The 113,432-nt window shown below is 71.1% G+C and carries 94 protein-coding genes and 1 tRNA gene (2 of these 95 running past the window's edge); 53 read left to right on the top strand and 42 right to left on the bottom strand.

The window, feature by feature from the left end:
* Both hmgA and fahA read left to right on the top strand, forming a co-directional pair.
* Window positions 1-855 carry the 3' portion of a homogentisate 1,2-dioxygenase gene (hmgA, locus tag AC2D9U_RS13045; RefSeq protein ID WP_484749600.1) on the top strand. It extends 477 nt beyond the left edge of the window, so only the last 855 of its 1,332 coding nucleotides appear in the window; the start codon falls outside the window, past its left edge; it ends in the stop codon at window positions 853-855.
* A complete protein-coding gene (gene fahA / locus AC2D9U_RS13040; protein ID WP_484749597.1) occupies window positions 852-2,168 on the top strand; it encodes a fumarylacetoacetase in 1,317 nt (438 codons plus the stop codon). The genes hmgA and fahA overlap by 4 nt, the downstream gene beginning before the upstream one ends.
* On the opposite strand, the gene AC2D9U_RS13035 is transcribed toward fahA, so the two are convergent.
* From AC2D9U_RS13035 to AC2D9U_RS13005, 7 genes are all read right to left on the bottom strand, one after another.
* Window positions 2,143-2,448: a hypothetical protein gene (locus AC2D9U_RS13035; protein ID WP_484749594.1), complete on the bottom strand. Its 306-nt coding sequence runs from the start codon at window positions 2,446-2,448 to the stop codon at window positions 2,143-2,145. The two genes, fahA and AC2D9U_RS13035, sit on opposite strands and share 26 nt — an antisense overlap.
* Window positions 2,448-3,428, bottom strand: a complete 981-nt coding sequence (locus AC2D9U_RS13030) for a phosphotransferase family protein (RefSeq protein WP_484749591.1) — start codon at window positions 3,426-3,428, stop codon at window positions 2,448-2,450. The genes AC2D9U_RS13035 and AC2D9U_RS13030 overlap by 1 nt, the downstream gene beginning before the upstream one ends.
* Window positions 3,421-4,626 carry an acyl-CoA dehydrogenase family protein gene (locus tag AC2D9U_RS13025; RefSeq protein ID WP_484749588.1) on the bottom strand — a complete coding sequence of 402 codons (1,206 nt, stop codon included), beginning with the start codon at window positions 4,624-4,626 and terminating at the stop codon, window positions 3,421-3,423. The genes AC2D9U_RS13030 and AC2D9U_RS13025 overlap by 8 nt, the downstream gene beginning before the upstream one ends.
* Window positions 4,627-4,636: 10 nt before the next feature.
* Complete coding sequence (locus AC2D9U_RS13020) at window positions 4,637-5,392, bottom strand: SDR family NAD(P)-dependent oxidoreductase (protein WP_484749584.1); 756 nt, start codon at window positions 5,390-5,392, stop codon at window positions 4,637-4,639.
* Between the two features lie 61 nt (window positions 5,393-5,453).
* Complete coding sequence (gene hpxZ / locus AC2D9U_RS13015; RefSeq protein WP_484749581.1) at window positions 5,454-5,825, bottom strand: oxalurate catabolism protein HpxZ; 372 nt, start codon at window positions 5,823-5,825, stop codon at window positions 5,454-5,456.
* Window positions 5,825-7,219, bottom strand: coding sequence for an AtzE family amidohydrolase (locus AC2D9U_RS13010; protein WP_484749577.1), 1,395 nt, complete (start codon window positions 7,217-7,219; stop codon window positions 5,825-5,827). Before AC2D9U_RS13010 ends, hpxZ begins: the two co-directional genes overlap by 1 nt.
* A complete protein-coding gene (locus AC2D9U_RS13005; protein ID WP_484749575.1) occupies window positions 7,216-7,392 on the bottom strand; it encodes an AtzG-like protein in 177 nt (58 codons plus the stop codon). Before AC2D9U_RS13005 ends, AC2D9U_RS13010 begins: the two co-directional genes overlap by 4 nt.
* 113 nt (window positions 7,393-7,505) lie before the next feature.
* Here AC2D9U_RS13005 and AC2D9U_RS13000 point away from each other — a divergent pair, with 113 nt between their 5' ends.
* Window positions 7,506-8,351: a universal stress protein gene (locus tag AC2D9U_RS13000; protein WP_484749574.1), complete on the top strand. Its 846-nt coding sequence runs from the start codon at window positions 7,506-7,508 to the stop codon at window positions 8,349-8,351.
* On the opposite strand, the gene AC2D9U_RS12995 is transcribed toward AC2D9U_RS13000, so the two are convergent.
* Together AC2D9U_RS12995 and AC2D9U_RS12990 are read right to left on the bottom strand one after the other, a co-directional pair.
* A complete protein-coding gene (locus AC2D9U_RS12995) occupies window positions 8,348-9,256 on the bottom strand; it encodes a DUF6282 family protein (RefSeq protein WP_484749572.1) in 909 nt (302 codons plus the stop codon). The genes AC2D9U_RS13000 and AC2D9U_RS12995 overlap by 4 nt on opposite strands.
* A 24-nt stretch (window positions 9,257-9,280) precedes the next feature.
* Window positions 9,281-10,027 carry an amino acid ABC transporter ATP-binding protein gene (locus AC2D9U_RS12990; RefSeq protein WP_484749570.1) on the bottom strand — a complete coding sequence of 249 codons (747 nt, stop codon included), beginning with the start codon at window positions 10,025-10,027 and terminating at the stop codon, window positions 9,281-9,283.
* 102 nt (window positions 10,028-10,129) lie between these two features.
* Between AC2D9U_RS12990 and AC2D9U_RS12985 the strand changes: the two genes are divergently transcribed.
* The 4 genes from AC2D9U_RS12985 to AC2D9U_RS12970 are packed head-to-tail and all read left to right on the top strand — an operon-like array spanning window position 10,130 to window position 13,870.
* Window positions 10,130-10,408, top strand: a complete 279-nt coding sequence (locus AC2D9U_RS12985) for a (2Fe-2S)-binding protein (protein WP_484749568.1) — start codon at window positions 10,130-10,132, stop codon at window positions 10,406-10,408.
* A complete protein-coding gene (locus AC2D9U_RS12980; RefSeq protein ID WP_484749566.1) occupies window positions 10,405-11,838 on the top strand; it encodes an FAD/NAD(P)-dependent oxidoreductase in 1,434 nt (477 codons plus the stop codon). Before AC2D9U_RS12985 ends, AC2D9U_RS12980 begins: the two co-directional genes overlap by 4 nt.
* Entirely contained in the window at window positions 11,838-12,938 is a 1,101-nt protein-coding gene (locus AC2D9U_RS12975; RefSeq protein ID WP_484749564.1) for an NAD(P)/FAD-dependent oxidoreductase, read from the top strand. Before AC2D9U_RS12980 ends, AC2D9U_RS12975 begins: the two co-directional genes overlap by 1 nt.
* Window positions 12,935-13,870, top strand: a complete 936-nt coding sequence (locus AC2D9U_RS12970) for a dihydrodipicolinate synthase family protein (RefSeq protein WP_484749561.1) — start codon at window positions 12,935-12,937, stop codon at window positions 13,868-13,870. The genes AC2D9U_RS12975 and AC2D9U_RS12970 overlap by 4 nt, the downstream gene beginning before the upstream one ends.
* Here the strand turns inward: AC2D9U_RS12970 and AC2D9U_RS12965 are convergent.
* The 5 genes from AC2D9U_RS12965 to AC2D9U_RS12945 form a co-directional block, all read right to left on the bottom strand.
* The gene (locus AC2D9U_RS12965; RefSeq protein WP_484749558.1) at window positions 13,815-14,543 is read right to left on the bottom strand and encodes an amino acid ABC transporter permease; all 729 of its coding nucleotides are present in this window, start codon (window positions 14,541-14,543) and stop codon (window positions 13,815-13,817) included. The genes AC2D9U_RS12970 and AC2D9U_RS12965 overlap by 56 nt on opposite strands.
* Window position 14,544: 1 nt before the next feature.
* A complete protein-coding gene (locus AC2D9U_RS12960; RefSeq protein ID WP_484749555.1) occupies window positions 14,545-15,213 on the bottom strand; it encodes an amino acid ABC transporter permease in 669 nt (222 codons plus the stop codon).
* Window positions 15,214-15,222: 9 nt separating this feature from the next.
* Complete coding sequence (locus tag AC2D9U_RS12955) at window positions 15,223-16,050, bottom strand: transporter substrate-binding domain-containing protein (protein WP_484749551.1); 828 nt, start codon at window positions 16,048-16,050, stop codon at window positions 15,223-15,225.
* A 111-nt stretch (window positions 16,051-16,161) separates the two neighbouring features.
* The gene (locus AC2D9U_RS12950) at window positions 16,162-17,328 is read right to left on the bottom strand and encodes an MFS transporter (RefSeq protein WP_484749549.1); all 1,167 of its coding nucleotides are present in this window, start codon (window positions 17,326-17,328) and stop codon (window positions 16,162-16,164) included.
* 1 nt (window position 17,329) lies between these two features.
* The gene (locus tag AC2D9U_RS12945) at window positions 17,330-17,713 is read right to left on the bottom strand and encodes a VOC family protein (RefSeq protein ID WP_484749545.1); all 384 of its coding nucleotides are present in this window, start codon (window positions 17,711-17,713) and stop codon (window positions 17,330-17,332) included.
* A 77-nt stretch (window positions 17,714-17,790) separates the two neighbouring features.
* Between AC2D9U_RS12945 and AC2D9U_RS12940 the strand changes: the two genes are divergently transcribed.
* The 4 genes from AC2D9U_RS12940 to AC2D9U_RS12925 are packed head-to-tail and all read left to right on the top strand — an operon-like array spanning window position 17,791 to window position 23,852.
* Window positions 17,791-18,423: a TetR/AcrR family transcriptional regulator gene (locus AC2D9U_RS12940; protein ID WP_484749541.1), complete on the top strand. Its 633-nt coding sequence runs from the start codon at window positions 17,791-17,793 to the stop codon at window positions 18,421-18,423.
* Window positions 18,424-18,460: 37 nt separating this feature from the next.
* A complete protein-coding gene (locus tag AC2D9U_RS12935; RefSeq protein WP_484749539.1) occupies window positions 18,461-19,582 on the top strand; it encodes an efflux RND transporter periplasmic adaptor subunit in 1,122 nt (373 codons plus the stop codon).
* Window positions 19,583-19,594: 12 nt separating this feature from the next.
* Window positions 19,595-22,693, top strand: a complete 3,099-nt coding sequence (locus AC2D9U_RS12930; protein ID WP_484749537.1) for an efflux RND transporter permease subunit — start codon at window positions 19,595-19,597, stop codon at window positions 22,691-22,693.
* Window positions 22,694-22,745: 52 nt separating this feature from the next.
* On the top strand, window positions 22,746-23,852 hold the full coding sequence (locus tag AC2D9U_RS12925; RefSeq protein ID WP_484749535.1) for an FAD-dependent oxidoreductase: 1,107 nt from the start codon (window positions 22,746-22,748) through the stop codon (window positions 23,850-23,852).
* Here AC2D9U_RS12925 and AC2D9U_RS12920 read toward each other — a convergent pair whose 3' ends face one another.
* The 4 genes from AC2D9U_RS12920 to AC2D9U_RS12905 all read right to left on the bottom strand — a co-directional run bounded on the left by AC2D9U_RS12920 (window position 23,853) and on the right by AC2D9U_RS12905 (window position 27,751).
* Window positions 23,853-24,836 (bottom strand): ABC transporter ATP-binding protein, encoded by a 984-nt coding sequence (locus AC2D9U_RS12920; RefSeq protein ID WP_484749532.1) that lies wholly within the window; start codon window positions 24,834-24,836, stop codon window positions 23,853-23,855.
* Window positions 24,833-25,804: an ABC transporter ATP-binding protein gene (locus AC2D9U_RS12915; protein WP_484749530.1), complete on the bottom strand. Its 972-nt coding sequence runs from the start codon at window positions 25,802-25,804 to the stop codon at window positions 24,833-24,835. The genes AC2D9U_RS12920 and AC2D9U_RS12915 overlap by 4 nt, the downstream gene beginning before the upstream one ends.
* Window positions 25,805-25,919: 115 nt before the next feature.
* The gene (locus tag AC2D9U_RS12910; RefSeq protein ID WP_484749527.1) at window positions 25,920-26,780 is read right to left on the bottom strand and encodes an ABC transporter permease; all 861 of its coding nucleotides are present in this window, start codon (window positions 26,778-26,780) and stop codon (window positions 25,920-25,922) included.
* Window positions 26,777-27,751: an ABC transporter permease gene (locus tag AC2D9U_RS12905; RefSeq protein ID WP_484749524.1), complete on the bottom strand. Its 975-nt coding sequence runs from the start codon at window positions 27,749-27,751 to the stop codon at window positions 26,777-26,779. Before AC2D9U_RS12905 ends, AC2D9U_RS12910 begins: the two co-directional genes overlap by 4 nt.
* 87 nt (window positions 27,752-27,838) lie before the next feature.
* On the opposite strand from AC2D9U_RS12905, the gene AC2D9U_RS12900 reads away from it, so the two are divergent.
* The 4 genes from AC2D9U_RS12900 to AC2D9U_RS12885 are packed head-to-tail and all read left to right on the top strand — an operon-like array spanning window position 27,839 to window position 32,595.
* A complete protein-coding gene (locus AC2D9U_RS12900) occupies window positions 27,839-29,431 on the top strand; it encodes an ABC transporter substrate-binding protein (RefSeq protein ID WP_484749522.1) in 1,593 nt (530 codons plus the stop codon).
* 52 nt (window positions 29,432-29,483) lie between these two features.
* The gene (locus AC2D9U_RS12895; RefSeq protein ID WP_484749520.1) at window positions 29,484-30,194 is read left to right on the top strand and encodes a creatininase family protein; all 711 of its coding nucleotides are present in this window, start codon (window positions 29,484-29,486) and stop codon (window positions 30,192-30,194) included.
* Window positions 30,176-31,195 (top strand): ketopantoate reductase family protein, encoded by a 1,020-nt coding sequence (locus tag AC2D9U_RS12890; RefSeq protein ID WP_484749518.1) that lies wholly within the window; start codon window positions 30,176-30,178, stop codon window positions 31,193-31,195. Before AC2D9U_RS12895 ends, AC2D9U_RS12890 begins: the two co-directional genes overlap by 19 nt.
* Window positions 31,192-32,595: a M20/M25/M40 family metallo-hydrolase gene (locus tag AC2D9U_RS12885; protein WP_484749517.1), complete on the top strand. Its 1,404-nt coding sequence runs from the start codon at window positions 31,192-31,194 to the stop codon at window positions 32,593-32,595. The genes AC2D9U_RS12890 and AC2D9U_RS12885 overlap by 4 nt, the downstream gene beginning before the upstream one ends.
* Here AC2D9U_RS12885 and AC2D9U_RS12880 read toward each other — a convergent pair.
* From AC2D9U_RS12880 to AC2D9U_RS12845, 8 genes are all read right to left on the bottom strand, one after another.
* The gene (locus AC2D9U_RS12880) at window positions 32,552-33,964 is read right to left on the bottom strand and encodes a protein kinase domain-containing protein (RefSeq protein WP_484749515.1); all 1,413 of its coding nucleotides are present in this window, start codon (window positions 33,962-33,964) and stop codon (window positions 32,552-32,554) included. The genes AC2D9U_RS12885 and AC2D9U_RS12880 overlap by 44 nt on opposite strands.
* Before the next feature lie 3 nt (window positions 33,965-33,967).
* Window positions 33,968-34,708 (bottom strand): metallophosphoesterase family protein, encoded by a 741-nt coding sequence (locus AC2D9U_RS12875; protein ID WP_484749513.1) that lies wholly within the window; start codon window positions 34,706-34,708, stop codon window positions 33,968-33,970.
* A gap of 39 nt (window positions 34,709-34,747) precedes the next feature.
* Window positions 34,748-35,653, bottom strand: a complete 906-nt coding sequence (locus tag AC2D9U_RS12870; RefSeq protein ID WP_484749511.1) for a dihydrodipicolinate synthase family protein — start codon at window positions 35,651-35,653, stop codon at window positions 34,748-34,750.
* A complete protein-coding gene (locus AC2D9U_RS12865) occupies window positions 35,650-36,150 on the bottom strand; it encodes a gluconokinase (protein WP_484749509.1) in 501 nt (166 codons plus the stop codon). The genes AC2D9U_RS12870 and AC2D9U_RS12865 overlap by 4 nt, the downstream gene beginning before the upstream one ends.
* On the bottom strand, window positions 36,147-37,112 hold the full coding sequence (gene gnd / locus AC2D9U_RS12860) for a phosphogluconate dehydrogenase (NAD(+)-dependent, decarboxylating) (RefSeq protein ID WP_484749508.1): 966 nt from the start codon (window positions 37,110-37,112) through the stop codon (window positions 36,147-36,149). The genes AC2D9U_RS12865 and gnd overlap by 4 nt, the downstream gene beginning before the upstream one ends.
* Window positions 37,113-37,159: 47 nt before the next feature.
* Entirely contained in the window at window positions 37,160-39,463 is a 2,304-nt protein-coding gene (xdhB, locus tag AC2D9U_RS12855) for a xanthine dehydrogenase molybdopterin binding subunit (protein ID WP_484749506.1), read from the bottom strand.
* Window positions 39,463-40,791 carry an FAD binding domain-containing protein gene (locus AC2D9U_RS12850; RefSeq protein ID WP_484749504.1) on the bottom strand — a complete coding sequence of 443 codons (1,329 nt, stop codon included), beginning with the start codon at window positions 40,789-40,791 and terminating at the stop codon, window positions 39,463-39,465. The genes xdhB and AC2D9U_RS12850 overlap by 1 nt, the downstream gene beginning before the upstream one ends.
* 330 nt (window positions 40,792-41,121) lie before the next feature.
* Complete coding sequence (locus AC2D9U_RS12845) at window positions 41,122-41,904, bottom strand: response regulator transcription factor (protein WP_484749502.1); 783 nt, start codon at window positions 41,902-41,904, stop codon at window positions 41,122-41,124.
* Between the two features lie 244 nt (window positions 41,905-42,148).
* Here AC2D9U_RS12845 and AC2D9U_RS12840 point away from each other — a divergent pair, with 244 nt between their 5' ends.
* Both AC2D9U_RS12840 and AC2D9U_RS12835 read left to right on the top strand, forming a co-directional pair.
* Window positions 42,149-43,300, top strand: a complete 1,152-nt coding sequence (locus AC2D9U_RS12840) for a response regulator (protein WP_484749500.1) — start codon at window positions 42,149-42,151, stop codon at window positions 43,298-43,300.
* 88 nt (window positions 43,301-43,388) lie between these two features.
* Window positions 43,389-44,567, top strand: a complete 1,179-nt coding sequence (locus AC2D9U_RS12835; RefSeq protein WP_484749498.1) for a family 8 glycosyl hydrolase — start codon at window positions 43,389-43,391, stop codon at window positions 44,565-44,567.
* Between the two features lie 49 nt (window positions 44,568-44,616).
* Here AC2D9U_RS12835 and araD read toward each other — a convergent pair whose 3' ends face one another.
* Entirely contained in the window at window positions 44,617-46,347 is a 1,731-nt protein-coding gene (araD, locus tag AC2D9U_RS12830) for an L-arabinonate dehydratase (RefSeq protein ID WP_484749496.1), read from the bottom strand.
* A 124-nt stretch (window positions 46,348-46,471) separates the two neighbouring features.
* On the opposite strand from araD, the gene AC2D9U_RS12825 reads away from it, so the two are divergent.
* The 15 genes from AC2D9U_RS12825 (at window position 46,472) to ugpA (ending at window position 67,621) form a co-directional block, all read left to right on the top strand.
* Entirely contained in the window at window positions 46,472-47,752 is a 1,281-nt protein-coding gene (locus tag AC2D9U_RS12825; RefSeq protein ID WP_484749494.1) for a glycosyltransferase family 4 protein, read from the top strand.
* A 103-nt stretch (window positions 47,753-47,855) separates the two neighbouring features.
* Window positions 47,856-48,443, top strand: coding sequence for a dTDP-4-dehydrorhamnose 3,5-epimerase (gene rfbC / locus AC2D9U_RS12820; RefSeq protein ID WP_484749493.1), 588 nt, complete (start codon window positions 47,856-47,858; stop codon window positions 48,441-48,443).
* On the top strand, window positions 48,443-49,345 hold the full coding sequence (gene rfbD / locus AC2D9U_RS12815) for a dTDP-4-dehydrorhamnose reductase (protein ID WP_484749491.1): 903 nt from the start codon (window positions 48,443-48,445) through the stop codon (window positions 49,343-49,345). The genes rfbC and rfbD overlap by 1 nt, the downstream gene beginning before the upstream one ends.
* Window positions 49,342-50,223 (top strand): glucose-1-phosphate thymidylyltransferase RfbA, encoded by an 882-nt coding sequence (gene rfbA, locus AC2D9U_RS12810; protein ID WP_484749489.1) that lies wholly within the window; start codon window positions 49,342-49,344, stop codon window positions 50,221-50,223. The genes rfbD and rfbA overlap by 4 nt, the downstream gene beginning before the upstream one ends.
* A gap of 145 nt (window positions 50,224-50,368) precedes the next feature.
* Complete coding sequence (locus tag AC2D9U_RS12805) at window positions 50,369-53,875, top strand: glycoside hydrolase family 99-like domain-containing protein (RefSeq protein ID WP_484749487.1); 3,507 nt, start codon at window positions 50,369-50,371, stop codon at window positions 53,873-53,875.
* A gap of 401 nt (window positions 53,876-54,276) precedes the next feature.
* The gene (locus AC2D9U_RS12800) at window positions 54,277-54,897 is read left to right on the top strand and encodes a calcium-binding protein (protein WP_484749485.1); all 621 of its coding nucleotides are present in this window, start codon (window positions 54,277-54,279) and stop codon (window positions 54,895-54,897) included.
* Window positions 54,898-55,021: 124 nt separating this feature from the next.
* On the top strand, window positions 55,022-57,040 hold the full coding sequence (locus AC2D9U_RS12795) for a glycosyltransferase (RefSeq protein ID WP_484749483.1): 2,019 nt from the start codon (window positions 55,022-55,024) through the stop codon (window positions 57,038-57,040).
* Between the two features lie 104 nt (window positions 57,041-57,144).
* The gene (locus AC2D9U_RS12790) at window positions 57,145-58,524 is read left to right on the top strand and encodes a glycosyltransferase family 4 protein (RefSeq protein ID WP_484749481.1); all 1,380 of its coding nucleotides are present in this window, start codon (window positions 57,145-57,147) and stop codon (window positions 58,522-58,524) included.
* A complete protein-coding gene (locus AC2D9U_RS12785) occupies window positions 58,508-59,215 on the top strand; it encodes a hypothetical protein (RefSeq protein WP_484749479.1) in 708 nt (235 codons plus the stop codon). Before AC2D9U_RS12790 ends, AC2D9U_RS12785 begins: the two co-directional genes overlap by 17 nt.
* A 41-nt stretch (window positions 59,216-59,256) precedes the next feature.
* Entirely contained in the window at window positions 59,257-60,987 is a 1,731-nt protein-coding gene (locus tag AC2D9U_RS12780; RefSeq protein ID WP_484749477.1) for an ATP-binding cassette domain-containing protein, read from the top strand.
* Window positions 60,984-62,645 carry an ATP-binding cassette domain-containing protein gene (locus AC2D9U_RS12775; RefSeq protein WP_484749475.1) on the top strand — a complete coding sequence of 554 codons (1,662 nt, stop codon included), beginning with the start codon at window positions 60,984-60,986 and terminating at the stop codon, window positions 62,643-62,645. Before AC2D9U_RS12780 ends, AC2D9U_RS12775 begins: the two co-directional genes overlap by 4 nt.
* The gene (locus AC2D9U_RS12770) at window positions 62,642-63,994 is read left to right on the top strand and encodes an HlyD family type I secretion periplasmic adaptor subunit (RefSeq protein WP_484749473.1); all 1,353 of its coding nucleotides are present in this window, start codon (window positions 62,642-62,644) and stop codon (window positions 63,992-63,994) included. The genes AC2D9U_RS12775 and AC2D9U_RS12770 overlap by 4 nt, the downstream gene beginning before the upstream one ends.
* 14 nt (window positions 63,995-64,008) lie before the next feature.
* Window positions 64,009-65,214 carry an FAD-dependent oxidoreductase gene (locus AC2D9U_RS12765; RefSeq protein ID WP_484749472.1) on the top strand — a complete coding sequence of 402 codons (1,206 nt, stop codon included), beginning with the start codon at window positions 64,009-64,011 and terminating at the stop codon, window positions 65,212-65,214.
* Window positions 65,215-65,316: 102 nt separating this feature from the next.
* A complete protein-coding gene (gene ugpB / locus AC2D9U_RS12760) occupies window positions 65,317-66,666 on the top strand; it encodes a sn-glycerol-3-phosphate ABC transporter substrate-binding protein UgpB (protein WP_484749470.1) in 1,350 nt (449 codons plus the stop codon).
* A 73-nt stretch (window positions 66,667-66,739) separates the two neighbouring features.
* On the top strand, window positions 66,740-67,621 hold the full coding sequence (gene ugpA, locus AC2D9U_RS12755) for a sn-glycerol-3-phosphate ABC transporter permease UgpA (RefSeq protein ID WP_484749468.1): 882 nt from the start codon (window positions 66,740-66,742) through the stop codon (window positions 67,619-67,621).
* 59 nt (window positions 67,622-67,680) lie between these two features.
* Here ugpA and AC2D9U_RS12750 read toward each other — a convergent pair whose 3' ends face one another.
* Window positions 67,681-68,025 (bottom strand): endonuclease domain-containing protein, encoded by a 345-nt coding sequence (locus tag AC2D9U_RS12750; RefSeq protein ID WP_484749466.1) that lies wholly within the window; start codon window positions 68,023-68,025, stop codon window positions 67,681-67,683.
* Window positions 68,026-68,132: 107 nt separating this feature from the next.
* On the opposite strand from AC2D9U_RS12750, the gene ugpE reads away from it, so the two are divergent.
* The 6 genes from ugpE to hemN all read left to right on the top strand — a co-directional run bounded on the left by ugpE (window position 68,133) and on the right by hemN (window position 77,401).
* Window positions 68,133-69,032, top strand: coding sequence for a sn-glycerol-3-phosphate ABC transporter permease UgpE (ugpE, locus tag AC2D9U_RS12745; protein WP_484749465.1), 900 nt, complete (start codon window positions 68,133-68,135; stop codon window positions 69,030-69,032).
* Window positions 69,032-70,093 (top strand): sn-glycerol-3-phosphate ABC transporter ATP-binding protein UgpC, encoded by a 1,062-nt coding sequence (gene ugpC / locus AC2D9U_RS12740; protein WP_484749463.1) that lies wholly within the window; start codon window positions 69,032-69,034, stop codon window positions 70,091-70,093. Before ugpE ends, ugpC begins: the two co-directional genes overlap by 1 nt.
* Window positions 70,094-70,131: 38 nt before the next feature.
* Window positions 70,132-72,276, top strand: a complete 2,145-nt coding sequence (locus AC2D9U_RS12735; protein WP_484749462.1) for a glycosyltransferase — start codon at window positions 70,132-70,134, stop codon at window positions 72,274-72,276.
* A gap of 234 nt (window positions 72,277-72,510) precedes the next feature.
* Window positions 72,511-74,625, top strand: coding sequence for an ATP-binding protein (locus AC2D9U_RS12730; protein WP_484749461.1), 2,115 nt, complete (start codon window positions 72,511-72,513; stop codon window positions 74,623-74,625).
* Between the two features lie 108 nt (window positions 74,626-74,733).
* Window positions 74,734-76,008 carry a PAS domain-containing sensor histidine kinase gene (locus AC2D9U_RS12725; protein ID WP_484749458.1) on the top strand — a complete coding sequence of 425 codons (1,275 nt, stop codon included), beginning with the start codon at window positions 74,734-74,736 and terminating at the stop codon, window positions 76,006-76,008.
* A 46-nt stretch (window positions 76,009-76,054) separates the two neighbouring features.
* Entirely contained in the window at window positions 76,055-77,401 is a 1,347-nt protein-coding gene (hemN, locus tag AC2D9U_RS12720; RefSeq protein WP_484749457.1) for an oxygen-independent coproporphyrinogen III oxidase, read from the top strand.
* A gap of 27 nt (window positions 77,402-77,428) precedes the next feature.
* Here the strand turns inward: hemN and epmA are convergent, their stop codons facing one another.
* Window positions 77,429-78,559: an EF-P lysine aminoacylase EpmA gene (gene epmA, locus AC2D9U_RS12715; RefSeq protein ID WP_484749456.1), complete on the bottom strand. Its 1,131-nt coding sequence runs from the start codon at window positions 78,557-78,559 to the stop codon at window positions 77,429-77,431.
* A 138-nt stretch (window positions 78,560-78,697) separates the two neighbouring features.
* On the opposite strand from epmA, the gene AC2D9U_RS12710 reads away from it, so the two are divergent.
* Window positions 78,698-79,705: a lysine-2,3-aminomutase-like protein gene (locus AC2D9U_RS12710; RefSeq protein ID WP_484749454.1), complete on the top strand. Its 1,008-nt coding sequence runs from the start codon at window positions 78,698-78,700 to the stop codon at window positions 79,703-79,705.
* Between the two features lie 101 nt (window positions 79,706-79,806).
* Complete coding sequence (locus AC2D9U_RS12705; RefSeq protein ID WP_484749452.1) at window positions 79,807-80,784, top strand: tripartite tricarboxylate transporter substrate-binding protein; 978 nt, start codon at window positions 79,807-79,809, stop codon at window positions 80,782-80,784.
* Window positions 80,785-81,560: 776 nt separating this feature from the next.
* Here the strand turns inward: AC2D9U_RS12705 and AC2D9U_RS12700 are convergent.
* On the bottom strand, window positions 81,561-82,610 hold the full coding sequence (locus tag AC2D9U_RS12700; RefSeq protein ID WP_484749450.1) for a DUF262 domain-containing protein: 1,050 nt from the start codon (window positions 82,608-82,610) through the stop codon (window positions 81,561-81,563).
* Window positions 82,611-82,785: 175 nt separating this feature from the next.
* Between AC2D9U_RS12700 and efp the strand changes: the two genes are divergently transcribed.
* The 7 genes from efp to AC2D9U_RS12665 all read left to right on the top strand — a co-directional run bounded on the left by efp (window position 82,786) and on the right by AC2D9U_RS12665 (window position 89,806).
* Window positions 82,786-83,355, top strand: a complete 570-nt coding sequence (gene efp, locus AC2D9U_RS12695) for an elongation factor P (RefSeq protein WP_484749448.1) — start codon at window positions 82,786-82,788, stop codon at window positions 83,353-83,355.
* A 208-nt stretch (window positions 83,356-83,563) separates the two neighbouring features.
* Complete coding sequence (locus AC2D9U_RS12690; protein ID WP_484749446.1) at window positions 83,564-84,427, top strand: inositol monophosphatase family protein; 864 nt, start codon at window positions 83,564-83,566, stop codon at window positions 84,425-84,427.
* A 34-nt stretch (window positions 84,428-84,461) separates the two neighbouring features.
* Window positions 84,462-84,935: an OmpA family protein gene (locus AC2D9U_RS12685; protein ID WP_484749444.1), complete on the top strand. Its 474-nt coding sequence runs from the start codon at window positions 84,462-84,464 to the stop codon at window positions 84,933-84,935.
* Between the two features lie 153 nt (window positions 84,936-85,088).
* Window positions 85,089-86,228, top strand: a complete 1,140-nt coding sequence (locus tag AC2D9U_RS12680) for a flagellar motor protein MotA (protein WP_484749442.1) — start codon at window positions 85,089-85,091, stop codon at window positions 86,226-86,228.
* An 80-nt stretch (window positions 86,229-86,308) separates the two neighbouring features.
* On the top strand, window positions 86,309-88,366 hold the full coding sequence (locus AC2D9U_RS12675) for a peptidoglycan -binding protein (RefSeq protein WP_484749440.1): 2,058 nt from the start codon (window positions 86,309-86,311) through the stop codon (window positions 88,364-88,366).
* A 10-nt stretch (window positions 88,367-88,376) separates the two neighbouring features.
* Complete coding sequence (gene upp, locus AC2D9U_RS12670; protein ID WP_484749438.1) at window positions 88,377-89,009, top strand: uracil phosphoribosyltransferase; 633 nt, start codon at window positions 88,377-88,379, stop codon at window positions 89,007-89,009.
* The gene (locus tag AC2D9U_RS12665) at window positions 89,006-89,806 is read left to right on the top strand and encodes an isocitrate lyase/PEP mutase family protein (protein WP_484749436.1); all 801 of its coding nucleotides are present in this window, start codon (window positions 89,006-89,008) and stop codon (window positions 89,804-89,806) included. The genes upp and AC2D9U_RS12665 overlap by 4 nt, the downstream gene beginning before the upstream one ends.
* A gap of 12 nt (window positions 89,807-89,818) precedes the next feature.
* Here the strand turns inward: AC2D9U_RS12665 and hpf are convergent, their stop codons facing one another.
* The 7 genes from hpf to AC2D9U_RS12630 all read right to left on the bottom strand — a co-directional run bounded on the left by hpf (window position 89,819) and on the right by AC2D9U_RS12630 (window position 95,325).
* The gene (hpf, locus tag AC2D9U_RS12660) at window positions 89,819-90,415 is read right to left on the bottom strand and encodes a ribosome hibernation-promoting factor, HPF/YfiA family (RefSeq protein WP_484749434.1); all 597 of its coding nucleotides are present in this window, start codon (window positions 90,413-90,415) and stop codon (window positions 89,819-89,821) included.
* A gap of 71 nt (window positions 90,416-90,486) precedes the next feature.
* Complete coding sequence (gene rpoN, locus AC2D9U_RS12655; RefSeq protein WP_484749432.1) at window positions 90,487-91,980, bottom strand: RNA polymerase factor sigma-54; 1,494 nt, start codon at window positions 91,978-91,980, stop codon at window positions 90,487-90,489.
* 19 nt (window positions 91,981-91,999) lie between these two features.
* The gene (gene lptB / locus AC2D9U_RS12650; RefSeq protein ID WP_484749431.1) at window positions 92,000-92,755 is read right to left on the bottom strand and encodes an LPS export ABC transporter ATP-binding protein; all 756 of its coding nucleotides are present in this window, start codon (window positions 92,753-92,755) and stop codon (window positions 92,000-92,002) included.
* On the bottom strand, window positions 92,755-93,768 hold the full coding sequence (locus AC2D9U_RS12645) for an LptA/OstA family protein (protein WP_484749430.1): 1,014 nt from the start codon (window positions 93,766-93,768) through the stop codon (window positions 92,755-92,757). The genes lptB and AC2D9U_RS12645 overlap by 1 nt, the downstream gene beginning before the upstream one ends.
* Window positions 93,765-94,457 carry an LPS export ABC transporter periplasmic protein LptC gene (gene lptC, locus AC2D9U_RS12640; protein WP_484749428.1) on the bottom strand — a complete coding sequence of 231 codons (693 nt, stop codon included), beginning with the start codon at window positions 94,455-94,457 and terminating at the stop codon, window positions 93,765-93,767. The genes AC2D9U_RS12645 and lptC overlap by 4 nt, the downstream gene beginning before the upstream one ends.
* A 93-nt stretch (window positions 94,458-94,550) precedes the next feature.
* Window positions 94,551-95,174 (bottom strand): ribonuclease D, encoded by a 624-nt coding sequence (locus tag AC2D9U_RS12635; protein WP_484749427.1) that lies wholly within the window; start codon window positions 95,172-95,174, stop codon window positions 94,551-94,553.
* Between the two features lie 64 nt (window positions 95,175-95,238).
* Window positions 95,239-95,325 (bottom strand) — tRNA-Leu (locus AC2D9U_RS12630).
* Between the two features lie 154 nt (window positions 95,326-95,479).
* Between AC2D9U_RS12630 and AC2D9U_RS12625 the strand changes: the two genes are divergently transcribed.
* The 6 genes from AC2D9U_RS12625 (at window position 95,480) to AC2D9U_RS12600 (ending at window position 105,732) form a co-directional block, all read left to right on the top strand.
* Window positions 95,480-96,436 (top strand): complex I NDUFA9 subunit family protein, encoded by a 957-nt coding sequence (locus AC2D9U_RS12625; RefSeq protein ID WP_484749426.1) that lies wholly within the window; start codon window positions 95,480-95,482, stop codon window positions 96,434-96,436.
* 205 nt (window positions 96,437-96,641) lie between these two features.
* Entirely contained in the window at window positions 96,642-98,081 is a 1,440-nt protein-coding gene (locus AC2D9U_RS12620; protein WP_484749424.1) for an NAD(P)-dependent oxidoreductase, read from the top strand.
* A gap of 5 nt (window positions 98,082-98,086) precedes the next feature.
* The gene (gene gltB, locus AC2D9U_RS12615) at window positions 98,087-102,628 is read left to right on the top strand and encodes a glutamate synthase large subunit (RefSeq protein WP_484749423.1); all 4,542 of its coding nucleotides are present in this window, start codon (window positions 98,087-98,089) and stop codon (window positions 102,626-102,628) included.
* Window positions 102,628-103,731, top strand: coding sequence for an endo-1,4-beta-xylanase (locus AC2D9U_RS12610; RefSeq protein WP_484749421.1), 1,104 nt, complete (start codon window positions 102,628-102,630; stop codon window positions 103,729-103,731). The genes gltB and AC2D9U_RS12610 overlap by 1 nt, the downstream gene beginning before the upstream one ends.
* A gap of 127 nt (window positions 103,732-103,858) precedes the next feature.
* Window positions 103,859-104,398, top strand: coding sequence for a TRAP transporter small permease (locus tag AC2D9U_RS12605; RefSeq protein ID WP_484749420.1), 540 nt, complete (start codon window positions 103,859-103,861; stop codon window positions 104,396-104,398).
* Between the two features lie 2 nt (window positions 104,399-104,400).
* The gene (locus AC2D9U_RS12600; protein ID WP_484749418.1) at window positions 104,401-105,732 is read left to right on the top strand and encodes a TRAP transporter large permease; all 1,332 of its coding nucleotides are present in this window, start codon (window positions 104,401-104,403) and stop codon (window positions 105,730-105,732) included.
* 60 nt (window positions 105,733-105,792) lie between these two features.
* Here AC2D9U_RS12600 and AC2D9U_RS12595 read toward each other — a convergent pair whose 3' ends face one another.
* From AC2D9U_RS12595 to AC2D9U_RS12575, 5 genes are all read right to left on the bottom strand, one after another.
* Entirely contained in the window at window positions 105,793-110,310 is a 4,518-nt protein-coding gene (locus AC2D9U_RS12595; protein WP_484749417.1) for a DUF4011 domain-containing protein, read from the bottom strand.
* A gap of 6 nt (window positions 110,311-110,316) precedes the next feature.
* Window positions 110,317-111,891, bottom strand: a complete 1,575-nt coding sequence (locus AC2D9U_RS12590; RefSeq protein WP_484749416.1) for a Na+/H+ antiporter — start codon at window positions 111,889-111,891, stop codon at window positions 110,317-110,319.
* 70 nt (window positions 111,892-111,961) lie between these two features.
* Window positions 111,962-112,120: a hypothetical protein gene (locus tag AC2D9U_RS12585; RefSeq protein WP_484749414.1), complete on the bottom strand. Its 159-nt coding sequence runs from the start codon at window positions 112,118-112,120 to the stop codon at window positions 111,962-111,964.
* Window positions 112,121-112,168: 48 nt separating this feature from the next.
* Window positions 112,169-112,921: an SDR family NAD(P)-dependent oxidoreductase gene (locus tag AC2D9U_RS12580; RefSeq protein ID WP_484749413.1), complete on the bottom strand. Its 753-nt coding sequence runs from the start codon at window positions 112,919-112,921 to the stop codon at window positions 112,169-112,171.
* Between the two features lie 75 nt (window positions 112,922-112,996).
* Window positions 112,997-113,432, bottom strand: partial view of a tripartite tricarboxylate transporter permease gene (locus tag AC2D9U_RS12575; RefSeq protein ID WP_484749411.1) — the end only. The gene runs 1,073 nt beyond the window's last position; 436 of the gene's 1,509 nt are visible here — the last part of the coding sequence; its start codon lies beyond the right edge, outside the window; it ends in the stop codon at window positions 112,997-112,999.

Raw genomic sequence — 113,432 nt, 5'->3', positions numbered from 1 at the left:
ATGATGGTGATCGCCCAGCAGGGCCGCCTGCGCTTCCGCACGGAATTCGGCGTGATCGACATCGCGCCCGGCGAGATCGCGGTGCTGCCGCGCGGCGTGAAGTTCCGCGTCGAGCTCTTCAACGAGGAGCCCGCCCGCGCCTATGTCTGCGAGAATTACGGCGGCGCCTTCACGCTGCCCGAGCGCGGGCCGATCGGCGCCAATTGCCTCGCCAATCAGCGCGACTTCCTCTCCCCCGTCGCGAGCTATGAGGACAGCGACGCACCGCATCGCATCGTCGTGAAATGGGGTGGGCATCTCTATGAGAGCGAGATCGGCCACAGCCCGCTCGACGTCGTCGCCTGGCATGGCAATTACGCGCCCTACAAATACGATCTCAGACGCTTCTCGCCGGTCGGGCCGCTGCTCTTCGACCATGCGGACCCGTCGATCTTCACGGCGCTGACCGCGCCCTCCGAAACACCGGGCACGGCGAACATCGATTTCGTGCTGTTCCCGGAACGCTGGATGGTGGCGGAGAACACCTTCCGCCCGCCCTGGTACCACATGAACATCATGAGCGAGTTCATGGGCCTGATCTACGGCCAGTACGACGCGAAGCCGCAGGGCTTCGTCCCCGGCGGCTTCTCGCTGCACAATTGCATGTTGCCGCATGGCCCCGACGCCGACGCCTTCGCCAAGGCGAGCATGGCCGAGCTCGCGCCGCACAAGCTTGCCAACACCATGGCCTTCATGTGGGAGACGCGGCTGCCGCAGCGTGTCTCGCCCTTCGCCGCCAGCGCGGCACAACGCCAGGCCGACTATGTCGATTGCTGGGCGGGGCTGAAGAAGAATTTCGATCCGACCCGGCGATGACCATGCTCGACGAGACCCATGATGCGGCGCGGCGCTCCTTCGTCGCCAGCGCCAACGGCCATCCTGACTTCCCCTTGCAGAACCTGCCCCTCGGCGTCTTCTCGCCGCCAGGTGGCGCGCCGCGTGCCGGGGTGGCGATCGGGGAGAGCATCCTCGATCTCGAGGCCGCGCAGGTAGCCGGGCTTTTCTGTTCCGAAGCCGACACGGCCGCGCGCGCTGCCGCGGGCGGGGCGCTGAACGGTCTGCTCGCCCTCGGCGCGGGGCCGCGGCGCTCGCTGCGCGCGCAGCTCTTCGCCCTGCTCGAAGAAGGTTCGCGTGACGAAGCACGCGTGCGCCCGCTGCTGCATGACGCCGCCGCCTGCACGCTGCATTTGCCCGCGCGCATCGGCGACTACACGGATTTCTACGCCGGCATCCAGCATGCGACGAATGTCGGGCGGCTGTTCCGCCCCGACGCGCCGCTGATGCCGAACTACAAATACGTGCCCATCGGCTACCACGGCCGTGCCTCTTCCATCGTGCCGAGCGGCGCCGCGCTGCATCGCCCCAACGGCCAGCGCAAACCCGCGACGGAAGAGACGCCGAGCTTCGGCCCCAGCCGCAACCTCGACTACGAGCTGGAACTCGGCATCTGGATCGGTCCGGGCAATGCGCTCGGCACGCCGATCCCGATCGGCGAGGCGGCGCAGCACATCGCAGGCTATGGGCTGCTGAACGACTGGTCGGCGCGCGACATCCAGGGCTGGGAGTACCAGCCGCTCGGCCCCTTCCTGGCCAAGAGCTTCGGCTCCACCATCAGCCCCTGGATCATCACGCCCGAAGCACTCGCGCCCTTCCGCGTCGCGCAGCCGCCGCGCCCGGCAGGCGATCCGCGCCCGATGGACTATCTGTGGGATGAGCAGGACCAGGCCCAGGGCGCCCTTGCCCTGACGCTGGAGGTGCATCTGATGACGCCGGGCCTGCGCGCGCAGGGCCTGCCCGCGCACCGGCTCGGCCTCAGCGATGCGCGCGCGATGTACTGGACCGCGGCGCAGCTGGTCGCGCATCACGCCTGCGCGGGGTGCAACCTCAATCCCGGCGACCTGCTCGGCACGGGCACGCTCTCGACGGCGGAGGAAAGCGGCTATGGCTCGCTGCTCGAGATCACGCGCGGCGGCAAGCAGCCGGTGGCGCTCGCCTCGGGCGAGACGCGGCGCTTCCTCGAGGATGGCGATACGGTGACGCTGAGCGCCTATGCGGTGCGCGAAGGCTATGCCCGCATCGGCTTCGGCGCGTGCAGCGGCACGATCATCCCAGCGCCTTCGGTGCGCTGACCGCGGCGCGCGCGCGGGCGTAGTCGCGCAGGAAGGCGGCGACCTCCGCATGCGTCGCCGTGCCGGGATCATGCCGCCCGGCGCGGATCTCGGCGGCCAAGGCGGCAAGGTCGCGCGCGGGAATTGGCACCGCAGTCTGCTCCCGCTGCGCGATCGCGATGGCGGCGGCGACCATGCGCGCGGCGATGGCCCTCTCGGGCGGTAGATGCGGCAGGATCTCGTTCAGCACGACCTCGCGCGCCGTGGCGAGGAGATCGGCGGCGTCGGGTTTCTCCCACATCAGAGCGCCTCGGCCATGGCGAGGATATCCCATTCCAGTTCCGGCACGATATGGCCGGTGAGCGCGAGTTCCAGGCTCCGTTCCTCGCCCGAGAGGTGACGCATCGCCTGGTCGGCGGCGATCACCGCCCAGCGGATCGTCGCGAAGAGTTCCCACCAGGGCAGGCGCGCGCGATCGATCGCGTGATGCGCCGCGTAGCCGGCCTCGAAGGCCGCACGGGCACCGATGCCGCCGGCCTCCTTCGCCACCTGGCCGAAGCGCCAGCACTTGGCGCAGAACCATCCGAGATCGGCATGCGGATCCCCCCAGCCGGCGAATTCCCAGTCCAGCACGGCGGAAACGCGATCCGGCGTGAGCATGATGTTGCCGGTGCGGAAATCATTGTGGCAGAGCACGGGCGGCAGGGGCGGCGGGGCAGCACGCTCCAGCGCGCGCAGCCCCCATTCCAGCACCGGCCGCGGCGTGCCCGCCGCATCAAGCCGCGCGCGCAGCGCGGCGATGCCCGCCAGCGCGGCATCGGCCGGCGGCGCGCCGAGAAAGGCGAGGTCCGCGCGCGGCGGGCGGATGCGGTGCAGCTTGGCAAGTTCCGCACCCAGCGCGCGCGCCATCGCATCGCCCGTCGCGGGGAACATCTTCACCACGCGATGCGCCGCGGCGATGCCCTCCACACGCTGCATGACGAAGAAGGGCCGGCCAATGACGCCCGCATCCTCGCACAGGAAAAGCGGCGCCGGCACGGTGACGCCGGCCGCGGCCGCCGCCTGCAGCAGGGCGAATTCCGCGGCGCGCGAATGGCTCACCGCCAGCGTCGCCGGCGCATCGCTGCGCAACACCCAGCGCTGCGGCGCGCCCTGCACCATCACATCGAGGGCGAAATTCTGCTGGATCGCGCCGCCGGAGAGCCGCGTCAGCGCGGTGATGATGAGCGCGGCATCCCCGGTGGCGCGTACCAGCCAGTCGCGCAGCGCGGACTCATTCATGCTTGCCCCAGGCGAAGAAATCGCGGCCCTCGCGGCGCAGGAAATTCGCCAGCACCATGCGGTGCACCTCGCTCGCGCCATCCACCAGCCGCGCCTGGCGCGCATAGCGATACATCCACTCGACCGGCGTGTCCTTCGAATAGCCGCGCGCGCCGAGCAGTTGCAGCGCCGTGTCCACCGCCTTGTGCAGCGCATCCGCGACGACGATCTTCGCCATCGAGACCTCCTTGCGCGCAAACCCGCCCTGGTCGAGCACCCAGGCGGCCTTCATGGTCAGCAGTCGGCCGATCTCGAGCTCCATCGCGGCCTGGCCGACCAGCCCCTGCACACTCTCTCGGTCGATCAGCTTCTGGCCGAAGCTCTGGCGCTCACCGATGCGCGCCATCGCGACTTCCAGCGCGCGCCGCCCCATGCCGAGCCAGCGCATGCAATGCGTGAGCCGCGCCGTGCCGAGGCGGATCTGCGTGAGCTTCAGCCCGTCGCCCACGCCCATCAGCACGTTCTCGTCGGGAATCTCCAGGCCATCAAAGGCGAGTTCGCAATGCCCGCCATGCTCCTCCGGCCCCATGATCGGGATGCGGCGCACGATGCTCCAGCCCGGCTGGTCGGCATGGAACAGGAAGCAGGTGAGGCCCCGCCGCTCATCATCCGAGGTCCGGGCGATCAGCAGGAAATGCTTCGCCTCGCCCGCGCCGGTGATGTAGTGCTTGCGGCCCGTGATGCGCCAACGATCGTTGCCGATGCGTTCAGCGCGCGTATAGGTCAGGCCCGGGTCGCTGCCGCAGCCATCGGGCTCGGTCATCGCGAAGCTGGATTGCACCGCGCCATCCACGATGGGCTGCAGCCAGCGCGCCTTCTGCGCCTCGGTCGCCACCTTCTCCAGCACGATCATGTTGCCGTCGTCGGGGGCGGCGGAATTGAACACGACAGGGCCGAAGATGGAGCGGTTCATCTCCTCATAGCAGGCCGCCATGCCGACCACGGGCAGGCCACCGCCACCGCGGCTTTTGGGCATCTGCAAGGCCCAGAGCCCCGCCGCCTTCGCCTCGGCGCGCAGCGTGCGCAGAAGCGCGGGCGTGATGTTCTCATGCGCGTCATAGCTCGCGCGATCGGCCTCGAGCGGGATCAGCCGCTGGTCCACGAAGTCGCGCACGCGCAGGCGCACCGCATCGATCTCGGGAGGCAGGGAAAAGTCCATCTTGTGCGTCCTAGAGGCTGTTCACCGAATGCCCGCCATCCACCGTCACCACGCTGCCGGTCATATGCGCCCCCGCTGGCGAGGCCAGCAGCAGCAAGGGCCCGGTCAGGTCGTCGAGCGTGCCGAGCCGGCGCTGCGGCACGCGCTTCACCAGCGCCTGCCCGGCCTCGCTCGCGAAGAAATCCGCGTTGATGTCGGTGGCGATGTAGCCAGGCGCGAGCGCGTTCACGCGGATGCGATGCCGCGCAAGCTCCACCGCCATCTGCCGCGTGAGATGCACGAGCCCCGCCTTCGCCGCCGAATAGCTCGCGACACCCGGGATCACCCGCGCACCGAGAATGGAGGCGATGTTGACGATCGCACCCCCCTGCCCAGCCGCCACCATGCCCCGCGCCGCCGCCTGCGCCATCAGGAAGGCGCCGCGCAGATCGACCTGCATCACCTGGTCCCAATCCGCCGCGCTGTGATCCAGGAAGGGCCGCGTCGCGGCGATGCCGGCATTGTTCACCAGCAGCGTCACCGGGCCGAAGCGCTGCTGCACCACGTCCAGGGCCGCGGCGATCGAGGCTTCCTCGGTCACGTCCAGCGCCACCGCCATGGCGCGCGGGCCGAGTTCCTCGGCCAGGGCCGCCACCGCCTCGGGCCGTCGCGCCGCCAGCGCGACCTGCGCGCCAGCGCCGTGCAGCACGCGGGCGAAATGCCCGCCGAGCGCGCCGGAGGCGCCCGTCACCAGCGCCACATTGCCGGTCAGGGAGAAGACATCCATCCGCCGAGTTAGGCGGCGGCGGCGCCCCCGGTCAACCGCCCAGGAGTCAGCCGCTCAGGACTCAACCGGCCAGGAAGGAGACATGCGCCGAGACCACGCGCCAGCCCTCCGGCATGCGCACCCAGGTCTGGCTCTGCCGCCCGGTCTTGCCGTTGCGGTCGAAGGTCGTGTTGGCGGTGGCGAAATCCCGGCCATAGGTGCTGATCACGGTGCGGATCAGCGTCCGTTCGAGCCCCACCGAGGGGCGGGATGCGCGAAACGCCATGATCTCGGCATAGCCGTGCAGGATCTCGGTGGCGCCATAGCGGATGGTGCGTTCGTTGTTCCAGAACAGCTCGTCCAGCACGGCCACGTCGTTGGTCACCAGCGCCTTCTCGTAGCGCTGGAAGGCAGCGGTGACCTCGGCGTGCACCTCGGGGATGTCGAGTTCCATCAGGCGGGATCCTTGGGTTTCGGCGATGCGGCAAAGCCGGCGCGCACCAGGGCGGCGGCAGCGCGGAAGAGGATATCCTCCCGCCAGGGGGGCGCGATCAACTGCACCGCCACGGGCAGGCCGCCAGGCTCGCCCGCGCTGGCGGGATCGGCGAGCGGCACGGCCATCGCGGGCAGGCCGATGGCCGAGATGGGCTGCGTGAACCAGCCGAGCTGCGGCCGCGCGGGCACGGCGCGCCCGGCCACCTCGATCATCGCCGTGCCGATGGGGGGCGCGACGAAGGGCACACAGGGCGCGATCAGCAGGTCGTGATCGGCGAAGACCCGCGCCATCGCCGCGCGCCACAGCCCGCGCACGCGCTGCGCCTGGATCACCCATTGCGCCGGCAGCAGCGCGCCGGAGAGGAATCGGTCGCGCGTCATCGGGTCGAAGGCCTCGGGGCGGGCCCGCAGATCCGCCAGGTGCACGCTCGCCCCTTCCGCGAGCGTGATGAGCAGCGCGGCGGCGCGGCCCTCGGCGGCGAGCGGCGGCGCGATGGTGGTGGTGGCGCCGAGGCAGCGCGCGGCGAGGTCGGCGGCGGCGAAAGCCTCCGCATGGCCGCCTTCCGCGAAATGCCCACCCAGGCGAGCGATGCGCAGCCCGGAAAGATCCGGGTCGAGCGTCACGGCCGTCGCGGGTGCTACGACCTGCGCGGGGTCGGCAGGATCCGCCCCCTGCATGGCGGCATAGGCCAAGGCGAGATCCGCGAGGTCGCGCGCGAAGGGCCCGACATGGTCGAAGGAAGCCACGAAGGGAAAGGCGCCGCGCCGCGACAGCCGCCCGAAGCTCGGCTTCAGGCCGAAGACGCCGCACAGCGCCGCCGGCACGCGGATGGAGCCGTTGGTATCCGTGCCGATGGCCAGCGGCACCAGCCCCGCCGCCACCGCGGCCGCCGACCCGCCCGAGGAACCGCCCGCGACGCGCGTCGGGTCATGCGGGTTGCGCGTCGGCCCGTCATGGCTGTTCTCGGTGGTGAATCCGAAGGCGAATTCATCCATGTTGGTGGCGCCGATGATGATGGCGCCCGCGGCGCGCAGCCGCGCCACCACGAAGGCGTCGTCCCGGGCCGGCGCGGCATCGGCGCGCAGCGCGGCACCAGCGCGGGTCGGCAGGCCCGCGAGATCGAACAGGTTCTTCACCGCCACCGGCACGCCCGCGAGCGGGCCGGGATCGTGCCCCGCCGCCACCGCCGCATCCACGGCCGCGGCCTCGGCCAAAGCGCGCGTGGCGGTGACCTCGGTGAAGGCGTTGAGCGCCGGGTTGCGCGCGGCGATATCCGCCAGCGCCGCTTCCGCAACCGCCACGGCACGCCGGCGCCCGGTGCGGATGGCGGCGGCGATCTCCGCGGCGCTCATCGGTCCGGCTCATCCGCCGGGGTGAGCGGCACGCGCGCGATCAGGGCCGCCGCCCCCGCCGCCACCTTCAGGCTGGCGAGCACGCCCGGCAGATGCGCGGGCGCGAGGGGCAGGTTCAGCACCGCGGCAGCGGCCTGGGCCTGGGCGGCAAGGGGGGCATCGTCCTGGGTCATGGGCGCAGGCCCAGGCAAGGCGCGTGCCGCACCCGCGGCTTGCGGCGGATCAAGGCCGGCGCGGCCGGGCGGCGGCACACTCGCCCCGACATGCCCGCGGAAGGAGCAGGATGATGGCGTTGAAGGATCTGCTGGTGCATCTCGATGCCTCGGCCCAGGGCACGGCGCGGCTCGACCTGGCGGCGGCGCTGGCGGCGCGGCATGGCGCGCATCTGGTCGGGCTGCATGCGAGCGAGGCGCAGATGCCCGCGGGCCTCACCGCCGATGCGGGCGGTGCCGCGCTCGGCCTGGTGATGGCGCGGCTGCGCGAGGAGGATGAGGCCGAGGCCGCCGCCGCCCAGGTGAGGTTCGAGGACCGCCTTCGGCGGGACGGCCTCAGCGGCGAGTGGCGCGCGGTGCGCGGCCGGGCGGTGGAGAACCTCGCCATGCAGGCGCGCCACGCCGACCTCACCATCCTCGGCCAGCCGCGCCCCGGCGGCGATACCGCCCGCTTCGCGGAGGATCTGCTGGAAGGCGCGCTCTTCGCCTCCGGCCGCCCGGTGCTGATGGTGCCCTATGCGGGCCATTTCGGCGCGGTGGGCGAGCGTGTGCTGATCGGCTGGAACGCGACGCGCGAGGCCGCGCGCGCCGTGGCGGATGCCCTGCCCTTCCTGACCGGCGCGGCCGAGGTGGTGGTGCTCGCCATCAACCCGAGCCAGGGGCTGGACGGCCACGGCGCGCTGCCCGCCGCCGACATGGCGCAGCACCTCGCCCGCCATGGCGTGAAGGCCGCCGCGCAGCAGGTGGTCTCGCGCGATGTGCCGGAGGCCGATGTGCTGCTGAACAGCGCCGCCGATCTCGGCGCCGATCTGATCGTGATGGGCGCCTATGGCCATTCGCGGCTGCGCCAGATGGTGTTCGGTGGCGTGACGCGCGGGATCCTCGCCCGGATGACGGTGCCGGTCCTGCTCTCGCACTAATCGAGATCGAAGAGCGCCGCCGGATTGGTCGAGGTCATCCGGCGGATCTCCGCTTCGGTGAAGCCCTCGCTCTGCACCAGCAGCAGGTATTCGCGGAAGGCCTCGACCGGCGGCGGCAGCAGGAAGACGCCGGCGTCGGAAGACAGGATCGCGCGGTCGCCAGCGGCGCGGATGCGCGGCGTGTAGTCCTGGATCGTCGCGCTGACCGTGGTCTTGTGCTTCTCCTCATCCACATGCGTCAGCCCGACCTGCGTCGCATGGGTGAGGATGAAGAAGGAGAACTCGACATAGCCGCCGGCCGCGGTGATGGCGCGGATCTCCTCCACCGTGAAACGGCTGCCATGGGTGCGCACGCGCGGCACGCCGCGGCGCTTGGCTTCCTCGGTCAGCAGCACGGCCTCGCGGCCCGAGACATGGCCGCAATCGAAGGTGACGTTGCGCTCGGCGCAGAGATCCATGATCGCCGGCACGGGGTCCGGGATCACGTCATTGTCGGGGATGAAGAAGGTGGTCTCGATGAAGGCGGGGCTGCGCCCTTCCTTGATCGCGACGGCGCGCGTGTGATGCGTGGGGAGCGAGACGAAGCGCGCGCCTGTGCCCGGGCCGTAGCCATAGCCGATCGCGGCCTTCGCGACCTCCAGCGTGATGCCCCCCGCCGTGGGCTGCATGATGACGCCGCCGAAGGCCTGGCAGCCGAGATGGCCGAGCTCGTCATTCGCCAGCGCGGCGAAGCCCGAGGTGTTCTGGAAGTTGCACATGATGCCGATGGCGCGCATGCCCGCCGCGGCGGCCTGGCGCACGGCCTCGAACACGTTCACCGAGCGGCCGTTGAGATGCGGCGCGCAATGGACGTGGCAGTCGATGGCCCCCTGCAGCAGATGCATCCCGGGCGCGACATAGGGCATGGTCCTGGTGTCCTTCGGTTCGGGTCAGTGGCGCAGGATCTTCGCGGTGAAGTCCTTCAGGCGCGGGCTTTGCGGGGCGTCGAAGATCTGCGCGGGCGGGCCGGACTCCACGACGCGGCCCTGGTCCATGAACACCACCGTGGAGGCGACCTCGCGGATGAAGGCCATCTCGTGGCTCACGATCAGCATGGTCATGCCCTCCCGCTGCAGGGTGCGGATGGTGTCGAGCACTTCGTTCACCAACTCGGGGTCGAGCGCGCTGGTGACCTCATCGAGCAGCAGGATGTCCGGGCGCAGCGCGAGCGCGCGCGCGATCGCCACGCGCTGCTGCTGCCCGCCGGAAAGCTCGTCCGGATAGGCGTCGAACTTCGCGCCGAGCCCGACCTTGGTGAGCAGCGCGCGGGCCTCGGCCTCCACTTCGGTGGGCTTTCGCTTCTTCACCAGCGTGGGCGCGATGGCGACGTTGCGCAGCGCGGTCATGTTCTGGAACAGGTTGTATTGCTGGAAGACGATGGCGAAGCGGTCCCGCGCCGCGCGCAGGCTGGCACGGCTGGCATAGTCCACCACCTCGCCGCCGATGGTGACACGCCCCGCGCGCGGCCGCAGCAGCCCCACCAGCGCGCGCAGCAGCGAGGATTTGCCGGATCCGGAGGGGCCGATCAGCCCCACCACCTCGCCCTGGCGGAAGCTCAGCGTCACGTCGCGCAACACATCCTGCGCGCCGCCATAGCTCGCCGACAGGTTCTCGAGCGCCAGGAACGCCAAATCCATGCTCCGCCATGCTGCGCGTGAAGTGTCCGTGCCGCGAACGGTGTTCGTCAAGCGGCCTGCGGGGGCATGGACGCGGCGGTGGAGCCGGATATGCTCGGGACCGTGGCAGAGACTCTTCGCATCGTAGGCATCGCGCGCCCCGCCGCCGTGGCCTTCACCTTCAACGGCACAACCGTGCACGCCCCGGCGGGCGAGAGCGTGGCGGCGGCGCTGCTCGCTGCCGGTATACGAAGGCTTGGCGAGGGGCTCGATCCGGCACGGCCGCGCGCGGCGCTGTGCATGATGGGCGTCTGCCAGCAATGTCTGGTGCGCGTGGAGGGACGGCTTGCGCAGGCCTGCCTCGTGCCGGTGCGCGCGGGGCTGGTGGTGACCAGCGCATGAGTCACGACATCGCCGTGCTCGGCGCCGGCCCCGCCGGCATGGCCGCCGCGACCGAGGTCGCGCGACGCGGCGCGCGCGTGGTGCTGCTGGAGGAAAGCCCCGCCCCCGGTGGGCAGGTCTATCGCGCGCCGCCGCCGGGCTTCGCGATTCCGCCCGATGCCGACCGCGAGGCCGGCGATGCGCTGCGCGCCGCGCTGGCGGCGAGCGGGGCGGAGATCCGCACCGGCTGTCGCGTCTGGGGCGTGGGCGGCGGGCCGCTGGTGCCGCAGGGCGAGGAGAGCGCGCCCTTCCGCCTCGATGCGCTGGACGCCGAGGGCACGCCCTTCGCGCTTTCGGCGCGCGCCCTGGTGCTGTGCACCGGCACGCATGAGCGCATCCTCGCCTTCCCCGGCTGGACGCTGCCCGGCGTGCTCGGTCTTGCCGCGGCGACCATCCTGCTGAAGGCGCAGGGCGTGCTGCCCGGGCGGCGGGTGGTGGTGGCGGGGGCGGGCCCGCTGCTCTTCGTCGTGGCCGCGAAGCTGCTGAAGGCGGGTGCGGAGGTGGCCGCCGTGGTCGATCTCGCGGCGCAGGGCGAGTGGCTGCGCGCGCTGCCCGGCCTCGCCGCGCGGCCGGACCTGCTGGCGCGGGGGATCGCCTGGCGCGCCTCCCTGCTGCGGGCCGGCGTGCCGGCGCTGCATGGCCATCGCGTGCTCGCCGCCGAAGGGGAGCAGGCGCTGCGGCGCGTGCGCATCGCCCGGCATGACGGCAGCGCCGCGCGGGTGATCGAGGCCGATGCGCTGTGCATCGGCCATGGGCTGGTGCCCGCCACCGAGGCCACGCGCGCCTTCCGCGCGGCGCATCGCTACGCGCCCGAGGATGGCGGTTGGGTGCCGGTGCTGGATGCGGATCGGCGAACCTCCATCCCGCTGCTCTACGCCGCCGGCGATGGATCGGGCGTGCGTGGCGCGGCGGCGGCGCCGGCTGCCGGGCGGCTCGCGGCGCTGGCCGCGCTCCATGATCTCGGGATGCTCGATGCGGCCGCCCATGCCGCCGCACGCGCCGCCCCGGCGCAGGATTTCGCCCGCGCCGCGCGCGCCGGCGGGGCCATGGCACGCATGATGGCGCTGCGCCCCGCCCTCGTCGCCGCCATCGCGCCCGAAACCATCATCTGCCGCTGCGAGGGCACGACCCGCGCCGAGATCGAGGCCGCGCTGACGGATGGTGCGACCGACATGAACCAGGTGAAGCAATATACGCGCTGCGGCATGGGCCCCTGCCAGGGGCGGATGTGCGGCGAGAGCGCGGCCGAGATCGTCGCCGCGCGCGTCGGCGGGCGGGAAAAGGCGGGCTTCGCCACCGGGCGCCTGCCGCTGCGGCCCGTGCCGATGGCGGCATTGCTGGGCGAATTCGACTATGCGGACATCCCCGTGCCCGCACCGGCGCCGATCTAGTGAGCTACGACGTCGCCATCGTCGGTGCGGGGGTGATGGGGTGCAGCACGGCGCTGTTCCTCGCCCGCGCCGGCATGAAGGTGGTGCTGCTCGACCGCGGCGCGATCTGCCGCGAGGCCTCGGGCGTGAATGCCGGCACGCTGACCATGCAGATGACCCGCGCCGCGCTGGTGCCCTATGCGCTGCGCGCGCATGAGATGTGGCTGCGCATGCCGGAATGGTGCGATGGCGGCGGCGTGCGCGCTGTCTCCTGCCCCGGCCTCTCGGTGGCCTTCACCGAGCGCGAGGCGGCGATGCTGGAGGAGCGCGCGCATTTCCGCCGCCAGGCCGGTGCGCCGATCGAGCTCGTCACGCCCGCGCGGGCGCGTGAGATCGAGCCGGGGCTCTCCGACAAGGCGCTCCTGGTCGGGCATTGCCCGATCGATGGATTCACGAGCGCCTATCTCACGGGCCGCGCCTTCGCGCCCGCGCTGCGCCATGCCGGCGTGACCCTGCTGGAGAATTGCGCGGTGCGCGGCATCGATCCCGGCTTCACGCTGGACACGGCGCAGGGAGCGATCGCGGCGAAGCGCGTGGTGCTGGCGGGCGGGGTGTGGCTGCAGGAGATGGCGGCCTGGCTTGGTGTGAGCCTGCCGATCAAGGTGCTGATCAACCAGCTGGTGGTGACGGAGCGCCTCGCACCTGTGATGCGCACGGTGCTCGGCGTCGCATCGGGCCTGCTCAGCCTGAAGCAGTATGAGAACGGCACGGTGCTGATCGGCGGCGGCTGGCAGGGCATTGGCGACCGCGCGCGCGGCGGCCTCGCGGTGAAGCCGGAGAGTTTCCTCGGCAATGTGCGCCTCGCCGCCTACACCATCCCCGCGCTGCGCGAGGCGCGCGTGGTGCGCGCCTGGCTGGGGCTGGAGGCCGAGACGGCGGATGCGCTGCCGGCCATCGGGCCGATCCCCGGCATTGCCGATGCCTGGATCATCGGCAGCGTGCATTCGGGCTACACCAGCGGCCCCTATATGGGGAAGCTGCTGGCGCAGGCGATCCTCGGCCAGGCGCCGGAGCTGCCGCTGTTTCCGATCGATCGTCTGCTGCAAAGGGACGCCGCATGATTCCCGAAGGCCCGAACCGCTTCCACGGCATCTATCCCTCGACGGTGCTGCCGATGCGCGGCAGCGATTTCGCGCCGGATTGGGAGAGCTATGCGCGCCACACCGCGCATTGCGTGCTGCGCGAGGGCATCGCCGGCGTGCTGATGAACGGCCATGCCGGCGAGAACTTTTGCCTGACTCGCGCGGAAAAGCAGCGGGCCGTCGAAGTCACCGTCGCCACGATCGGTGCCACGCGCATCGTCGTCGCGGGCGTGAATGCCGAAAGCAGCCTGGAAGCCGCCGCCGAGGCGCGTGACGCGCGCGAGGCCGGCGCGGATGCCATCATGGTCTTCCTGCCCAACAGCTTCGCGCTGGCGCACTCCACCGCGCAATCACTGCTGCACCATCACACGATCCGCGACGCCGTGCCGGGCATGCCGATCTGGCTGTTCCAGGCGCATCATGCCGCCGGCCGCATGGGTTTCACGCCGGAGACGCTCGACGCGCTGCTCGACATGCCCGAGGTGGTCGGAATCAAGGAAGGCGGGTGGGAGGTCGATTCCTACGACGCGCTGCGCCGCGCGGTGCGCGCGAAGCGGCCCGATGTCGCGGTGTGTGCCAGTGGCGATGAGCATCTGTTTGCCTGCTACGTGCATGGCTCGGATGGCAGCCTGGTGTCGCTCGCGGATCTGCTGCCGGATGAGATCGTCGCCCTCGACGCCGCGGTGCGCGCGAATGACCTGCCCGGCGCGCGGGCGCTGCATGAGAAGCTCGAACCCCTCGCCGAGGCGATCTATGGCGCGCCGCCGGGCGGGCGGGCGACGGCGCGGCTGAAATTCTGCCTGCGTGAGATGGGGATCATCGCCGATGCCGCGATCCGCCCGCCGCAGCCGCCCGTCACGGGGCCGGAAGCAGCGATGCTGATCGCCGCGATGCGGGCGAGCGGGTTGTAAGGCGGCGTTCCAGGTAGCGGCCGAGATTGGCCAGCGCCCAGCTCACGCAGAAATACAGCACCAGCGCCGTGCCGTAGGTGAGCAGCGCGGAGAAGCCGCGCTGGGTCAGCATCTTCGCCGCGAAGGTGATCTCGATGAAGCCGATCTGGCTGACCAGCGAGGTCTCCTTCACCATGCTCAGCACATGCACGATGGAGGGCGGCAGGATCACGCGCCAGCTCTGCGGCAGGATGACGCGGCGCAGCACCGTCCAGGGCGGCAGGTTCATGGTCAGCGCGGCTTCCCACTGCGTGGGGCGCACCGTCTCGAAGCCGCCGCGGATGTTCTCGGCGGCGAGCGCGCTCATGCGCAGCGCCACGGCGGTGACGGCGATGACCCAGAGCGGGGCCTCGATCTTCGCGAACTGGCTGAGGAAGAAGACCAGCAGCAGCAGCACCAGGAAGGGGATGCGCCGGAAGATCTCCACCCAGAGGATCGCCGCCGCACGCACCGCGCCCACGGGCATGAGCTGCGGCAGGCGCAGCGTGGCCATGAGGAAGCCGATCGCGTAGCCGATGGCGCAGCCCGCCACGCTGGCGATCAGCGTGTTGCCCAGCGCGATGAAGAGGAAGCGCAGGTTCCACCAGGTGAAGAAGCGCGGCGCCTCGGCGAGGACGATGTCCCAGGCGCTCATGTCAGAACACCTTCGCCTTCACGCGGAACAGCCAGCGCCCGAGCACCCACAGCGCGGTGGAGGCGATGATGGTGAGCGCCACATAGATGACCGCGACGACGGAGAAGATCTCGACCGAGCGGAAGGAGATGGCGTTGGCGTTGAGCGCGCGGCCGGTGAGTTCCTCCACCCCGAAGATCGCCGCCATGGAGGTGCCGAGCGTCATGATGATGTAGTGGTTGGACAGCGCCGGATAGAGCGCGCGCACCACATGCGGCGCGATCACGTACCAGACCGTCTGCGCGCGCGAGAAACCCAGCGTCTCCGCCGCATCCAGTTCGGCGCGCGGCACGCTCGCGAAGCCCGCGCGCTCGATCTCGGTGAGGTAGGCGCCGGCATTGAGCGTCATGCCGATCAGCACCGCGGCGACGGGCGAGAGGATGATCCCCATCTCCGGCAGCGCGAAGAACAGGAAGAAGATCTGCACGAGTTGCGGCGTGTAGGTGAAGAACCGCACATAGGCGGTCACCAGCGCACGCAGCGGCCAGGGGCCGAAGGTCAGCACCGCCGCCCCCACCAGCCCGATGCCAAGCCCGCCCGCGAAGGCAACGCCTGCGATCCACAGAGCCGTCAGGGCGCCGAGCAGGAAGTCGGGCAGGTATTGCCATACCTGCCCGTATTGCAGTGTCACGCGGACAAATCAGAACATGGGATTGAAGGGGATCGGCGTCGTCATCGGCACGCCGAAATACTTCTGCCAGGTCGTGTTCACGAAGCCCGAGCGATGCAGTTCGAACAGGATCACGTTCAGCACGTCCTTCAGCGCCGTGTTGCCCTTCTGCACGCCGATGCCGACCCAGAAGCTGGCCAGCACCTCGTCCAGGATCTTCCACTGGACGGGGAAGTTGCGCATCGGGATGACCACGCTCTCGGCCACGTCGACCATCGCGTCCGCGCGGCCCTGCGCCAGGGCGCGGAAGCAGTCGGGATAGTTGTCGAGCAGCGTCACCTGCGCCTGCGCCGCATTGGCCTGGATCCAGGGGATGCCCACCGTGCCGCGCACCTGCACCAGGCGCACCGCGCGGTTGTTGAGGTCGGCCGGCGTGTTGATCGGCACGGCCGTGCCGCTGGCCTTGGTCAGCACCACCATCGACTGCGTGTGCAGCGGCACGGTGTAGTCGATGACCAGCGCGCGCTCGACGGTGCGGGTGATGGAGCCCAACACGATGTCGATGCGGTCCGACTGCAGGAAGGGGATGCGGTCCGGCGAGCCGACCTGCACGATCTCGAGCTCGACATTCATGCGGCGCGCGATCTCACGCGCGATGTCGGCGTCGAAGCCGTCGATCTGGTTGCGCTCGTTGAACAGGCCCATCGGCGGCAGCGTCGGGTTGATGCCGGCGCGGATGCGCCGCGCGGACAGGATCTGCTCCAGCGAGCGCGCCTCGGCGGCGCGCGGCAGCAGCGGCAGGGTGGCGGCGCCGGCGGCAAGGCCGAGCAGGCGGCGGCGATCGAAGGCGGCGGTCATGCGGAATCCCCTCAATGATGGCGTGCTGGCGCCAAATCCCCTGAGCGCGATCTCATGCGCGGATCGCCTGGGCGTGAGGCTAGGACGCGCGCGCCAGCCCCGGCAAGCCACTCATCGCAGCGCGCGGCCGGCCAGCATCGCCAGGGCGCCCGCCAGCAGCAGCGGCAGCGCCGCGAAGCCCCAGCCGAGCCCCGCCAGCGCGCCGATCAAGGGCGGGGCGAGCAGTTGCGCGAGGTTGTTGCCCTGGATCACCAGCCCGACCGCTGGCGCCGCCAGCGCAGGTCGCGGCACGGCGCGCGGCAGCGCCGCGAAGCAGGCGGCGGGCAGCACGCCGCCGATGCCGCAGGCGAGCAGCGCCGCGCCGATCACGAGCCCGGGCATCGGCAGCAGGAAGACGCCCGCCCCCATCAGCGCCATCGCCAGCGCCCCGGCCTGGATCAGCGCCGCCGGCGACATGCCGCGCCGCATCAGCGCCCCGCCGGCGAGGTTGCCTCCGGCATTGCCGATGGCGGCGATGGCCGCCGCGATCCCGGCCTCGCCCGTGCCCGCGCCCAGCGCCTCGAGCCGCGCCGGCAGGAAGGCGGCGATGCCGACATAGATGACGTTGTAGGTGCCGAAGGCGAGGGCGAGCCGCAACGGCCGCCGCGCCGCCACCAGGGCGCGCAGCTGTGCGGCGATGGGCTCGCGCTGCACCATGCGCGGCGGATCGGCGGGCGCCAGGGCGCCGCAGAGCAAGCCCGCCGCGCCCAGCAGCGCCGCCAGGGCCAGCCAGGCGCTGCGCCAGCCCCAGGCCTCGACCAGCGGGGCCGAGAGCAGGCCGAGGGCCACGCCTGCCGGCATGTAGGTGCCCCAGAGAGCCATGGCGAAGGCACGGTCCCGCCCGCCGGCCGTGGCGGCGATGATGCCCGGCGCCGAGACGGTCAGCAGCAGGAAGCCCGCGCCCTCGACGATGCGCGCCGCCAGCAGCGGCAGGACGGAGGGTGCCAGCGCGGCCCCGAAGGCGGCCAGCGCCCCGATGGCGATGCCGAGCAGCAGCGCGCGCCGCGCCCCGATCCGCGCCGCGGCCAGGCCCAGCGCCAGCCCGCCCGCCGCCGCCATCAGCGCGAAGAGCCCCACCAGCCAGGACGCCCCCGCGAGGCCGAGGCCGAACTCGGCGCCAATCGTGGTCATCGCCGCCGGCACCTTGCCGATCTGCGCCGCCCCGGCGATGCCGGCCAGCACGACCGCCAGGATGGGCGCCCAGCGCGTCGGCGCCCGATCCGGGGGCGCCTCGCTCATCTCAGCCCTTGCGCTCGATCAGCTCCACGCGGACGGCGTCCGGCGCCTCGACGAAGGCGATGCGCACGCCCGGGCGCGCCTGGGTGGGGCCGGAGACCAGCCGCACGCCCTTGGCCGCGAGGTCCGCCAGCGCGGCATCCAGGTCATCGACGGCGAGGCCGATATGCTCGATGCCGAGGAAGGGCGGGGGCGGCGGCGCGGCGGTGGTCGCCGGCACCTCCTCGATGAAGAGGGCGACGCCTGCAAGCTCGGTGACGACGCGCAGCGCCGTCCCCGCCTGCACGCGGGCCTTGATCGTGGCGCCGAAACACCGGACGTAGAAGGCGGCGGTCGCCTCGGGGTCGGGGGTGCGGAGGTGGATATGGTCGAATCGATAAGGGCTCATGGCCCGAGTTTTGCCGATTGCGGCGCCGCGCGCCATGGCGCTGGCCATTTCATGCGTGATGATTTACTTTATTCATCATGAGTCACACTGAACTCGCCCCGCCCCGCCGCGGCAGCGCCACGCCCGAGGAAACCCGCCGCCGCATCGAGGATGTGGCCGAGGCCCTGTTCCGCCGCATCGGCTACCAGAAGACCGCAGTCGCGGACATCGCGCGCGAACTCGGCATGTCGCCGGCCAATGTCTACCGCTTCTACGCCTCCAAATCCGCGATCAATGAGGCCATCGCCACGCGCATGCTCTCCGGCGTGGCGGAGGAACTCTGGGGCATCGCGCGGCAGGAGGCCCCGGCCGAGGCGCGGCTCGCCCTGCTGCTGCGCACGCTGCACCAGCGCCATCTCGGGCTTTTCTTCACCGAGCGTCGCCTGCACGACATGGTGGGCGCGGCCATGGCCGAGCATTGGGCCTGCATCGAGCGCTTCATCACCGCGGTCCAGGGCGCGATCCGGCACGTCATCATGGATGGCATCGCCGCCGGCCATTTCCACCGCGGCGATCCCGAGGTGCTGGCCCGCAGCGTGAAGCAGGCCTGCCTGGCCTTCATGCATCCGGTGCTGATCGCCGAATGCATCGGCCGCAACACCACCGAGGCACAGCTGGCCGCCGAGCTGGAGGAGGTGATCGCGCTGATCCTCCGGGGGCTCCGGAACTGATAAATACGAACTGACGATTGTTGACTTTCGTCAGTTGATGGATTTAGCTGAGGACCTCGATCGCGAGGTCCCCATGCGCCCTGCCCTTCCCCTCCTGCTCCTCCTCCCCCTCGGCGCCTGCCTGCCCGAGCCGCCCGCGGCCGAGATCGCCCCCGCCCCGCCCCGCGCCGTCCAGGTGGCCGAGATCCAGCTCGCCACAGCCGATCGCCACAGCGCCCATACCGGCATCGTCCGCGCCCGGCGCGAGGTCGATGTCGGCTTCCGCACCGGCGGGCGAATCGCCACGCGCCTCGTCGAGATCGGCCAGAGCGTCGAGCCGGGCCAGCCCCTCGCCACGCTCGACCCCGCCGACCTTGCCCTGGCGCTGCGCGCCGCCGAGGCCGACCTCGCCGGCGCCGAGGCCACGGCCCGCCAGGCCGCGAACGACGCCGCGCGCTCGCGCGCCCTGCTTGCTGCCGGCCATGTCGCCGCCGCCTTCGACGACCAGCGCCAGGCCGCGGCGCGGGCGAGCGCGGAGCGTGTGGCGGCGGCCCAGGCGGCGCTGGAACTCGCCCGCAACCGCCTCTCCTACGCCACGCTGCGCGCCCCTTCCGCCGGCGTCGTCACTGCCCTGCTCGCCGAGGCCGGGCAGGTGGTGCCGGAGGGCCAGGCCGTACTGCGCCTGGCCGATCCGGCGGAGCGCGAATTGCTGGTCCGCGTGCCCGAATCCGCCCTGCCGGAGTTGCGCGACGCGCAGGCGGAGATCCGCTTCTGGGCGCGCCCGGAGGTCACGCTACGCGCGAGCCTGCGGGAGCTCGCCCCCCAGGCCGATGCGGCGCTGCGCACCTATGCCGCGCGCTTCACCATCGAGGACGCGCCCGACTGGGTCTCTCTCGGCATGACGGGCACGGTGCGCCTCGCCCGCCCGGCCGAACCCATGGCCACGCTGCCGCTGTCCGCCCTGCATGACCGCGGCCAGGGGCCGATGGTCTGGCGCGTGCTGCCGGAAGGCCGGATCGAAGCCGTGCCGGTGCGCGTGCACGCACTCGGCGAGACCCGCGTGCAGCTCAGCGGCGCGCTCGAACCCGGCCAGCGCGTGGTCGCGCTCGGCGCGCAGCTGCTCGATCCCGGCAGCCGCGTGCGCGTGGTGCAGGAACACCTCGCCGCGGCGCTGCGCTGAGGAGGCCCGGCGATGACCCGCTTCAACCTCTCCGCCTGGGGGGTGCGCAACGGCGCGCTGACGCTCTTCGCCATCCTGCTGCTCGGCCTGCTCGGCACCGGCGCCTATCTGCGGCTCGGGCGGGCGGAGGATCCTTCCTTCACGCTCAAGGTGATGGTCGTCACCACCGCCTGGCCGGGTGCGACGGCGGCCGAGATGCAGGCGCAGGTGGCGGATCGCATCGAGAGCCGGCTGCAGGACCTGCCCTATCTCGATCGCGTGGAGACCTTCACCCGGCCCGGCATCGCCACCACCACCATCCTGCTGCGCGACACCACGCCGCCGCGCGACGTGCAGACGCTCTGGTACCAGGTGCGCAAGAAGGTGGGCGACATCGCGCACACGCTGCCCGCCGGCGTGCGCGGTCCCTTCTTCAACGACGAATACTCGGATGTCTATTCCGCCGTGCTGGCGCTGACCGGCGCCGACAATGCGGAACTCGTCCGCCAGGCGGAGCAGCTGCGCCTGCGCCTGCTGCGCCTGCCCGGCGTGGAGAAGGTCTCGATCCAGGGCGAGATCGAGCAGCGGATCCATGTGGAAGTCAGCCATGCGCGCCTCGCCACGCTGGGTATCGGTGCGCCCGCGATCCTCGAGGCGCTGGCGCGGCACAATCCGGTGGCGCCGGCGGGCGTGGTGGAGACCGGCAGCACGCGCGTGCATCTGCGCCTCGGCGGCGGGCTCGACGGGCTGGCGAGCATCCGCGCCGTGCCGGTCAGCACCGCCGATGGCCGCACGCTGCGCCTCGGCGAGATCGCCACCGTCACGCGCGGCCTTGCGGACCCGCCGAGCGCGGCGGTGCTGCATGAAGGCGCGCCCGCCGTGCTGATCAGCGTGGCCAAGCAGCGCGGCTTCAACGTGCTGGCGCTGGGCGACAGCCTGCGCAGCGAACTCATCGCCATCCGCGCCGACCTGCCGGCGGGGCTGAACCTCGCGCCGATCTCCGACCAGCCCGCGATCGTGGCGGAGTCGGTCGGTGAGTTCCTGCAGAAATTCGCGGTGGCGCTCGGCGTGGTGCTGCTGGTCTCCTTCCTCTCGCTCGGGCTGCGCGCTGGCGTGATCGTGGCGCTCTCGGTGCCGCTGACGCTGGCCTGCGTCTTCCTCGCGATGCTCGCCTGGGGGATGGAGCTGGAGCGCATCAGCCTGGGCGCGCTGATCCTCGCCCTGGGCCTGCTGGTGGATGACGCCATCATCGCGATCGAGGCGATGGTGGTGAAGCTGGAGGAAGGCTGGGACCGGGCCCGCGCGGCGGCCTTCGCCTGGGGCAGCACGGCGGGGCCGATGCTCTCGGGCACGCTGGTGACGGTGGCGGGCTTCATCCCGGTGGGCTTCGCGGCCTCGACCTCGGGCGAATATGCGGGCGGGATCTTCTGGGTGGTCGGCGCGGCGCTGATCGTGAGCTGGTTCGTCGCCGTCTGGTTCACGCCCTGGCTTGGCGTGAAGCTGCTCGCCACACCCCGGCGCGTGGTGCATCACGACGCCGCCTATGCCACGCGCGGCTACCGGGTGCTGCGGCGCCTGGTCGCCTGGTGCGTGGACCGGCGCTGGATCGTGCTGGCGCTGACGCTGCTGGTGCTCGGCGCGGGCTTCGCGGGCATGGGGATGACGAAGAAGCAGTTCTTCCCCACCTCGTCGCGGCTCGAGCTGCTGGTGGATGTGAATCTCCGCCAGGGGGCGGGCTTCGCCGCCACCCAGGCGGCGGTGATGCGCATCGCTGACGCCATCAAGGCGGATGAGGATGCGGCGACCTACACCGCCTATGTCGGCGCCGGCGCGCCGCGCTTCTTCCTGGCGCTGAACCCCGACCTGCCCAATGAGAGCTTCGGCAAGCTGGTGGTGCAGGCGCGCGACGTGCCGGCGCGTGAGCGGCTGCGCGAGAAGCTGATGGACTTCGCCGCGAGCGGCGCGGTGCCCGAGGCGCGCATCCGCATCTCGCGCCTGGATTTCGGCCCGCCGGTCGGCTTCCCGGTGCAGTTCCGCCTCGTCGGCGGCACGCCCGAGCAGCTGCGCGCCCAGGCCGAGCGTGTGATGGCCGCGCTGCGCGAGACCCCCGGCACGCGCGACGTGCAGCTCGCCTGGGGTGAGCGCGCGCCCGGCCTGCGCCTGGCCCTGGATGAGGAGCGCATCGCCCAGCTCGGCCTTTCGCCCCAGGCGGTCGCGCAATCCGTGCAGGCGCTGCTCTCGGGTGTCAGCGCCACACAATTGCGTGAGGGCGAGCGCCTGGTCGATGTGGTGCTGCGCGCCCCGGCGGCGGAGCGCCTCGGCCTGACCAGCCTGCCGGACCTGACGCTGATCACCGCCGCCGGCCCCGTGCCGCTGGCCCAGCTCGCGCGGCTCGAGCCGGTGATGGAGGAGCCGATCCTGTGGCGGCGCAACCGCGAGGCCTTCCTGACCGTGCGCGCCGAGGTGCAGCCCGGCCTGCAGGCGCCCGACGTGACCGCCGCCGCACTGCCGCGCATCGCCGCACTCCGCGCCGATCTGCCCGTCGCCATGCGGATCGAGACCGGCGGGGCCACCGAGGAATCGGGCAAGGCCAATGCCAGCCTCTTCGCACTCTTCCCCGTGATGATCGCGGTGATGCTGCTGATCCTGATGGTGCAGCTGCGCCATTTCGGCCGCGTCGGGCTGGTGGTGGCGACCGCGCCGCTCGGCATCCCTGGCGCGGCCTTGGCGCTGCTCGTCATGGACCAGCCCTTCGGCTTCGTCGCCCTGCTCGGCGTCATCGCCCTGGCGGGGATGGTGATGCGCAACACGCTGATCCTGGTGGATCAGGTGCGCCAGGACACGGAGGCGGGCATGGAGCTGCGCGAGGCGATCATCGAGAGCAGCGTGCGCCGCGCGCGGCCCGTGCTGCTGACCGCGCTGGCCGCGGTGCTCGCCTTCGTGCCGCTGACGCTCTCGGTCTTCTGGGGGCCGATGGCGGTGGCGATGATCGGCGGGCTGACGCTTGGCACCGTCGCGACGCTGCTGGTCGTGCCGGCGCTGCATGGGCTGGCGCTGCGCCGCCGGAACGCCGCCGCCGCCGCCCTGCCGCTGCCCGCAAGCTTTGTCGCGACGCCCGTTGCGGCGAAGTAGAAGCGCCCGGAATTCCGCGCTATTCTCGGGCCTTCTCCATGGACGAGGCGCGATGGGCGACACGCGGCACTTGCTGCTTGTGGGCGGCGGGCATGCACAGGTCGAGGTGCTGCGCCAGCTTTCGCTGGAGCGCCTGCCAGGCTGGCATGTGACGCTGCTGACGCGCGAGGTGCTCTCGCCCTATTCGGGCATGTTGCCGGGCGTGATCGCCGGGACCTACCGCACCGAACAGGCGATGATCGACATGCGCGACCTGGCCGAGCGGGCCGGGGCGACGCTGCTGCTGGACGCCGCCACGGGGCTGGACCTGGCCGGGAAGCGCCTGCGCCGAGCCGGCGGGCCGCCGATCCCCTTCGACCTGCTCTCGATCGACACCGGCGCCCGCCCGGACACGGCGAGCGTGAAGGGCGCCGCGCGCCACGCCCTGCCGCTCAAGCCCATCGATGCGCTGCTGCCCCGGCTGGAGCGCCTGCTGCTTGACGCCCAGCAGAGGCAGGATCTGCGCATCGCCGTCGTCGGCGCCGGCGCAGCCGGGATGGAAGTGGCCTGCGCGCTGCGCCAGCGCCTGCCACAGGCGCAGGTCACGCTCGTCGCAGGGCATGCAGGCCTGCTGCCGGACCAGCCCGAGGCGCTTCGCATGCGCGCCACGCGGGCACTGACGGCGCGGCGCATCACGCTTGAACCCGGCGCCCCTGTGCAGGAGGTGACGGCCGAGGCGCTGCTCTTCGCGCATCGCGCGCCCCTGCCGGTGGATGCCGTGCTCTGGGCCACCGGTGCCGCCGCACCACCCTGGCTGGCCGAGACAGGGCTGGCGCGCGATCCCTGCGGCTTCCTGCGCATCGATGAGCAACTGCGCGCGCTCGGCCATGCCAACATCTTCGCCGCCGGCGATGTGGCGAGCCTCGCGGAGACCTCGCTGCCCAAGGCGGGCGTCTTCGCCGTGCGCCAGGGCCCCGTGCTGGCGGCCAATCTGCGCGCCACGGCGCTCGGCCGGCCACTCACGACCTATCGCGCGCAGCATCACTTCCTGGTTCTGATCGCGCTGGGCGACGGCAGCGCGCTGGGCACGCGCAACGGGATCGTGGCGGAGGGCCGCTGGGTCTGGCGGCTGAAGGACTTCATCGACCGGCGCTTCATGCGCCGCTACCAGCAGGCCTGATCAGGCGTGATGGCAGGCGACAAGGCCGCCATCCTCGCGCGGCGTCAGCTGCGGCCGCTCGGCGCGGCAGCGATCGCTCGCCAGGGGGCAGCGCGGATGGAAGGCACAGCCACTCGGCGGTGAAAGCGGCGAGGGCAATTCGCCGGCGATGGGGCGGAAATCCGCCTCGCCTTCCGCCTCCAGCCGCAGCTTGGGCACGCTCGCCAGCAGGCCCTGCGTATAGGGGTGGCGCGGCGCGGCATAGACCCGCGCGGCCGGGCCGGATTCGACGATGCGGCCCAGATACATGATGGCGACGCGATCCGAGACATGCCGCACCACCGAAAGATCGTGCGAGATGAACACGCAGGTCAGGCCCAGTTCACGCCGCAGGTCGAGGAACAGGTTGAGGATCTGCGCCTGGATCGAGACATCGAGCGAGGCCACGGGCTCATCGCAGACCAATACCTCGGGCTGCATGGCAAGCGCGCGCGCGATCGCCACGCGCTGGCGCTGGCCGCCCGAGAACTGGTGCGGGTAGCGGCTGGCGAAGGCCGGGTCGAGGCCCACACGCGCGAGCCAGCCGGCAACCATGGCAGGCAGTTCGGCCCGCGTCGTCAGCCCATGCGTCAGCGGGCCCTCGGCGATGGAATCGCCGATCCGCATGCGGGGGTTGAGCGAGGCGAAGGGGTCCTGGAACACGGTCTGGATGCGCGTGGTGACCTTGCGATGCCCGCGCATCGGCGCGGCGCCCGAGACCAGCACGCGCCCGGCGGTGGGTGGCAGGATGCCCGCCAGCATGCGCCCGAGCGTGGATTTGCCGCAGCCGCTCTCCCCCACCAGGCCCAGCGTCTCGCCCGGCATGACGCTGAGCGACACGTCGGAGACCGCCTGCACCGCACGCCGCTCCACCGCGGCGCCAAGCCCGGCGGCGATGCGATCGCCCAGCGACAGCGCCGGATCGAAGCGCTTGGTGACGCCCTCGGCGAGCAGGATCGGGCTCATGCGGCGCCATCCAGCGGGTGGTGGCAGCGCAGCACGCGGCCATGGCTCTCGATGGTCGGCGGATCGGTCGCGCAGCGCGCATCGGCATGGGCGCAGCGCGGCGCGAAGGGGCAGCCCGGCGGCAGCGCCAGCAGGCTCGGCGTGGTGCCGGGGATCTGGTTCAGCTTCTCGCCGGGCTTCGCCGTGGCCGGCAGGCTGTCGAGCAGCCCGCGCGTATAGGGGTGGCGCGGCGTGCGCAGCGTGGCGGCCACGGGGCCGCTTTCCACGATGCGCCCGGCATACATCACCATCACCCGATCCGCGAGCGAGGAGACGGTGGCAAGGTCATGGCTGATCCAGATCAGCGCCGTGCCCGTCTCCCGCGCCAGGGCGCGCATCTCGGCCAGGATCTGCGCCTGGATCGAGACATCGAGCGCGGTGGTGGGTTCATCCGCGATGATCAGCGCGGGGCTGTGCAGCAGCGCGGTGGCGATGGCGACGCGCTGGCGCATGCCGCCGGAGAATTCGTGCGGATAGGCGCCAAGCCGCGCCGCGGCCTCGGGGATGCCGACACGGGTGAGAAGTTCCACGGCCCGCGCGCGGGAGGCGGCCTCGCTGACCTTGTCATGGGCGCGCAGGGCGAGGCTCATCTGCGCGCCGATGGTCAGCACGGGGTTGAGCGTCGCCGCAGGGTCCTGGAACACCATGGCGATGCGCTTGCCGCGCAGCCGCCGCATCTCCTCCGCGGGCAGGCCGACCAACTCGCGCCCCTCGAAGCGCACCGAACCGCCAATGATGCGCCCGGGCGGATCCACGAGGCCGATCAGCGAGAAGCCGGTGACCGACTTGCCCGAGCCACTCTCCCCCACCAGGCCCAGGATCTCGCCCCGGTCGAGGGTGAAGGAGACGCCCTCCACCGCCTTCAGCACGCCGGCGCGGGTGAAGAAATGCGTTTGCAGGTCTCGGACTTCTAACAAACCTGGGCTCATCGGGGAGTCATCCGGCCGCAACGCGGACGGCGCGCGCAGCGGTCCCGCTTCGCCGGTGCGCCAGTGCGTCGGCGCGCAGCCAAGCGGCCGGAGGCCGCGCCCGGCGATTGAGGGCTCATTTTCTAAGCCTCGGGTTGAACTGGTCGCGCACCTGGTCGCCGACGATGTTGATGGCGACGATCAGCAGGATCAGCGCGATGCCGGGATAGACCGAGATCCAGGTGCGCCCGCTCATCATGTACTGGAAGCCATTGGCGATGAGCATGCCCAGCGAAGGCTCGGTCGGCGGCAGGCCGAGGCCGAGGAAGGAGAGCGTCGCCTCCAGCGAGATCGCGTTCGCCACCTGCACCGTGCCGACCACGATCAGCGGCGGCAGGCAATTGGGCAGGATGTGGCGCAGCACCACGCGCCAGCCGGGCAGCGGCGTGGCGGAGGCGGCCTCGACATAATCCTTCTGCCGCTCGGCCGTGGCGGCGCCATAGGCGGTGCGGGCGAAATAGGCGTATTGCGCGGCGACGAGGGCGATCACCAGCTGCGCCTTGCCCTGCCCCAGCACCGCCACCAGCACCAGCGCGAGCAGGATGGCGGGGAAGGAGAGCTGCAGGTCCACGATGCGCATGATCGTGTTCTCGACCCAGCCGCGCGCATAGGCGGCAAGGATGCCCAGCCCCGCGCCGATCGTCATCGCGACCGCACCGGCGGCAAGGCCCATCTGCAGGGAGATGCGCAGCCCGTAGAGGATGGCGGAGAACAGGTCCCGCCCCTGCGCATCCGTCCCGAGCCAATGCGTGTAGCCGCCCGTGCCGACGAAGCCCGGCGGGCGGCGCGCATCCATCAGGTCGAGCCCCGCGAGGTCATAGGGATCCTGCGGGGCGACCAGCGGCGCGAGGATCGCCGCCAGCACGGTCAGCACCACCACGCCCAGCGCCAGCACCGCGATGCGGTTCTCGCGAAAATCCCGCCAGAAGGCCGTCATGCCCGCGCCCCGCGCCGCAGACGCGGATCGAGCAGCGCGTAGGAGAGATCGACGACGAGGTTGATCGTGACGAAGAGGAAGGCGACCAGAACCAGATAGGCCACCATCACCGGGCGATCGAGCGCGGTGATGGAATCGATGATCAGCTTGCCCACGCCGGGCCAGGAGAAGATCGTCTCCGTCACCACGGCGAAGGCGAGCGTCGAGCCGAATTCGAGGCCGAAGACCGTCACCAGCGGAATCGCGATCAGGCGCAGCACGTGGCGGCGCAGGATGGTGATCTCGGAAAGCCCCGCCGCGCGCGCGAACTTCACCGTATCCGTCAGCATGATCTCACGCGTGCCCGCACGGGCGAGGCGGATCATCATGGCGAGCTTGAAGAGCGAGAGGTTCAAGGCGGGCAACAGCAGGAAGCTCAACCCCTCCAGCGTCAGGAAGGACCAGCCCACGCCGAGGACCTCCACCGTCGGCCCGCGCTGGCCGGCCGGCAGCCAGTCGAGATTCACCGCGAAGGTCAGGATCAGGATCAGCCCGACCCAGAAGGTGGGCACCGAGAAGCCCAGCACGGAGACCGCCATGATGGCGCGCGAGAGCCGCCCCTCCGGCCGATAGCCGGCATAGATGCCCAGCGGAATGCCGATGAGCGCGCCGACGAGAACCGAGACCAGGGCCAGTTCCAGCGTCGCCGGCAGGCGCGCCAGCACCAGGTCGATCACCGGGATGTTGAAGACGAAGGAACGCCCGAAATCGCCGCTCAGCAGCCGGCCGAGGAACGCCAGGTATTGCTGCCAGAGCGGCAGGTCGAGCCCGAGTGATCGGATGGCGGCGGCGCGGATGTCCTGTGTCGCATCGGGGGAGATCAGCACGTCGATCGGATTGCCGATGGCGTATACGCCCGCGAAGACCAGCGCCGACATCGCCAGCATCACGAGCACGGATTGCAGCAGGCGCTGGATGACGTAGCCGAGCATGCAATTGCTCTATCGGGTAGTGGACAGGCGGCGCAAGACCTTCCTAGCATGATCGCGACCGCAAGCCGCTTTGGGGAAGAAAAGATCATGCGCCGAGAGCTACGCCACCTTGCCCTGGCCACCGTCGCCGCCTCCGCGCTGCTCGCGGGCAACGCCCGCGCGCAGACGCTGACCATGGGGGTGATCGCGGGACCCGAGAGCATCGACCCGCACTTCACCGCCACCGGCACCCATTCCGAGGCGCTGAAGCACATCTTCGACACGCTGACCCATTCCGGCGACCAGCTGCAGATCCAGCCCGGGCTCGCGGAATCCTGGCGCGTGCTGAACCCCACCACCTGGGAGTTCAAGCTGCGCGCCGGCGTGAAGTTCCACGACGGCAGCGACATGACGGCCGAGGATGTCGCCGCCTCGATCCGACGGATGCAGACGCTCTCCGGCCCCAACCCCACGCGCATCTATGTCGCGCGCGTGCAGGAGGTGCGGATCGTCGATCCGCTGACGCTGCACATCATCACCAACGGCCCGGCGCCGACGCTGCCCAACGACTTCATCCGCCTCTTCGTCACCTCGGCGCGCGCCACCGCCGGGCTGACGCCGGAGAACAGCAACGAGGCCTTCAATTCCGGCCGCGCGGCCATCGGCACCGGCCCCTATCGGTTCAACAGCTGGACCCCGCGCGAGCAGCTGACGGTGGACCGCAACGACGCCTGGTGGGGCCCGCGCCAGCACTGGGCGCGGCATGTGCGGCGTGAGATCGCGAACCCCGCCTCGCGCGTCGCCCAGCTGCGCACCGGGCAGGTGGACATGATCGTGCGCGTGCCGGCCGCCGATGTCGCGACACTCGAGCGTGACCGCACGCTGAGCGTGCTGAAGGGCGAGACGGTCTATGTCTTCAACTTCGCCTTCGACCAGCGCGAGGTGACGCCTCAGGTGACGGCCAAGGATGGCTCGCGCCTTGCCGCCAACCCCTATCGCGACCCGCGGGTGCGCGAGGCCATCGACCTCGCCATCGATCGCCGCGCCTTGGCCGAGATCGCAATGGAAGGCCTCGGCACGCCCCAGAGCCAGATGGTGACGCCCGGCATCTTCGGCTACAACCCCGCGCTCACCATCCCGCGCGTAGACTTGGTGCGCGCGCGGGCATTGCTGACCGAGGCCGGCTATCCGAACGGCTTCCGCATGGTGCTGAACTTCACCAACAACCGCCTGCCCGGCGACAATGGCGTGGGCACCGCGATGGCGCAGATGCTCGCGCGTATCGGCATCGAGGTTCAGGCCGCGGGCCAGCCCGCCGCCGTGATCTTCCCCGCCCGCGCGCGCGGCGAATTGTCCAACATCATGGCCGGCTGGGGCACGCTGACGGGCGAGGCGAACTACTACTACGCGGCCAATGCGCACACGAACAACCCGGCGCTGCGCCTGGGCGCCTTCAACTGGACCGGCTACTCCAACCCCGAGATGGACCGCCTGATCCAGGCCGCGAATGTCGAGCTGGACGACAAGAAGCGCGAGGAGACGCTGCAGCAGATCGGCGCGCTGTTCAACCGCGACCGCGTGGCCCTGCCGCTGGCCGCCGTGGGCTCCGCCTGGGCCATGCGGCGCGACCGCGTGGTGCTGCGCGTCGGCCGCGCGGATGAGGAGACCTATGCGATGGATGTCTCGCCCGCGTCCCGGTGATCGGCGCATCGCAGATGCGGCGATCTGAATCGGGCCGCGCAGGAAGCATCCGATGAGGATCGCGGACAGCAGCTGGGCGGATATCGAGGCCTATCTCCGCCGCGATGACCGCTGCGTGCTGCCCTTCGGCAGCACGGAGCAGCATGCGCAGCTCTCGCTCTGCGTCGATGCGATCCTGGCCGAGCGCGTCGCGGTGGAAGCCGCCGCGCCGCTCGGCGTGCCGGTCTATCCGGCGATGCCCTTCGGCCTCGCGCCCTATTTCGCCGCCTATCCGGGCAGCGTGTCGCTGCGGGTGGAAACCCTGCTCGCCGTGGCGCGCGACCTGATCGAGAGCGTGGCGCGCGTGGGCTTCCGCCGCATCCTCCTGGTCAACGGGCATGGCGGCAATGCGCCGGTCGGCGCGCTGGCGCAGCAGATGATGACGGAGCGGCCCGAGCTCTCGATCAAGTTCCACAACTGGTACAACGCGCCCCGCACCTGGGCGGCGGCGCTGGCCGTCGATCCCTCGGCCAGCCACGGCAACTGGTTCGAGAATTTCCCCTGGACGCGCCTCACCCATGCCCCCGCGCCCGAGGGCCGCAAGCCAGGCGTGGACATGGCGCTGATGAAGGCGAGCCCGCCGGACAAGGTGCGGGCGATGCTGGGCGATGGTTCCTTCGGCGGCCCCTGGCAGATGCCCGATGACGTGATGCAGACGATCTGGAACAGCGGCGTCGCCGAGACGCGCGAAGCGCTTGAGGGACCATGGCCGACACCATCCTGATCTGGGGCGCGGGCGCCATCGGCGGCACGATGGGCGCGCATTGGGCGCGTGCGGGCCATGACGTGCTGCTGGTCGATACCGTCGCCGAGCATGTCGAGGCCTGCCGCACGCGCGGCCTGCACATCTTCGGCCCCGTCACCGAATTCACGCAGGTGATCCCCGCCGTCACCCCCGCCGAACTCACCGGCACCTATCGCCGCATCATCCTCGCGGTGAAGGCGCAGGCAACGGCGGAGGCGATGCGCGCGCTGGCGCCGCACCTCGCCGCGGATGGCTTCGTCTTCTCCGCGCAGAACGGGCTGAACGAACTCACCATCGCCGAGGCCGTGGGGCCCGAGCGCACCATGGGCTGCTTCGTGAATTTCGGCGCCGATTGGCACGGGCCGGGCGAGATCCTCTACGGCAATCGCGGCGCGCTGGTGGTCGGCGAGATCGATGGCAGCACCCGCGCGCGCACGCAGGAGATGCACGCGCTCGCACGGGAGTTCGAGCCTGACGCCATCCTCGTGCCCGACATCTGGGCCTATCTCTGGGGCAAGATGGCCTATGGCGCGATGCTGTTCGGCACGGCGCTGACGCATGACTCGATGACCGAGAATTTCGCCGATCCCGCGCGCATGCCCGCCTGGCTGGCGCTGGGGCGGGAGGTTGTGGCGACCGCGCTGGCCCGCGGCGTCACCCCGCGCGGCTTCGGCGAATTCCACCCCATGGCCTTCGCGCCCGGCCGGCCGGATTCCGAAGCCATCACCGTGGTGAACTGGCTGCGCGACTACACCGCCGTTGGCGCCAAGACCCATTCGGGCATCTGGCGCGACCTCGCCGTGCGCAAGCGCAAGACCGAGGCCGGCGCGCAGCTCAACATCGTCCCCCGGCTCGCCGCCGAGCACGGCATTCCCACGCCGGCGCTCAGCGCCGTGGGGCGGCTGATCGCGGATATCGAGGAAGGCCGCCGCGCCCAATCGCCCGAGACCTTCGCCGCGCTGCTGGCCGCGATCCGATGAACGACGCGGTCCTCGACCATCTGCTCGCCGGGCGCGAGGGGTTTGTCGCGCGCCTCGCTGAGCTTGTGGCCTGTCCTTCGGTTTCCACCGATCCCGCCTATGCCGAGGGCATGGCCGCCGCGCGGGGCTTGTGGCGCGCGCGCCTCGCCGCGCTGGGCTTCGAGGGCGTGGCCGAGATCGGCGCCGGCGGGCATGCGGCCGTCACCGCGCGCTGGCATGGCGCGGGCGCGGAGGCGCCGACGCTTCTCGTCTATGGCCATTACGACGTGCAGCCGCCCGACCCGCTCGGCCCCTGGCTCTCGCCCCCCTTCACGCTGACGGCGCGCCAAGGCCGGCTCTACGGGCGCGGCGTGTCGGACGACAAGGGGCCTTCGCTGCTCGCCATCGAGGCGCTCGGCGCCTTCCTCGCAGTTGAGGGAAGGCTTCCCGTCAACGTCACGATCCTGCTGGAAGGCGAGGAGGAGATCGGCTCCGCCACCCTCGCGAAGATCCTTGAGGCGCATCGCGATCTGCTGGCCGCCGATGCGGTGCTCTCCGCCGATGGGGCGCGCTGGCGCGCCGACATGCCGACCATGACCATCTCCACGCGCGGCCTTGCTGCGCTCGAGATCACGCTGCGCACGGCGGCGAAGGATCTGCATTCGGGGCGCTATGGCGGCGTCGCGCTGAACGCGGCGCAGGAGATGGCCCGCCTGCTCGCCACGCTGCGCGACGCGCAGGGCGAGATCGCCGTCCCCGGCTTCCATGACGGCATCCCGCCCGTCACCGAGGCCGAGCGCGCGGCGCTGGCGAGAATCCCCTATGACGTCGCCGCGCATGACGCCTCGATCGGGCGCATCCCGAGCGGCCACAGCAACGCCGAATTCCTCGAACGTCTCTGGCTGCGGCCCACCCTCGACATCAACGGGATGTGGTCCGGCTATACCGGCGCGGGCGGCAAGACCGTGATCCCGGACAGCGCGCATGCCAAGCTCTCCGCGCGGCTCGTGCCGGGGCAGGATCCGGCGCATGTCACCGCCGCGCTCGCCGCGCATCTCAAGGCGCAGGCTGGCCCGATGGTGACGCTGGATGTGCGCGCCGCGCGCGACGGCACCAAGGCAACCGAGGTCGCGCCCGACCATCCGCTGCTGCGGGCCGCCGAGGCTGCGCTGGCGCAGAGCACGGGTGTCGCGCCGATCCGCGTGCGCATGGGTGCGACGCTGCCGCTCACCGACATCTGCGCGCGGGTGCTCGGCCTCGATACCGTCATGTTCTCCTTCGCCACGGCAGATGAGGATTTCCACGCGCCCAACGAATGCTGGCGCGAGACCTCCATCGGCGAGGGCTTTCACGCCTGGGTCGCGCTGCTGCGCGCCCTCAGCCCTCTGACGAAGCGGGATTTCGCAGCCGCACGACGGTGACGTTGCACGGCGCCTCGGCCGCGACCTCGCCCGAGACGCTGCCCAGCACCTTGCGCTTGAAAGAGGCCGTGCGCGCGCCGAGCACGATGTGATCCACGCGATTGGCCCGCGCATACTCCAGGATCGCCGCGGCCGGGTTGCCAGCCTCCAGCACGTGGAAGGTGATGCGCCCCTCGGGCAGCTTCAGCGGCGCCGCCCAGTGCTGCAGCTCCACCAGCCGCTGCACATGCTTGTTGCGGCCCTGGTCGTCCAGCGTGGTGTCCAGCGAGATGATGTTGTGGCGCAGCACGTTGACGCAGGCGATGCGCGCCTTGGGCAGGGTGGCCAGGATGTTGCGCAGCGTGCTGCGGAGTGCGGCGCCCAGCGCGTTCTCCTGGTCCGTGACATCCACGGCGACGACGACGATGGGCGCGTTGTCGATGCCCGCGGCGGCGCCGGCGTTGCGCGTGAAGCGCGGCTTGTGGTCGGGGTGGAAGCGCCTGCGGATGCGCGCCGTCCAGGGATCGCGCCGCAGCTTCTTCGCCCGCGCCGTCAACGGCACCTGGTCGGGATGGCGCAGGTCGAAGGCGAGTTGCGCGGCGGTGGGGTAGCGCCGCTCGGGCTGCACTTCCAGGCAGCGCAGGATGATCTCCTGCAGCCATTCGGGGCATTCGGGGCGCAGTTCGCGCGGCGGATGCGGGTCCCACCACAGCCGCTTCTGCAAGGCGCCGATGCGCTGCGGATTGCCGAAGGGCGTGAGGCCGGTGACGAGCATGTAGAGCATGGCGCCGAGCGCGAAGAGATCGCTGCGCGCCTCGCTGCGCAGGCGCATGATCTGCTCGGGCGCCATGTAGGGCGCGGTGCCGTAGGGCAGGCGGAATTCCTCGCCCATCAGATCAGGCAGTTCGGTGTGGTGGGAGAGGCCGAAATCCACCAGCACCGCCATGCCGTCGCGCAGGAGGATGTTGGCCGGCTTCACGTCCAGATGCACCACATGCTGGCCGTGCAGGGAATCGAGCGCCTCGGCCACCATCGCGCCGATCTCGGCGACGCGCGCGGGCGCCAGCGGCGCGGTCTCGGCTTCCGCGAGCAGGCTCGGCCCCTCGACCAGTTCCATGATCAGGTAGGGCTGCGTCTCGAAGCCGCCATTGGCGATGAAGCGCGGCACATGCGGCCCCGTCAGGCGCGGCAGGATCATCTGCTCCATCTCGAAGGAGACGATGGCGGCCGGGTCCTCGCCCTCGGCGAGGCGGGGCACCTTCATCACCAGCGGGCGCGGATGGTCGGGATGCGTCACCTGCCAGAGCACCGCCATGCCGCCGACATGCAGCTTCCTCTCGACCGTGAAGCCCTCCACCACCCGGCCTTCGCTGAGGTTGCGCGCGGGCATGGTTCAGACCCCGTGCTGGAGGCGCGCGGCGAGCGCCTCAGGCAACCCTGCCGCGCGGATCTTCGCGGCCGCGGCCTCGATGTCGTAGGGCACGCGGTGCAGCGTGATCTGCTGCGTCGCGCTGTCGAGCAGGCTCCAGGCGGCGGCCGGATTGCCGTCGCGCGGCTGGCCGACCGCGCCCAGCACGGCGAGCCAGCGGCGCGGGCGCAGCAGCGGCACGGGGGCCTCGGCCACGGGGCGGAAGGGCACGAGCTTGGCGGTGGCGGTCAGCGCGAAGATTGCGGGCACATGGACATGCCCGCTGATCACCACGCGCGCCGTCGTGCCCGCAAGGCTGCGCCGCGCATCCTCGGCATCGCGCACATAGTGCCAGCGCGCGGGGGCGGAGGCGTCGGCATGGACGTAGAGGCGGTCCTCCTCCTCCACCTCCATCGGCAATTGGCGCAGGAAGGCGCGCTGCGCCTCATCGAGGGCGGCGCGCGTCCAGGCGATGGCGAGCGCGGCATTCGCGCTCATGCCCCCGCGGGGGTCGGCCGCGGCCTCATCATGGTTGCCGCGGATCAGCACCGCGCCCTGGCTGGCCAGTTCCTGCGCGCGGGCGATGGCCCAGCCGGGCTCGGCGCCATAGCCCACCAGGTCGCCGAGCAGCACGAAGCGTTGCGCGCCGCGCCGCATGGCGTCCGCAAGACAGGCCTCGAAGGCCTCGCGATTGGCATGGATGTCGGAAAGCAGGGCGATGCGCATGACGGGTCCGGTGGTCAGCCCGCCAAGTGAAGCACCCGCTCAGGCACCCGGATAGGGGCCGAGCGCATCCGCGAAGCGCCGCGCGCAGGCCAAGCCGAATTCGGTCGGGCGCAGGCTGGGCGCGCGCTCGGTGATCTCGGGCAGCCCCATGCGCCAGGCGGTCATGCGCTTGCCGTAGCAGAGGAACATGGCGACCCCCTGCATGGCGAAGGCGATCATCGGCAGGATGCGGCGATACTCGGCCTCGGCCGCGGCTTCATCGCCCGCCTGTATCAGCGTGTAGATGCGCGCCTGGATGTCGGCGCATTCAGGGGCGGGGATCATCCCCGCGCAGCCCGCGCGCAGGCAATCGGTGAGCTCGAGCCCGGCGCGGCCGTTGAACACCGTGAGCCCGCCCTTGGTGAGCTCCACCAGGCGCTGCACATCGACGGCGCTGTCCTCGGCCTTGATCAGCGTGATGTTGGCGTGGCGTTCGGCGAGGGCGGCGACGCCGCCGGCGGAGAGCCCGACGCCGATATAGGCGGCGGCGTTCTGGATGCCGAGCGGCATGGCGCTGCGGCGCGCGACCAGCGTGGCCACGCGGCCATACCAGTCGATGTACTCGGCCTCGGGCAGGCCGCGCACCGGGGGCGGCTGCAGGATGCACCAATTCGCACCCAGCTTCTCGGCATCGAGCACGAAGCGCGCGGCCTGTTCGGCGGTGGCCTCGGCGACGGTGACGGCGAGGGGTACGCGCCCGGCGATCTCCTCCGCCGCCCAGCGCACCACCTCGCGCTTCTCGGGCGGGCTGAGCTTGTTCACCTCGGTGGCGAGCCCCAGCACCGCGATGCCCTGCGCGCCGCCCGCGAGGCAGCAGCGCACCTGCTTGCGCATCGCCGCCTCGTCCAGCCGCCCGTCGCGGCCGAAATAGGCGTAGAGGATGGGGTAGATGCCGTGGAAGCTCATGGGCTGGTCCTCAGGGCGGCGATCGCCAGGGCGGCGAGGGTCTCGGGCGGGGCGGCGATGTCGAGTTCGATGGCGCCCTCCTCGGGCGCGGGGGGCTCGAGCGTGGCGAACTGGCTGGCGACGAGGCTGGCCGGCATGAAGTGGTTCTGCCGCGCTTCCTGCCGCGCGGCGATCAGCGCGGGGTCGCCGGTGAGGAACAGGAAGCGCGTGGCGGGGGCGGCGGCGCGCAGCCGGTCGCGATAGGCGCGCTTGAGCGCCGAGCAGGTGACGACGCAGCCCGTGCCGGCATGGGCCGCGAGATGCGCGCCGATGGCGTCCAGCCAGGGCGCGCGGTCGGCATCGTTCAGCGCCTCGCCGCGCGACATCTTCGCGATGTTGGATGGCGGGTGGAAGTCATCGGCGTCACGGAAGGTGAGGCCGAGCGTGGCGGCGATCCGCGCGCCCACGGTGCTCTTGCCCGCGCCGCTTACCCCCATGACCACAACAAGAAAGCTCATTTTGGTTCGAGGTGCCCACCAAAGGCATTCCGCATGGCCGAGAGGGAGCGATCCGCGAAGGGCCCCTCCTGCCGGCTGCGGAAGCGGGAGAACAGCGCGGCGGAGAGCACCGGCGCCGGCACCGCGCTCTCGATCGCCGCCTGCACCGCCCAGCGCCCCTCCCCGCTGTCGCCCACCCGGCCGGAATAGCCCGAGAGGTCGCCATCCGCCGCCAGCGCCTGCGCCGTCAGGTCCAGCAGCCAGGAGGCCACGACCGAACCGCGCCGCCAGGCCTCGGTGATGTCGGGCACGTCGAGCGCCAGCGGCGCGGGACCGCCACCGCCCTGTTTGAGCAGTTCCAGACCCTCGGCCATGGCCTGCATCATCCCGTATTCGATGGCGTTGTGGACCATCTTGGTGAAGTGCCCGGCGCCATTCACCCCGCAATGCACATAGCCCTGGGGCGGGCGCGGATCCGCCCCCTCCGCCCGGCCCGGCGTGGGCGGCGCGGCGGCCTCGCCCGGGGCAAGGGCCGCGAAGATCGGGTCGAGCCGCGCGACCGGGCCGGCCGGGCCGCCGATCATCAGGCAATAGCCGCGCGCCAGGCCCCAGACCCCGCCCGAGGTACCGATATCGAGGAAGTCGATCTCCTTGGCGCGCAGATGCTCGGCGCGGCGGATCGCGTCCTTCCACATGCCGTTGCCGCCATCGATGGCGACATCGCCGGCGGCGAGCAGCCCGCCCAATTGCTGGATCGCGGCCTCGGTCGCCTCGCCGGCCGGCAGCATCACCCAGACGGCGCGGGGGCTGGGCAGGCGGGCAACGAGGTCGGCGAGGTCGCGCGCCGGCTCCGCCCCCTCGGCGGCCAGGGCGGCGACGGCGGCCGGGTCGCGGTCCCAGACCACGCAGCCGATGCCCGCACGGGCGAGCCGCCGCACCAGATTGCCGCCCATCCGCCCCAGGCCGACCATTCCGAGCCGCATCACGCCCACTCCCCCCGCTTCGGGCGGAGCATGGGCGGGCGGGCGATTCAGGACAAGCCGGCGCGCCGGTTCCAGGCCATGAGCACGCGCTCGGGCGTGGCGGGCAGGTCCAGCGCCTCCACCCCGATGGCGTCCTTCAGCGCATTGGCGACGCTGATGGCGAGCAGCAGCGGCGGCTCGCCCACCGCCTTGGAGCGGAAGATGGTCTCGCTGCGCGCCGGGGCGCCTTCCAGCAGGCGGACGTTGAAGACCGGCGGCACGTCGCGCGAGCCGGGGATCTTGTAGGTGGAGGGCCCGACGGTGCGCAGCCTTCCCTGCGCGTCCCACCAAAGCTCCTCGCAGGTCAGCCAGCCCATGCCCTGGACGAAGGCGCCCTCGATCTGGCCGCGATCCACCGCCGGATTCAGGGAACGCCCGCAATCCTGCACGATGTCGGTGCGGAGACACCGGTGCTCGCCGGTGAGGGTATCGACGATCACCTCGCTCACCGCCGCGCCATAGGAGAAGTAGAAGAAGGGCGCGCCGCGCATCGCCGCGCGGTCCCAATGGATCTCGGGCGTCTTGTAGAAGCCGGTGGCGGAGAGGCTCACCCGCTCCAGGTAGCAGAGCTTCGCGAGCTCGCCGAAATCGAGGAAGAGGTTGGCCCCCACCCGCTCGGCCCAGGCGCGGTTCTCGGCGAAGACCACATCGCCGGGCGCGATGCCGAAGCGCTTGGCCGCCACCTCCGCCATCCGGTCGCGGATCGTCATGGCCGCGTTATGCGCCGCCCAGCCATTGAGGTCGCTGCCCGTGCTGGCGGCGGTGGCGGAGGTATTGGGCACCTCGGCCGTGCTCGTGGCGGTGATCGCGACATGCTCCAGATCGACGCCGAACACCGTCGAGACCACCTGCGCGACCTTGATGAACAGCCCCTGCCCCATCTCGGTCCCGCCATGGTTCAGCCGGATCGAGCCATCCGCATAGACATGCACCAGCGCGCCAGCCTGGTTCAGGTGCATGATGCCGAAGGAGATGCCGAAGGCGAGCACCATGGAACCCAGCCCCCGCCGCAGCGTCGGGTGGGTGGCGTTGAAGGCCGCGATCTCGGCCCGGCGGCGATCCCACTCGGAATCGCGCCGCGCCTCGGCCCAGACGCGGGCGATCAAATCGCCCTCGACCTTCTGCCCATAGGGGGTCTCGTCGCCATTGCCGCCCACGCCGCAGAAATTCCGCGCGCGGACTTCCTCGGGCGGCAGGCCGCAGGCGGCGGCGACGCGGTGCACCACGTCTTCCATCAGCATCGCCCCCTGCGGGCCGCCGAAGCCGCGGAAAGCGGTGTGGGACTGCATGTTGGTGCGCACGGCGCAGCCCGTGACCTCGACATCGGCCACATGGCAGCAATTCAGCGCATGGGTCACGGCGCGCCAGACCACGCCGCCCGACATGTCGGTGCTCCAGCCGCCATCGCCGGCGAGCAAGGCGCGTAGCGCGGTGATGCGCCCGGTCGCGTCGAAGCCGGCCGTCCATCTATAAAGGAAGGGGTGGCGCTTGCCGGTGGCGAGCATATCCGCGCGCCGCGCGAGCCGCAGCTTCACGGGCCTGCCGGTGACGCGCGCGCCGATGGCCGCCGCGGCGGCGACCCAGCTTGCATTGCTCTCCTTGCCGCCGAAGCCGCCGCCCATGCGCCGGCAGCCGACGGTGACGCGGTTGTAGTCGCAGCCCAGCACGCGGGCGACGATGTGCTGCGCCTCGCTCGGGTGCTGGGTGGAGGAGAGGACGTGCATCTCCCCATCCTCGCCCGGCGTGGCGATGGCGATGTGGCCTTCCAGATAGAAGTGTTCCTGCCCGCCCAGGGTGAACTCCGCCTCGATCCGGCGCGGCGCGGCGGCGAGGCCCGCGGCGGCGTCGCCCCGCTTCATCACCATCGGCTCGATCACGTATTGCGCGCGCTCGAGCCCCTCGCTGACCGACAGGACCGCGGGCAAGGCCTCGATCTGCGGCTTGATGGCGGCGGCGGCGAGAAGGGCGGCGTCGCGCGTGGTGGCGAGCACCATGGCGAGCGGCTGCCCGGCGAACTGCACGATGTCCTCGGCAAAAAGCGGCTCGCCGCGCCCGATCGGGGCGATGTCGTTCGCGCCGGGGATGTCGGACGGGCCGAGCACGGCGACCACGCCGGGGAAGGCGCGCGCGGCGTCAAGATCGAGGCCCAGCAGCCGCCCATGCGCGACAGGCGAGAGGGCGAGGGCCGCATGCAGCAGCCCGGCGGGCTCGGCCAGGTCGTCGGCGAAACGCGCCTCGCCGGTGGTGTGCTTCAGGGCGCTGTCATGCCGCAGCGCCGCGCCGGCGCCCTTGCGGGGAAGAGAGCCATCCATCACGCGATCTCCATCACATCGACCGGCAGGCCGGGGCGCGTGGCGCGCAGATGCAGCCGCCGCAGCAGCCCCGCCGCCACGGCGCTCCGGTATTCAGCGGTGCCGCGCCAGTCGGGAAGGGGGGCGATGTCGCGCTGCAGCGCGGCGCAGGCATCCTCGAGGCTCGGCGCGTCGAAGGGCCGGCCGAGCAGCGCGGCCTCGGCGGCGCGGGCGCGGACCACCGTGGCGCCGACCCCGCCGAAGACGAGCCGCGCCGTGGCGACGCGCCCCTCCGCCAGTTCCACCAGCAGGGCGGCGCCGACGGTCGAGATGTCCTGGTCGTGGCGCTTGCTGATCTTCTCGCAGGCGAAGAGCGCGCCGGGGGCGGGGCGCGGCAGGTGGATCTCCTGCACGATCTCATCTGCGGCCAGGGCGTTGCTGCGGTAGCCGGTGAGGAACTCGGCCACCGGCATGTCCCGCTGGCCGCGCGCCGAGGCGAGGATCACGCGCGCGCCGAGCGCCACCAGCGGCGGCAGCGCATCGCCGATCGGCGAGGCCGTGCCGAGATTGCCCCCCAGCGTGCCGAGGCCGCGGATCTGGCGCGAACCCAGCCGCGCCAGCAGCCCGGCCAGCGGCGCGAAGCCCGGCTCGGCCCGGCAGAGATCGAGCAGCCTTGCGTAGGAGACGGCGGCGCCGATGCGCAGGCCTTCGGGCCGCGCCTCCAGGACGTGCAATTCGGGCACGTTCAGCAGGCAGATGACCGCCCCGGGCTTCTCCCGATGGTCTGAGATCCGCAGGCCGAGATCGGTGCCGCCGGCCAGCAGCCAGGCCTGGGGCAGCAGGGCGCGCAGGCGCAGCAGCTCGGCCAGCGTGTCAGGCAGGTGGAAGGACTGGTCCGGCGCCTCGAAGGTCGCGGCCATTGGGGCGGGCAGCGCCGGGGGAATGGGGGTCTCGGGCGTCAGGCGCTCGAACACCTCCAGGATGGGGCGGTAGCCGGTGCAGCGGCACAGATTGCCGGCCAGCGCCTCATGCACCTCGCCGCCCTGCTGGGCATGCGCCCAGGCGGTCATGACGATGCCGGGGGTGCAGAAGCCGCACTGCGTGCCGTCGCTCTCGGCCATGGCGGTCTGGATCGGGTGGGGCGCACCACCCGCCTGGCGCAGCCCCTCGACGGTGCGGATGGCGCGGCCATGCACCTGGCCGAGCAGGGTGAGGCAGGCATTCACCGGAATCCGGGCGCCGTCGGGGGCTTCCAGCACCACGGTGCAGGCGCCGCAATCGCCCTCGGCGCAGCCCTCCTTCGTGCCGGTGCAGCCGCCCGGACCGCGCAACCAGTCGAGAAGCGACATTGTCGGCGATGTCCCGGACGGGAGCGCGCGGGCTTCGCCATTGAGAACAAAGGAGATTGGGGTCGTGCTCATGACAAGCAGTTAAGCAAACCCCGCGCCGCGGTCCAGCGTCGCCGACATGTCGGCGACAGAAACCCGGCCCGGGCCGATCTGCCGCAAAATGTCGCCACGAAAGCGTGAGGCTGGGTGTTTGTCGCCGTAAGTCACGGCGGCGTGATCGAGCCGATCACACGCGCGTGAGTTGTATCTGGAGGCATAAAAAAGCCCCGTGTCGTGAGACATGGGGCGTATTGCGATACATCTCACAGATCCGTGAGGGTTGGTCTCATTTCATGAGTTCGGGAAACCAATAAAGACGTAGCCGACCTGGCGGATCGTCACGATGCAGCGCTCGCCCAACTCGGGGGCGAGCTTCTGGCGCAGATGCAGCACCGCATTGTCGACCGCCCTGTCGCCGACACGCCAGGGACGGCGGAAGACGGTCTGGGTCAGCGCCTCGCGCGTCTGCACCTCGCCCGGCATGGCGGCGAGCGCCGAGAGCAGGTCGAATTCCGCCGTCGTCAGTTCCAACGCCGTGCCGTCCGGGCGCATCAGCCGGCGCTCCACCGGCTGCAGGCGCCAGCGCTCGCGGCGCGGGGCGGCCTGGGGCACGGCGGCATGGTTGGGGCGGCGGATGCGCGCGCGCAGACGCGCCACCAACTCACGACCCGAGACAGGCTTTACAAGAAAGTCATCGGCGCCGAGTTCGAGGCCCAGCACGCGGTCCGTTTCCTCGCGATTGCCGGTGACGATCAGGATCGGCGCATCGGTGCGCGCGCGCAGTTCAGGCAGATGCGGCAGCGTGTCCACCGGGCCCAGGCGCTGGTCGAGGATGATGGCGTCCGGCCGGTGCGTGTCCAGGATCGCCAGCGCGGCCTGGAAGGTATTGGCAACCAGGGTGCGCAGGCCGTAGCGGGCCAGATAGGCCGCCATCTCGTCGGTCAACTCGCGCTCGTCATCGGCCAGCAGCACAAGCGGCGTCAGCGCCGCGGCATTGCCGGGGGCGTAGACATCGTCCAGGCGCGAGGCCTGCACAGGCGCTGCGGGCGCGGCCGCCACTGTCCTTGCCGTCATCCATCGTCTCCCCGGACGGAAGTCGTCTCAGATCGCAGAGACCTTGCTCGACAGAAGCATCTACCGCGGGACCTGCGTCTACGTCGAGTCGCATGAGACGAAGGTTGACGATCCATTAACACCACACACGACAACACGGCGACGCGTTAACCGCCCATTCATCGATGCACAGTCACGGGGCAGCCGCCTCACCGGCCTCGGCCCCGTGACCCCCCTCTCGGACCCTCCCGACGGAGATGCCTCGATGAACGTCACGATCGGCTTCGGCGGCCCCCATCGCCTCACCCTCTCGCCCGAGGCGCTGACCCGCGCCCAACTGCCCAGCCTCGCGGTGCTTGTCGTGGATGACGAGGCCGAGGTGCGCGAGGAACTGTGCTCCAGCCTCACCCATCATGGCATGGCCGTGCTGGCGGCCGGCGATGGCGCCACGGCGCTGCGCATCCTGGCCGGTCGGCCCGATGTCGGCGCCCTGCTCACGGACCTGCGGATGCCCGGCATGGACGGGCTGGAACTTGCCCAGGCCGCCCTTTCCGGCCGCGACAACGCCGATGCGCTCGAGGTCATGCTCATCAGCGGCTACGTCACCCCCGCCCATGGTCTGGCAGCCGAGCGGATCGGCGCCTTCGGGATGCTGGCCAAGCCGATGCGTGGCGCGCGCCTGGCCAGCATGGTGCAGGAGGCCCTGGAAAGTGCCGCCCAGCGCCGCCGCGCCGCCCTCGGCCTGGCACCGCCGCTCGACCACCCGCCGGCCCCGCCCCCCGGCCCCGCCGCCGCGGCGGAGGCGCTGCTGCACACCCTCACCCAACGGGCAATCGACGGCGAGAGCCTCGCCACCCTGGCCCGGCAGATCCGCCAGCCGCTGCACGCCCTGCTCGGCCGCGCCCCCGCCGAACGAACCGAGGAACGGGAGATCCGCCGGATCATCGCGCTGGTGGACGAGGTCATCGAGCTTGCCACGCTCGAACGCGGCCACAAGGGGCGCGACCTGCTGCCGGTCTCGGCGCAGGCGCTGGCGGCCGCCATCGCGGCGAAGCTGCAGGACCAGGGGATCCGTTGTGGCCGCCGGATCATCCTCCAGCCCGATGCCACGCCGGCCTATCAGCTGCACCTGGCGCGCCTGACCCGGGCCTTCGGCCTGCTGGCCGCCCGCGCCCAGCGGGACGAGGTCTCCGCCCTGCGCGCCGAACTCGCCATCGATGCCGGCGCGGGCACGGCCCGGCTGGAGATGACCCTGCATCCGGAAGGGGTCTCGGCCCGCCCGGCCGAACCGGCGGTGGACAGCCTGCTGACCTGCACCATCGCCCGGCGCCTGGCCGCGATCAGCGGCGGGCGGCTCGATGCCTGGCTGCTGCCCGATGGCGGGCTGCGCGCCCGCCTGGTGCTGGGCGCCGCCTGACATGCCGAACACCGCCCCAACCCCACGCCCCCGCCGCGGCGAGACCGCCGCCGTCCCGACCTTCGCCCGCAGCACAGGAGCCCCGACCATGCTCGCCGTCTCTGCCGCCCCGCCCGAGGACACCACCACCGACACCCCGCTGCTGCCGCGCCTGACGCTCGGCCGGCGCTCGATGCTCGCCATCTCCACCGCCGCGCTGGTCTCCCTGCCCGCCTGCGGCTGGGACACCCCGCGCCAGGCGGCGGTCACCGCGCCCGACGATCCGCTCGGCCAGTGGCGCGACTTCCGCGACCGCTTCATCACCGCCGAGGGCCGGGTCGTGGACACCGGCAACCAGGGCATCTCGCACAGCGAGGGCCAGGGCTATGGCATGCTCTTCGCCGAGGCGCATGACGACCGTGCGACCTTCGAGCGGCTCTACAACTGGGCCCGACGCAACCTGCGCCGCCCCGATGGCCTCTATGCCTGGCGCTTCCGGCCGAACGCCCGCAACCCGGTGGAGGACCCCAACAACGCCACCGACGGCGACCTCTATTTGGCCTGGGCGCTGCTGCGCGGCGCCGATCGCTGGAACGAGCCGGAATGGCGGCGCGAGGGCCAGTCCATCGGCCAGGCCATCCTGCGCCGGCTGGTGGTCGAGGTCGGCGGGCGCACGGTGCTGCTGCCCGGGGCGGATGGCTTCGCCCATCCCGACCGGGTGGTGGTCAACCCCTCCTACTACGCCTTCCCGGCCCTGTTCGCCCTGGCGCGCGCCGTGCCCGACCGGGCCTGGCAGCGGGTGATGGGCGATGGCGTGGCGATGATGCGCGGCATGCGCTACGGCCGCTGGGGCCTGCCCGCCGACTGGGTGGAGCTGACGCGCGGCCAGGGCAGCGTGATGCGCCCCGCGGCCGGCTGGCCGGCGCGCTTCTCCTTCGATGCGGTGCGCGTGCCGCTGCACCTGGCCTGGGCCGGGATGCAGGAGGAATCGGCGCTGCGCGCAGCGGTGAATTTCTGGAACGACCCGGGCCTCGCCGTGCGCCCGGCCTGGACGGACCTGCGCAGCGGCCAGATCTCGCCCTACACGGCCTCGCCGGGGATGGTGGCGGTGGCGGATGTCTCCACCGCGGTGGGCTGGCAGCGCATCATCGCCAACCCGCTGCCGGGCGTGGCGGCGAGCGGCGACTACTATTCGGCCGCGCTGGCCATGCTCGCCCGGCTCGCGCTGCGCGAGAACCCGCGCAACCTGATGGCGGATGCCGCCGCCACCCCCGTGCGCCGGGGGTGAAGGCGCGCAGCGCCGGGCACCGGAGGGCTGAATCCGGCCACGCCCCTCCTCAATAGATGTCGGGCTCGGGCGTCGCCGCGCCCGCCTCGAGAAAGCGCAAATCGCAGCCCTCATCGGCCTGGGTGACGTGGTCGAGATAGAGCGAGGTCCAGCCGCGGCTGTAGCGGCGGGCGGGCGGCACCCAGGCGGCGCGCCGGCGCGCCATCTCGGCCTCCTCCACCAGCAGGTCGAGCCGGCGGTTCGGCACGTCGAGGCGGATGAGGTCGCCGTCCCGCACGAAGGCGAGCGGCCCGCCGACATGGCTCTCGGGCGCCACATGCAGCACGCAGGTGCCGTAGCTGGTGCCCGACATGCGCGCATCGGAGAGCCGCACCATGTCCCGCACGCCCGCCTTCAGCAGCTTCTGTGGGATCGGCATCATGCCCCATTCCGGCATGCCCGGCCCGCCCTGCGGCCCGGCGCTGCGCAGCACGAGGATGCTGTCGGCCGTGACGTCGAGCGCCGGATCATCGAGCCGCTTCTTGAGGTCCGCGTAATTGTCGAAGACCACCGCCGGGCCGGTATGGTCGAGCAGGCGCGGGTCCGCCGCACTCGTCTTGATCACCGCCCCGTTCGGCGCCAGCGAGCCCTTCAGCACCGCGAGCCCGCCCTCGGCCTGCAACGGGTTGTCCAGCGGGCGGATGATCTCGGCGTTGAACACATCCGCCCCCGCGATGTCCTCGCCCAGCGTCGCACCCGAGACGGTGCGCGCGGAGAGGTCCAGATAGGGGGCGAGCCGGTTGAGGAAGGCGCGCGAGCCGCCGGCGAGGAAGAAATCCGCCATCAGGTACTTGTCGCCATTGGGGCGGAGATTGGCGATCAGCGGCACCCGGCGGCTGATCGCATCGAACCGTTCGAGGTCCAGCTCCAGCCCGGCGCGCCGCGCCATGGCGATGATGTGGACGATGGCGTTGGTGGACCCGCCGAAGGCCATGGTCGCGGCCACGGCATTGTCGATGCTGCCCTGGGTCAGCAGGCTGGCCGGCGTCTCATCCGCCCAGACCATCTCGACGATGCGCCGGCCGGAATCGGTCGCCATGCGCGGATGCGCGGCATCGGCGGCCGGGATGGAGGAAGCCCCCGGCAGGGTCAGGCCCATCGCCTCCACCGCCAGCATCATGGTGGCCGCCGTGCCCGCGGTCATGCAGGTGCCGAAGGAGCGCGCCATGCCGCCCTCCATGTCCTTCCACTGCTCTTGCGTGATCGTGCCGGCGCGCAGCTCGGCATGGTATTTCCAGGCATCCGAGCCCGAGCCGAGCGTCTTGCCGCGCCAGGCGCCGTTGTTCATCGGCCCGGCCGGGACGAAGATGAAGGGCAGCCCGGCGGAGAGCGCGCCCATGACCAGCCCGGGCGGGGTCTTGTCACAGCCGCCCAGCAGAATGAGCCCGTCGCAGGGCTGGCTGCGGGCCAGTTCCTCGGTCTCCATTGCCAGCATGTTGCGATAGAGCATGGAGGTCGGCTTCATGTATTGCTCGGTCACCGGGTGGGCCGGCAACTCCACCGGGAAGCCGCCCGCCTGCCAGACGCCGCGCTTCACCTCCTCCGCCCGGGTGCGGAAATGGAAGTGGCAGGGCGAGAGTTCCGACCAGGTGTTGATGATGCCGATCACGGGCTTGCCGCGGAAATCGGCCTCAGAGAAGCCCATCTGCAACATGCGGGAGCGGTGGCCGAAGGCGCGCAGGTCATCCACGCCATACCAGCGATGGCTGCGCAGTTCTTCCGGCTTCTTGCGGGCACCCATGGCCTTGTCTCCCTCAACCCGGCCGGAGCCTGCCACCGGGCGCGCCGCTTCGCCAGACCGGGCGCTTGACCCGGAGCAGCGGCGCCGCCACCGTCACTCCAACGCATCGATATCCGGAACGCCCATGGCCCTGCTTCTGCCGAAACGCCCGCTGACGGCCATGTTCATCCACCAGAACTTCCCCGGCCAATACGCCCATGTCGCCCCCGCCATGGCGACCCGCCAGGGCGTGAAGGTCTATGGCGTGGGGGAGAAGCCCGGCTACAGCGCGCCCGGGGTGAACTACATCGCCTATGGCGCGCCGAAGGGCGCGGGGGAGGCCACGCATCGCTACCTCCGCCCCTTCGAGGCCGCGACGCGGCGCGGCCAGCACATCGCCAACAAGCTGGTGCAGCTGCGCGACAAGGGGCTGAAGCCCGACATCATCGTCTGCCACCCCGGCTGGGGCGACGGGCTGTTCCTGAAGGATGTCTTCCCGCAGGCGCGCACGCTTTTCTACTGGGAGTTCTTCTACGCCTCGACCGGCCAGGACCTGGGCTTCGACCCGGCGCAGCAGGTGACACTCGACGATGCGGCGCGGGTGCGCACGCTCAACGCCACGCAGCTCGTCTCCCTGCAATCGGCCGATTGGGGCGTGAGCCCGACGCGCTGGCAATGGAGCCGCTATCCCGCCTGGGCGCGCGCGCGCATGTCCTGCCTGCATGAGGGCGTGGACACCACCCGCTGCGCGCCCCGCGCCGAGGCCGTGTTCCGCACGCCCGAGGGGCGAGAATTCCGCCGCGGCGACCCGGTGATCTCCTATGTCGCGCGCAACCTCGAACCCTATCGCGGCTTCCCGAGCTTCATGCGCGCGATGGTGCGCATCCAGCGCGAGCGGCCCGACCTGCACGCCGTGGTGGTCGGCGGCAATGAGGTCTCCTACGGCAAGAAGCCCGAGGGGGCGGAAAGCTGGAAGGCCAAGATGCTGGAGGAGGTGGGCAAGGAGCTCGACCTCAGCCGCATCCACTTCACCGGCCGCGTGCCGCATGATTCGCTGCACGACCTGTTCCGCGTGACCCAGGCCCACATCTACCTGACCTACCCCTTCGTCCTGTCCTGGTCGATGCTGGAGGCCATGGCCTGCGGCGCGCTGATCATCGGCTCCGACACCCAGCCGGTGGCGGAGGCCGTGACGCATGGCAAGAACGGGCTGCTGGTGCCCTTCTTCGAGCCCGAGACCCTGGCGCGCACCGTGGTCTCGGTGCTGTCGGACCGCGACCGCTACGAACATCTGGCCGTCGCCGGCCGGGCCAGTGTGATCGAGCGCTATGACCTGCGCACCGTCTGCCTGCCCCGGCAGCTCGACATGATCGAGAAGCTGGCCGCCGGCGGGGAACCCGCGCCGGAGCCCGAAGCAGCGCGCTGAGCGTCGGAAAGCGGAACGGTTTCAGCGCGCTTCCCGCCTGCCGGGCTTTGCATTATGGGAGTGCGGGTTTTTCCGGAGGTCCACACGGATGCAGGGTGACGCCATGGCCACGATCGGGGAGCCGCGCCGCGCCGGGAATGTCGAGGCGCGCGGCTTCGCCATCGAAGGGCCGCTGCTGATCTCCGTTCGCCGCTTCGCCGACGCCCGTGGCGCCTTCACCGAGACCTACAATGCGCGCGACTTCGCCGCCGTGGGCATCGCCGACACCTTCGTGCAGGACAACCAGTCCATCTCCACCCAGGTCGGCACGGTGCGCGGCCTGCATTTCCAGACGCCCCCCCACCCCCAGGGCAAGCTGGTGCGCGTGCTGCGCGGGCGCATCCTTGATGTCGCGGTCGATCTGCGCCGGGCCTCGCCCACCTATGGACAGCATGTCGCGGCCGAGTTGTCGGGCGAGAACGGGCTGATGCTCTGGGTGCCGGTCGGCTTCGCGCATGGCTTCGTGACGCGCGAACCCGATACCGAGGTCGCCTACAAGGTGACGGGGCTGTATTCGCAGCCCTGCGATTCCGGCCTCGCCTGGGATGACCCGGCGCTGGGGATCGATTGGGGGGTGGACCCGGCCGCCGCCGTGCTCTCCGACAAGGACCGCCGCTGGGGCGGGATCGCCGATCTCGGGGCGGTGTTCTGATGCGCGTCCTCGTCGCGGGCCGCGAGGGCCAGGTCGCGCGCGCGCTGATGGCGCGCCTCGGCGCCGATGGGCATCAGGTGACCGCGCTGGAGCCGCCGAAACTCGACATCACCTCGGCCGCCTCGATCGCCGCCGCCATGCAGGCCGCGCGGCCCGATCTGGTGGTGAACGCCGCCGCCTATACGGCCGTGGACAAGGCCGAGGACCAGGTCGAGATCGCCCATGCCGTGAACCGCGACGGTGCGGGGCTGCTGGCCGCCGCCGCCGCCGCCGCCGGCGCGCCCTTCGTGCATTTCTCCACCGACTATGTCTTCGACGGCGCCAAGGGCGCCCCCTATGTCGAGACCGACCCAGTGAACCCCTTGGGCGTCTATGGCCGCTCCAAGGCCGAGGGCGAGCAGGCGGCGCTGGCCGCCAATCCGCGCAGCGTCGTGCTGCGCACCGCCTGGGTGTGCAGCGCGGATGGCGCCAATTTCGTCAAGACCATGCTGCGCCTCGCCAATGAGCGGGACGAGCTGCGCATCGTCGCCGACCAGCATGGCGCGCCGACCTTCGCCGCCGACCTCGCCGAGGCCGTGGCCGTGATGGCGCCGCGCCTGCTGGCCGCGCCGGCCGGCGATGCGGCCTTCGGCCTGTTCCACCTCTCCGGCCAGCCGCACACCACCTGGCATGGCTTCACGGCGGAGATCCTGGCCCAGGCGGGCGCGCGCGGGCACAAGGTGCCGCGGCTGACTGCCATCGCCACCGCCGACTACCCGACCCGCGCCGTGCGCCCGCCCGATGGGCGCATGGATTGCGGCAAGATCGCGCGCATCCATGGCATCCACGCCGCCGATTGGCGCCTCTCGCTCGGGCGCTGCCTCGACATCCTGGTCGGGCCCATCAAGGAGAAGCAGGCATGAAGGGCATCGTCCTCGCGGGCGGCTCCGGCACCAGGCTGCACCCGGCCACGCTGGCCGTCTCGAAGCAGCTGCTGCCGGTCTTCGACAAGCCGATGGTCTACTACCCGCTCTCGGTGCTGATGCTGGCCGGCATCCAGGAGATCATGGTGATCTCCACGCCGCACGACATGCCGCTCTTCCAGCGCCTGCTCGGCGATGGCTCGGCCTGGGGCATCAAGCTGGCCTATACGGTGCAGGAGAAGCCCGACGGCATCGCCCGGGCGCTGACGCTGTCGGAGGAATTCCTCGCCGGCCAGCCCTCCGCCCTGGTGCTGGGGGACAACCTCTTCCACGGCCATGACCTGGAACAGCGGCTGCGCGAGGCGCGGCTGGCCACGGCGGGCGTCGGGGCCACCGTCTTCGCCTATCGCGTCGCCGACCCCGAGCGCTACGGCGTGGTCGAGTTCGACGCCACCAACAAGGCGCTGACGATCGAGGAGAAGCCGCTGAAGCCGCGTTCCGACTGGGCGGTGACGGGGCTCTATTTCTACGACGGCCGCGCACCGGCCATCGCGCGGGGGCTCACCCCCTCGCCGCGCGGGGAGCTTGAGATCACGGACCTCAACCGCGTCTATCTCGAGGAAGGCACGCTGCGCGTGACGCAGCTCGGCCGCGGCTATGCCTGGCTCGACACCGGCACGCATGACAGCCTGCTCGAGGCCGGCGAATTCGTCCGCGCCATCGAGAAGCGCACCGGCCAGAAGATCGCCTCGCCCGAGGAGGTCGCCTGGCGGATGGGCTTCATCGATGCCGCGCAGCTGCGCGCCCTGGCCGCGCCGCTGCGCAAGAGCGGCTACGGCACCTATCTCGAGGCGCTGCTGACGCGCGAGCATCCGTGATGACAGAATGCGCCAAACATGGCTTGCGGCCCGAAGGGCCGAGCGCCCGGACGGGCGCCGCCGCTTATGCGGCGAAGCCAAGCCGCGCGGATGCGCGGCGCCCGGCGCTTGAGGGGCACGAAGGCAACGCCTTCGTGCAACACAAGTGAGCCAGGCGGAAGACCCCGCCGCGCGCCGCGCGCGCGACCTGCGCGCGCTGGAAGACAGCGGCATCTTTGACGCCACCTGGTACGCCGCGACCCATGTCGATGTCGGCCATGCCGGGATCGACCCGGCGGAGCACTTCATCGACCGCGGCTGGAAGGAAGGCCGCGCGCCGAATTTCTACCTCGACCCGGCCTGGTACGTCGCGCACAACGCCGATGTGCGCGAGGCCGGCGTGGATCCGGTGCTGCACTACATCCTGCATGGCGATGCCGAAGGCCGCGCCGCCGGCCCCTATTTCGACGCCGGCTGGTATCGCGCCGCGCAGGGGCTGAGCGGGCAGGACCGCGCCCTGCCCCACTACCTGCGCGAACGCCACCACGGCGCCTCGCCCCTGCCGGAATTCGACGCCGCCTTCTACCTCTCCACCTATCGCGACGTGGCCCGCGCGGGCGCCGACGCCTTCGAGCACTACGTCACCATCGGCTGGCAGGAAGGGCGCGAGCCGCACCCGGATTTCGACAGCCGCTACTACGTGAAGGCGCATATGCGCGGCGAGGCGCAGGAAGCGCCCCTACTGCACTGGATGCGCCACCGCCACGAGCCCGGCGTGCATCCGCGCATGCCGCAGGAAACGCCGACCATCCCGCGCGAATTCCGCCGCAACACCCGCCCGGCCGAGGAATTCGAACTGCCCCAGCCGCTCCCGGAGGGCGCGGTGCCGCGCGCGAAGGTGCTGGCCTATTACCTGCCGCAATTCCACCCGATCGCCGAGAACGACGCCTGGTGGGGCACCGGCTTCACCGAATGGACTAATCTCGCCCGCGCCCTGCCGCGCTTCGCCGGGCATTACCAGCCGCGCATCCCGCGCGACCTCGGGCATTACTCGCTGGCCGGGCCGGATGCCGGGGCCTCGGTGATGCGCCGGCAGATCGCCATGGCGAAGTCCGGCGGCGTGCACGGCTTCATCTTCTATTGGTACTGGTTCAACGGCCACCGGCTGCTCGAGAAGCCCGTGGACGCCTTCCTGACGGACCAGACGCTCGATATGCCCTTCGCCCTGATGTGGGCGAATGAGAACTGGACGCGGCGCTGGGATGGCGCCGAATCCGACGTGCTGATGAGCCAGGACTACCGGCCCGAGGAAGAGGCCGCGCTGATGGAAAGCCTTGCGCGGCACTTCAAGGATCCGCGCTACATCCGCGTGCAGGGCCGCCCGGTGCTGATGATGTACCGCGCCGGGCTGATGCCCGAGCCGAAGAAGACCGTGGAGGGCTGGCGCAAGCGCTTCCGCGAGACGCACAACGAGGACCCGGTCTTCGTCATGGCGCAGAGCTTCGACGACATCGACCCGCGCGAGGTCGGCTTCGACGGCGCCATCGAATTCCCGCCGCACAAGCTGGCCAAGCGCACCACGCCGATCAGCGCGCATCTCGACTACCTCGACCCCGACTTCACCGGCACCGTCTTCTCCTTCGATGAGGTCGTGCGCGCCTCGCTCGAGGAGCCCGAGCCCGACTTCCCGCTGATCAAATGCGCGGTCCCGGGCTGGGACAACGACCCGCGCAAGCAGGGCAACGGCACGGTGGTGATCCATGGCGCGAAGCCCGCCAGCTACCAGGCCTGGATGGCCGAGCTGGTGGACCGCGCCGAGCGCAACCCCTTCTTCGGCGAACCGCTGGTCTGCGTGAATGCCTGGAACGAGTGGTGCGAGGGCGCCTATCTGGAGCCCGACCTGCATTACGGCGCCGCCTTCCTCAACGCCACGGCCCGCGCCGTGGTCGGCACCCAGCCGGCCGAGGGCCCCGCCCTGCTGGTGGCGGCCACGGATGCCGAGGATACCGAGGCCACCACCCGGCTGATCCAGGCGGTGCGCGGCCTGCGCCAGCTCACCGGCCTGCGCGTCGAGGTGCTGCTGCTGGCCGGCGGCCCGCGGGAGGAGGAATTCGCCCGCCTCGGCCCTGTCACGGTCACGCGCAGCGGCATCGCCGCGGCGCTGGAGACCGCGCATCAGAATGGCGTCCGCCATGTGCTGGTCACCTCCGCCGCCGCCGCGCCGATCGCCGCCGCCGCCGATGCGCGGGGCCTGACCGTGGCCGTCCTGGCGCAGGAAATGCCCGGCGAGCTGCGCCTGCGCGACGCGCTGGCCGGGCTGCGCGGGGCGCTGCGCCATGCCGATCGCCTGATCGTGCCCAGCGAGGCGGTGGCGCTGGCGCTGGCCGCCGAATTCAAGCTGCCGACCCGTGTGGCGGTGGTCGAGCCGGGGCTCGAGGGCCTCGCACCGCATGACCCGGCGGCACGTCGCGCGCTGCGCGCCGAGCTCAAGCTCGCGGAGGGCGAGCGGCTGCTGCTCGGCGCCGGGGCGGGCGACCTGCGGCATGGCTTCGACCTCTTCCTGCAGCTTTTCCGCCGGTTGCGGGCGCAGGAAGCCGGGCTGCGCGCGATCTGGGTCGGCGCGCCCGATGCCGCGCTGCGCGGCTGGCTCGGCGCCGAGATCGCGGCGCTGGCGCCGCTCGGGCTGCGGGTTGTGGAACACATGGCCGAGCCCGGCGCGCTGCTCTCGGCCGCCGATGTGCTGGCGCTGACGGCGCGCGAGGCGCCGTTGCCCACGCTGGTACAGCAGGCCGTGGCCGCCGGACTGCCCGTGGTCGCCTTCGCCGGCGCCGGCGGCACGCCCGGCCTGCTCGCGAGCTTCACCGGCCAGGCGGTGCCGATGGGCGACATCGACGCCATGGCCGAGGCCGCACGGGCGATCCTCGCCGCCCCGCCGCCCGAGGCCGCGCGCGGCCTGGCCTTCAACGCGGCCCGGCGGCGCTTCGACCCGCGGCTGGCGGCGAGCATGCTGCTCGGCGCCGTGCTGCCGAGCCTGCCCGACATCGCGGTGGTGGTGCCCGGGCGTGGCCAGGGCGCGCTGCTGGGGCACCGGCTCGATTCGGTGTTCCGCCAGGACCTGCCGGTGCGCGAGGTGGTGCTGCTCGAGGATCCGACCGATCCGAAGGTGGCGGAAGGGGCACAGCTCGCCGCCCGACGCTGGCACCGGCTGCTGCGCCGCGCGCCCGGGCCCGAATCGGCCAGCGCCGCCACCGCCGCCGAGGCGGCACTGGCGGCCAGCACGGCCGGGCTGATCTGGCTGGCGGTGCCCGACCACACCCTCTCCGGCGCCTTCCTGCGGCGTGCCGCGGCGGCGCTCGCCGCCAACCCCAAGGCGCCCTTCGCGGCGGCAGGCAAGGCCCCGGCGCTGGCCGGCACCCTCTGGCGCCGCGCCGCCCTGGCGACGGCGTTGGAGGCCGCGGGACCTGCTGCTGAAGGCGCTGCCCTGCTCGCGGCCGGCGCGGCGCTGGAATCGCCGGTGCTGCTGCCGGACCTCCCGCTGCTGTCCCTGGCCGTGCCGCCGCCTCCTGGCCCGGTTGCGACTCCCCCCCCCGCGCCGCGGGGTCGGCCCCGGCCGACCAAGCCGGCGGCACCGACCGCTCCGACCCGATCGGGGGCGACGCGACGCAAACGCTGAGGCCGCCCCGCCGCCCACGGCGCCCTGATTCAGATTTGAGACAAATTTTTATTTTTCGTTCGCGCCCCTCCGATTTTCGCGGATTTCACACGGGCGCCGGAGCGTTGCAGGGGCGCCCCGGAACCGCGACTCCGGAGCAGAAAAGGCAAGGATTGCAATAACTTCGTCATCCTCGCCGGACTTCACGATTCCGTGTTATGTTGCGCCGCAAGAAGACCCTGTCTCAGGGGGCGGCAGCCTTGATCCCATGAAGCCTTTTCAGATACTTAGCTCAATGCGGCCCCGGCCCGGCCAAGTCGCTCGACCGCGAAAATCGGTTGACTTCCCCCGCAGTCGGTTCTTAATGATTGCAAAGGTCAGGGGCGCTAACGCGCTCTTCCCATCCGGTTTGGAGGCTCCTCATGTCCGGCTTCGCTTCAATCTACGGTGGCAGCGGCGATGAGGCCCTTACGCCGACGGTCCATGACCAGAACAATTTCATCGACGGGCGCGGCGGCGACGATGTGATCGCGGCTCTCGGCGGCAATGACACCGTGCTCGGCGGCGGCGGCGACGACGTCGTTCTCGCGGGCACCGGCGCGGATGTCGTGTTCGGTGAGGGCGGGGCGGATCGCATCTATGGCGAGCAGGGCAATGACGGCCTGTTCGGCGGCGCGGGCGCCGACACGCTGATCGGCGGCAGCGGCAACGACACGCTGCTCGGCCAGGGTGGCCAGGACAGCCTGATCGGTGGCGCGGGCAACGACGTGATGGCCGGCGGCAACGGCGCGGATGCCTTCGAGTTCGAGGATGGCTTCGGCAACGACCTCATCATCGGCTTCCAGATCGGCCAGGACGTGCTGCAGATCGCGGGCAACATCAATGGCTCGGGCGTGGCCCTGCCGGGCGACCTGCTGCCCTTCATCAGCGCCGATGGCTTCGGCAACGCCGTGATCACGCTGGGCGGCGACAGCATCACGCTGCAGGGCATCGGCGTGGGCGACGTGGCGGCGAACATCAACTCGATCGTCCAGATCGTCTGATCCCCCTGCCTTGAGCAGCCAAGGCGCGGAGGGGCAGCCCCGGCCCCCCTCCCCAACGACAGCCCATGTTTTCCGGCTTGGTGCCGAGATCGCGGCCGTGCTCGTAGAGGGCACGGCCGAAATCTTGCGGGGGCTCGAATTTCGTGGCGAGGCAGGCGCGCCCTTCCGCGCCGCCTCGCAACTCGCCATTGCCGATGGCCAGGCGCTTCTGCTCCTGCGCGCCCCGGACGGCGCGCTTTTCCTGCGTGGCGGTGCCTCGGACTGGATGCAGCTCGGCCCTGCCGAGCCGCTGGCCCTTCTGGCCGAGCGCCTCGCGGGCGTGCCGCGCCTGCTTGCGCTGATCGCCAGCAAGGCGGCCGGCCCCCTGCGCGCCGCAGGCGATACCGGCTTCCTGGCGGATTTCTTCACCCTCGCCCGCCGCCTCGCCCCCGCGGCGCCCGAGGGCATGCGCCCCATGGTCAGCCTCAGCTTGGGGCGGCAACTCTGGCGGGCCGACCAGGGGGGCTGGCTGCTCACACCCCAGGCGCTGGCCCGGGTGCCGGAGCCCGAGGCGGGGCTGACCCCGATGCCCCCCGGCGCGCCGGGGGGGCTGCTGCTGCGCGCCGACTCCCTGCCCCTGTTGCTGCCCGCCGGCCTGCCGGCCCCGCCGAGCCTCGTCGAACTGGCCCGCCAGGGTGGCGGCGCTCCACCGGGGCTGATGCGCCAGGCCTTCGCCGCGCTGCGGCGCTACACCCAGGAACCCTGGTGCCAGGACGCGATCCGCGATTCGCAGGTCCTCGCCATGGCCCCGCCCCGCGCGGCGGCCGAGCCCGCCAATGCCGTCGCCGCCGCCATCGACCGCGCCATCTCCGACCAGGGGGGCGGCGTGTTCCTGGTGGGCTGGATGCACGACCCGCTGAAGCTGATCCGCGGCCTGACCCTGCGCGGGCCCTTCGGCGCCATCCCCGTGCCCATGTCCGCGCTGTTCCCGGCCAGCCGGCCCGACGTGGTCAAGCGCTTCGAGCAGGCGCCCTTCGGCAACCCCGACCCACGGCCCGGCTTCGCCGTGCACATCCCCGATGCCGGCCCCGGCCCGGTGGCGCAATGGCGGGTCGAGGTCGCGCTTGGCTCAGGCGACGCCATCGAACTTGTCGCCGGCCCCGCCCTGCTGCCCGCCGCCCAGGCGCGCGAGGCCGTGCTGCGCAGCGTCAATCCGCTGGATGTCGGGCCCGAGATGCTGGATCGCTGCCTCTCGCCCCCCGCCGCGCGGCTGCATCGCGCCGCCTCGGCCGAACCCGTCGGGCTTGAGGTCGTGCAGATCGGCACGCGGCCGAAGGACCCGCCGGTTTCGGTGGTGATCCCGCTCTATCGCAACCTCCGCTTCGTGCGCCACCAGGTCGCCGCCTTCGCGCGCGACCCGATGCTGCGCGCCAGCGAGATCATCATGGTGCTGGACAGCCCCGAGCAGCGCGGCGAGGCCGAGCATCTGCTTCGCGGCATCTGCGGGCTGACGGAATTGCCCGTGACCCTGGCACTGCACGGCCGCAACGCCGGCTACGCCACCGCGTGCAACTCCGGCGCGGGCCTCGCCACCGCCCCGGCACTGCTGCAGCTGAATTCGGACGTGATCCCCGACCGGCCCGGCTGGCTCACGCCGCTGCTCGCGAGGCTGGCAGACGATCCCAGCATCGGCTGCGTCGGGCCGAAGCTGATGTTCGATGATGGCTCGCTGCAGCATGCCGGGCTGTATTTCGCCCGCGGGCCGCTCGATGACTGGTACAATTGTCACTATTTCAAAGGCTTCCCGCGTCACTACCCGGAAGCGAACCGGCCGCGCTTCACGCCCGGCGTCACCGGGGCCGCGATGCTGATGCGGCGGACCGCCTGGGATGCCGTGGGCGGCTTCCATGCCGACTACATCGTGGGTGACTACGAGGACAGCGACCTCTGCCTCAGGCTGCGCCAGGCCGGCTACGGCATCTTCTACGAACCGGCGGCCGAGCTTTTCCATTTCGAGCGCCAATCCATCGCCCAGCATGGCGGCTATGCCGGCACCGTCGCCGCGGCCTACAACCGGCGCCTGCACCATCGCCGCTGGGCGAGCACGATCGAGACCCTGATGGAGGCCTTCCCGCGCCTGGGCGAGACCCACGCCGCCGCCTGAATTCGTGCCGCCGCCGCCATCGGCCCTTGCGCCCCGGCCCGGTTTCGGTGCCACTTCCACATGGCCCGTGACGGCCGCGCCCCCTTCGTGAGCCCCTCGCCCCGATGCGCCTTCTCGTCTTCTGCCACAACCACCCCGACCTGCAGCCCGGCGGCACCGAAGTCGTGGCCCGGGGCCTGTTCCGCGAACTGCGCGACCGGCATGGGGTGGAGGGGCTTTTCCTCGGCGCCGTCACCAGCCAGCACCGGGAGCGCCGCCCCGGCACGCTGTTCCAGGCCGCCGGGCGCCACCCGGACGAGATGCTGGTCTGGCTCAGCCATTTCGACCGCTTCCACCTCGCCCAGCTCGACACCTGGGGCATGGGCGAGCTGGGCCCCTTCGTGGCGGGCTTCGCGCCCGACATCATCCATTTCCACCACATCCTCTATTTCGGGCTGGAGACGCTGGAGCTGGTGCGCCGCGTCGCGCCGCGGGCGAAGATCATCGTCACGCTGCATGATTTCTTCGCGCTCTGCCCGCAGGAAGGCCAGCTGCTGACCACCGATGGCCGGCTCTGCCAGGGCCCGAGCCTCGATGCCTGCCGCCGCTGCTTCCCGGGCCGTGGCGGCACGGACCTCGTGCTGCGCGAACTCGCCGTACGAGGCGCCTTCGCGGGGGTGGACCTGATCCTCTCGCCCTCCGAATTCCTCAAGGGCCGCTTCGTCGCGGCGGGCTGGGATCCGGCGCGGATCGAGGTGGTGCGCAACGGCATCGCCGAGGCGCCCGTCGCGCCGCATCGTCCCCTGCAGGCCGGCGGCCCCCAGGGCGCGCGGCGCGACCGCTTCGGCTTCTTCGGCCATGTGAACCGCTTCAAGGGCCCGATGGTGGCGCTCGGCGCCTCGGCGCGGCTGAGCAAGCTGGGCGTGGCGCATGAACTGGCGCTGCATGGCGGCACCGCCTGGCAGCCGGACGAGTTCCTCACCGAGTTCAAGGCCGCCGTCGAGGCCGCCCCCGCCGCGCGCCATCACGGCCTCTACAATGCCGAGGATCTGCCGGCGAAGATGGCCGAGGTGGATTGGGTGGTGATGCCCTCCATCTGGTGGGAGAACGCGCCGCTGGTGGCGATGGAGGCGCATCGCCACGGCCGGCCCGTGATCTGCGGCAATGTCGGCGGCATGGCGGAATCGGTGCGTGATGGCATCGATGGCCTGCATTTCCCGGTCGGCGACAGCGCCGGGCTTGCCGCGGTGATGCAGCGCGCCGTGGAGCAGCCGCGGCTGTGGCAGAAGCTGGTGGACGGCATCCGCCCGGTGCGCAGCATCGCCGCCGCGGCGGATGAGCACCTGGCGCTCTATCGCCGCCTGCTCGGCCTGACCCCGCCCGCCCCGGCCACGCCGCCGCGCGCGCCGCAGAAGGCCGGCCGGAGCGCCGCGAAGAAGCCCGCGAAGAAGCCAGCCAGGCCGGCGGCGAAGCCCGCGCGAGGTGCCCGTGTCCGAACCCGCTGAGGCCCAGGCCACGCCCGGTGCCGCGCCGGGCATGCGCGGCTTCGTCGATGGGCTGACCGGCGCGCTCATCGATGGCTGGGCCTTCGAGCCTGCCCACCCGACCGAGCGCGTGGTTGTGGAGCTGCGCCTGGATGGGGAGACTCTGGCCACCACCGTCGCTGATCGCCACCGCGCGGACCTGATGCGTGCGGGCATCGGCGATGCCTTCCATGGCTTCCGCTTCCCCCTCAAGCCCGCCTGGGCCGAGCGCCGGGCCGAGCTGGTCGCGGTCGCGCGCGGCTTCGATGGCGGGGAGGCGCCGCTGCCGCTGTTCCAGCGCGGCGGCGTCCCGGCCACCACGGCCAGTCCGCAGATGGTCAAGGCGATCGAGCGCCTTGCCGCCGGGCAGCGGGAGCTGGAGACCCGCCTGGGCGAGCTGGCCGGGCAATTCGCGGCCCTGCCGATGCAGCAGACCGAGGCCCCCCCCGCCCCCGCCTGGGGCGCGGCGGAGGAGGCCGAGCAGCGCCTCGCGGTGCTGGAGGCCTGGGTGGCGCGGCTCGATGACCAGCTGGCGCAGTTGCATCAGGTCGCGGCCGTCGAGCGCGTGGCGCCGAAGCCGGGCATGGATACCTGGCAGGCGGTGCTGATCGCGCTGCTCTCGGTGTTCGGGCTGGGCGCGCTTGCGACCTTCGCCCTGGTGCTGGCGCTCTAGACGCCATGCGCGGGCGTGGCGCCACACCGGTTTCCGCCCCCTTGGCCGCCATTGCCGGGGACCGCCGGGAACGCCCGCGCCCGGCCACGGAAGTGGTGCCGGATCGCGACGTCATCACCGTGGTGCGCGCCGAGATCTGGGCCGCGGCGAAGCTCACCCTGGCGCTCGGCTTCGCCATCAGCCTTGCCACCTTCGGCGTGCTGCTCGCCAAGCTGACCCTCTGGCAGATCGTGCTGCCGACCGGCAATGGCTGGACGCTGGCGGGCCTCGCCGTGGTGTTCGGCGTGGCCGTGGCGCTGCTCGTGGCCCTCGACCAGTTGCGTGAGCTCGGCCTGCTGGCCATCGCGCACCGCCTCGCGCGTCGGCTTGCGGCCCCCCTGGTCCTGGCGGTCGCGCGCGAGCCGGGCCGGTCGGACCTCGCGGCCGGGCAGGCGCTGCGGGACGTGGAGGAACTGCGCCGGGGCCTCGCCGGGCCGCTGCTGACCTCCATCGTCGACGCCGTTCTGGTGCCGGTGATGATCCTGCTGCTGATGATCTTCCACTGGGCCTTCGCGGTCTGGGCGCTGGTCTGCTGCCTGCTCTCCGCCCTGCTCTCCTTTGCCGGCGAACGCGCGATGCGCCGCGCGCTGCTGGCCTCCAACGACGCGCATGCGCGCACCTCGGGCCTGGTGGCGGACGCGATGCGCTGCGCCGAGGCGGTGGAGGCGATGGGGCTGCGCGCCGCGCTGGCCCGGCGTTGGGAGAAGCGCATGGATGAGAGCGCGGAGTCCCTGGCAGAGGCGCAGTCGACCTCACGCTGGATCGGCGCCGCTCTCGCCACGATCGCCGGCATCGCGAGCGGCGGCGCGCTGGTGGTGGGCACCGTGCTCGGCGCCTACGGCGTGAATGTCGGCTTCGGCATGATCCTGGCGATGATGGTGATCGGGCAGGTCGTCTCGCCCTTCGCGCGTCTGGGCAGTTCCGCGCATGACTGGGCGGCGGCGCTCTCCGCCTGGAAGCGACTGGACGGGCTGCTGCGCGCCGAGCGCAACCCCGAGACGGCGACCGCCTTCCCGGTGCGCGAGGCGCGCCTCGTGATGGAGCGCGTGACCTGGGCGCATCGTGGTGCGGCGCGGCCGCTGCTGCGCGAGGTCTCGATGGTGGTGGCGCCGGGCGAGGTGGTGGCGCTGGCGGGGGCCGCGGGTTCGGGCAAGACCACGCTGCTGCGCATCGCGGTGGGCATGCTCAAGCCGGCCGCGGGCGGGTGCTTCCTCGATGGCCACGCGACCTCCCAGTGGGAGCGCGAGGATTTCGCGCGCCAGGTCGGCTACCTGCCGCAGGACCCGCTGCTGACCGATGGCACGGTGGCCGAGGCCATCGCCCGGCTCGGCACGCCGGACATGGCGGCGGTGCTGAAGGCCGCGCGCCTTGCCGAGGCGCATGCGCTCATCACCGCCCTGCCGGCCGGCTACGCGACCCCGATCCGCGCCGAGGGCCCGCTCTCCACCGGGCAGCGCCAGCGCGTGGCCTTCGCCCGCGCGCTCTATGGCGACCCCAAGCTGCTGATCCTCGATGAGCCCGCCGCCTGGCTGGATGCGGAGGGCGAGCAGCGGCTGATCCGCACGCTGCGCCATTTGGCCGCCCAGGGCGTGGGCGTGCTGCTGACCTCCCACCGCGCGGCGCTGCTGCAGGCGGCGGATCGCGTGCTGGTGCTGCGCGGCGGGCAGATCCTGGCCGCGCCCGGCCGGCCGGCCATCGCCGGGCCGAAGCCGGGCCGGGAGGAGGCGGCATGATCCGCGGCGGTACGGCGGGCGAGATCGCGACCGCGCTCGGCAAGGCGCCGGTCTTCTCGCGCCTGCTGGCGGTTGTGCTGGGCATGTCGATCGCCCGCCAGGCCTGCCTGCTGGGCATGCCGCTGCTGACCATGCACATCTTCGACAGCGTGGCGACGGCCAATGCGCTCGATACGCTGACGCTGCTGACCATCGCCTTCGTCATCGCCCTGGTCATGGCCGGCGTGCTGCGCGCGGTGCGCGCGGCGCTGATGTCGGCGCTGGCCGAGAACCTCGCCCGGCGCCTGTCGATCGAAGCGCTCCAGGCCGCGGTGCGCAGCGCGCTCGCCGGCAGCCGCCGGCCGGGTCTCGCCGCGCTGCAGGACACGGCCGAGCTGCGCCGCTTCCTGGGGGGCAGCGGCATCGCCGATTTGTTCGACATGGTGGCGGTGCCGATCTGCCTGTGGGTGCTCTACCTGCTGCACCCCGTCTATGGCGTGGTGGCAGGCGCCGCCTGCGTGTTGCTCGGCATCCTGGGCGTGGTGCTGGACCGCACGACACGCGGGATGCTGCGCCAGGCCTCGGACCGGCAGTTGCAGACGGCGGGCGAACTCCAGGGCCGGCTGCGGCAATCGGACCTGCTGGAGGGCCTGGGCATGCTGGGCGCGGTGGTGCGGCGGTGGGAGCCCGCCCAGGCCCGCGCGCTGGCCGGCAGCGACGCCGCGCAATCGCGTGCCCGGGCGCTGCGCGGCATCACCGAATTCGCCAGCTACGCCGCGCAGGGCGTGATCGTGCTGGTGGGCGTGGTGCTGGCGCTGGGCGACCAGGCCTCGCCGGGCAGCATCATCGCGGCGATGATGCTCACCGGCTCGGCCACCAGCCCGATCGCGCGCATCGTGCTGGGCTGGCGCGAATGGGCCTTCTCGGCGCTCGCCTGGCGGCGGCTGCATGAGCTCTTCGCCAATTTCGCCCCGCCCCCGCCGCGCCCGCCCGCGCCCGAGGCCCAGGCCGGGCTGGTGGTGGAGGGCATCACCTTCACGCCGCCCGAGGCGACCCGGCCGGTGCTCTCGGACCTCACCTTCACCTGCCCGCCGCAGAGCCTGACCCTGGTGGTCGGGCCGAATGGCGCGGGCAAATCCTCGGCCCTGCGCGCCGTGCTCGGCCTGCTGCCGACCGAGGGCGGGCGGGCGCTGCTGGATGGCGTCGATACGCGCGCGGCGGATCGCAGCCTGCTCGGCCCGCGGCTGGGCTACCTGCCGCAGGATGTGCAACTGCTGGAAGGCTCGGTGCTGGACAACATCGCCCGCTTCGGCCCGGAGGATCCGGAAGGCGCGGTGGAGGCCGCGCGGCTGGCCGGCGCGCATGAGATGATCGGCCGCCTGCCGCAGGGCTACGCGACCGAGGCCGGGCCCTCGGGCGGGCTCTCCATGGGCCAGCGGCGCATGATCGGCCTGGCCCGCGCGCTCTACGGCAACCCCGCGCTGCTGGTGCTGGATGAGCCCGAGGCCGGGCTGGACGCGCAGGGGCGCGAGGCCGCCCGCGCGGCGGTGCTGGCGGCGCGCGCGGCGGGCGCGGCCTGCCTCGTGGTCAGCCATGACCCGAACCTCTGGCAGGGCCATATGGACCAGGTGCTGCGGCTTGGCCGCGGCGGCAGCTTTCAACTGGAATCCGGACGATGAGCACGGCGCGGCTGGGCGGGCCGAAATCCATCCCCCTCTCCTTCGCGGAGGCCGAGGCGGCGGCCGCGCTGCCTTCCGTGCAGCGGATCATGCGCGGTGCGCTGCTGCTGCTGGTGCTGGGCTGCGGCGGCCTGCTGTTCTGGGCGGCGATCACGCCGATCGAGCGCGCGGTCGTGGCCTCGGGCCAGCTGGTGGCCGAGGGGCGGCGCAAATCCATCCTGCTCTCCGAACCGGGGATCCTGCAGCAATTGCTGGTGCGCGAGGGCCAGCGCGTGGAGACCGGCCAAGTGCTGCTGCGGCTCGACCCCACCGTGGCCGAGGCCGCCGCCGCCCAGGCGCGCGCGCAGGCGCTCACCCTCGGGGCGCGCCTTGCCCGGCTGCGCGCCGAGCAGGCGGACCAGCGGCAATTCACCCCGCCGCCCGAACTGGTGGCGGCCGCGCAGGGCGATGTGGCGCTGGCCTCCATCCTGGCGGCCGAGCGCCGGCTGTTCAGCGCCCGGTGGGAGACCTTCGACGGCAATGTCTCGGTCCTGGAACGCAAGATCGGCGTGGAGCGGGAGAAGCTGGTGGCGGCCACGGCGCAGCGCGTGGCGGCGAATTCCCGCCTCGCCTCCCTGCGCGCCGACCTCGCCGGCCAGCGCCCCCTTGCGCGCGACGGCTTCGCGCTGATGAGCCGGGTGCGTGAGCTGGAACGGCTGGAGGCGCAGGCGATCGGCGATATCGGCCTCTACGCGGCGCAGGAGGCGCAGTTCCGCCAATCCATCGCCCAGGCCGAGCTCGAGCTCTCCGCCTTCCGCCTGACCCGCGCGCAGGAGATCGCGCGCGAATTGCAGGACGCGCAGCAGCAGCTGGTGGAGGCCGAGCAGCGCGTGCTGGCGGCGGAGAATGTGCGTGGCCGGCGCGACATCCTCGCCCCCGAGCCGGGCATCGTCACCGATATCCGCTTCGTCACCCCCGGCAGCAGCATCACCGACGGCCAGCCGGTGCTGGACCTGCTGCCGGTCGATGACCGGCTGATCGTCGAGGCGAAGGTGGCGCCGACCGATGTCGAGCAGCTGGCGGTGGGCAGCCGGGTGAACATCCGCCTCACGGCGCTGCGCGTGCGCACGACGCCGCTGCTGGCCGGGCACCTCACCTATGTCTCGGCCGACCAGCAGACCGACCAGCAGGGCAATGTGTTCTTCCTTGCCCGCGCGGAGATCGACCCCGGCGAGGTGCAGCGCATCCCCGGCCTGCGGCTCAATGCCGGCATGCCGACGGAGGTCTTCGTGCTGGGCGAGACGCGCAGCGCGCTGGACTACCTGACCGCGCCGATCCGTGATTCGATGCGCCGCGCGCTGAGGGATTGAGCGGGGGATCGAGGATGAGCGAGTTGCGCGTGGCGATCGTCGGCGCCGGCCCGGTGGGCCTGGTGCTGGCGCTGAAGCTCGCCACCCTGGGGGTCGCCAGCACGGTGCTGGAGGCGGAGTCCGACATCTCCGAGGCGCTGCGCGCCAGCACCTTCCACCCGCCCTCGCTCGACATGCTCGACGAACTCGGCGTCGCAGCACCCTTGATCGCGCAGGGGCTGGTGACGCCGCACTGGCAGATCCGGCGGCATGAGGATGGCGCGCGCGCGCTGTTCGACCTCTCGCTGCTGAAGGAGGACACGGCGCATCCCTACCGGCTGCAGGCCGAGCAGTGGAAGCTCTCGCGCATCATCCTCGCGAGGCTCGCGGCAGAACATGCCGGTGCCGTCGATGTCGTGTTCAACGCGCGCGTCGAATCCGTGGTGCAGGATGCGGATGGCGTGACGCTGAGCGGCGAGGGATTCGCGCCGCTGCGCGTGCCCTATGCCATCGGCTGCGACGGCGCGCGTTCCGTGGTGCGGCGCGCCATGGGGCTCGACTTCCCGGGCGACACCTATCCCGAGACCACCATCCTCGCCACCACCACCTTCCCCTTCCACGAAGTGTTCGAGGGCCTGTCCAACGTCAACTACGTCTGGACCGAGCACGCGGCCTTCAGCGGCACCTTCTCGCTGCTGCGCGTGCCGGGGAAGTGGCGCGCGAGCCTCTACCCCGCGCCCGGCGAATCGGTGGAGGAGGCGCTGGAACCGGCGGCGATCGAGCGCAAGCTGCAGGCGATCCACCCCAAGCCCACGCCCTATGACGTGCCGGACCTACGCCCCTATCGGGTGCACCAGCGCATCGTGGAGAATTACCGCCTGGGCCGGCTGGTGCTGGCGGGCGATGCCGCGCATCTCAACAGCCCGGCCGGGGGCATGGGCATGAATGGCGGCATCCATGACGCGATGGAACTGGCCGCCACGCTGCTGCCCATCCTGCGCGGCGAGGCGGACGAATCCCTGCTCGACCGCTACACGCGCCGCCGCCAGCCCGTGGCGAAGCGCGAGATCATCGCCCAGGCGGATCGCAACCGCGCGCGGATGCGTGAGCGCGATCCGGCGAAGCGCGCCGCCCTGCTGGCCGATCTGCAGGCCACCGCCGGGGACCCGGTGAAGGCCCGCGAGCACCTGCTGCGCAGTTCGATGATCACCGGGCTGCGGCTGGCCGCCACCGTTGCCTGAGGCGGACTCTCCCCTTCACCGCTCTGTCATAAAAATGTAAAAGCGACGCAACGCGTGCCGGCTAGGTGCCCGCGACCAACTCACCTGGGGAGAGAGAGGCCGATGTTTCGCCGTACCATCATGGCTGGCGCCGTCGCGCTGGCCGGCATGCACTTCGCCGCGCCCGCCGTGGCGCAAGCGCCGACCGAGATCACCTTCTGGCACGGGCTGACCCAGCCGCTGGGCGGGATGCTCGAGCAGATCGCCGCCGACTTCAACGCCAGCCAGAACCACACCCGCGTGGTGGCCAGCTTCCGCGGCAGCTACCCCGAGACGATGGTCGCCGCCATCGCCGCCTTCCGCGCCAACCAGGCGCCGCACATCGTGCAGATGTTCGAGGTCGGCACCGGCACCATGATGGCCGCCGGCCGCGCCATCAAGCCGCTGCATGAGCTGCTGGCCGAAACCAACACGAACATCAACTTCCAGGACTACCTGCCCGGCGTGCGCGGCTACTACAGCCTCTCCGACGGGCGGATGATGTCGATGCCGTTCAACAGCTCGACCTCCGTGGTGTTCTACAACAAGGACGCCTTCCGCCGCGCCAACCTCAACCCGGATGCCTTCCCGCAGACCTGGGAAGGGGTGGCCGCCGCCGCGCAGGCGCTCAAGGCCGCCGGCGTGGCCTGCCCGATGACCTCGGCCTGGCCGACCTGGACGCAGGTGGAGCAGTTCTCCGCCATCCACAACATCCCGCTCGCCACCCAGGGCAACGGCTTCGGCGGGCTGAACGCCGAGCTGCGCATCAACAACCCGCTGATGGTCCGTCACATGACGAACCTGGTGCAGTGGCAGCGCGACGGCCTGTTCCGCTACGGCGGGCGCGACGGCGCGGCGGATGCGCTGTTCCCCTCGGGCGAATGCGCCATCATCTTCGCCTCCTCCGGCCTGCGCGCGCGCATCCAGCGTGAGGCGCAGTTCGCCTGGGGTGTCGCGCAGCTGCCCTATTACGAGGGCACGACGCCGATCAACTCGATCATCGGCGGTGCGAGCTTCTGGACGATGAACCGCGGCCCGAACGCGACGCGCAGCGCCGCCGAGCTGCGCGGCGTCGCCGCCTTCTTCGCCTATATCGCGCGCCCCGAAGTGGCCGCGAAGTGGCACACGGATACGGGCTTCCTGCCCGTGACCCGCACGGCCTTCGAGCAGGTCCGCGCCACGGGCTTCTACAACCAGCCGCAGAACGCCGGCGCGGACATCCCCATCCAGCAGATGCTGCGCGGTGGCGGGCAGATGACCGAGAACTCGATGGGCATCCGCCTGGGCGGCTTCGTCGAGATCCGCACCATCATCCAGGAGGAGCTGGAGCGCGCCTTCCAGGGCCAGCAGACCGCGGAGCAGGCGATGAACAACGCGGTCACGCGCGGCAACGTGGTGCTGCGCAACTTCGAGCGCCAGAACCGCGGCGGCTGATGCAGGCCTGACCTGACCAGAAGGGGTGGGCGCGGCGCCCACCCCTTTTTCGTGCAACCGGGGGACGACGCACTTGCGCAAGAAGGTCATCTTCAAGGGGACCGCGCTGCCTTGGCTGCTGCTGCTGCCGCAACTCGTCATCACCGGCATCTTCTTCTTCTGGCCGGCGGGGCAGGCGATCTACGGCTCCTTCCTGCGCGAGGACGCCTTCGGCCTGTCGCGTGAATTCGTCGGCCTCGAGAATTTCACCGATGTGCTGGCCGACCCCAACTACCTGGCCGCCGGCTGGAACACGGTGATCTTCTCCACCTCGGTCGCGGTGATCGCGCTGGGGGCCGCGCTGTTCCTCGCCGTGCAGGCGGACAAGGCGATCCGCGGGGCGGATGCCTACAAGACCCTGCTGATCTGGCCCTATGCCGTGGCCCCGGCGGTCGCCGCCGTGCTGTGGCTGTTCATGTTCCACCCGCAGATCGGCCTGTTCGGGCGCTTCCTGAACGGCATCGGCATCCCCTGGGACTACAAGGTGAATGGCGACCAGGCGATGCTGCTGGTCATCCTCGCCGCCGCCTGGAAGCAGGTGAGCTACAACTTCATCTTCTTCCTCGCCGGGCTGCAGAGCATCCCGAAATCCGTGCTGGAAGCCGCGGCCATCGACGGCGCGCGCCCGGTGCGGCGCTTCTGGACCATCATCTTCCCGCTGCTCGCACCCACCTCCTTCTTCCTGCTGGTGGTCAACATCGTCTACGCCTTCTTCGACACCTTCGGCACGATCCACGCCCTGACCCAGGGCGGCCCCGGCCAGGCGACGACGACGCTGATCTACAAGGTCTATGTGGACGGCGTGCAGAACCTGAATTTCGGCTCGAGCGCGGCGCAGAGCGTGATCCTGATGGGCATCGTCATCGTGCTGACCGCGGTGCAGTTCCGCTTCATCGAGAAGAAGGTGCATTACTGATGTGCACGGTCGCAAAGCCCTCTCCCCCCGCCGGGGGGAGAGGGTTGGGTGAGGGGGTCTCAGCGATGTACGCGCAGCCGCGCCGCCTCCACGATCGCCAGCAGGACGCCATCGAGATTGGAAGCGATCTCGTTGTTCCAGTAGCGCATCACGCGCCAACCCGCCGCTTCCATGGCGGCGTCGCGCAAGGCATCGCGCGCGGCGCCGTGCTGCCCGCCATCGACCTCGACCACCAGCCTTGCCTCAACGCAGGCGAAATCGGCGGTGTAGGGGGGAATGGGGTGTTGTCGGCGAAACTTGAAATCCAGTTGCCGGCTGCGAAGTGCCATCCACAGCCTTCGTTCCGCCTCGCTGGCGAGGACACGAAGCTGGCGCGCGCGGCGGTGTGCCGAGGTTTCGGGCATGGCGCGGCAGCCTATCGCGCCGCGCGGTCACGACGCTACTGCAAGCCCCCCTCACCCAACCCTCTCCCCCCCGCGGGGGGAGAGGGCTTCGTGCGCGAGGTCGCCCGATGAGCACCTCGGTCGCCGATGACCTTGCCCTCGCCCGCGCCACCGCGCGGCGGCAGGCGATGGGGCGCTATGTGGCGCATCTCATCCTCGCGCTCGGCGTGCTGGTCTTCGCCTTCCCCATCTGGATCACCGTGGTGGGCTCGACCCATGACGTGAACACGATCGGCCGCGGCGAGGTGCCGCTGTGGTTCGGGGGCGAGGCGATCGCCAACTATGTCTCCGCCTGGCTCACCGGCGGCGCCGCCGTGCGCACCACCGGCGGCGTGCCGGCCTGGATCATGCTGTGGAACAGCCTGAACATGGCCGTGCTGATCGCCGTGGGGAAGATCGCGATCTCCCTGCTCTCGGCCTATGCGGTCGTCTTCTTCAGCTTCCCCGGCCGCATGATCGCCTTCTGGCTGATCTTCATCACGCTCATGCTGCCCGTCGAGGTGCGCATCATCCCGACCTTCGAGGTCATGGTGAATATGGGCCTGATCAACTCGATGTCGGGCCTTGTCGTGCCGCTGATCGCCTCGGCCACCGCCACGCTGCTGTTCCGGCAGTTCTTCCTCACCATCCCCGACGAGTATGTGGAAGCCGCGAAGATCGACGGCGCCGGCCCGCTGCGCTTCTTCAAGGATGTCGTGCTGCCGCTGAGCGTCACCAACATCGCCGCACTCTTCGTCATCCTCTTCATTTATGGCTGGAACCAGTATCTCTGGCCGCTGCTCATCGTCTCGGACAAGGACCTCGAGACGGTGGTGGTCGGCATGACGAAGATGATCGGCAGCGGCGACGCGCAGAACGAGTGGAACATCATCATGGCCACCGCCGTGCTGGCCATGGTGCCGCCCGTCGCCGTGGTCGTCCTCATGCAGCGCTGGTTCGTCAAGGGCCTGACGGAGACGGAAAAGTAATGGCAACGCTCACCCTGACTTCCGTCAAGAAGCAGTTCGGCGCCACGCAGGTGCTGCACGGCATCGACCTCGACGTGGCGGATGGCGAGATGATCGTCGTCGTCGGCGCCTCGGGCTGCGGCAAATCCACCCTGCTGCGCATCGTCGCCGGCCTCGAATCCCCGAGTTCGGGCACGGTGCGCATCGATGGCCGCGACGTCACCGCGCTCGAGCCCGCGGACCGCGACATCGCCATGGTGTTCCAGAACTACGCGCTCTATCCGCACATGACCGTCTTCGACAACATGGCCTATGGCCTGAAGATCCGCGGTCAATCGGCCAGCGAGATCAAGCGCCGCGTGCATGAGGCGGCCGAGATGCTCGAGATCTCGCAGCTTCTCACCCGCAAGCCGCGCCAGCTTTCGGGCGGGCAGCGCCAGCGCGTGGCGATGGGCCGCGCCGTGGTGAGGGAGCCCAAGCTCTTCCTCTTCGACGAACCGCTCTCCAACCTCGATGCCAAGCTGCGCGTGCAGATGCGCGCGGAGATCCGCCGGCTGCAGAAGCGGCTCGGCGTCACCTCGCTCTTCGTGACGCATGACCAGGTGGAGGCGATGACGCTGGGCGACCGGCTGGTGGTGATGCACAAGGGCCGCGCCGCGCAGGTGGCCTCGCCCATGGAGGTCTGGGGCCGGCCGGCGGACACCTATGTCGCGGGCTTCATCGGCTCGCCCGCCATGAACTTCCTGAGCGCGAGCCTTGCCCTGGGCGGCGCCGGCGCCGCGCTGAAGGCCGGCCCGACCGCGCCCTTCGCCGATGCGCCGCGGCTGGGCGCCGAGGGCCAGAAGCTCACCATCGGCATCCGCCCCGAACATGTGGTGGTGGCCGAGGGCGGGCTGCCGCTGCAGATCGACCTGATCGAGCCGCTCGGCAGCGAGACCGTGATCCATGGCCGCCTGCCCGGCGGCGAGGTGCTGACCGCGCGCCTGCCGCTCGCCGCCGGCGAGATCGGCGCCAGCCTGCCGGTGCACCTGCCCCCCACCGCGTGGCACGTCTTCGACGAGGCCGGCGTGCGGATGGGTTGAGCGTGGACGGGCAGCCCGCCGCGCCGTACGCAGGCGTGATGCCCGAAGACACGCCCAGCCCGGAGCAGATCCGCGCCCGCGCCGATGCGCTGCGCGACGAACGCCGCTGGGCCGAGGCCGCCGAGGCCTATCGCGACTACCTGGCGCTCCGCCCCCAGCATTGGGAGCTGCATGTCCAGCTCGGCCATGCGGTGAAGGAACTCGGCGAAGTCGAGGACGCCATCGGCCATTACCGCCATGCCGGCGCCCTCGCGCCGCTGGCCGCCGATCCGCGCCTGCAGGAGGGCCACGCGCTGCGCCTGCTCGGCCGCGGGGCGGAATCCGCCGCCGCCATGCACGCGGCCCATGCGCTCGACCCCGACAACCCGCTGCTGCGGCGTGAAGTCGCGCTCAGCCGCCATCGCCGCATGGACCCCGACGCCGCGCCCCCCGCGCCGCGCCCGGCCCCCAGCGGCCCGCCCACCCAGCTCGCCTTCGATGTCACCGACCTGCTGGACTATGTGAAGGACAGCCGCACGCCCACGGGGATCCAGCGCGTGCAGATGGGCTTCCTCGGCGCGCTGCTGGCCCGCCCCACGCGGCCGCTGCCCATCGTGCTGGTCTGCTACGACCCCTCCGCCTGGCGCTGGTGGCATGTCGAGGAAGCGGCCTTCCGCCGCGTGCTTGCCCTGGCGCGTTCCGGCGCGCGGGAGGAGGACCTCGCCTGGCGCGGCGCCACCGCCGCGCTGTTCCAGCCCGATGCCCGGCCCGACGCGCCGCTGGTCGATGGCTGCACCCTGACCTCGCTCGGCAATGCCTGGGGCATCGAGGACTACTTCCGCGGCCTGCGCCTGCTGCGCGCGGAGGTCGCGCTGCGCTACGTCGCCTTCGTGCATGATTGCGTGCCCCTCGCCATGCCCGAGCACTGCCTGGACCTGACGGTGCGGCTCTATGCGCGCTGGTTCTCGGCACTCGCGCTGCAGGCCGATGCGCTGCTGGCGAATTCGCGGGCCACCGCGGCCGATCGCGCACGCTATATGGCCGCCCTGCCGCGCCAGCCGCCGCTGACGGTCATTCCCCTCGCCGTCGATCCCCTGCCCGACGCGGCCGCGGCCGCCGTCGCCGCCGATGCCCTGCCCGCGCCCCTGCCGGGCGAGCCCTTCGTGCTGGTCGTCGCCACCATCGAGAGCCGCAAGAACCACCTGCTGGTCTTCCAGGCCTGGCTCGACCTGATCCGCCAGCTTGGCGAGGCGCAGGTGCCGCGCCTGCTCTGCGTCGGCCGCCCCGGCTGGCAGGCCGAGGCCGCGCTCGCGCTGCGCGAGAACGCGCCCGAGTTGCGCCGCAAGGTGGAGTTCCTTTCCGGCGTGTCGGACCTCGCTTTGGCGGGGCTGACGGCGCGCTGCCTCTTCACCATCACCAATTCCTACCATGAGGGCTGGGGCCTGCCGGTCAGCGAGAGCCTCGCCATGGGCAAGCTCGCCGTGGTGCCGGCGCATTCGGGGCTGCTGGAATCGGGCGCGCCCGGCGCGGTGTTCTTCCCCGGCCAGGACCGGCCCGCCCTGGTCGAGACCCTGGCGCGGCTGATCCAGGACCCGGCGCATCGCCTCTCCCTGGAAGCACGGATCGACCGCGCCGCTGCCGGGCGCAGCTTCGCCGAGGCGGCGGAGGAATTGCTCGCGACCCTGCTCACCCCCGCCGAAACCCCGCCCCCGCTGCCGCCGCTGCCCGAGGGCCGGCACCTGCCGATGGGCGTGGGCATGGCGCGCCAGCCCTCGGCCGACCTCGCCTGGGCGGAGGCGATGCGCCATGGGCTCGGCTGGTGGTGGCAGGATGCCGACGGCACCTGGACGCGCGACGGGGTGGCGACGCTGCAGCTGCCCTGCGCCATCCCTCCTGGCACGGCGCTGCGCGTGCTGCTGCACCTCAAGGCCCCGCCGCGCGGCGCGGCGCTGCGCCTGCGGCTGCGCGGCGCGGCCATCGAGCCCTGGCACGCCCTGGCGCTCGAACCCGGCGCGCGGGTGGCCTGCGTGCTGCAGGGCCGGGCCGGGGAGAATGGCGTGGCCATCGACCTCGATGCCGGGGATGGCGAGATGCTGGGCGACCGCGCCAAGCGGCGCGTCGGCGTCGGCCTCACCGGCCTGATGCTCTGCCGCGAGGATGACCTCGCCGCGCGCCTCGCCGCGCTGGAACGCGCCGAGGGCTGATCCTGCATCCAGTGGCGGCCGCGCCCCGTAAGCCAGCGACGGCCCGGCAGTTCCGGGCGCGGCAGGGGGCCCGGATCCGTGTGTTACGAAGCGCCGCTGATGTTTTCCGGCAACGCCTGTGGCCAAGCCGCCACCAGCCGGCTGCCTCCCCCTTGCGCCTCAAGTAGAATTGCAGGCGAATCGGGGTGGTCCCCGGCGCCCCCCCGGGTCGGGGCACCGGATCAGCCGCCTGACTTGGCCTGCCGCGACGCCCTGCGTCGCGCGCATCGGGGGACCGCAACCATCGCCGTCGAGGCGCCGCGCCCTGTCCGTCGCCTGCCCTGGCCCCTGCTGCTGAGCGGGCTGGTCCTGGCTGCGCTCGGCTGGGCCCTGGCCGCCAGCTATGCCAGCCATCGCGGCACCGCCCAGCAGCAGGAGAGCCTGGCGACGGTCGAGCGCGCCGCCCGCGCCGCGCGCGCCCTGCTCACCCCCCTCATGGATCTGGCGCAGGAGGCGCTGGTGGCGACCGAGGCGCGCCACACCGCGGCGCTGCGCACCGACCGCCCGGCCCTCACCACCGCCGAGCGCGCCCTGGCCGACCTGCTGCGGCGCGACGGGCTGCAATTCGCCGCGCTCACCGACAGCAACGGGCGCATCCTCTGGGCCAGCCATGCCGCGCTGCAGGGCACATCGCTCGCCGAGCGCGAGGCCTTCGCCGTGCACCGCGCCGGCCGGGCCGAGCCCCTGCTCTCGCCCGCGCTGCTCGACCTGCCCGGCGGGCCGCGCAGCCTGCTGCTCACGCGCCCCCTGGCCGATGCGCGCGGCGGCTTCGCGGGCATCGCCCTGGTGGCGCTCGATCCGCGCCGGCTGGAACAGGTGCTGGCCCAGGCGGCGCTGCTGCCGGGGCTCGATCTCGGCCTGCTGCGCGCCGAGGGCTCGCCGGTCGCGACCTCGGCGCGCGGCGCCCGCCTGCCCTGGCCGCCGCCGCAGCGCGGCGAGACGCGCTGGCAGGAAGACCCGCTCGCCATCGCCGCAGCCCCCATGCCGGGCGGCGATCTCGTGCTGGTGGCGGCGCTGGACGACGCCACCGCCCGGCAGGCGGTGGCCGAGGCCGGCTGGCTTGCCTATGGGCTGGCAGCGCTGCTCAGCCTCGCTTTGCTCGGCCTCGCGCTCCGCCCGCGCCGCGCCCCCGGGAACGAGCCCGGGCGTGGGTTGGACGAAGCCCTGCCCGCCGTGGCCTATCGCGCCCTGATCGAACCCGGCGGGACCTTCCGCCTGACCGAGATCGGCCCGGCGGTGGAGCGCCTCACCGGCTGGCTGCCCGAGGCCGCGCTGCGGCCCGGCTGGCGTTCCCGCGGGATGGACATGGCCACGCTCCCGCTCGGCCCCGATTTGCCCGACCGGCTGCGCCATGAGGTCCAGGCCAGCGTCGAATACCGCTTCCGCCGCGCCGATGGCGGCTGGATGTGGCTGCGCGAGACGGCGCGCGTGCTCGGCCGCGGCCCCGAGGGCACCGAGATCACCGGCGCGCTGGAGGACATCTCGGCCGAGCGCGAACTGGCGCTGCAGGCCGCCGCGGCGGCGAAATTCGCGACACTGGGCGAGATGGCGGCGGGGCTGGCGCATGAACTCAACCAGCCCATCGCCATCATGTCGCTCGCCGCCGAGAACGCCGCCGAGGCGCTGGAATCGGGCGAGGATGGCGTGCCGGATGCGCTGGCCCGGCTGCGCCGCATCATGGCGCAGGCGGACCGCGCCAAGGCCATCGTCACCCAGCTGCGCGCCTTCTCGCGCGTCGATGTCTCGGCGCTGGAGCCGGTGGATCTGGGCGCCTGCGTGCAGGGCATGATGGTGCTGGCCGGCCAGGCGCTGCGCGACGCCAATGTGCAGGTGCAGATCCGCCTGCCGGATGTGCTGCCGCCCGTGATCGGCCAGCCGATCCTGATCGAGCAGGTGCTGCTGAACCTGGCACTCAACGCCCGCGACGCGCTGCAGGAACGCCCGCCCGAGCGGCGCCGCCTGCGCATCGAGGCCGAGCCCGGCCCGGCGGCGGAGGAGGTCACGCTGCGCGTCACCGATTCAGGCCCGGGCTTCACCGCCGAGGTGCTGGAGCGGCTGTTCGAGCCCTTCTACACCACCAAGGCGCCGGGCGTGGGCACCGGGCTAGGCCTGTCCATCTCGCGCACCATCATGCGCGGCCTGGGCGGGCGGATCGCCGCCGCCAATGCCCAGGACGGCGCCGAGCCAGGGGGCGGGGCCGGGGCGGAGTTCCTGCTGGTCTTCCGCCGCGCGCCCCTGGCGCCATCACCTTCCCGTGAGACCTACGCTTCCGCGCCCGCACCGCGCTGGCCGGCTGCCACCGGCGGTTGATCACACCTCCATTCGACAGCCATTATCGCGTGTGGCGACCGCACGCGATGGAGCTGCTGGATGCGCCGTCTGGCGTTTTTGCTTCCCACGATGGCATGTTTGTGCGTGATGTTCAGCGCGCTGGCATTGTTCGGCCAGACACCGGCCCCGGAGCCCGAGCTGCGCCTCGCCTGGTTCGGCATGCTCGCAGCCCTCCTGTTGAGCGGAGCAGCCCTGGCCTTGGCGCTGGCCCGGCCTGGCGCCACCCTGGCGCCACCCGCCGTCTCCCCGGCCGACGCGCCGCGACCGCAGGTTGCCTATCGCGGGCTGATCCCGCCGGGTGGCGGCCTCCAGGTGACGGAGATCGGCCCGGGGATCGAGGCGCTGACCGGCTGGACACCGGAAGCCGCGCGGCGCCCGGGCTGGCGCCAATCGAGTATCGACCCGCGCCTCGCCGCCCCCGGGGCGGTCGGGCTGCAGGCGCTGGATGGTGCGGGGGCGGCAAGCTTCGATTTCCGCTTCGCCCGCCCCGATGGCGGCTGGCTCTGGCTGCGCGAGAGCCTCTCGGTCAGCGCCCGTACCCCGGACGGGCTGGTGGTGGAGGGCAGGCTGGAGGATGTCTCTGCCGAGCGGCTGCTGGCCCTGCAGGCCGCGACGGCGGCGAAGTTCGCCACGCTGGGCGAGATGGCGGCGGGCCTCGCGCATGAGCTCAACCAGCCCATCGCCATCATGGCGCTGGCCGCCGAGAACGCCGCCGAGGCGCTGGAGGCCGGCGCCGATGGGGTGGACGAAGCGCTCTCCCGCCTGCGGCGCATCATGACCCAGGCGGATCGCGCCAAGGCCATCGTCACGCAGTTGCGGGCCTTCTCGCGCGTCGATGTCGCGACCGAGGAGCCGATCGACCTCGCCGCGGCGATCCGGGGCATGATGATCCTGGCCGGTGGCGCGCTCCGCGAGGCGGAGGTGGCGGTGGAGATCGCGCTACCGCCCGAGCTGCCGAAGGTGATCGGCCAGCCGATCCTGGTCGAGCAGGTGCTGCTGAACCTGGCGCTGAACGCGCGCGACGCCATGCTGGACCAGCCCGCCGACCAGCGACGGCTGAGCCTGCGCGCGGAGATCGGGGAGCAGGCGGTTGTGCTGCGCGTCACCGATACGGGCCCTGGCCTTTCCTCGGAAGTGCTGGCGCGGCTCTTCGAACCCTTCTTCACCACCAAGCCACCGGGCATTGGCACGGGGCTGGGCCTGTCCATCTCGCGCACCATCCTGCAGCGCTTCGGCGGGCAGATCACGGCGTGCAACCGCCAGGGCACACGGGCGCGCGGGGCGGTCTTCACCCTCACCTTCCGCCGCGCGAAGGCCGAGGCCGCGCCGCAGGACGCGGTGGATTTCAACGCTTCGGCTTGATCCTCCGCAAGGACAGGGGTGGATCGCCGCGCCCAGCATCGTGGCCATGGACGCCCTTCCCGATCGCCGCACGAGGCTCGAGCGCTATGCGCGCCAGAACCTCCCTCGCTACACCTCCTACCCCACCGCGCCGCATTTCGCGCCGCTGGCGGCCGCGACCTATCGCGACTGGCTGGGGCAGGTCGCGCCGGGGGATACGCTCTCGCTGTATCTGCACATCCCCTTCTGCCAGTCGCTGTGCTGGTATTGCGGCTGCCACACGGCGGTGACGCGCAGCCTGCCGCGCAAGGCGCGCTACGCCGCGGGGCTGGTGCAGGAAGCCGCCCTGCTGCGCGCCGCCCTGCCCGCCGCCGTGCCCGTCGAGGCACTGCACCTGGGCGGGGGCACGCCCTCGGCGCTGGGCGCAGCACAGCTGGATGAGGTGCTGGGCGCGCTGCGCGCCGATTTCGGCTTCACCGCTGATGCCGAGCTTTCAGTCGAGCTCGACCCGCGCATCCTGGAAGACCAGACCATCGCCGTGCTGCGCCGGCACGGCTTCACCCGCGCGAGCCTCGGCGTGCAGGACATGGCGCCCGCGGTGCAGAAGCTGATCGGGCGCGTGCAGGCGCCCGCGCTGGTCGAGGGGGCGGTGGCGAAGCTCCGCGCGGCGGGCTTCACCGGCATCAATTTCGACCTGATGTATGGCCTGCCCGGCCAGACCAGCGTGAATGTCGCCGACAGCGCGCGCTTCGCCGCCGCCTGCGGGGCGGATCGCGTGGCGGTCTTCGGCTATGCGCATGTGCCCTGGATGAAGCCGCACCAGAAGGCGATCGACGAGCAGCTGCTGCCCGACGCGCTGGCCCGCATGGAACAGGCCGAGACGGCCGAGCGCGTGCTGCTCGCCGCCGGCTATGTCGCCATCGGGCTCGACCATTTCGCCCGGCCGGAGGATCCGATGGCCGTGGCGCAGGCGGCGGGCACGCTCCATCGCAACTTCCAGGGCTACACCACGGACCGTGCGCCGGTGCTGCTCGGCCTTGGCGCCTCGGCCATTGGCGCGCTGCCGCAGGGCTATGTGCAGAACATCCCCGAGGAGCGGGACTGGCTGAAGGCGGTGGAGGCCGGGCAATTGCCGGTCGCGCGCGGCCTGACGCTGAGCGCCGATGACCGGCTGCGGCGGGACCTGATCAACGCCGTGATGTGCGACCTGACCCTCGACCTGCGGCGCGTGCCCCATGCCGTGTGGCAGGAGGTCGAGCCGCGGCTGATGCCGCTGTTCCGCGACGGGCTGGCCGAGATCGCTTCCGGCCATCTGCGCGTGACCGAGGCCGGGCGGCGCTTCGTGCGCCATGTCGCGGCCTGTTTCGACGCCTATCTCGGCGCCGCCCGCGCCCGGCACAGCAGCGCGGTGTAGGGGGGTTAGCCCCTACACCGCCCGCCTTCAGGCAGCGACCCCGGGCGCTTCGAGCAGCTTGGGCGGTGCCGCGATGGCGGCGAGCGCCTGGCGCGGCAAGGCGGGCAGCCAGAGCACGTCCTCGATGTCGGCCGCGCCGCTCACCAGCATCGCCAGCCGGTCGAAGCCCAGCGCGATGCCGGCCGTGGCGGGCATGCCGTATTCGATGGCGGCGAGGAAATCCTCATCCACCTCCCAGCCGCGCTCGCCCGATTCCTGCTGGCGCGCGGCCACGTCGCGCTCGAAGCGCGCGCGCTGCTCGGCCGGGTCGGTGAGTTCGTCGAAGGCGTTGGCCATCTCCATGCCGGCGATGAACAGCTCGAAGCGCAGCGCCTGGCGGGCATCCTGCGGGTCGCGCCGGCTGAGTGCGGCCTGGGGCGTGGGCCAATGGGTGAGGAAGGTGGCGCGCCCGCGGCCGAGCTTCGGCTCCACGAATTGCAGCATCAGGCGGAAGAAGCCGTCTTCCCAGCTATCGGTCGCCGGCACGAAGAGCCCCGCCCGCGCCGCCGCCTGGCGCAGCCGCGCGGCATTGCCCTCGCCCGTGCGCGCATCGATGGTGCCGAGGATGTCCATCCCCCGGCAATGCCGCGAGAAGGCGGTGGCGACGCTGATGCGCTCGAAGGGCAGGGAGAGGTCGCAGGCCACGCCATTGTGCTCGACCTGCGCGGGGCAGACGGAGCGCAGCATCACCTCGGTCTCGGTCATCAGCTCGCCGAGCGTCATGGCCGGGGCGTACCATTCCAGCATGGTGAATTCGGGCGCGTGGTGCGGGCTGGCCTCGCCATTGCGCCAGACGCGGGCGAATTCGAAGACCGGCCCGGCGCCGGCCACCAGCAGGCGCTTCAGCGCCATCTCGGGCGAGGTGCGCAGCCAGAGCGGCGTGTGCTCGCCCACCCCCAGATGCGGCTTGTAGGCGCTGGCGAAGCCGCGCAGATGCACCTCCATCCCGGCCGCGGGGACCAGGGCGGGTGTTTCGACCTCGGTGTAGCCGCGCCCGGTGAGGAAGGCGCGCACGGCGGCGGTCAGTTCCGCACGGCGCTGGAGAAAGGGCAGCCGCGCCTGCAGGCGCTCGGGGTGCCAATGCGGCTTCTGGTGGGGGGAGTTCGCCGATTGCGGCATGCGCGTGACCTCATGCTAAGGGCCCGCGTCGCTGCCTCTCCCCAGAAGGCACCGGCGCCCAGGCGGCCCGTTCTGCCCGAACAGCGCGGCCCACGCCCCCTTCGGGCGCGCCCCGTTCTGCTCTAGACAGGGGCGATCATGCCCCCTTCGACCGCCGAGCGCCAGAACAACGCGCAAGCCTCCCACAGCCGCACGCTGCGCAGCGCGGCGGATCTGATCGCCGCCGGCCTGCTGCCCGAGGCCGCGCGCGCCGCCGCCGAGGCGGTGGCCGCGCGCTATGCCATCGCCGTCACCCCCGCCATGGCGGCGCGGATCCGCGCGGCGGATGACCCGATCGGCCTGCAATACCTGCCCGACGCGGCCGAGCTGATCACCGCCCCGCATGAGATCGAGGACCCGACCGCGGACGCCCCCTTCACCCCGGTGAAGGGCGTGGTGCACCGCTACCCCGATCGCGCCTTGTTGAAGCCGCTGCTGGCCTGCCCGGTCTATTGCCGCTTCTGCTTCCGGCGCGAGGTGGTGGGCCCCGATGGCGGGCTGCTCACCGAGGCGGAACTTGAGACGGCGCTCGACTGGTTCGCCGCCACGCCGCAGGTGCGGGAGGTGGTGCTCACGGGCGGCGACCCGCTGATGCTCAGCCCCCGCCGCCTGGGCTGGCTGGTGGAGCGGCTCTCCGCCATCCCGCATATCGAGCTCCTCCGCGTCCATACCCGCGTGCCGGTCGCCGATCCGGGGCGCGTGACCGAGGCGATGGCAGAGGTTCTGTCCACCAGAACGGCGTTCTACCTCTGCCTGCACGCCAACCACGCCGATGAATTCACGCCCGAGGCCACCGAGGCGCTGGCCCGCCTCACCCGTGCCGGCGTGGTGCTGCTCGGCCAGAGCGTGCTGCTGCGCGGGGTGAATGATTCCGTCGAGGCGCTGGAGGCCCTGTGCCGCACCATGCTGCGCCACCGGGTGAAGCCCTATTACCTGCACCAGCTTGACCCCGCCCCGGGCACGGCGCGCTTCCTGGTCCCGCCCGAGGAAGGCCTGGCGCTGACCCGCGCGCTGCGGGGCCGCCTCAGCGGGCTCGGCCAGCCGCTCTATGTGCGTGAGACGCCGGGCGGTGGCGGCAAGGTGCCCATGGCGCGCGACGGGGACTGAAAAGAAGGGGGGCTGTCCCGCGCCGCGCAACGCGCTATCCAGGGATGATGGGATGAAGGCGCGGAAATGCGCCACCGCCAACCAAAGGGAGACTCGCCACGATGACCACCCGCCGCCAGACGCTTGCCCTCGCCCTCGGTGCGCTCGCCGCGCCCGCGCTCGCGCAAGCGCAGGGGGCCGCCTGGCGGCCGAACCGGCCGATGCGCCTGATCGTGCCCTTCGCGCCCGGCGGGTCGAACGACATCGTGGCCCGCATCATCGGCGACAGCGTGGCCACCGCGCTCGGCCAGCCCCTGGTGATCGAGAACCGCGCCGGCGCGGGCAGCGTGATCGGCAGTGAGTTCGTGGCGCGCGCCGCACCCGATGGCCACACGCTGCTGATCAACTCGGCGCATTCCACCGTACCCGCGATCGTGGCGCGCGTGCCCTACAACGCGGTGACGGATTTCGCCGGCGTGGCCGTGGCCGGCTTCTCGCCGCATGTGCTGGTCGCCGCGAACCGCGTGCAGGCGACCAATGCGCGGGAGCTGATCGCGCTGCTGCGCGCCAATCCCGGCCGCTACAACCAGGCGACGGCGGGCATCGGCAGCTCCACCCATGTCGCGGGCGAGCTGCTGCGCGCGACCCAGCAGGTGCAGACCGAGCTGGTGCACTACCGCGGCGGCGGACCGGCCGTGGTGGCGCTGGTGCAGGGGGAATCGCAGTTCGGCACGCCGACCATGGCCTCCTCGCTCGGGCAGATCCGGGGCGGGTCGGTGAAGGCGCTGGCGGTGCTGGGCGATGTGCGCAGCCCCGCGCTGCCGGATGTGCCGACCGCCGCCGAGGCCGGGCTGCAGGGCATGGCGCTGGAGGAGTTCTTCCCGATCCTGGCGCCGGCCGGCACGCCGCCCGCCGCGCTGTCCGCCCTCGCGGCCGCCTTCACCGGGGCGCTCACGCAGAATGCCGGGCGGATGCAGGAGCTGGCGGGCGTGACCTATCGGCCCGGCTTCGACACGCCGGAGGTGGTGATGCGCGTGGTGCGGGAGGGTGTGGAGAGCTACACGCGGATCCTGCGGGCGGCCGGGGTGCAGCCGGAGTAGGGGCTGCCCCAGGGGATTTCGTTTAAAAGCGCAGTGCTAATTCCTGATGTCCGCCTAAACATCTCCGGCTAAGCGTTCAGACAGAACGCATAGCCCGGAGATCGGAGGCACGCGCGGAAAATACGTGACCAATTTAGTCACAGATAATTTGTGCAGCCGCCTCTAACTGTGCAAAATACGAAATGATAATTGGAGATCCACCCGAATTCTTCATTAGAAATCGCCCTGGCGTTATTCCCCGAGGAATATACCCTATCTTTGCCCGCACCACGTCCGAAAAATGTCTATGAGAAGAGTCTGATCTGTGCGCTACTCGATTTCGGACTGAGTAGACATCCTGCAATACCAGTCGTGACGCCTGAATCACAGGAACGTATCTGCCCCCACTATCAAAGCATAAATTTGCCCTACCCAATATGTCTTGGGCATTCCAGGCCAAATACTGACGCTGTCTTCCTCCGTGATTCCTAAGGAAATTATGGGCTATCGTAATAGACCTAAATTTTGGATTCAATAAAACTGGAGCATACCCCAATGGGGAGACAGCCCCACACATGTACCTTAGAAAACTTTCTTCAATAAGAGTTTCCCAAGCCAGGGTAAATTTAATTAAGCATAGACTATGGACCTCCTCAATGTCTCGCGCATGGAGAGCCGCACCGTCTTTCTTTTTGGAATATTTTATTGTATTCATTATGTTTTTCGCGCGATGTACGCTATGCTTGAAATTCTTATGAATAAAATTTATCGAATGATTAGTCATATAGCGTCGGCGCTCAAAGGAACAGATTCTGCATTAAAATAGCGTGGCGACGCTTACGTCGCGAAACATCTGCAGTGGCTTTCGAGCTTAGGTCCAAAAGTTCTAGGGCAGGCCCGGACGACTGCTTCTCGCCGAGACTCTCGACCAAAACCCGAAACCGCTCCTGAAAATCAGAAGGGCGAAAGACAAGCGATCCAACACGATCAGAATTCGGCAGCCCGTGCTTTGCGTCATATACCGCTAGAAACAAGGAGAAAAAAAGCGGCAATCTACGCAACGGAGAATTACGCAAACTTCCATTCATTTCCTTAATGCTAGAAACTACCGATCCGATCTCATCAATAACATCATTGAATTTTTGCCGATAAACAAACCCATTAAATTGGTCATCATATTTCTTATAATAATTACGTAAATCTGCCGATTTTGTTTGTTTGATTCCATCAATCATGCAAATGAGCAGCTCGGAAACGAGCTCCGCTTCGCTCATCCTGGCAATTTTTGCGTCTGAAAATATGTAGTTATTTATCCAAAAAGAATAGTGGCTAAGCGATATATCATATACGCACTGCTTAAAGGCACCAAAATACTCAGCGTTTAGCAGTTCCTGCCCCTTTAACGCCGTAGTATAGGTGTTCAGCCGCGCAAAAATCCTCAAAACTTCGGCATCACTAACGTTCTCAAGCGTATTAACTTGGAATTTATACGACATAAAATCATCTTGCACGTTTTGAGGAAGCTCTGAATATCTTTTTCCAGCAAATTCTTGGTTGTGAACTTCAAGTATTGAAAAATCATTCTTCATAAACGCAAGTACTGTTCGCAATCTTTGCTGGCCATCCACCACTTCCCTAACGATTTTTTTCTCTCTTGAGTCGATGGATAGTCGAAGAAAAACAGACGGGATGGGCATTTTCCGCAGAATTGTATCAATGAGATATGATTTTGCCTTTGGCACCCACACATCGCGGCGCTGAAATTTCGGTGTCAGTTTAAGTTGCCCCATACCCTGCCACTGGAGGAAGTCGCTGATGGGGTAGGGAGCTATGTGAGGTTGCTGCATTTCGCCTAACCGAGTGGACGTTGCTGAACATGACCGCGCTAGAATGCCGCGAGCCACAGTTTCGAGCCAGACCTGTTTCACTAATCGGCAAACGGGGCTCAGTCGCTTGCCCCCCGCCCCGGCCCGTTGTAAGCGCCCCGCACCCTAATCAGCGACAAGTCAGGATACCCGCCCCATGGCGAAGATGCAGGCCAATCAGATGCGTGCCGGCATGGTCATCGAGTTCGAGGGCCAGCGCTACACGATCATCAAGCAGAACATCATGATCCCCGGCAAAGGCAATGCCATCATCCAGGTGGACATGCGCAACATCAAGACCGGCGCCAAGAAGGACCAGCGCTGGCGCACGGCCGATACGGTGGAGCGCCTGACCACCGAGGACAAGGAATTCACCTATTCCTACGCCGAGGGCGACAACATCATCCTCATGGACCCGGAAAGCTACGAGCAGACCGCCGTGCCGAAGGACATCCTCGGCGACCGCCTGCCCTTCCTGGTCGAGAACATGACCGTCAATGTCCGCCTCATCGAGGGCGAGCCGGTCTCCATGGACCTGCCCGAGACCGTGGTGCTCGAGATCGTCGAGGCCGACCCCGTCGTGAAGGGCCAGACCGCGACCTCCTCCTACAAGCCCGCCGTGCTCTCCAACGGCGTGAAGACCATGGTGCCGCCCTTCATCACCGTCGGCGAGAAGATCGTCGTGAAGACGGAAGACGGCTCCTACTACGAGCGCGCGAAGGGCTGAGTGGCCGAGCAAAGCCCTCTCCCCCCGCTATGGGGGGAGAGGGTCGGGTGAGGGGGGCGCTTTCGCCGCCCGCGCACCGCGCCTGCCATAGTCCCCCTCACCCTGCCCTCTCCCCCCCAAGGCGGGGGGAGAGGGTTTTCCGGGCGTAAGGGTTTCGAATCGGAGGCCGCGCCTCCCCGCTCATTGAACGCCAGGAATCCCCAAGACCATGGCCGTCTCCTCGCCCCGACTCTCCCCCGCCATGACCGTGCTGCAAGGCGCGATCCAGAAGGCGTCGCGCCGCCTGCTGCGCGACTTCGCGGAGGTCGAGAACCTCCAGGTCACCTCCAAGGGGCCCGGCGACTTCGTCTCCCAGGCCGATATGCGCGCCGAGCAGACGCTGCGCGAGGAACTCGGCCGCGCCCGCCCGGGCTGGGCCTTCCTCGGCGAGGAAGGCGGCCAGGCTGCCCGAGAAGGCGGGGATGATTGGGAGTGGCGCTGGGTGGTCGATCCGCTCGATGGCACCACCAACTTCCTGCACGGCATCCCGCATTGGGCGATCTCCGTCGGCGTCGAGAAGCGCAACCCGGACGGCAAGACCGAACTCGTGGCGGGGTGCATCTACAACCCCGCCGGCAATGAGATGTTCTGGGCCGAGAAGGGCATGGGCGCCTATCTCAACGACAAGCGTCTCAGGGTCTCCGGCCGGCGGGACATGGTGAGCGCGCTGTTCGCCACCGGCATCCCCTTCGCCAAGGTGCAGCGCAAGGCGGAGTTCACCGCCACGCTGGCGCGGCTCATGCCGCAGGTGGCGGGCGTGCGGCGCTTCGGCTCGGCGGCGCTCGACCTCGCCTGGGTCGCGGCCGGGCGCTATGACGGGTTCTGGGAACTCGGCCTGAACAAGTGGGACATCGCGGCGGGCCTCGTGATCGTGAAGGAGGCCGGGGGCTTCCTCTCCGACCCCGCGGGTGGCGACACGCATTACGAGACCGGCGATCTGGTGGTGGGCAACCAGGCGCTGCACCCCAAGCTGCGCGAGGTGGTGGCAGAGGGCATCGCCGCCGCCCAGGCCGCGCGCGAGTCCCGCGCATAGCGATTTCCCGCGCGGCCCGGTAGGTTGCACGGGCATGCGACTCCACACCGCCCTTCTGATGCTGGTCCTGAGCGGCACGGCGCAGGCCCAGGGAACAGCCCCGGCGCCCGCCCCGCGCGGCGCGCCGCCGGCGCCGCTCGCCCTGCCCACAGGCATGTCGCCGCTGACCCAGGGCGCCTATCGCCTCACCTTCCGCACCAATGAAACGGCCCTGCCCGCCGGCACCGCCCCGACGCTGGCCGAGATCGGCCGGCGCCTCGCTGCCAGCACCCAGCCGGGCCTCGGCCGCGTGACGGTGGAGGGGCATGCGAGCGGGCCGGCCAATGATGTCTCCGCCGCGCGCCGGCTGTCGCTCGCGCGGGCCAATGCGGTGCGCGATGCGCTGGTGGCCGGCGGGCTGGATGCGACGCGCATCGATGTCCGCGCCCTGGGCCGCACCCAGGCCGCGCTGGATGCCGCCGATATCCTGCCCCCGGGCGTGACGCGCCGCACCAGCCAGACGAGGTAGCGCGATGACGCTTTTTGCTGCGGCTCGAAGCCGACCCGCCCTCAATCGCCGGCGCGCGCTTCCGCGCGCTTGGCTGCGCGGCATTGGCCGCGGCGCCCGGTCGGGCGCTCGCCCGCCTGTGGCGGGCGCAGGTCGCAGCGCAGGGATGGACGCATGACCAGCCCCACCGTCTTCCTCTGGCGCATGCTGGGCTTCCTCGCGGCGGTGGCCGTGCTGGTGGCTCTGCTCGCGCCGGAACTCGCCACGGCCTTCGCCGCCAACCCGATCCTGAACGGCGTGATCGCAGCGGTACTGGGGCTCGGCGTGGCCTGGAACATCCGCCAGGTGCTGCTGCTGACCAGCGAGGTCGAGTGGCTGGAAGCCTTCCGCAACCCCGCCAAGGTCACCTCCGACCGCCCGGCGCCGCGGCTGCTGGCGCCGATGGCGAGCATGTTCGCCCAGCGCCGCAGCGAGCGCCTCAGCCTCTCCGCCGTGGCCATGCGCAGCGTGCTGGATGGCATCGAGAGCCGGCTGGATGAGAGCCGCGAACTCTCCCGCTACGCCACGGGGCTGCTGATCTTCCTCGGCCTGCTCGGCACCTTCTGGGGCCTGTTGATGACGATCGGCTCGGTCTCGACCGTGATCGGCAACATGTCGGTCGGCTCGGGCGACATCAACGCGCTGTTCAACCAGTTGAAGTCGGGGCTGGCCGAGCCGCTGCGCGGCATGTCGGTGGCCTTCTCCTCCTCCATGCTGGGCCTCGCGGGCGCGCTGGTGCTGGGCTTTCTCGACCTCACCTCGGGCCAGGCGCAGAACCGCTTCTATACGGAGCTCGAGGATTGGCTGGCCGGCGCCACGCGGCTGTCCACCGGCGCGCTGGGCGCGGAGGGCGAGGGCAGCCTGCCCGCCTATGTGCAGGCGCTGCTCGAGCAATCGGCCGAGAACATGGATGAGCTGCAGCGCGCCATGGCGCGGGGCGAGGAAGGGCGTGTGCAGTCCAACCAGACCCTGATGGCGCTGGCCGAGCGGCTTTCGGTGCTCACCGAGCAGATGCGCGCCTCGCAGACGCTGATGGCGCGGATGGCCGAGGCGCAGGCGCAGCTCGCCCCCACCCTGTCGCGCCTGGCCGATGCCTCGCAGCATGGGGCGCTGGACGAGGCCTCGCGCGGGCATCTGCGCAACCTCGAACTCTACATGGCGCGGATGCTGGAGGAGGTAAGCCAGGGCCGCATGCAGTCCACCACTGAGATCCGCAACGAGATCAAGGTGCTGGCGCGGACCATCGCGGCGCTGGCGGAAGAGCCGCCAAGATGAGCCGCGCGTCCGATCGGCGGAGCGGCGCAGGCCCCGAAGCCGTGAATCGGCTGCGCGTGCCCGCCAGGGCACACGCATAAATGGCGATGCGCAGGCGGCGCGATCGCGGCGGGCTCGAAGCCTGGCCGGGCTATGTGGATGCGCTCTCCACGCTGCTCATGGTCATCATCTTCGTCCTGCTCGTCTTCGTGCTGGCGCAGGGCTTCCTCTCCGTCACCCTCTCCTCGCGCGACCGGGCGCTGGACCGGCTGAACCGGCAGGTGAACGAGCTGTCCGAACTGCTCGCCCTGGAGCGCGGCCAGGCGGAGGAGCTGCGCGGGGCGCTCGCCCGCAGCACCGATGAACTCCGCACCGCCGCCACGCTGCGGGAGGCGCTGAACCGCAGCCTCGGCGCGTTGCGCGAGGAGCGCGACCGCCTCGCCCAGGACCGCGACGCGCTGCGCACGGAACGTGACCGGCTGACCGCGCGCCTCACCGATCTCGACATCGCGGCCGGCGGCGGCGCGGCGCGCATCGCGGAGCTGGAAGGCCGGCTCGCGGAGGCGCTGGCCCGGGCCGAGGCCGCGGGCGGCGACGCCGCCAGCACGGTGCGCACCCTCACCGAGGCACAACGCCTGCTCGCCGCCGAGCGCGCCGCCCTGGCCGCGCTGCGCCGGGATCTCACCGCCACGCGCGACCAGCTTGCCGGCACCACGCGCGACCTGACGCAGGAGCGTGCGCTGCGCGAGGCGACCCAGCGCGATCTGCTGGCCGAACGCGCAGCGCGCGAAGCCACGCAGCGCGACCTGGCCGCGACCCAGGCGGCGCGCGATGCGGTGATCGGCGAGCGTGACGCCACCGCGCAGCAACTCGCCACCCGCACGCGCGAGGCCGAGGCGCTGGCGCGCGACCTCGCGGCAACCCGCACCGCCCGCGACACGGCAGCGCGCGAGCGCGACGTGACGGCGCAGGAATTGGAAGCCCGACGCCGCGAGGCCGAGGCGCTGGCGCGGGACCTCGCCGCCGCGCGCCGCACGCTGCAGGCGGCGCAGCAGGACATCGCGACGCTGCGGGCCGAGGCCGCGCGGCTCGACCAGACCGTGCAGGCGGATCGTGCGACCATCGAGGCGCGGCTGAGCGACATCGCCCGGCTCCAGGAGCAGCTGCGCGCCCTGGCCGCGCTGCGCGACCAGGCCGAGCGCGAGGCCGCCGCCGCCCTGGCCCGCGCGGGCGAGGAGGAACGCCGCCGCGGCTCGGCCGAGCAGGCCATCGCCGCCGCCCAGCGCGCGCTGGCCGAGGCCACGGGCCGCGCCACCCAGGCGCAGATGGCGCGCGAAGCGGCCGAGGCCGCCCGCCAGCAGGAGGCCAGCCGCGCCGCCGCCGCCGAGGCCGCGCGACAGCAGGAAGCCGCGCGCGCCGCCGCGGCCGGGATGCTCGCCAGTGAGGCCACCGGCCGCGCCGCGCAGGAGGAGCGCCGCCGCGCCGCCGCGGAGGCGGAGCGCGCGGAATATGTGCGGCTCTCCGAAAGCGCGCGCGCGCAGGTCGCGCTGCTGACCCGGCAGGTGGAGGCGCTGCGCGCCGAACTCGCCCGCGTCGCGGCCGCGCTGGAGGCGGCCGAGGATGCCGGGCGCGACCAGGAGGCGCAGATCATCGCGCTCGGCCAGCGGCTGAACGCCGCACTCGCCGCGCGGGTGGAAGAGTTGCAGCAATACCGCTCGGATTTCTTCGGCCGGCTGCGCCGCGTGCTGGGCGACCGGCCGGAGGTGCGGATCGTGGGCGACCGCTTCGTCTTCCAATCCGAGGTGCTCTTCCCCGTCGGCTCGGCCGAGTTGTCGCCGCTGGGCGCGCAGCAGATGCGCGAGCTGGGGCGGGTGCTGATCGACCTCTCCACGCAATTCCCGCCCGACCTCGCCTGGGTGCTGCGTATCGATGGCCATGCCGATCGCAGCCCGATCCGTGGCGGCGGGCGCTTCGCCACGAATTGGGAACTCTCCGCCGCGCGCGCCATCGCCGTGACGCAGCTGCTGATCAATGAGGGGCTGCCCGCCAATCGCCTCGCCGCGGCCGCCTTCGGCGACGCCCAGCCGCTGGATGACCGCGACACGCCCGAAGCCTTTGCCCGCAACCGCCGCATCGAATTGCGGCTGACAGACCGATGAGATCCGCCGGATGAAGACCCTCAACATCGTCGACCACGCCCTGCTCGCGCATCGCCTCGGCGTGCTGCGCGATGCCGCGACGCCGAGCCCGCTCTTCCGCCGGCTGCTGGCGGAGATCGGGGCGATCTTGACCATCGAGGCGACGCGCGGCCTGCCCACCGCGACGCGGCGCGTCACCACGCCGCTGACCACCATGGATCACCGGATGCTGGCAGCGCCCGAGCCGGTGCTGGTGGCGGTGCTGCGCGCCGGGCTCGGGCTGATGGAGGGCGGCATGCAGGTGCTGCCCGATGCGCCGGTCGGCCATGTCGGGCTGGTGCGCGACGAGCACACGCTCAAGCCCAGCCAGTACCTGCTGCGCATGCCGCCCGAGGTGACGCAGCGGGGCGCGATCCTGTTCGACCCGATGCTGGCCACCGGCGGCAGCGCCATCGCCGCCATCAGCCGCGTGAAGGAAGCGGGCGCGCCGCATCTGCGCTTCGTCTGTGTCGTTGCGGCGCCCGAGGGCGTGGCCGCGCTCTCCGCCGCGCATCCCGACGTGCCGATCTTCACCGCGGCCCTCGATGAGAAGCTCGACCAGCGCGGCTTCATCGTGCCAGGCCTGGGCGATGCGGGCGACCGCTGCTTCGGCACGGTCGGATGAGCGCGGCCTTCCGCGCCCTGCACGCGCAAGGCTGCTTCCTGCTGCCCAACCCCTGGGATGCCGGCACCGCGCGCTTCCTGGCCGCGGAAGGTTTCCAGGCGCTGGCGACGACCAGCAGCGGCGCCGCCCACGCCCTGGGCCTGCCGGATGGCGGGATGGATCTCGAGGCCACGCTGGCGCATGTCGCCGCAATCGTGCGCGCCACCGCGCTGCCGGTGAATGCCGATTTCGGCGCGGGCTTCGCCGCCACACCGGAGGGCGTGGCCGAGAACGTCACGCGCTGCGCCGAAACGGGCGTGGCCGGGCTTTCCATCGAGGATGCGGCAGAGGCGCTGCAGCCCGCGCTGTTCGAACGCGGCGTGGCCGTGGCCCGGCTGCGCGCGGCGCGGCGGGCGCTGGATGCGCTGGGCAATCCGGCGATGCTGGTCGGGCGCTGCGAGGCCTTCTTCACCACCCTCGCCGATCCCCTCGCCGAGGCACTGTCCCGCATCCCGGCCTATGCCGAGGCGGGGGCGGAGGTGATCTACGTGCCCGGCCTGACGACGCTGGCGCAGATGGAGGCCGTGGTGCGCGCGGCGCATCCCCTGCCGGTGAATGTGCTCGTCTCACGCCCGCTCGGCCTGACCCAGGCCGAGATCGCCGCGACGGGCGTGCGGCGAATCAGCGTCGGCGGGGCGCTGGCCGGCGTGGCCTGGGGTGCCCTCGCCAACGCCGCGCGCGGCCTGAAGGCCGGCAGCTTCGAAGCGCTCGGCGCGCGGCTGCCGGGTGGGGAGCTCAACCGCCTGTTCGGCGGCTGAGCCCTTCCCTTTTCAGTTCACCTTCGGGTCGATCCAGCCGACATTGCCGTCAGGCCGGCGGTAGATGACGTTGAGCGCGCCGGTGCCGCTGTTGCGGAACATCAGCACCGGCACATGGGTGAAATCCATCCGCATCACCGCCTCGCTCACCGACAGGCGCTCGATCTCGCCGGGGCTCTCGGCGACCACGGCGGGGTTGTCGCCGGCGGCGGCCTTCTCATCGACCTCCGTGTCCTCCTCGGGCATCTGCAGCACGACCTGGCGCGCCGGTTCGCTCGCCGGGCGCTCGCGCACCACGGCGAGGGAGCGGGCGTGGTCGTTCACCCGTCGTCGATAGCGTCGCAGCCGCTTGGCGACGTGTTCGGAGGCTTCCTCGAAGGCCCGATGGGCGTCCGCCCCCTCCCCCTCGCCGCGCATGAACAGGTTGCGCCCGGCCTTGAGGTTGATGTCACAGACGAAGGCGTGGCCCTTGGCGTCGCGGCGGAAGGTGACGTTGGCTTCCAGCGCATGATCGAAATACTTCTTCGCGATGGTGCCGAGACCCTCGCGGACATGCGCCTGCAGCGCCTCACCGGTTTCGACCTGCTTGCCTGCGACCGTGATATGCATGGAGCGTGCTTTCCTTCCTCGTTATCCGGGGAAGGCCGCCCGGGGAGGTCCGGCGGCAGTCGACGCCAAGATCAGGCCGGGACGGCCTTCTCCCGCTTGCGCTGCACGGATGAGGGTATGCGCAGCGCCTCCCGGTATTTGGCCACCGTTCGGCGGGCGATGTCCACGCCTTCTTTGCGCAGCCGCTCGACAATCGCATCGTCGGAGAGCACGTCGTCCGGCGGCTCGTTGACGATCATTTCCCGGATGCGGAACCGGACGGATTCGGCCGAATGCGATTCCCCGCCCGAGGTTCCGGCGATGGCGGTGGTGAAGAAATATTTGAGCTCGAAGGTGCCGCGCGGCGTCGCAATATACTTGTTCGCCGTCACCCGGCTCACGGTGCTTTCATGCATCGAGACGGTCTCCGCCACCTCGCGCAGGATGAGCGGGCGCAAATGCGCCACCCCGTGGCGGAAGAAGCCATCCTGGCGGCGCACGATGTCGGCCGCGACCTTGAGGATGGTGTTCGCCCGCTGCTCCAGGGACTTCACCAGCCAGGTCGCGGTCTGGAGACGATCGGCGATATAGGCCTTGTCGTCGCGCGACTTGGCGCCGACCACGGCGCGGGCGTGGAAGCCGCGGTTGATCAGCACGCGCGGCAGCGTCTCGGGGTTCAGCTCCACCGCCCAGCCGCCATCGGGCATCCGGCGCATCAGCACGTCAGGCACCACCGCCATGGCGGGCTCGGCATCGAAGCTCGCGCCGGGCTTGGGGTCGAGCCGGCGGATCTCCGCCACCATCTCGGCCAGATCCTCGGCATCCACCTCGCAGACCTTCTGCAGCGCGCGCATGTCGCGCCGCGCCAGCAGGTCGAGATTGTCGAGCAGCGCCGCCATGGCCGGGTCGTAGCGGTTGCGGTCCTGCAATTGCACGGCGAGGCATTCGCGCAGGTCGCGCGCGAACATGCCCACCGGGTCGAAGCGCATCATGCGCGCGCGCACGCCCTGCACGCGCGCCTCCTCGCACCCCATCGCGGCGGCGATCTGCGCGTCGGTCACCGGCAGGCGCCCGGCGGCATCGACCATCGCGAGCATCTGTGCCGCGATCAGCCGCTCCTGCGGGTCGGTGAAGGTCAGGCGGAGTTGCTCGCCCAGATGTTCGCGCAGCGAGCGGCGCTGATCGGCCATCTCCTCGATGCCCGAGAGGTCGTCCTCGAAATCGCTGCGCCCGCCACCACCGCCGCCGCCTGCGCCGAGCCCGCCGCCGCTGCCATCGGCGTCGTAGGTGTTGCTCCAATCGGCGTCGAGCGGCCCCGCGCCCTCGGCCGGCATCTCGCCGGAGGTCGCGGCGGCGTGGCTGTCGGCGAAATCGGCCGCGGGGGCCTCGGGCGCGCGTTCATCGGCGACGGTGCGGGGTTCGGCGCGCTCGTCGCGCTCGAGCAGCGGGTTGCGCTCCAGCTCCTCCTCGACGAAGGCGGTGACCTCCAGGTTCGAGGATTGCAACAGCTTGATCGCCTGACGCAGCTGCGGCGTCATCACCAGCGACTGCGACTGGCGCAGATCGAGACGCTGGCCGAGCGCCATGGCTAGGTGGCACCCCGCATCACAGCGAGAAGCGCTCGCCGAGATAGACGCGGCGCACGCCCTCATGCGCGACGATGTCCTGCGGGTTGCCCTCCATCAGCACCTGGCCGTCATGCAGGATATAGGCGCGGTCGATGATCTCCAGCGTCTCGCGCACATTGTGGTCGGTGATCAGCACGCCGATGCCGCGATCCTTGAGATGCTTGACCAGGTCACGGATCTCACCGACCGCGATCGGGTCGATGCCGGCCAGCGGCTCATCGAGCAGGATGTAGGAAGGCTGCGTGGCAAGCGCGCGCGCGATCTCGCAGCGCCGCCGCTCGCCGCCCGACAGGGCCAGCGCCGGGGCGCGGCGCAGATGGCCGATGCCGAATTCGGCAAGCAGCGAATCGAGCATCTGCTCGCGCCGGTCGCGGATGGGTTCCACCACCTCGAGCGCGGCGCGGATGTTGTCCTCCACCGAGAGGCCGCGGAAGATCGAGGCCTCCTGCGGCAAATAGCCGAGGCCGAGCCGCGCGCGGCGATACATCGGCAGGAAGGTGACGTCGTTGCCATCCATGGTGACGGTGCCCTCATCGGGCTGCACCAGGCCGGTGATCATGTAGAAGGTCGTGGTCTTGCCCGCGCCGTTCGGGCCGAGCAGCCCCACCGCCTCGCCCCGCTTGAGGTTGATCGAGACACCGCGCACGACCGGGCGCTTGCGGTAGCGCTTGCCCAGGCCGGTGGCGACCAGGCCGCTATTGTCGGCGGCAACGCGCAGCGGGGGGGTGGTCATCAGCGCGGTGCCCCCTGCGGCGTCGGCGCCTGGGCGGGGATGGGGCGCGGCGCGGGCACGGCCGGCTGGCCCGGCTGCTGCGCCTGGGGCACGACGAGGCCCTGCACCCGCGTGCCGGGGGTCGAGACCAGGCGCGAGACGCCGGTGCGAAGGTTCACGATGGCCTCCTGGCCGTTCAACTGGTTGTTGGCGCGCGTGATGCGCACCTGCCCCACCAGCCGCGCGAGGCCGGTCTGCGGGTTGTAGACGCCGCGATCGCCACGCACGACTTCCTCGGGGGTGCGGATCTCGACCTGGCCGAAGGCCTCCACGCGCTCGATCCGGCTGCCCTCGCCGGGTGCAGGCAGGCCGGCGGCGCCGGCGGGACGGGGCGTGGGCGCCGGCGTCGGTGCTGGCGCGGGGCTGCCCGGCGCGCCGGCGATGGGCGAGTCGAGGAAATAGGCGACCAGCGTGTCGGCGGCGATCCGCCGCTCATCGGTGGTGACGACCAGCGCCGCGCCGCGCGCCACGGCCATGCGCCGCTGCGGCCAGTATTCCAGGCTGTCGCGCGCGGTGATGCGCTGGTCGGGCGTGGTCAGCGAGAGGCCGCGGCCCGAGAGCACCATGACCGCCTGGTCGATGTCATAGACCGCGCGCTCGCCCTCGGCCGTCTCGGTGGGCGAGGTGATGCGCACGCGGCCCTCGGCCTCGAGCCGCCAGATCTCGCCGCCCCCGCCGGGGCTGGCTGCGGCGGGCGTCGCGGCGCCGCCGCCCTGCTGGTTTGCGGCTCCGCCGCCCTGTAAATTTGCGGCTCCGCCGCGGGGCCGATAGCGCGCCAGCAGCCGGTCCGCCTCCACCGTCACGCCATCGCGCACGGCGCGGGCATTGCCGCGGGCGATCACCACCTGCTCCTGCTGGCGCCATTCGATGCCATCGGTGGCCGTGATCTCGATCGGCCCGCCCTGGTTGAGGTCGAGCGTCTGGCCCAGCGCCGGCGTCGCCAGCAGGCCGAGCAGCAGGGCGCGGCGCTTCATCGCCCGCCCTCCAGCACCGTGCGCGCCTGGCCGGTGAAGACCACCACCTGGCCGCGGTCATAAAGGCGGAAGCCCTGGGCGGTCAGCGTGCCGAAGGGGCCCTGCGCGGCCACGGGGTCATCCCCCGCCCCGGTGCCGGCCTTGAGGTCGAGGCTCGCCCGGGCGGTGACGAATTGCGTGCCGTCATCATGGTGCACCGTGACATCGCCCGCGAGGTCGAGACGCGAATCGGGGCGGGCGTAGCGCCCCTCCCGCGACTCGACATAGACCCAGGCGCCGTCACTCAGCAGGATGTCGGCGCGCGGCGCGTCGAGATCCACCACGCTGTCGTCGCCCCCCTGCACGGCGAGCCGCGCGGTCACCGTGAAGGGGCGGGATTGCTCGTCGATGCCCTGGTAGCGCGGCTCGATGATGCGCAGCGCCTCGGGCTTGGCCTGCAACACACGGCGGAAGGCGACGCGGCCGCGATCCGCCGCGCTGTCGAATTCGGGCCAGAGCGCGATGGTCGCCAGCAGCGCCACTGCCAGCGCCGGCAGGGCGCGCTTGGCGATGCTGACCAGCAGCCGCCGCCGCGCGAGTTGCGCCGCGCTCGGTGCCTGGCGCTGGCGCGACGGGGTGAGCATGCGCCGCGGCGTGCCGCGGGAGGCAGCGGGGCCGGAAGCGGCGCGGTTGAGGGGTGGCGGCAGCACTTTCACCCCCTTTGTATGGGCCTCCCCCGTCAGGGGGTCAACGCGCGCGCATCGCGGACAAGAAACGTGCCAGAAGCGCGAGTCACGGCGCGCTCAATGGCTGAAGATGTCGGGATCCTCATAGCCCAGCAGGTCGAGCCGGCCGCGCGTGGGCAGGAAGGCGAAGCAGGCCTGGGCGAGGTCAAGCCGCCCCTCGCGCAGCAGCAGCGCCTGCAGCCGGGCCCAGAGCGCGTGCAGATGCAGCACGTCGGAGGCCGCGTAGGTCAGCTGCTCGGGGGTGAGCTCGGGCGCGCCCCAGTCGCTCGATTGCTGCTGCTTCGAAAGCTCGACGCCGAGCAGTTCCTTGCACAGATCCTTCAGCCCGTGCCGGTCGGTGAAGGTGCGCACCAGCTTGGCGGCGATCTTGGTGCAGACCACCGGCGCCACCGTGACGCCGAGCGCGTTATGCAGCGCCGCCACGTCGAAGCGGGCGAAGTGGAAGATCTTGAGCACCGCCGGATCCTCCAGCAGGCGCTTGAGGTTCGGGCAGTCGGCGCCGCGCCCGCCCAGGGATGGCGGGATGATCTGCACGCAATGCGCCGTGCCGTCGCCGGCGGAAAGCTGCACGAGGCAGAGCCGGTCCCGCCGCGGGTCGAGGCCCATCGTCTCGGTGTCGATGGCGACGGCGGCGCCGAAGGTCACATCGGCCGGCAGGTCATGCTTGTGGAGATGGATCATGGCGTTCCGGGTGAACAAGGTGCACCCCAAAGCGCAGACCCCCAGGGCCGATGGGAAGAGGAGATGGTGCCCAGGAAAGGACTCGAACCTTCACGACCTTGCGGTCACTGGCACCTGAAGCCAGCGCGTCTACCAATTCCACCACCTGGGCAGGGGGCGTTCCTCGTGTCGAGGTGCGGCGGTTTAATCGGCGGATCGGGGGGCGTCAAGCGGGGGTCCCCATCCCATTTCCACGGCGCGGTCCCGCCTTGGCGCCGCGGCGGCGCGCCCATATGGTCCGCCGCGCAAGGCAGAAGGGCAGGCACATGCAGGATCTGGCAGGCCGCAAGGTCGCGACGGTCATCGGCGGCAGCGGGTTCATCGGGCGCTATGTCGTCAGCCGCCTCGCCGCGCAGGATTATGTGGTGCGGGTGGTGACGCGCGCCCCCGCGGCCATGCGCTTCCTGACCACGCAGGGCCGGGTGGGCCAGATCGTGCCCCTCGCCGCCGGGCTTGCCGACGAAGCCGCGATGGCGCGCGCCATCGAGGGCGCGCGCGTGGTGGTCAGCCTGGTGGGCATCCTGTTCGAGAAGAAGGCCGGTGATTTCCAGCGCGTGCAGGGTGAGGCGCCGGGGCTGATCGGGCGCCTAGCCGCCGCGGCCGGGGTGGAGCATGTGGTGCATGTCTCGGCCATCGGCGCCGATGCGGCGAGCCCGAGCCTCTACGCGAAAAGCAAGGCCGCCGGCGAGGCCGCGCTCCGGGCCGCCTTCCCGGCCGCGACCATCCTGCGCCCCTCGGTGGTGTTCGGCCCGGAGGATGGCTTCTTCAACCGCTTCGCGCAGATGGCCTCGCTGCTGCCCTTCATGCCGGTGGTGGCGGGCGATACCCGCTTCCAGCCGGTCTTCGTGGGCGATGTGGCGGATGCGGTGATGGCGGCGATCGCCCGGCCCGAGGCGCAGGGGCAGACCTATGAGCTCGGCGGGCCGCGCATCCTCACGATGCGCGAGGTGCTGCGCTTCATCCTGGACACGACCCGGCGGCAGCGGCGGATGGTGGACATGCCAATGGGGCTGATGCGCTTCCAGGCGAAGCTGCTGGAGAAGCTGCCGACCCCGCCGGTGACGCAGGACCAGCTGCTGCTGCTCGGGCGCGACAATGTGGCCGCCGAGGGGATGCCGGGGCTGGCGGCGCTGGGCGTGACGCCGACCTCGATCGAGACGGTGGTGCCTGGCTACCTGACTCGCTACCGGCCGGGTGGCGGCCGGCGCGACATGGGCCGATAGGTCCGAATCGGATATTTCTGGCCGTGCCGAGCCACAAGGCCGGTCAGTCGGGATGAAAAATCCGGCTTATTGGGGCAGCTTCGCTGTCGTTTTTGTGAAAAAGGGACTCGCGCTGCGGGAAAAGCTGCGTTAAGGCGGCGATCCCGGCAGCGTGGTGGGGATCGCGCGACCGGGACGCCTCTGCGACCAGGGAGAGTTCGCCACCATGGCCGACCGCATGCTGCAATTCACGCGCCTCGATCAGCGCAACCCCGAGAAGCGCGCGGCCGATCTGCGTCGCGAGGATTTCGACGAGATCTACAAGGCCTTCGACCCCGTCGCGGCGAAGGACCAGGCCAGCCGCTGCAGCCAGTGCGGCGTGCCCTTCTGCCAGGTGCATTGCCCGCTCAACAACAACATCCCCGACTGGCTGAAGCTGACCGCCGAAGGCCGGCTGGAGGAGGCCTATGAGATCGCCTCCGCCACCAACACCTTCCCCGAGATCTGCGGCCGCATCTGCCCGCAGGACCGGCTCTGCGAGGGCAATTGCGTCATCGAGAAGGGCTTCGGCTCGGTGACCATCGGCTCGGTCGAGAAGTACATCACCGACACGGCCTGGGAGCAGGGCTGGGTCACGCCGCCCAAGCCCAAGCGCGAACTCGCGCAGAGTGTCGGCATCATCGGCGCCGGGCCGGGCGGGCTGGCCGCCGCCGAGCAGCTGCGCAAGCGCGGCTACCAGGTGCATGTCTATGACCGCTACGACCGCGTCGGCGGGCTGATGATCTACGGCATCCCGAACTTCAAGCTGGAGAAGGACGTGGTCCTGCGCCGCTGGAGGCAGTTCGAGGAAGGCGGCATCCATTTCCACCTCAACGTCGCCATCGGCACCGACATCAGCCTCGCCGAGCTGCGCGCGAAGCATGACGCGGTGCTGATCGCCACCGGCGTCTACAAGGCGCGCGACATGGCCGCGCCGGGCATCGGGCTGAATGGCATCGTCCCCGCGCTGGACTACCTCACCGCCTCCAACCGCGCGGGCCTGGGCGAGACCGTGCCCGCGATGGAAAGCGGGCTGATGAACGCCGAGGGCAAGCGCGTTGTGGTGATCGGCGGCGGCGACACGGCGATGGATTGCGTGCGCACCGCCGTGCGCCAGGGCGCGGCTTCCGTCACCTGCCTCTATCGCCGCGACAAGGCGAACATGCCGGGCTCGATGCGCGAAGTGTACAATGCCGAGGAAGAGGGCGTGGTCTTCGAATGGCTCGGCGCGCCCGAGGCCTTCCTGGGCGATACGTCGGTCACCGCCGTGCGCGCGCACCGCATGCATCTCGGCCTGCCGGATGCGACGGGCCGCCAGCAGGTCGCGCCCATCCCGGGCAGCAGCTTCAACCTGCCGGCCGACCTCGTCATCATGGCGCTCGGCTTCGATCCCGAGGATCTGCCTAAGGCCTTCAACGAGCCCGCGCTGCCCGTGACGCGCTGGGGCACGGTGAAGGTGAACCACCGCACCATGATGACCGACCTGCCCGGCGTCTTCGCCGCCGGCGACATCGTGCGCGGCGCCTCGCTCGTCGTGTGGGCGATCCGCGACGGGCGTGACGCGGCGGAACAGATGCACAGCTTCATCCAGCAGAAGACCGCGGCGCTCGCCGTGGCGGCGGAGTGACCAAGATGGACCAGCACATCGAAAGCGGCACCGATTTCGTCGAGGCCTACCGCGCCAACACCGCGACGCTGCAGGACGCCCATCTCGACCTCACCGAACACGATGCCTGCGGTGTGGGGCTCGTCGCCGCGCTGGATGGCAAGGCCTCGCGCAAGGTCGTGCAGGCGGGCATCGATGCGCTGCGCGCCGTGTGGCACCGCGGCGCGGTCGATGCCGATGGCAAGACCGGCGACGGCGCGGGCATCCATATCGAGATCCCGCAGGATTTCTTCGCCGAGGTCGTGCGCCGCGGCGGCGACGAGGTGAAGCCCGGCAAGATCGGCGTGGGCATGGTCTTCCTGCCCAAGACCGATCTCGGCGCGCAGGAGCGCTGCCGCCAGATCGTCGAGAGCGAGATCCTCGCCGCCGGCTACGCCATCTATTCCTGGCGCCAGGTGCCGATCGAGGTCTCCTGCATCGGCGAGAAGGCCAATGCGACCCGCCCGGAGATCGAGCAGATCCTGCTGTGGAACCCGCGCGACGTCAGCGAGGACATCTTCGAGCGCGACCTCTACGTGATCCGCCGCCGGATCGAGAAGCAGGCGATCGCCGCGCAGATCCCCGAGCTCTATCTCTGCTCGCTCTCCTGCCGCTCGATCATCTACAAGGGCATGTTCCTGGCGGAGAGCCTGACGGATTTCTACCCGGACCTGCTGGATGAGCGCTTCGTCAGCCGCTTCGCGATCTACCACCAGCGCTACAGCACCAACACCTTCCCCACCTGGCGCCTCGCCCAGCCCTTCCGCATGCTCGCCCACAACGGCGAGATCAACACGCTGTCGGGCAACGCCAACTGGATGAAGTCGCATGAGACGCGGCTCGCCCACCCGCTGCTCGATCCCTTCATGGACGATGTGAAGCCGATCGTGCAGGCCGGCGGTTCCGACACCGCGACGCTCGACAACGTGTTCGAACTGCTGGTGCGCGGCGGCCGCGACGCGCCCATGGCCAAGGCGATGCTGATTCCGGAATCGCTCGGCAACAACGCCACCATGCCCGAGGCGCATCGCGAATTCTTCCTCTACTGCAACGCGGTGATGGAACCCTGGGACGGCCCGGCGGCGATCGCGGCCACCGACGGCAAGTGGGTGATCGGCGGGCTCGACCGCAACGGCCTGCGCCCGATGCGCTACACCATCACGCGCGACGACATGCTCGTCATCGGTTCCGAGACCGGGATGGTGAAGATCGCCGAGGACATGGTGGTGGCCAAGGGCCGCGTCGGCCCCGGCCAGTGCGTGGGCGTCGAGCTCGCGACCGGCAAGTTCTACACCGACACGGAACTCAAGGACTCACTCTCCGCCCGCAAGCCTTTCGGCGAGTGGACGCGGCGCACCACGCGGATCGACGGCATCGTCAAGGCCGGCGCCGATGAGCAGGCGGAGTGGACCGGCGAGGCACTGCGCCGCCGCCAGCTCGCCGTCGGCTACACGCTCGAGGAGCTGGAGACGATCCTGCACCCGATGGTGGAGGATGCGAACGAGGCCGTAGGCAGCATGGGCGACGACACGCCCGTCGCCGTGCTCTCCAATACCTATCGCGGGCTGCATCACTACTTCCGGCAGTCCTTCAGCCAGGTGACGAACCCGCCCATCGACAGCCTGCGCGAGACGCGCGTGATGTCGCTCAAGACGCGGCTCGGCAATCTCGGGAACATCCTCGATGAGGACCCGACGCAGTGCGACATGCTGATGCTGGACAGCCCCGTGCTGTCCAACGCGGAATTCGCCGCAATGCGCGCCTATATGGGCACCACCGCCTGCGTGGTGGATTGCACCTTCCCCGTCTCCGAGGGCGAAGGCGGGCTGCGCCGCGCCATCGAGCGCATCCGCCGCGAGGCCGAGGAAGGCGTGCGCAGCGGCTGCGCGCATGTCGTCCTGACCGATGAGGGCCAGGGGCCCGAGCGCGCGGTGATCCCGATGATCCTCGCGGTCGGCGGCGTGCACACGCATCTCGTCAAGCACTCGCTGCGCACCTTCACCAGCCTGAACGTGCGCTGCGGCGAGACGATCGACGTGCACTACTTCGCCGTGCTGATCGGCGCGGGGGCCACGACGGTCAACGCCTATCTGGCGCAGGAGAGCATCGCGGACCGGCACCGGCGCGGGCTCTTCCCCAACCAGTCGCTGAAGGATTGCGTCGCCCGCTACAAGAAGGCGGTGGACAAGGGGCTGCTGAAGGTGATGTCCAAGATGGGCATCTCGGTCATCAGCTCCTACCGTGGCGGCATGAACTTCGAAGCCATCGGCCTCTCCCGCGCGCTGGTGGCGGAGTTCTTCCCGGGCGTGCCCTCGCGCATCTCGGGCATCGGCCTGTCGGGCATCGCGCGGCGCGTGCTGGCGATGCATGCCAAGGCCTGGGATACGGATTCGGTGACGCTGCCGGTTGGCGGGCTCTACAAGCTGCGCAAGCGGGGCGAGAACCACGCCTTCGACGGCAACCTCATCCACATGCTGCAGAAGGCCGTCGATCTCGACAGCTACCAGACCTTCAAGCGCTACACCAAGGCGGTGCGCGAGCTGCCGCCCGTGGCGCTGCGCGACCTGCTCGACTTCCGCTTCGAGGGTCGCACGCCGATCCCGATGGAGGAGGTCGAGAGCATCACCGAGATCCGCAAGCGCCTTGTGGCGCCCGGCATCTCGCTCGGCGCGCTGAGCCCCGAGGCGCATGAGACGCTCTCCATCGCCATGAACCGCATCGGCGCGCGCAGCGATTCCGGTGAGGGTGGCGAGGATCCGGCGCGTGCGCGCCCGCGCCGCAACGGCGACAACGCGAACTCCGCCATCAAGCAGATCGCCTCGGGGCGCTTCGGTGTCACCGCCGAATACCTGAACAACTGCAAGGAGATCGAGATCAAGGTCGCCCAGGGTGCCAAGCCCGGCGAGGGCGGGCAGCTGCCCGGCTTCAAGGTGACCGAGCTGATCGCCAAGCTGCGCCACTCCACGCCGGGCGTGATGCTGATCAGCCCGCCGCCGCATCACGACATCTACTCGATCGAGGATCTGGCGCAGCTCATCTACGACCTGAAGCAGATCAACCCCGATGCGACGGTCTGCGTGAAGCTCGTCGCGCGCTCGGGCATCGGCACCATCGCGGCCGGTGTGGCGAAGGCCAAGGCGGATGCGATCCTGATCTCCGGCCATAGCGGCGGCACGGGTGCGAGCCCACAGTCGAGCATCAAATACGCCGGCCTGCCCTGGGAGATGGGGCTGTCCGAGACGCACCAGGTGCTGATGCTCAACCGGCTGCGCCACCGCGTGCGGCTGCGCACTGATGGCGGCATCAAGACCGGGCGCGACGTGGTGATCGCCGCCATGCTGGGTGCGGAGGAATTCGGCATCGGCACGGCCAGCCTCGTCGCCATGGGCTGCATCATGGTGCGGCAGTGCCACTCCAACACCTGCCCCGTCGGCGTGTGCACGCAGGATGAGACGCTGCGCGGCAAGTTCGCCGGCACGCCGGAGAAGGTCATCAACCTCTTCTCCCTGGTGGCGGAGGAAGTGCGTGAGATCCTGGCCTCGCTCGGCATCCGCCGGCTTGAGGACGTGATCGGGCGCACGGATCTGCTCGCCCAGGTCAGCCGCGGTTCGGCGGACCTCGACGACCTCGATCTCAACCCGCTGCTGGTCAAGGCCGATGCCGGCCCGCACAAGCCCTACTGCACGCAGGAAGGCCGCAACGAGGTGCCGGAGACGCTGGACGCCGACATGATCCGCGACGCCGCGGCATTGTTCGAGCGCGGCGAGAAGATGCAGTTGCAGTACAACATCCGCAACACGCATCGCGCCATCGGCACGAAGATCAGCAGCAAGATCGTGCGCAAGTTCGGCATGGAGGGGCTGCAGCGCGGGCATCTCACGGTGCGGCTGCGCGGCAGTGCCGGCCAGTCGCTCGGGGCGTTTGCGGTGCGCGGCCTCAAGCTCGAGGTGATCGGCGACGCCAACGACTATGTCGGCAAGGGCCTGTCGGGCGGCACCATCGTGGTGCGGCCCGCCTATTCCTCGCCGATCGTCTGGAACGAGAACACGATCATCGGCAACACCGTGCTCTACGGCGCCACGGGCGGTGCGCTCTTCGCCGCCGGCCAGGCGGGCGAGCGCTTCGCGGTGCGCAATTCCGGCGCGCTCGCGGTGGTCGAGGGCTGCGGCGCCAATGGCTGCGAATACATGACCGGCGGCTGCGCCGTGATCCTGGGCGCGGTCGGCGACAATTTCGGCGCCGGCTTCACCGGCGGCATGGCCTTCCTTTACGACGCCGACGACAATTTCGAGAAGCGCGTGAACCCCGAGACGCTGCTCTGGCGGCGCCTCGGCGGCTCCTCGCATTGGGAGGAAGTGCTGCGCGAGCACATCGCGCGGCATGTGCAGGAGACGGAGAGCCCCTTCGCCGCCCGCCTGCTCAATGACTGGGCGCAGGAGCGCGGCCGCTTCTGGCATGTCGTGCCGAAGGACTACGCGCGCTACCTCACGCATCCGATGACCGACGCGGCGGCCGTCGCGGCGGAGTGATGCTGCGCCGGCACCTGCCGGCGCTTCTCCTGGCCGGCTGCGGCACCACGCAGGCGGCCGCGCCCGTGCGCGTCACGGGCGGCACCGGCTTGCAGGCGCGCGCCGCGGCGAAGGGGCTTGCCTTCGGCGCAGCCATCACGGCACGCCAATTGGGTGAGCGCGACCTCGTGGCCGCGCTGCGGGCCGATTGCGGGCTGCTCGTGCCGGAATACGAGCAGAAATGGCGCATCATCGAGCCCGAGCGCGGCCGGCGCAGCTTCGCGGGGCCCGACATGATCGCCCGCTTCGCCCGCGAATCCGGCATGGGCCTGCGCGGCCACACGCTGCTCTGGCACGAATCCGAACCCGCCTGGGCGGGCGAACTCACCGCGCCCGCGCTGGCCGAGGCGGCGGATCGGCACGTCGCCGTCACCGTCGCCCATTTCGCGGGTCGCATCACGACCTGGGACGTGCTGAACGAGGCCATCCACATCGCCGATGGAAGGCCCGACTGGCTGCGCCGCACGCGACTGCTGCGCCTGCTCGGGCCCGACTACATCCCGCGCGCCTTCACCCTCGCCCGCGCGGCCGACCCCGCGGCGCGGCTCGCCTATAATGACTATGGCTGCGAGCATGCGACTCTCTATGGCCGGCGCAAGCGGCTTGGCGTGCTGGCGCTGCTGCGCGCGCTGAAGGAATCCGGCGCACCGGTGCAGGTGCTCGGCGTGCAGGGCCATCTCAGCGCGCATCTGCCCTTCGAGGCCAATGAGTGGCGCGATTTCCTGGGCGAGGTCGCTGGCCTCGGCCTGACCATCGAGATCACCGAGCTTGACGTGAATGACCGCGCCTTGCCCGCCGCCCCGGCGGCGCGCGATGCGGCGGTGGCCGATCTCACGCGCCGTTTCCTCGACGCCACGCTCGCCGAGCCCGCGGTGCGCAGCGTCACCGCCTGGGGGCTGAGCGACCGACATTCCTGGATTCGCCGCGGCGTGCTGGCCGAGCACCGGCGGCGCGATTCCGCGCTGGCGCGGCCCCTGCCCTATGATGACGAGATGCGCCGCAAGCCGATGTGGCACGCCATCGCCGCCGCTTTCGATGCGGCACCGGCACGACCGACCGTTTAGGCCGAACCCTCTTGCGCCGCAGCAAGGCGGCGCGGATGATCCAGGCTCGAGCGTCGACCGGCGAGGGCTTCACCACATGACCAGATTCCACTGCGCGCCCATCGTGGCCCGTCCGGTGTGCCGCTGAATGTCCGCGCTGCGGCGGGGCCTTGACGGGCTCTACCTGTTGGGCGGCATCGCGGGCGCGATCGCGCTCGCGGCGATCGGGGCCATCATTGCTGCCCAGGTGGTGGGGCGGCAATTCGGCGTCTCGCTCGATGGCGCCGATGACCTCACGGCCTTCGCCGTGGCGGGCTCAGCCCTGCTGCCTCTGGCCTATGCCTTCCGCGCGGGGGCGCATATCCGCGTCGATCTCCTGATCGGGCACGTGAAGGGCCGCCTGCGCTTCCTGATGGAGGCGGTGGCGCTGACACTCACGGCCGCACTCTGCGCCTTCCTCGCCTATGCGGTCGCTGACCTCGCCTTCGACTCCTGGCAGTTCGAGGATGTGGCGCAGGGCACCGTGCCCTGGCTCCTGTGGATCCCGCAGGCCGCCTGCGCGGCCGGGGCGGCGCTGTTCGCGCTCGCGCTGGTCGATGATCTTGTGGTGCATCTGACTGGCGGCTTGCCCTCCTACCGCCGCGTGGCAGAGCAATCGGCGCTGAACCGCGCCTCCGAGGAACTCTGAGCATGGATCTCGCGCAGACCGAGGCGGGCTTGCTGCTGCTCGGCTTCCTCTTCGTCGTCCTGGCCCTGGGCGTCTGGATCGGGCTCGGCCTGCTGGCCACGGGGCTGGTCGGGCTGATCGCTCTGCCCATGCTCATGCCGGGTATGGCCACCTTTCCGGCCGAGAAGGTGCTGGGCAGCGCGGTCTGGGCCTCGCTGGCAAGCTGGACGCTGGCCGCCCTCCCCCTGTTCATCTGGATGGGCGAGATCCTGTTCCGCACGAAATTGTCGGAGGACATGTTCAAGGGGCTCGCGCCCTGGGTGCAGCGCCTGCCGGGGCGGCTGATGCATGTGAACGTCATCGGCTGCGGGATCTTCGCCGCCGTCTCGGGCAGTTCGGCGGCGACGGCGGCAACCATCGGCAAGATGTCGCTGCCCGCCCTGACCCAGCGCGGCTATCATCAACCGATGGCCATCGGCTCGCTGGCCGGCGCGGGCACGCTCGGGCTGCTGATCCCGCCCTCCATCGTCATGATCGTCTATGGCGTGGCCGCGGAAGTCTCGATCGTGCGGCTGTTCATGGCGGGCATCATCCCGGGCATCCTGCTCATGGTGCTGTTCAGCGGCTACATCGCCGTCTGGTCGCTGCTGAACCCGCATCTGACGCCGCCGCCCGACCCGCCCATGCCGCTGCGTGAGAAGCTGCGCGCCAGCGGGCAGTTGTTCCCGGTGGTTCTGCTGATCGCCTTCGTCATGGGCAGCATCTATTTCGGGTGGGCAACCGCCACCGAGGCCGCCGTGTTCGGCGTGGTCGGCGCGCTGGCGCTCTCCGCCTGGGGGGGCACGCTCAACCGGGAATCGTTCGTCGCGAGCCTGATGGGCGCGGTGCGGCTGTCCTGCATGATCAACCTGATCCTGGCGGGCGCGGCCTTCCTGACCAAGGCGATGGCCTATTCCGGCATCCCGGCCGCGATGGCGACCTGGGTGGGCAGCCAGGGCTTCAGCCCCTTCATGATCATCTTCGTGCTGACGCTGATCTACCTCGTGCTTGGCTGCTTCATCGATGGCATCAGCATGATCGTGCTCACTGCATCGGTCGTGCTGCCGATCATCGCGGCCACCGGCTTCGACCTGATCTGGTTCGGCATCTTCATCGTGCTGGTGGTGGAACTCGCGCAGATCACCCCGCCCGTGGGGTTCAACCTCTTTGTCCTACAAGGGTTGACGGGCAAGGGCATGATGACGGTGGCGCGCAACACCCTGCCCTTCTTCTTCCTGATGCTCGTCGCCGTCGCCTTGGTGACGGTCTTCCCGGGTCTGATCACCTGGCTGCCCAATACGATGATGGGCGGCTGATCGGCCCGCAAGCGGCCCTCCGCGCGGGCGTCAGCCCGGGATTTGCCTCCCGCGCGGGCCTTAGCCCGCGACCGTGATCACCCCCGCCCCCACCAGCGCCGCGACCCGCGCGGCGATGGCGGGGCCCGCCTGGGGGTCGAGGCCCAGCATCCGCACCACCCCGGCGGCGAGTTCCTCCTCGGTCACCACCGGCACGGCGGCGAGCAGCGCGCGGGCGGCGGCCTCGACCTCGGCCGGGGCGACCATGGCGGCGCGGCGCAGATGCACCCCCGCCGCACGGCGGTCGCGCGCGAGCACCGCGGGCGCCTCCTCGCTGGTCCAGAAGCCGCCCTGCTCGACCACGCCATGCAACTGCGCGGCCAGGCGCAACGCCTGCTGCAGCGCGGCGCGCTCGGCCGCTTCCAGCCTTTCGCGGCCCCAGAGCAGCCGCGCGCGCTCCAGCACCGCATCACCATGCACGGGCTGCTCGATGCGGATGATCTCGGCGAGCAGCCCGCCAAGCTGGGCGAAGCCGGCCTCCGGGATCGGCGTGTCGCGCGGCACCTCGGGCGTGGCCTCGACATAGGGCGTGGCGAGGCCCGGATCGGCCCCCGCCGTGCTGGGCGCCGCCGCTTCCTCGGGCGCGGCCCCCAGGGCGGCGCGCAGCCGCGCGCGCTCGGCCTCGGGCCGGGCCAGCCAGGCGAGCGACCAGGCGCGGTGCAGCTTCCAGCCCATCATGCCCAGCGCGGCGGGGCGGCCGCGCTCGCGGTCGCGCGCGGCGCGGACCGAGGCCCAGTCGCCGGCATCGGCCTCCACGCCCAGGGTGAAGACGCCCTCGCGCCGCGCCGCGACATCGAGGAACAGGCCCGAGGTGCCGACGCGCGCCACGGGTTCATAGCCCGCCGCCTGCATCTCGGCCGCGATGGCCCGCGCGAGCGGGGCGGAGGCGACCTCGCCGGTTGCGCGCTGCGATTCATGCCCGGCGGCGAAGCGGAGGAAGGTCTTGAGCGCCGCCACGCCGCGCCCGCTCGCGCGCTCGAGGTCGATGTCGTCCGCGGTGAGGCCCGAGAAGACCACGCAGCGCTTCTTCGCGCGCGTGATCAGCACGTTCAGCCGCCGCTCCCCGCCATCGGCCGAGAGCGGGCCGAAGCGCATGGCGAGCTTGCCATCGGCGCCGCGCGCATAGCCGACACTGATGAAGATCGCGTCGCGCTCATCGCCCTGCACATTCTCCAGGTTCTTCACGAAGAAGGGCTCATGCGGGTGGGCGACGAAGAAGGCATCGGTGGCGGGCTTCTCGCGCCGCAGCTTCTCGATCGCGTCCAGGATCGCGTCGCGCTGGCGGATGGAAAACGCCGCGACGCCCAGCGTATCGCCCGGCGCGGCCTCGGCATGGGCCAGCACGGCGGCGGCCACGGCCTCGGCCTCCGGCAGGTTCACCCCCGCCCCCGCCTGCCAGACGCCCTCCACCCGCACCAGCGAAAGGCCGAGCGTGGCCGAGCGCGCCCGCGCGGCGGGCAGGATCATCAGCTGGTTGTTGTAGAATTCGGCGTTGGAGGTGGCGATCAGGCTCTCGTGCCGGCTGCGGTAGTGCCAGCGCAGCATCACATTGGGCACGCCGCGCGCATTGGCGAGGCCGAGGATGCTCTCGACTTCCCGCGCGCCGACGCTGGCCTCGGCCTCTTCCTCCGGCGCGTCCTCCTCCTCGCTGGTCATGCGCTGGAAGAAGCGGGTGGGCGGCATCTGCTTGTCGTCGCCCACCACCACCATCTGGCGGCAGCGCGCGATGGCGCCCAGCGCATCCACCGGCTCGACCTGGGAGGCCTCGTCGATCACCAGCAGGTCGAAGGTGAAGCCGGGTCGCAGCCCATGCGGCGGGGCAAGGAATTGCGCGACCGAGAGCGGCGACATCATGAAGACCGGCTTGGCCGCCTGGATCGCCGGGCCGGCGCGCAGCAGCAATTCGCGCACCGGCTGGTGGCCGCGCTTGCGTTCGAACTCGCCCTTCAGGAAGTCATAGCCCGGCAGGCCGGCGCGCACCCGGGCCAGGGCGGCGGCATGGGCGTGCTGCGCCTCGGCCTTGGCCAAGGCGAGGCGCGCGCGATCGGCCTCGATGAACTCCGCCACCAGCCGGTCGAAGCCCGCGCCGTCGAAGGCGGCGAGTTCCGGGCGGGCGCGCATCGCGGCCTTCAGCAGCGCCTCTTCCAGCGCATGCTCGAAGGCCGGCAGCGCGGCCTCGGGCGCGAGGCTGCCGGCGGCGAGGCGCTGCACAAGGGGCGTGAGCTCCTCCCCCGCTGCAGCAACGGCACGCCGCCAGCCGAGCCAGCTCGGCAGGCTCTCGGGCTGGCCGGCCCAATCGCCGAGCCGCGCGGCGAGATCGGCGAAGGACAGGTCGGCAAGCTCGGGCTCGGGCGCCGTCTCGGCCATCCACTCGGCATGGGCGGCACTGGCGGCCGCCACCGGGGCCGGGTCGATCGCCGGCAGCCCGGCGGCGAGGGCGGCGGCGGCCTCGGCCCCGTGCTGGGCGCGCCACTGCACCAAGGCGAGCATCGCGCCCGGATTGTCCCGCAGCGTGCCGAAGGGGGTGAGGTCGCCCTGGCGCAGCGCCTGGTCGGCGGCCTGGGCGGCGAGGGCGGCGTCGAGGGCGGCGAGCGGCTCCGTCCCCCCCGCCACGACGCGCGCGGCGGTGGCCTTGGCGGCACGCTGCGTGCCGGAGAGGAAGCCGAAGATGCCCCCGCCCGCCGCCAGGGCGGCACGCGCCTCGGCCAGGCCGGGCACCTCCCAGGCCTTGGGCAGCAGGCGCGGGTCGCGCGCGGCGTGGGCCAGCGTCATCGCCGCCTCGGCCAAGGCGCGGAGCGGCGCGGGGTCGCCAGCCCAGGCGGGATGGGCCATCGCCGCCCGGTCATGCGCCGGCGCGGCGGCCACGGCGCGGGACAGGGCGAGCAGCGCGGCCGCCCCCGCCGCGCCGGGGCCAGCGCGGCCCAGCGCCTGGGCGGCCGGGGCCAGGGCGCGGGCGCCGGCGGCGAGGCTGCGGATCAGCGCCGGCAGCCGGGCGAGCAGGCGTTCCTGCGCCAGGGGCGAGAGATCCGCCCCCACGCCGCGCCAGGCGCTGGCGGGCCCGCCCTCGGCGGCGCGGGCGGCGAGTTCGCGTACCGCATCGCGCGCGGCCTCGATCCGCGCCGCGCTCCAGGCGCCGGCGGGCAGGGTGAAGTCGGGCGGGGCGGCGCCCTCCAGGCGGCGACCCACCAGGGCGCCGACCACGCGGTGCAGCGGCTGTCCGCTCTCGGCCACCGGCGCTTCCATGGCGCGGGCATGGCCGTTGAGCCGGCCGCGCAGGGCGCCCAGCCGCTTGATCAGCGCCTCGCGCTCCGGCCGGGGCACCGGCGGCATGGCCAGGGTGGCGCGCAATTCGTCCAGCACGGCGCGCTTCGACTGCTTCTCGCTGTGCAGTTCCAGGCAGGCCGCGCCGAGGCCGATGGCGCCCAGGCGGCGCTGCACCACCTCCAGCGCCGCCAGCTTCTCCGCCACGAAGAGCACGCTGCGGCCATCCAGCACCGCCTGGGCGATCAGGGTGGTGATGACCTGGCTCTTGCCCGTCCCGGGCGGACCCTGGATCACCACATGCCCGCCCCGGCGGACCGATTCCGCGGCCAGCGCTTGGCTGCCGTCGCAATCCATCACATGGTCGAGCCGCTCGACCGGGATCGCCTCATCCACATCGGCGTCGAGCGCGAAGGGGGCGGGGCTGTCCAGCCGCGCCCCACCCACCAGCGCCTGCACCAGCGGGTGGGTGAGCAGGCCGGGGTTGGTCGCGGGGTCGAGATCCCGCCACATCAGGAATTTCTGGAAGCTGAACAGCCCGACCGCCAGGCCATCCGCATCCGCCCGCCAGCCCGGCTGGCCGCCCAGCGCCGCCTGCACGGCATCCGCCCAGGCGGTGGGGTCGTAGGATTCGGCGTCGAAGGGCGGCAAGGTGAGGCGGAACTCGCTGGCGAGCTTCTCGCGCAGCGAGAGGTTCTCCTGCACCTCCAGGCCCAGGGCGCGCAGGCGGAAGCTCTGCGACACGCCCTCGCGCTCCAGCGTCACCGGCAGCAGCGCAAGCGGGGCAAGGCGCTCGGTCTCGGGCGTCGCGGGGTCGCGCCAGGACAGCGTGCCGATGGCGAGCGAGAGGGTGGCGACACCCGTTTCCTCCCGCGCCGTGCGGGCATCCTGCATCAGGTCGCGCAGGCGGCGGGCGAGCTCGGCGGGCGGCAGCTGCACGCGCAGCCGCGTGTCGCGCCGGGCTTCCTCCGGGCTCTGGTCGGCCTTCGCGGTGGCGATGCCCTCGGCCTTGGCGGAGCGCCGGCCGCCGCGCCGCGCCTTGCCCGGCGGCGCCGTGGACGCGGTATCGTCCGCCGCCGGCGCCTCGCCGGCGGCCTCGAAGCTGAAGGCACGGCCGGCCAGCAGCTCGGCCAGGACGAAATCCGCATCCTCATCCTGCAGCAGCACCACGCCGCGCGACCGCCCCGGCCGGGGCAGAGCAAGCAGGCGGTTGCGGGTGGAGAGGTCGAGCAGGCCGCGCCGGGCTTCCTCGAGCCGCGCGGCGAGGGAAGCACTCATGCGCGCTCAGCCGGCAGGGGTGATGCCAAGGGTGCGCAGGATTCGAAGTTCCTCCAGGTCATGCTCGCGTTCCAGCCCATGCAGCAATTCGTCGTCCAGATGGCCCGCCTGGTGGTGCGCGAGAAGGGCGGCATGGGCGGCGCGCAGCGCGGCGAGGCGAATTCGCATCCGTGCCTCCAGCTCCGCATGGCCCGTCCCGCCGGCGACCGCCTGGAAGACGCGGGATTTGTCGGCGTATTCGCCCAGCAGGTCGCGCGCCACGGCGCCTTCCAGCAGATCCTCCGCCCGGCGCGCGATCTCGGCATGGGCGGCGGCGGCGATGTGGCGGCGCACCTCCGCCTCCTCGCTCGCCATGCCGCGCGGGCGGGGTTCCTCCACCTTCATCCGACGGATCACCCATTCCAGCGTCGTGCCCTGCACCACCAGTGTGGCCAGGATGGCGCAGAAGGCGAGGAAGACCAGCAGGTCGCGCTCCGGAAAGTCGAGCGGCAGGGCAAGGGCGGCGGCGAGCGAGACCACCCCGCGCATTCCCGCCCAGGAGATCACCACGAGATGCCCCAGGGGCGGCATCGGGTCCGTGCGCCGCACGGCCGGGATCAGCCGCGGCAGCCAGCTCGCCGGGAAGACCCAGACGAAGCGGCTCACGATCAGCACCGCCGAGACCGCCAGCGCCAGCAGCACAAGCTCGGCGACGCCGCGCTCACCCAGCCGGGCGAGGATGTCGCGCAGCTGCAGCCCGACCATCAGGAACACGAGGCTGGTCAGCACGAATTCGCTGAACTCCCAGACGGTGCGCGCGGCGATGCGCGTCTCGGGCGTCAGGGTACGGTGCTGCAACTGGCCGAGCAGCAGGCCGGTGGTGACCACCGCCAGCACGCCCGAGAGATGGAAGAACTCGGCCGCGAAGAAGCTGGCGAAGCAGGCGATGAAGCTCGCCGCCGTCACCAGCAGCGCATCACGCAGGCGCGGGAATACCCAGTTCGCCACCCAGCCCACCGCGAAGCCCATGGCGATGCCGCCCGCCGCCACCAGGGCGAAGCTGCCGGCGACATCCTCGAAGCTGATGCCGCCTGCCGCCACCGCCAGGATCGCGAAGCGGTAGAGCACCAGCGCCGTAGCGTCGTTCACCAGGCTCTCGCCTTCCAGCACCGTGACGATGCGGCGCGGGATGCGCAGGCGCGACAGCACGGCGGCGGCAGCCACCGCATCCGGCGGGGCGACGATCGCCCCCAGCGCCACGGCCGCCGCCCAGGGCAGGCCCGGGACCAGCAGCTTCACCACCACCGCGATGCACACCGCCGTGAACAGCACCGCGCCCACCGCCAGCAGCAGGATCGGGCGCAGATTGGCGCGGAAGGCCCGCCAATCGGTGCGCCAGGCGCTGGCCTGGAGCAGCGGCGGCAGGAAGAAGGCCAGCGCGATCTGCGGGTCGAGCGTCACGCTCGGCAGGCCGGGCACGAAGGCCAACGCCATGCCGCCCAGCACCAGGATCACCGCATAGGGCAGGTTCAGCCGCCGCGCGAGCAGCGCGAAGCCGATGCAGGCGGCGATGAGGGCCAGGACGGCCTCGACTATCTCCATGCGCGGCCTTCCCTGCGCGGATTCCCATGCCGGCAAGGATAGGCCGGAAGGCGCACCGCGTGGAACCGGCCTATTTCCGCCGAGTCAGGGCAAGGGCCAGCACGATGGCCGCGATGATGACGGTGGCGACCATGCCCTCGATCACCGCGAAGTTCGGCGCGTCGCGCGCGACGAACAGCGCGGTGATGGCGCCCGCCGCGAGCAGGAGGAGTCGGATCAGCCAGGCCATGCGCTCATCCCCAGAAGCCCGCCCATCTTCGGCCCGCTCGCGGCGCGGTCAATGGCTGAAGCGCGTGGTCCCGCCATCGACATGGATCACCTGCCCCGTGATGTAGCGCGCCCGCGGCGAGCAGAGGAAGGTGACCAGCACGCCCAGATCCTCGGGCTCGCCGATGAAGCCCACCGGCACCTCCTTCGCCGCCCATTCCTGGCGCGCGGCCTCGCTGGTCAGGATGCGCGCGTCGATCTGCTCGCTGCGCAGCCGGCCGGGGGGCACGCTGTTCACCGTGATGCCGTCCGGCCCCAGCACGCGCGACAGCGCCTTGGCCCAGATATGCACGGCCCCGTTCGGCGCATTGGCGGCGTTGACGATGTGCGGTTCGTCCGAGCCGGTGATGTTGACGATGCGGCCCCATTTGTTGGCGCGCATGGCGGGGACGAAGGCGTGGGTCATGCGACGGCCGGCATGGAAGTTGATCTCCATGCTCTCCATCCAGACCTCATCGGGGCCGAGATCGGTCTGGGGCCGGCTGCCGCCGGCATTGTTCACCAGGATGTCGCAGCGGCCGAAGCGGCCGAGCACCGCGTCGCGCGTGCGCTCCGCCGCGCCGGGGGAGAGGAAATCCTCGACCACGATCAGCGGCTCGGCGCTGGCCGGCAATTCGGCGGCGAGGCTTTCCAGCAGCGGCCGGCGGCGGGCGAGCAGGGCAAGGCGGCAGCCTTCGGCCGCCAGCAGCTTCGCGATGGTGCGGCCAAGCCCGGCCGAGGCGCCGGTGACCAGCGCCACCTTGCCCGTCAATTGCAGATCCATGCGTTTGTCTCCCCCAAATGGAAAGGGCCGCCCCTGGCGGGACGGCCCCTTTTTTTCGTCGTGATGGCGAAGGCTTCAGCCGCCTTCGGCCAGCGCGGCGTTCTTCTTGCTGCGCAGCGCGGGCAGGGCCATGGCCAGCAGCGCGATCGCGGCGATGCCGAGCATGGTGGCCGAGATCGGCCGCTCGATGAACACCATCGGGTCGCCGCGCGAGAGCAGCATGGCGCGGCGCAGATGCTCTTCCATCATCGGCCCCAGCACGAAGCCGATCAGCAGCGGCGCGCCTTCCAGCTTCAGCTTCGAGCAGAGGTAGCCGAACACGCCGAACACCACCGTCAGGTAGACGTCGAAGACGTTGTTGTTCAGCGAATAGACGCCGATGGCGCAGAACACGAGGATCGAGGGGTAGAGGAAGCGGTAGGGCACTTCCAGCAGCTTCACCCACATGCCGATCATCGGCAGGTTGATGACCAGCAGCATCACGTTGCCGACCCACATGGAGGCGATGAGG

It is taken from the genome of Roseomonas sp. TF40 (assembly GCF_057219975.1).
The sequence above is the reverse complement of the archived record's forward strand: the minus strand, read 5'-3'. Positions and strand labels throughout refer to the sequence as shown.

What these genes read in the sequence shown, in the direction of transcription:
- AC2D9U_RS12870 (WP_484749511.1), bottom strand. Translation starts at nt 35,653, where the DNA reads ATGAGCTTCCACGGCATCTACCCCATCCTCTACGCCTATTTCGGCCGC.
- AC2D9U_RS12990 (WP_484749570.1), bottom strand. Translation starts at nt 10,027, where the DNA reads ATGGATTTGGCGTTCCTGGCGCTCGAGAACCTGTCGGCGAGCTATGGC.
- AC2D9U_RS12735 (WP_484749462.1), top strand. Translation starts at nt 70,132, where the DNA reads ATGCCCGAAGACACGCCCAGCCCGGAGCAGATCCGCGCCCGCGCCGAT.
- AC2D9U_RS12945 (WP_484749545.1), bottom strand. Translation starts at nt 17,713, where the DNA reads ATGAGCCCTTATCGATTCGACCATATCCACCTCCGCACCCCCGACCCC.
- AC2D9U_RS13035 (WP_484749594.1), bottom strand. Translation starts at nt 2,448, where the DNA reads ATGTGGGAGAAACCCGACGCCGCCGATCTCCTCGCCACGGCGCGCGAG.
- AC2D9U_RS12845 (WP_484749502.1), bottom strand. Translation starts at nt 41,904, where the DNA reads ATGACGGCAAGGACAGTGGCGGCCGCGCCCGCAGCGCCTGTGCAGGCC.
- ugpC (WP_484749463.1), top strand. Translation starts at nt 69,032, where the DNA reads ATGGCAACGCTCACCCTGACTTCCGTCAAGAAGCAGTTCGGCGCCACG.
- AC2D9U_RS12790 (WP_484749481.1), top strand. Translation starts at nt 57,145, where the DNA reads ATGCGCCTTCTCGTCTTCTGCCACAACCACCCCGACCTGCAGCCCGGC.
- AC2D9U_RS12835 (WP_484749498.1), top strand. Translation starts at nt 43,389, where the DNA reads ATGCTCGCCGTCTCTGCCGCCCCGCCCGAGGACACCACCACCGACACC.
- AC2D9U_RS13005 (WP_484749575.1), bottom strand. Translation starts at nt 7,392, where the DNA reads ATGACCCAGGACGATGCCCCCCTTGCCGCCCAGGCCCAGGCCGCTGCC.
- rfbC (WP_484749493.1), top strand. Translation starts at nt 47,856, where the DNA reads ATGGCCACGATCGGGGAGCCGCGCCGCGCCGGGAATGTCGAGGCGCGC.
- AC2D9U_RS12705 (WP_484749452.1), top strand. Translation starts at nt 79,807, where the DNA reads ATGACCACCCGCCGCCAGACGCTTGCCCTCGCCCTCGGTGCGCTCGCC.
- AC2D9U_RS12800 (WP_484749485.1), top strand. Translation starts at nt 54,277, where the DNA reads ATGTCCGGCTTCGCTTCAATCTACGGTGGCAGCGGCGATGAGGCCCTT.
- AC2D9U_RS12750 (WP_484749466.1), bottom strand. Translation starts at nt 68,025, where the DNA reads ATGCCCGAAACCTCGGCACACCGCCGCGCGCGCCAGCTTCGTGTCCTC.
- AC2D9U_RS12865 (WP_484749509.1), bottom strand. Translation starts at nt 36,150, where the DNA reads ATGAGCTTTCTTGTTGTGGTCATGGGGGTAAGCGGCGCGGGCAAGAGC.
- AC2D9U_RS12890 (WP_484749518.1), top strand. Translation starts at nt 30,176, where the DNA reads ATGGCCGACACCATCCTGATCTGGGGCGCGGGCGCCATCGGCGGCACG.
- upp (WP_484749438.1), top strand. Translation starts at nt 88,377, where the DNA reads ATGAAGACCCTCAACATCGTCGACCACGCCCTGCTCGCGCATCGCCTC.
- AC2D9U_RS13010 (WP_484749577.1), bottom strand. Translation starts at nt 7,219, where the DNA reads ATGAGCGCCGCGGAGATCGCCGCCGCCATCCGCACCGGGCGCCGGCGT.
- fahA (WP_484749597.1), top strand. Translation starts at nt 852, where the DNA reads ATGACCATGCTCGACGAGACCCATGATGCGGCGCGGCGCTCCTTCGTC.
- AC2D9U_RS12690 (WP_484749446.1), top strand. Translation starts at nt 83,564, where the DNA reads ATGGCCGTCTCCTCGCCCCGACTCTCCCCCGCCATGACCGTGCTGCAA.
- gltB (WP_484749423.1), top strand. Translation starts at nt 98,087, where the DNA reads ATGGACCAGCACATCGAAAGCGGCACCGATTTCGTCGAGGCCTACCGC.
- rfbD (WP_484749491.1), top strand. Translation starts at nt 48,443, where the DNA reads ATGCGCGTCCTCGTCGCGGGCCGCGAGGGCCAGGTCGCGCGCGCGCTG.
- AC2D9U_RS12970 (WP_484749561.1), top strand. Translation starts at nt 12,935, where the DNA reads ATGATTCCCGAAGGCCCGAACCGCTTCCACGGCATCTATCCCTCGACG.
- AC2D9U_RS12725 (WP_484749458.1), top strand. Translation starts at nt 74,734, where the DNA reads ATGTTCAGCGCGCTGGCATTGTTCGGCCAGACACCGGCCCCGGAGCCC.
- AC2D9U_RS12590 (WP_484749416.1), bottom strand. Translation starts at nt 111,891, where the DNA reads ATGGAGATAGTCGAGGCCGTCCTGGCCCTCATCGCCGCCTGCATCGGC.
- AC2D9U_RS12965 (WP_484749558.1), bottom strand. Translation starts at nt 14,543, where the DNA reads ATGAGCGCCTGGGACATCGTCCTCGCCGAGGCGCCGCGCTTCTTCACC.
- AC2D9U_RS12610 (WP_484749421.1), top strand. Translation starts at nt 102,628, where the DNA reads ATGCTGCGCCGGCACCTGCCGGCGCTTCTCCTGGCCGGCTGCGGCACC.
- hemN (WP_484749457.1), top strand. Translation starts at nt 76,055, where the DNA reads ATGGACGCCCTTCCCGATCGCCGCACGAGGCTCGAGCGCTATGCGCGC.
- AC2D9U_RS12905 (WP_484749524.1), bottom strand. Translation starts at nt 27,751, where the DNA reads ATGCTCGGCTACGTCATCCAGCGCCTGCTGCAATCCGTGCTCGTGATG.
- xdhB (WP_484749506.1), bottom strand. Translation starts at nt 39,463, where the DNA reads ATGGATGGCTCTCTTCCCCGCAAGGGCGCCGGCGCGGCGCTGCGGCAT.
- AC2D9U_RS12880 (WP_484749515.1), bottom strand. Translation starts at nt 33,964, where the DNA reads ATGCCCGCGCGCAACCTCAGCGAAGGCCGGGTGGTGGAGGGCTTCACG.
- AC2D9U_RS12910 (WP_484749527.1), bottom strand. Translation starts at nt 26,780, where the DNA reads ATGACGGCCTTCTGGCGGGATTTTCGCGAGAACCGCATCGCGGTGCTG.
- AC2D9U_RS12665 (WP_484749436.1), top strand. Translation starts at nt 89,006, where the DNA reads ATGAGCGCGGCCTTCCGCGCCCTGCACGCGCAAGGCTGCTTCCTGCTG.
- ugpE (WP_484749465.1), top strand. Translation starts at nt 68,133, where the DNA reads ATGAGCACCTCGGTCGCCGATGACCTTGCCCTCGCCCGCGCCACCGCG.
- AC2D9U_RS12625 (WP_484749426.1), top strand. Translation starts at nt 95,480, where the DNA reads ATGCAGGATCTGGCAGGCCGCAAGGTCGCGACGGTCATCGGCGGCAGC.
- epmA (WP_484749456.1), bottom strand. Translation starts at nt 78,559, where the DNA reads ATGCCGCAATCGGCGAACTCCCCCCACCAGAAGCCGCATTGGCACCCC.
- rpoN (WP_484749432.1), bottom strand. Translation starts at nt 91,980, where the DNA reads ATGGCGCTCGGCCAGCGTCTCGATCTGCGCCAGTCGCAGTCGCTGGTG.
- AC2D9U_RS12915 (WP_484749530.1), bottom strand. Translation starts at nt 25,804, where the DNA reads ATGAGCCCAGGTTTGTTAGAAGTCCGAGACCTGCAAACGCATTTCTTC.
- AC2D9U_RS12600 (WP_484749418.1), top strand. Translation starts at nt 104,401, where the DNA reads ATGGATCTCGCGCAGACCGAGGCGGGCTTGCTGCTGCTCGGCTTCCTC.
- AC2D9U_RS13025 (WP_484749588.1), bottom strand. Translation starts at nt 4,626, where the DNA reads ATGGACTTTTCCCTGCCTCCCGAGATCGATGCGGTGCGCCTGCGCGTG.
- AC2D9U_RS12825 (WP_484749494.1), top strand. Translation starts at nt 46,472, where the DNA reads ATGGCCCTGCTTCTGCCGAAACGCCCGCTGACGGCCATGTTCATCCAC.
- AC2D9U_RS12925 (WP_484749535.1), top strand. Translation starts at nt 22,746, where the DNA reads ATGGGCGACACGCGGCACTTGCTGCTTGTGGGCGGCGGGCATGCACAG.
- AC2D9U_RS12675 (WP_484749440.1), top strand. Translation starts at nt 86,309, where the DNA reads ATGGCGATGCGCAGGCGGCGCGATCGCGGCGGGCTCGAAGCCTGGCCG.
- AC2D9U_RS12950 (WP_484749549.1), bottom strand. Translation starts at nt 17,328, where the DNA reads ATGAGCGAGGCGCCCCCGGATCGGGCGCCGACGCGCTGGGCGCCCATC.
- AC2D9U_RS12885 (WP_484749517.1), top strand. Translation starts at nt 31,192, where the DNA reads ATGAACGACGCGGTCCTCGACCATCTGCTCGCCGGGCGCGAGGGGTTT.
- AC2D9U_RS12710 (WP_484749454.1), top strand. Translation starts at nt 78,698, where the DNA reads ATGCCCCCTTCGACCGCCGAGCGCCAGAACAACGCGCAAGCCTCCCAC.
- AC2D9U_RS12605 (WP_484749420.1), top strand. Translation starts at nt 103,859, where the DNA reads ATGTCCGCGCTGCGGCGGGGCCTTGACGGGCTCTACCTGTTGGGCGGC.
- AC2D9U_RS12770 (WP_484749473.1), top strand. Translation starts at nt 62,642, where the DNA reads ATGAGCACGGCGCGGCTGGGCGGGCCGAAATCCATCCCCCTCTCCTTC.
- AC2D9U_RS12940 (WP_484749541.1), top strand. Translation starts at nt 17,791, where the DNA reads ATGAGTCACACTGAACTCGCCCCGCCCCGCCGCGGCAGCGCCACGCCC.
- AC2D9U_RS12955 (WP_484749551.1), bottom strand. Translation starts at nt 16,050, where the DNA reads ATGACCGCCGCCTTCGATCGCCGCCGCCTGCTCGGCCTTGCCGCCGGC.
- gnd (WP_484749508.1), bottom strand. Translation starts at nt 37,112, where the DNA reads ATGCGGCTCGGAATGGTCGGCCTGGGGCGGATGGGCGGCAATCTGGTG.
- AC2D9U_RS12595 (WP_484749417.1), bottom strand. Translation starts at nt 110,310, where the DNA reads ATGAGTGCTTCCCTCGCCGCGCGGCTCGAGGAAGCCCGGCGCGGCCTG.
- AC2D9U_RS12895 (WP_484749520.1), top strand. Translation starts at nt 29,484, where the DNA reads ATGAGGATCGCGGACAGCAGCTGGGCGGATATCGAGGCCTATCTCCGC.
- hpxZ (WP_484749581.1), bottom strand. Translation starts at nt 5,825, where the DNA reads ATGGAACTCGACATCCCCGAGGTGCACGCCGAGGTCACCGCTGCCTTC.
- AC2D9U_RS12995 (WP_484749572.1), bottom strand. Translation starts at nt 9,256, where the DNA reads ATGCCCTATGTCGCGCCCGGGATGCATCTGCTGCAGGGGGCCATCGAC.
- AC2D9U_RS12775 (WP_484749475.1), top strand. Translation starts at nt 60,984, where the DNA reads ATGATCCGCGGCGGTACGGCGGGCGAGATCGCGACCGCGCTCGGCAAG.
- AC2D9U_RS12580 (WP_484749413.1), bottom strand. Translation starts at nt 112,921, where the DNA reads ATGGATCTGCAATTGACGGGCAAGGTGGCGCTGGTCACCGGCGCCTCG.
- lptB (WP_484749431.1), bottom strand. Translation starts at nt 92,755, where the DNA reads ATGACCACCCCCCCGCTGCGCGTTGCCGCCGACAATAGCGGCCTGGTC.
- rfbA (WP_484749489.1), top strand. Translation starts at nt 49,342, where the DNA reads ATGAAGGGCATCGTCCTCGCGGGCGGCTCCGGCACCAGGCTGCACCCG.
- AC2D9U_RS12930 (WP_484749537.1), top strand. Translation starts at nt 19,595, where the DNA reads ATGACCCGCTTCAACCTCTCCGCCTGGGGGGTGCGCAACGGCGCGCTG.
- ugpB (WP_484749470.1), top strand. Translation starts at nt 65,317, where the DNA reads ATGTTTCGCCGTACCATCATGGCTGGCGCCGTCGCGCTGGCCGGCATG.
- AC2D9U_RS12850 (WP_484749504.1), bottom strand. Translation starts at nt 40,791, where the DNA reads ATGTCGCTTCTCGACTGGTTGCGCGGTCCGGGCGGCTGCACCGGCACG.
- hpf (WP_484749434.1), bottom strand. Translation starts at nt 90,415, where the DNA reads ATGCATATCACGGTCGCAGGCAAGCAGGTCGAAACCGGTGAGGCGCTG.
- AC2D9U_RS12635 (WP_484749427.1), bottom strand. Translation starts at nt 95,174, where the DNA reads ATGATCCATCTCCACAAGCATGACCTGCCGGCCGATGTGACCTTCGGC.
- efp (WP_484749448.1), top strand. Translation starts at nt 82,786, where the DNA reads ATGGCGAAGATGCAGGCCAATCAGATGCGTGCCGGCATGGTCATCGAG.
- AC2D9U_RS12700 (WP_484749450.1), bottom strand. Translation starts at nt 82,610, where the DNA reads ATGCAGCAACCTCACATAGCTCCCTACCCCATCAGCGACTTCCTCCAG.
- araD (WP_484749496.1), bottom strand. Translation starts at nt 46,347, where the DNA reads ATGGGTGCCCGCAAGAAGCCGGAAGAACTGCGCAGCCATCGCTGGTAT.
- AC2D9U_RS12765 (WP_484749472.1), top strand. Translation starts at nt 64,009, where the DNA reads ATGAGCGAGTTGCGCGTGGCGATCGTCGGCGCCGGCCCGGTGGGCCTG.
- AC2D9U_RS12840 (WP_484749500.1), top strand. Translation starts at nt 42,149, where the DNA reads ATGAACGTCACGATCGGCTTCGGCGGCCCCCATCGCCTCACCCTCTCG.
- AC2D9U_RS12645 (WP_484749430.1), bottom strand. Translation starts at nt 93,768, where the DNA reads ATGAAGCGCCGCGCCCTGCTGCTCGGCCTGCTGGCGACGCCGGCGCTG.
- AC2D9U_RS13000 (WP_484749574.1), top strand. Translation starts at nt 7,506, where the DNA reads ATGGCGTTGAAGGATCTGCTGGTGCATCTCGATGCCTCGGCCCAGGGC.
- AC2D9U_RS12875 (WP_484749513.1), bottom strand. Translation starts at nt 34,708, where the DNA reads ATGCGCATCGCCCTGCTTTCCGACATCCATGCCAATCGCGAGGCCTTC.
- AC2D9U_RS12620 (WP_484749424.1), top strand. Translation starts at nt 96,642, where the DNA reads ATGGCCGACCGCATGCTGCAATTCACGCGCCTCGATCAGCGCAACCCC.
- AC2D9U_RS12680 (WP_484749442.1), top strand. Translation starts at nt 85,089, where the DNA reads ATGACCAGCCCCACCGTCTTCCTCTGGCGCATGCTGGGCTTCCTCGCG.
- AC2D9U_RS13020 (WP_484749584.1), bottom strand. Translation starts at nt 5,392, where the DNA reads ATGGATGTCTTCTCCCTGACCGGCAATGTGGCGCTGGTGACGGGCGCC.
- AC2D9U_RS13030 (WP_484749591.1), bottom strand. Translation starts at nt 3,428, where the DNA reads ATGAATGAGTCCGCGCTGCGCGACTGGCTGGTACGCGCCACCGGGGAT.
- AC2D9U_RS12900 (WP_484749522.1), top strand. Translation starts at nt 27,839, where the DNA reads ATGCGCCGAGAGCTACGCCACCTTGCCCTGGCCACCGTCGCCGCCTCC.
- AC2D9U_RS12980 (WP_484749566.1), top strand. Translation starts at nt 10,405, where the DNA reads ATGAGTCACGACATCGCCGTGCTCGGCGCCGGCCCCGCCGGCATGGCC.
- AC2D9U_RS12935 (WP_484749539.1), top strand. Translation starts at nt 18,461, where the DNA reads ATGGATTTAGCTGAGGACCTCGATCGCGAGGTCCCCATGCGCCCTGCC.
- AC2D9U_RS12685 (WP_484749444.1), top strand. Translation starts at nt 84,462, where the DNA reads ATGCGACTCCACACCGCCCTTCTGATGCTGGTCCTGAGCGGCACGGCG.
- AC2D9U_RS12920 (WP_484749532.1), bottom strand. Translation starts at nt 24,836, where the DNA reads ATGAGCCCGATCCTGCTCGCCGAGGGCGTCACCAAGCGCTTCGATCCG.
- AC2D9U_RS12585 (WP_484749414.1), bottom strand. Translation starts at nt 112,120, where the DNA reads ATGGCCTGGCTGATCCGACTCCTCCTGCTCGCGGCGGGCGCCATCACC.